89 protein-coding genes, 1 tRNA gene and 1 pseudogene (2 of these 91 running past the window's edge) are annotated in these 115,343 nt (G+C 68.0%); 51 read left to right on the forward strand and 40 right to left on the reverse strand.

All coding sequences use genetic code 11. The features are described from left to right. The 6 genes from AC07NN_RS12680 to AC07NN_RS12705 all read left to right on the forward strand — a co-directional run. A protein-coding gene (locus AC07NN_RS12680) for a DUF2306 domain-containing protein (RefSeq protein ID WP_494641200.1) crosses the window boundary here: on the forward strand, positions 1-119 show its final stretch. Its footprint begins 676 nt before the window's first position; 119 of the gene's 795 nt are visible here — the last part of the coding sequence; its start codon lies off the left edge, out of view; it ends in the stop codon at positions 117-119. A gap of 97 nt (positions 120-216) precedes the next feature. Then, a complete protein-coding gene (locus AC07NN_RS12685) occupies positions 217-1,560 on the forward strand; it encodes a dicarboxylate/amino acid:cation symporter (protein WP_494641202.1) in 1,344 nt (447 codons plus the stop codon). Between the two features lie 89 nt (positions 1,561-1,649). Continuing rightward, entirely contained in the window at positions 1,650-3,953 is a 2,304-nt protein-coding gene (locus AC07NN_RS12690) for a glycoside hydrolase family 3 N-terminal domain-containing protein (protein ID WP_494641204.1), read from the forward strand. 375 nt (positions 3,954-4,328) lie between these two features. Next, on the forward strand, positions 4,329-11,738 hold the full coding sequence (locus AC07NN_RS12695; protein ID WP_494641206.1) for a beta strand repeat-containing protein: 7,410 nt from the start codon (positions 4,329-4,331) through the stop codon (positions 11,736-11,738). A 154-nt stretch (positions 11,739-11,892) separates the two neighbouring features. Beyond that, a complete protein-coding gene (locus tag AC07NN_RS12700; RefSeq protein ID WP_494641207.1) occupies positions 11,893-13,911 on the forward strand; it encodes an O-linked N-acetylglucosamine transferase, SPINDLY family protein in 2,019 nt (672 codons plus the stop codon). Beyond that, the gene (locus tag AC07NN_RS12705; RefSeq protein WP_494641209.1) at positions 13,908-16,307 is read left to right on the forward strand and encodes an FkbM family methyltransferase; all 2,400 of its coding nucleotides are present in this window, start codon (positions 13,908-13,910) and stop codon (positions 16,305-16,307) included. Before AC07NN_RS12700 ends, AC07NN_RS12705 begins: the two co-directional genes overlap by 4 nt. 19 nt (positions 16,308-16,326) lie before the next feature. Here AC07NN_RS12705 and AC07NN_RS12710 read toward each other — a convergent pair whose 3' ends face one another. The 3 genes from AC07NN_RS12710 to AC07NN_RS12720 all read right to left on the reverse strand — a co-directional run bounded on the left by AC07NN_RS12710 (position 16,327) and on the right by AC07NN_RS12720 (position 18,538). Then, complete coding sequence (locus AC07NN_RS12710) at positions 16,327-17,127, reverse strand: HTD2 family dehydratase (protein ID WP_494641211.1); 801 nt, start codon at positions 17,125-17,127, stop codon at positions 16,327-16,329. Continuing rightward, on the reverse strand, positions 17,127-18,293 hold the full coding sequence (locus AC07NN_RS12715; RefSeq protein WP_494641213.1) for an acyl-CoA dehydrogenase family protein: 1,167 nt from the start codon (positions 18,291-18,293) through the stop codon (positions 17,127-17,129). The genes AC07NN_RS12710 and AC07NN_RS12715 overlap by 1 nt, the downstream gene beginning before the upstream one ends. A 169-nt stretch (positions 18,294-18,462) precedes the next feature. Continuing rightward, positions 18,463-18,538 (reverse strand) — tRNA-Lys (locus AC07NN_RS12720). Between the two features lie 84 nt (positions 18,539-18,622). On the opposite strand from AC07NN_RS12720, the gene AC07NN_RS12725 reads away from it, so the two are divergent. Beyond that, entirely contained in the window at positions 18,623-18,961 is a 339-nt protein-coding gene (locus AC07NN_RS12725) for an Hpt domain-containing protein (protein ID WP_494641215.1), read from the forward strand. A gap of 103 nt (positions 18,962-19,064) precedes the next feature. On the opposite strand, the gene AC07NN_RS12730 is transcribed toward AC07NN_RS12725, so the two are convergent. Continuing rightward, positions 19,065-22,157 (reverse strand): TonB-dependent receptor, encoded by a 3,093-nt coding sequence (locus AC07NN_RS12730; protein WP_494641217.1) that lies wholly within the window; start codon positions 22,155-22,157, stop codon positions 19,065-19,067. Between the two features lie 429 nt (positions 22,158-22,586). On the opposite strand from AC07NN_RS12730, the gene AC07NN_RS12735 reads away from it, so the two are divergent. Then, on the forward strand, positions 22,587-23,414 hold the full coding sequence (locus AC07NN_RS12735; protein WP_494641219.1) for a TIGR00266 family protein: 828 nt from the start codon (positions 22,587-22,589) through the stop codon (positions 23,412-23,414). 34 nt (positions 23,415-23,448) lie between these two features. Here the strand turns inward: AC07NN_RS12735 and AC07NN_RS12740 are convergent, their stop codons facing one another. Together AC07NN_RS12740 and gcvA are read right to left on the reverse strand one after the other, a co-directional pair. Further along, positions 23,449-23,778, reverse strand: coding sequence for a chorismate mutase (locus AC07NN_RS12740; RefSeq protein ID WP_494641221.1), 330 nt, complete (start codon positions 23,776-23,778; stop codon positions 23,449-23,451). 57 nt (positions 23,779-23,835) lie between these two features. Continuing rightward, the gene (gene gcvA, locus AC07NN_RS12745) at positions 23,836-24,792 is read right to left on the reverse strand and encodes a transcriptional regulator GcvA (protein ID WP_494641223.1); all 957 of its coding nucleotides are present in this window, start codon (positions 24,790-24,792) and stop codon (positions 23,836-23,838) included. A gap of 187 nt (positions 24,793-24,979) precedes the next feature. Here gcvA and cobA point away from each other — a divergent pair, with 187 nt between their 5' ends. The 5 genes from cobA to AC07NN_RS12770 are packed head-to-tail and all read left to right on the forward strand — an operon-like array spanning position 24,980 to position 29,118. Beyond that, complete coding sequence (gene cobA / locus AC07NN_RS12750; RefSeq protein WP_494641225.1) at positions 24,980-25,867, forward strand: uroporphyrinogen-III C-methyltransferase; 888 nt, start codon at positions 24,980-24,982, stop codon at positions 25,865-25,867. Further along, the gene (locus AC07NN_RS12755; RefSeq protein ID WP_494641226.1) at positions 25,864-26,229 is read left to right on the forward strand and encodes a DUF2849 domain-containing protein; all 366 of its coding nucleotides are present in this window, start codon (positions 25,864-25,866) and stop codon (positions 26,227-26,229) included. The genes cobA and AC07NN_RS12755 overlap by 4 nt, the downstream gene beginning before the upstream one ends. A gap of 6 nt (positions 26,230-26,235) precedes the next feature. Further along, the gene (locus AC07NN_RS12760; protein WP_494641228.1) at positions 26,236-27,894 is read left to right on the forward strand and encodes a nitrite/sulfite reductase; all 1,659 of its coding nucleotides are present in this window, start codon (positions 26,236-26,238) and stop codon (positions 27,892-27,894) included. Beyond that, entirely contained in the window at positions 27,878-28,384 is a 507-nt protein-coding gene (locus AC07NN_RS12765; RefSeq protein WP_494641230.1) for a DUF934 domain-containing protein, read from the forward strand. Before AC07NN_RS12760 ends, AC07NN_RS12765 begins: the two co-directional genes overlap by 17 nt. Continuing rightward, a complete protein-coding gene (locus tag AC07NN_RS12770; RefSeq protein WP_494641232.1) occupies positions 28,384-29,118 on the forward strand; it encodes a phosphoadenylyl-sulfate reductase in 735 nt (244 codons plus the stop codon). Before AC07NN_RS12765 ends, AC07NN_RS12770 begins: the two co-directional genes overlap by 1 nt. Here the strand turns inward: AC07NN_RS12770 and AC07NN_RS12775 are convergent. Both AC07NN_RS12775 and AC07NN_RS12780 read right to left on the reverse strand, forming a co-directional pair. Further along, on the reverse strand, positions 29,115-30,308 hold the full coding sequence (locus AC07NN_RS12775) for an ATP-binding protein (protein ID WP_494641234.1): 1,194 nt from the start codon (positions 30,306-30,308) through the stop codon (positions 29,115-29,117). The genes AC07NN_RS12770 and AC07NN_RS12775 overlap by 4 nt on opposite strands. Continuing rightward, the gene (locus AC07NN_RS12780) at positions 30,305-31,000 is read right to left on the reverse strand and encodes a response regulator (protein ID WP_494641236.1); all 696 of its coding nucleotides are present in this window, start codon (positions 30,998-31,000) and stop codon (positions 30,305-30,307) included. The genes AC07NN_RS12775 and AC07NN_RS12780 overlap by 4 nt, the downstream gene beginning before the upstream one ends. Positions 31,001-31,245: 245 nt before the next feature. Here AC07NN_RS12780 and AC07NN_RS12785 point away from each other — a divergent pair, with 245 nt between their 5' ends. Next, complete coding sequence (locus tag AC07NN_RS12785; protein WP_494641238.1) at positions 31,246-31,881, forward strand: outer membrane beta-barrel protein; 636 nt, start codon at positions 31,246-31,248, stop codon at positions 31,879-31,881. Between the two features lie 88 nt (positions 31,882-31,969). On the opposite strand, the gene AC07NN_RS12790 is transcribed toward AC07NN_RS12785, so the two are convergent. The 3 genes from AC07NN_RS12790 to AC07NN_RS12800 all read right to left on the reverse strand — a co-directional run bounded on the left by AC07NN_RS12790 (position 31,970) and on the right by AC07NN_RS12800 (position 35,191). Next, the gene (locus tag AC07NN_RS12790) at positions 31,970-34,150 is read right to left on the reverse strand and encodes an acylase (RefSeq protein WP_494641240.1); all 2,181 of its coding nucleotides are present in this window, start codon (positions 34,148-34,150) and stop codon (positions 31,970-31,972) included. A gap of 89 nt (positions 34,151-34,239) precedes the next feature. Beyond that, positions 34,240-34,653: a VOC family protein gene (locus AC07NN_RS12795; RefSeq protein ID WP_494641242.1), complete on the reverse strand. Its 414-nt coding sequence runs from the start codon at positions 34,651-34,653 to the stop codon at positions 34,240-34,242. A gap of 16 nt (positions 34,654-34,669) precedes the next feature. Continuing rightward, positions 34,670-35,191: a 3D domain-containing protein gene (locus AC07NN_RS12800; protein WP_494641244.1), complete on the reverse strand. Its 522-nt coding sequence runs from the start codon at positions 35,189-35,191 to the stop codon at positions 34,670-34,672. 200 nt (positions 35,192-35,391) lie between these two features. Between AC07NN_RS12800 and AC07NN_RS12805 the strand changes: the two genes are divergently transcribed. The 3 genes from AC07NN_RS12805 to AC07NN_RS12815 are packed head-to-tail and all read left to right on the forward strand — an operon-like array spanning position 35,392 to position 37,497. Then, a complete protein-coding gene (locus tag AC07NN_RS12805; protein ID WP_494641246.1) occupies positions 35,392-35,979 on the forward strand; it encodes a glutathione S-transferase family protein in 588 nt (195 codons plus the stop codon). A 17-nt stretch (positions 35,980-35,996) separates the two neighbouring features. Beyond that, positions 35,997-37,025 carry a phospholipase C/P1 nuclease family protein gene (locus tag AC07NN_RS12810; protein WP_494641248.1) on the forward strand — a complete coding sequence of 343 codons (1,029 nt, stop codon included), beginning with the start codon at positions 35,997-35,999 and terminating at the stop codon, positions 37,023-37,025. Between the two features lie 22 nt (positions 37,026-37,047). Further along, a complete protein-coding gene (locus AC07NN_RS12815) occupies positions 37,048-37,497 on the forward strand; it encodes an NUDIX domain-containing protein (RefSeq protein WP_494641250.1) in 450 nt (149 codons plus the stop codon). Here AC07NN_RS12815 and AC07NN_RS12820 read toward each other — a convergent pair. From AC07NN_RS12820 to AC07NN_RS12835, 4 genes are all read right to left on the reverse strand, one after another. Continuing rightward, a complete protein-coding gene (locus tag AC07NN_RS12820) occupies positions 37,494-37,838 on the reverse strand; it encodes a UrcA family protein (RefSeq protein WP_494641252.1) in 345 nt (114 codons plus the stop codon). The genes AC07NN_RS12815 and AC07NN_RS12820 overlap by 4 nt on opposite strands. A 163-nt stretch (positions 37,839-38,001) precedes the next feature. Further along, positions 38,002-38,232: a hypothetical protein gene (locus AC07NN_RS12825; RefSeq protein WP_494641254.1), complete on the reverse strand. Its 231-nt coding sequence runs from the start codon at positions 38,230-38,232 to the stop codon at positions 38,002-38,004. Further along, entirely contained in the window at positions 38,184-39,386 is a 1,203-nt protein-coding gene (locus tag AC07NN_RS12830; RefSeq protein WP_494641256.1) for a PepSY-associated TM helix domain-containing protein, read from the reverse strand. Before AC07NN_RS12830 ends, AC07NN_RS12825 begins: the two co-directional genes overlap by 49 nt. After that, entirely contained in the window at positions 39,296-41,461 is a 2,166-nt protein-coding gene (locus AC07NN_RS12835) for a TonB-dependent receptor (RefSeq protein ID WP_494641258.1), read from the reverse strand. Before AC07NN_RS12835 ends, AC07NN_RS12830 begins: the two co-directional genes overlap by 91 nt. 181 nt (positions 41,462-41,642) lie before the next feature. Between AC07NN_RS12835 and AC07NN_RS12840 the strand changes: the two genes are divergently transcribed. Further along, entirely contained in the window at positions 41,643-42,617 is a 975-nt protein-coding gene (locus AC07NN_RS12840; protein ID WP_494641260.1) for a DUF6624 domain-containing protein, read from the forward strand. A 1-nt stretch (position 42,618) separates the two neighbouring features. Here AC07NN_RS12840 and pleC read toward each other — a convergent pair whose 3' ends face one another. After that, the gene (pleC, locus tag AC07NN_RS12845) at positions 42,619-45,147 is read right to left on the reverse strand and encodes a cell cycle histidine kinase PleC (RefSeq protein ID WP_494641936.1); all 2,529 of its coding nucleotides are present in this window, start codon (positions 45,145-45,147) and stop codon (positions 42,619-42,621) included. 223 nt (positions 45,148-45,370) lie between these two features. Then, positions 45,371-47,962 carry an aminopeptidase N gene (gene pepN / locus AC07NN_RS12850; protein WP_494641262.1) on the reverse strand — a complete coding sequence of 864 codons (2,592 nt, stop codon included), beginning with the start codon at positions 47,960-47,962 and terminating at the stop codon, positions 45,371-45,373. A gap of 103 nt (positions 47,963-48,065) precedes the next feature. On the opposite strand from pepN, the gene AC07NN_RS12855 reads away from it, so the two are divergent. Beyond that, a complete protein-coding gene (locus tag AC07NN_RS12855; RefSeq protein WP_494641264.1) occupies positions 48,066-48,944 on the forward strand; it encodes a CPBP family intramembrane glutamic endopeptidase in 879 nt (292 codons plus the stop codon). 103 nt (positions 48,945-49,047) lie between these two features. Here the strand turns inward: AC07NN_RS12855 and AC07NN_RS12860 are convergent, their stop codons facing one another. Then, positions 49,048-49,608, reverse strand: coding sequence for a hypothetical protein (locus AC07NN_RS12860; protein WP_494641265.1), 561 nt, complete (start codon positions 49,606-49,608; stop codon positions 49,048-49,050). 144 nt (positions 49,609-49,752) lie between these two features. Here AC07NN_RS12860 and AC07NN_RS12865 point away from each other — a divergent pair, with 144 nt between their 5' ends. Together AC07NN_RS12865 and AC07NN_RS12870 are read left to right on the forward strand one after the other, a co-directional pair. Next, a complete protein-coding gene (locus tag AC07NN_RS12865; RefSeq protein WP_494641267.1) occupies positions 49,753-50,868 on the forward strand; it encodes an acyl-CoA dehydrogenase family protein in 1,116 nt (371 codons plus the stop codon). A gap of 14 nt (positions 50,869-50,882) precedes the next feature. Then, positions 50,883-52,106 (forward strand): acyl-CoA dehydrogenase family protein, encoded by a 1,224-nt coding sequence (locus AC07NN_RS12870; protein WP_494641269.1) that lies wholly within the window; start codon positions 50,883-50,885, stop codon positions 52,104-52,106. Positions 52,107-52,273: 167 nt separating this feature from the next. On the opposite strand, the gene AC07NN_RS12875 is transcribed toward AC07NN_RS12870, so the two are convergent. From AC07NN_RS12875 to AC07NN_RS12885, 3 genes and pseudogenes are all read right to left on the reverse strand, one after another. Then, positions 52,274-54,100 (reverse strand): vWA domain-containing protein, encoded by a 1,827-nt coding sequence (locus AC07NN_RS12875; protein ID WP_494641271.1) that lies wholly within the window; start codon positions 54,098-54,100, stop codon positions 52,274-52,276. 98 nt (positions 54,101-54,198) lie between these two features. Next, a pseudogene (locus tag AC07NN_RS12880) lies at positions 54,199-55,748 on the reverse strand (amidase). Positions 55,749-55,890: 142 nt separating this feature from the next. Further along, positions 55,891-56,676, reverse strand: a complete 786-nt coding sequence (locus AC07NN_RS12885; protein ID WP_494641273.1) for an acyl-CoA thioesterase — start codon at positions 56,674-56,676, stop codon at positions 55,891-55,893. A 203-nt stretch (positions 56,677-56,879) separates the two neighbouring features. On the opposite strand from AC07NN_RS12885, the gene AC07NN_RS12890 reads away from it, so the two are divergent. Next, positions 56,880-59,048: a sensor histidine kinase gene (locus AC07NN_RS12890; protein ID WP_494641275.1), complete on the forward strand. Its 2,169-nt coding sequence runs from the start codon at positions 56,880-56,882 to the stop codon at positions 59,046-59,048. On the opposite strand, the gene AC07NN_RS12895 is transcribed toward AC07NN_RS12890, so the two are convergent. The 4 genes from AC07NN_RS12895 to AC07NN_RS12910 all read right to left on the reverse strand — a co-directional run bounded on the left by AC07NN_RS12895 (position 59,045) and on the right by AC07NN_RS12910 (position 63,961). Further along, on the reverse strand, positions 59,045-59,251 hold the full coding sequence (locus tag AC07NN_RS12895) for a hypothetical protein (protein ID WP_494641276.1): 207 nt from the start codon (positions 59,249-59,251) through the stop codon (positions 59,045-59,047). The genes AC07NN_RS12890 and AC07NN_RS12895 overlap by 4 nt on opposite strands. 133 nt (positions 59,252-59,384) lie before the next feature. Further along, on the reverse strand, positions 59,385-61,601 hold the full coding sequence (locus AC07NN_RS12900) for a S9 family peptidase (RefSeq protein ID WP_494641278.1): 2,217 nt from the start codon (positions 61,599-61,601) through the stop codon (positions 59,385-59,387). Between the two features lie 213 nt (positions 61,602-61,814). After that, positions 61,815-62,717 (reverse strand): polysaccharide deacetylase family protein, encoded by a 903-nt coding sequence (locus tag AC07NN_RS12905; RefSeq protein WP_494641279.1) that lies wholly within the window; start codon positions 62,715-62,717, stop codon positions 61,815-61,817. A gap of 2 nt (positions 62,718-62,719) precedes the next feature. Beyond that, complete coding sequence (locus tag AC07NN_RS12910) at positions 62,720-63,961, reverse strand: SGNH/GDSL hydrolase family protein (RefSeq protein WP_494641280.1); 1,242 nt, start codon at positions 63,959-63,961, stop codon at positions 62,720-62,722. Positions 63,962-64,343: 382 nt separating this feature from the next. Between AC07NN_RS12910 and AC07NN_RS12915 the strand changes: the two genes are divergently transcribed. Next, the gene (locus tag AC07NN_RS12915; protein ID WP_494641281.1) at positions 64,344-66,332 is read left to right on the forward strand and encodes a putative bifunctional diguanylate cyclase/phosphodiesterase; all 1,989 of its coding nucleotides are present in this window, start codon (positions 64,344-64,346) and stop codon (positions 66,330-66,332) included. Between the two features lie 55 nt (positions 66,333-66,387). Here the strand turns inward: AC07NN_RS12915 and AC07NN_RS12920 are convergent, their stop codons facing one another. After that, positions 66,388-68,697, reverse strand: a complete 2,310-nt coding sequence (locus AC07NN_RS12920; RefSeq protein ID WP_494641283.1) for a TonB-dependent receptor — start codon at positions 68,695-68,697, stop codon at positions 66,388-66,390. A 226-nt stretch (positions 68,698-68,923) separates the two neighbouring features. Between AC07NN_RS12920 and ettA the strand changes: the two genes are divergently transcribed. The 3 genes from ettA to AC07NN_RS12935 all read left to right on the forward strand — a co-directional run bounded on the left by ettA (position 68,924) and on the right by AC07NN_RS12935 (position 76,992). Further along, positions 68,924-70,591 (forward strand): energy-dependent translational throttle protein EttA, encoded by a 1,668-nt coding sequence (gene ettA, locus AC07NN_RS12925; protein ID WP_494641285.1) that lies wholly within the window; start codon positions 68,924-68,926, stop codon positions 70,589-70,591. A 177-nt stretch (positions 70,592-70,768) separates the two neighbouring features. Continuing rightward, the gene (locus tag AC07NN_RS12930; RefSeq protein ID WP_494641287.1) at positions 70,769-74,626 is read left to right on the forward strand and encodes a hypothetical protein; all 3,858 of its coding nucleotides are present in this window, start codon (positions 70,769-70,771) and stop codon (positions 74,624-74,626) included. Between the two features lie 35 nt (positions 74,627-74,661). Further along, positions 74,662-76,992 (forward strand): hypothetical protein, encoded by a 2,331-nt coding sequence (locus tag AC07NN_RS12935; RefSeq protein ID WP_494641289.1) that lies wholly within the window; start codon positions 74,662-74,664, stop codon positions 76,990-76,992. 46 nt (positions 76,993-77,038) lie between these two features. Here AC07NN_RS12935 and AC07NN_RS12940 read toward each other — a convergent pair whose 3' ends face one another. Then, on the reverse strand, positions 77,039-77,452 hold the full coding sequence (locus AC07NN_RS12940) for a hypothetical protein (RefSeq protein WP_494641291.1): 414 nt from the start codon (positions 77,450-77,452) through the stop codon (positions 77,039-77,041). Positions 77,453-77,720: 268 nt separating this feature from the next. Between AC07NN_RS12940 and AC07NN_RS12945 the strand changes: the two genes are divergently transcribed. Next, positions 77,721-78,680: a 2-hydroxyacid dehydrogenase gene (locus AC07NN_RS12945; RefSeq protein WP_494641293.1), complete on the forward strand. Its 960-nt coding sequence runs from the start codon at positions 77,721-77,723 to the stop codon at positions 78,678-78,680. Here AC07NN_RS12945 and AC07NN_RS12950 read toward each other — a convergent pair. Beyond that, on the reverse strand, positions 78,677-79,219 hold the full coding sequence (locus AC07NN_RS12950; RefSeq protein WP_494641295.1) for a carboxymuconolactone decarboxylase family protein: 543 nt from the start codon (positions 79,217-79,219) through the stop codon (positions 78,677-78,679). The genes AC07NN_RS12945 and AC07NN_RS12950 overlap by 4 nt on opposite strands. Positions 79,220-79,250: 31 nt before the next feature. Here AC07NN_RS12950 and AC07NN_RS12955 point away from each other — a divergent pair, with 31 nt between their 5' ends. From AC07NN_RS12955 to AC07NN_RS13000, 10 genes are all read left to right on the forward strand, one after another. Beyond that, positions 79,251-79,604 (forward strand): winged helix-turn-helix transcriptional regulator, encoded by a 354-nt coding sequence (locus AC07NN_RS12955; RefSeq protein ID WP_494641297.1) that lies wholly within the window; start codon positions 79,251-79,253, stop codon positions 79,602-79,604. A gap of 3 nt (positions 79,605-79,607) precedes the next feature. Further along, on the forward strand, positions 79,608-79,985 hold the full coding sequence (locus tag AC07NN_RS12960) for a VOC family protein (RefSeq protein WP_494641299.1): 378 nt from the start codon (positions 79,608-79,610) through the stop codon (positions 79,983-79,985). 43 nt (positions 79,986-80,028) lie between these two features. Continuing rightward, positions 80,029-81,006, forward strand: a complete 978-nt coding sequence (locus AC07NN_RS12965) for an ArsR/SmtB family transcription factor (RefSeq protein WP_494641301.1) — start codon at positions 80,029-80,031, stop codon at positions 81,004-81,006. Then, positions 81,003-81,947, forward strand: a complete 945-nt coding sequence (gene metF, locus AC07NN_RS12970; protein ID WP_494641303.1) for a methylenetetrahydrofolate reductase [NAD(P)H] — start codon at positions 81,003-81,005, stop codon at positions 81,945-81,947. The genes AC07NN_RS12965 and metF overlap by 4 nt, the downstream gene beginning before the upstream one ends. After that, positions 81,944-82,816, forward strand: coding sequence for a CAU/MBL1b family subclass B3 metallo-beta-lactamase (gene blaCAU, locus AC07NN_RS12975; protein WP_494641305.1), 873 nt, complete (start codon positions 81,944-81,946; stop codon positions 82,814-82,816). Before metF ends, blaCAU begins: the two co-directional genes overlap by 4 nt. Continuing rightward, positions 82,813-83,691 (forward strand): subclass B3 metallo-beta-lactamase, encoded by an 879-nt coding sequence (gene bla / locus AC07NN_RS12980; protein WP_494641307.1) that lies wholly within the window; start codon positions 82,813-82,815, stop codon positions 83,689-83,691. The genes blaCAU and bla overlap by 4 nt, the downstream gene beginning before the upstream one ends. Further along, positions 83,688-84,764, forward strand: a complete 1,077-nt coding sequence (locus AC07NN_RS12985) for a homocysteine S-methyltransferase family protein (protein WP_494641309.1) — start codon at positions 83,688-83,690, stop codon at positions 84,762-84,764. The genes bla and AC07NN_RS12985 overlap by 4 nt, the downstream gene beginning before the upstream one ends. Positions 84,765-84,913: 149 nt before the next feature. Next, on the forward strand, positions 84,914-87,586 hold the full coding sequence (gene metH, locus AC07NN_RS12990) for a methionine synthase (RefSeq protein WP_494641312.1): 2,673 nt from the start codon (positions 84,914-84,916) through the stop codon (positions 87,584-87,586). A 156-nt stretch (positions 87,587-87,742) separates the two neighbouring features. After that, complete coding sequence (locus tag AC07NN_RS12995) at positions 87,743-89,908, forward strand: bifunctional diguanylate cyclase/phosphodiesterase (RefSeq protein ID WP_494641314.1); 2,166 nt, start codon at positions 87,743-87,745, stop codon at positions 89,906-89,908. A gap of 74 nt (positions 89,909-89,982) precedes the next feature. Further along, positions 89,983-91,431 (forward strand): GH1 family beta-glucosidase, encoded by a 1,449-nt coding sequence (locus tag AC07NN_RS13000; protein ID WP_494641316.1) that lies wholly within the window; start codon positions 89,983-89,985, stop codon positions 91,429-91,431. Between the two features lie 17 nt (positions 91,432-91,448). On the opposite strand, the gene AC07NN_RS13005 is transcribed toward AC07NN_RS13000, so the two are convergent. Further along, entirely contained in the window at positions 91,449-92,360 is a 912-nt protein-coding gene (locus AC07NN_RS13005) for a hypothetical protein (RefSeq protein WP_494641318.1), read from the reverse strand. Between the two features lie 266 nt (positions 92,361-92,626). On the opposite strand from AC07NN_RS13005, the gene AC07NN_RS13010 reads away from it, so the two are divergent. The 5 genes from AC07NN_RS13010 to AC07NN_RS13030 all read left to right on the forward strand — a co-directional run bounded on the left by AC07NN_RS13010 (position 92,627) and on the right by AC07NN_RS13030 (position 96,640). After that, complete coding sequence (locus tag AC07NN_RS13010) at positions 92,627-93,322, forward strand: TerB family tellurite resistance protein (protein WP_494641320.1); 696 nt, start codon at positions 92,627-92,629, stop codon at positions 93,320-93,322. A gap of 107 nt (positions 93,323-93,429) precedes the next feature. Then, the gene (locus AC07NN_RS13015) at positions 93,430-93,741 is read left to right on the forward strand and encodes a hypothetical protein (RefSeq protein WP_494641322.1); all 312 of its coding nucleotides are present in this window, start codon (positions 93,430-93,432) and stop codon (positions 93,739-93,741) included. 103 nt (positions 93,742-93,844) lie between these two features. Next, a complete protein-coding gene (locus AC07NN_RS13020) occupies positions 93,845-94,135 on the forward strand; it encodes a putative quinol monooxygenase (RefSeq protein ID WP_494641324.1) in 291 nt (96 codons plus the stop codon). A gap of 4 nt (positions 94,136-94,139) precedes the next feature. Beyond that, a complete protein-coding gene (locus AC07NN_RS13025; RefSeq protein WP_494641326.1) occupies positions 94,140-95,351 on the forward strand; it encodes an acyl-CoA dehydrogenase family protein in 1,212 nt (403 codons plus the stop codon). A gap of 197 nt (positions 95,352-95,548) precedes the next feature. Continuing rightward, complete coding sequence (locus AC07NN_RS13030) at positions 95,549-96,640, forward strand: NADH:flavin oxidoreductase (protein ID WP_494641328.1); 1,092 nt, start codon at positions 95,549-95,551, stop codon at positions 96,638-96,640. Between the two features lie 169 nt (positions 96,641-96,809). Here AC07NN_RS13030 and AC07NN_RS13035 read toward each other — a convergent pair whose 3' ends face one another. Next, positions 96,810-97,601 (reverse strand): SDR family NAD(P)-dependent oxidoreductase, encoded by a 792-nt coding sequence (locus AC07NN_RS13035; RefSeq protein ID WP_494641330.1) that lies wholly within the window; start codon positions 97,599-97,601, stop codon positions 96,810-96,812. Between the two features lie 106 nt (positions 97,602-97,707). Beyond that, on the reverse strand, positions 97,708-98,619 hold the full coding sequence (locus AC07NN_RS13040; protein WP_494641332.1) for an SMP-30/gluconolactonase/LRE family protein: 912 nt from the start codon (positions 98,617-98,619) through the stop codon (positions 97,708-97,710). A 350-nt stretch (positions 98,620-98,969) separates the two neighbouring features. Between AC07NN_RS13040 and AC07NN_RS13045 the strand changes: the two genes are divergently transcribed. Beyond that, positions 98,970-99,989: a hypothetical protein gene (locus tag AC07NN_RS13045; protein WP_494641334.1), complete on the forward strand. Its 1,020-nt coding sequence runs from the start codon at positions 98,970-98,972 to the stop codon at positions 99,987-99,989. On the opposite strand, the gene AC07NN_RS13050 is transcribed toward AC07NN_RS13045, so the two are convergent. After that, positions 99,971-102,049: a hybrid sensor histidine kinase/response regulator gene (locus AC07NN_RS13050; RefSeq protein ID WP_494641336.1), complete on the reverse strand. Its 2,079-nt coding sequence runs from the start codon at positions 102,047-102,049 to the stop codon at positions 99,971-99,973. The genes AC07NN_RS13045 and AC07NN_RS13050 overlap by 19 nt on opposite strands. A 189-nt stretch (positions 102,050-102,238) precedes the next feature. Here AC07NN_RS13050 and AC07NN_RS13055 point away from each other — a divergent pair, with 189 nt between their 5' ends. Further along, the gene (locus tag AC07NN_RS13055) at positions 102,239-102,652 is read left to right on the forward strand and encodes a hypothetical protein (RefSeq protein WP_494641338.1); all 414 of its coding nucleotides are present in this window, start codon (positions 102,239-102,241) and stop codon (positions 102,650-102,652) included. A gap of 149 nt (positions 102,653-102,801) precedes the next feature. After that, on the forward strand, positions 102,802-103,311 hold the full coding sequence (locus AC07NN_RS13060) for a hypothetical protein (RefSeq protein WP_494641339.1): 510 nt from the start codon (positions 102,802-102,804) through the stop codon (positions 103,309-103,311). 18 nt (positions 103,312-103,329) lie between these two features. Here AC07NN_RS13060 and AC07NN_RS13065 read toward each other — a convergent pair whose 3' ends face one another. The 5 genes from AC07NN_RS13065 to AC07NN_RS13085 form a co-directional block, all read right to left on the reverse strand. Continuing rightward, a complete protein-coding gene (locus AC07NN_RS13065) occupies positions 103,330-103,839 on the reverse strand; it encodes a dihydrofolate reductase (RefSeq protein WP_494641341.1) in 510 nt (169 codons plus the stop codon). Beyond that, on the reverse strand, positions 103,836-104,675 hold the full coding sequence (locus AC07NN_RS13070) for a thymidylate synthase (protein ID WP_494641343.1): 840 nt from the start codon (positions 104,673-104,675) through the stop codon (positions 103,836-103,838). Before AC07NN_RS13070 ends, AC07NN_RS13065 begins: the two co-directional genes overlap by 4 nt. A gap of 274 nt (positions 104,676-104,949) precedes the next feature. Further along, the gene (locus AC07NN_RS13075; RefSeq protein ID WP_494641345.1) at positions 104,950-105,900 is read right to left on the reverse strand and encodes an SH3 domain-containing protein; all 951 of its coding nucleotides are present in this window, start codon (positions 105,898-105,900) and stop codon (positions 104,950-104,952) included. Between the two features lie 118 nt (positions 105,901-106,018). Beyond that, on the reverse strand, positions 106,019-106,969 hold the full coding sequence (locus AC07NN_RS13080) for a CsgG/HfaB family protein (RefSeq protein ID WP_494641347.1): 951 nt from the start codon (positions 106,967-106,969) through the stop codon (positions 106,019-106,021). A 108-nt stretch (positions 106,970-107,077) separates the two neighbouring features. Continuing rightward, a complete protein-coding gene (locus AC07NN_RS13085; RefSeq protein WP_494641349.1) occupies positions 107,078-107,641 on the reverse strand; it encodes a DUF924 family protein in 564 nt (187 codons plus the stop codon). A gap of 98 nt (positions 107,642-107,739) precedes the next feature. Here AC07NN_RS13085 and AC07NN_RS13090 point away from each other — a divergent pair, with 98 nt between their 5' ends. The 3 genes from AC07NN_RS13090 to AC07NN_RS13100 all read left to right on the forward strand — a co-directional run bounded on the left by AC07NN_RS13090 (position 107,740) and on the right by AC07NN_RS13100 (position 109,705). Beyond that, complete coding sequence (locus AC07NN_RS13090) at positions 107,740-108,723, forward strand: RcnB family protein (RefSeq protein ID WP_494641351.1); 984 nt, start codon at positions 107,740-107,742, stop codon at positions 108,721-108,723. A 162-nt stretch (positions 108,724-108,885) separates the two neighbouring features. Then, entirely contained in the window at positions 108,886-109,275 is a 390-nt protein-coding gene (locus tag AC07NN_RS13095; protein WP_494641352.1) for a DoxX family protein, read from the forward strand. A gap of 37 nt (positions 109,276-109,312) precedes the next feature. Then, positions 109,313-109,705: a VOC family protein gene (locus AC07NN_RS13100; protein WP_494641354.1), complete on the forward strand. Its 393-nt coding sequence runs from the start codon at positions 109,313-109,315 to the stop codon at positions 109,703-109,705. Position 109,706: 1 nt separating this feature from the next. On the opposite strand, the gene AC07NN_RS13105 is transcribed toward AC07NN_RS13100, so the two are convergent. Further along, positions 109,707-110,573 (reverse strand): NAD(P)H-dependent oxidoreductase, encoded by an 867-nt coding sequence (locus tag AC07NN_RS13105; RefSeq protein ID WP_494641356.1) that lies wholly within the window; start codon positions 110,571-110,573, stop codon positions 109,707-109,709. Positions 110,574-110,809: 236 nt separating this feature from the next. Here AC07NN_RS13105 and ilvC point away from each other — a divergent pair, with 236 nt between their 5' ends. Both ilvC and AC07NN_RS13115 read left to right on the forward strand, forming a co-directional pair. After that, complete coding sequence (gene ilvC, locus AC07NN_RS13110; protein WP_494641358.1) at positions 110,810-111,829, forward strand: ketol-acid reductoisomerase; 1,020 nt, start codon at positions 110,810-110,812, stop codon at positions 111,827-111,829. Between the two features lie 249 nt (positions 111,830-112,078). After that, positions 112,079-112,660: a YceI family protein gene (locus AC07NN_RS13115; protein WP_494641360.1), complete on the forward strand. Its 582-nt coding sequence runs from the start codon at positions 112,079-112,081 to the stop codon at positions 112,658-112,660. 150 nt (positions 112,661-112,810) lie between these two features. Here AC07NN_RS13115 and AC07NN_RS13120 read toward each other — a convergent pair whose 3' ends face one another. Then, complete coding sequence (locus AC07NN_RS13120; RefSeq protein WP_494641362.1) at positions 112,811-113,611, reverse strand: CAP domain-containing protein; 801 nt, start codon at positions 113,609-113,611, stop codon at positions 112,811-112,813. A 54-nt stretch (positions 113,612-113,665) separates the two neighbouring features. Between AC07NN_RS13120 and AC07NN_RS13125 the strand changes: the two genes are divergently transcribed. Continuing rightward, a complete protein-coding gene (locus tag AC07NN_RS13125; RefSeq protein ID WP_494641364.1) occupies positions 113,666-114,226 on the forward strand; it encodes a nucleoside 2-deoxyribosyltransferase in 561 nt (186 codons plus the stop codon). Here AC07NN_RS13125 and AC07NN_RS13130 read toward each other — a convergent pair. Beyond that, on the reverse strand, positions 114,214-115,343 hold the 3' portion of the coding sequence (locus AC07NN_RS13130) for an ATP-binding protein (protein WP_494641366.1). Its footprint extends 835 nt past the window's final position; 1,130 of the gene's 1,965 nt are visible here — the last part of the coding sequence; its start codon lies off the right edge, out of view; its stop codon occupies positions 114,214-114,216. The genes AC07NN_RS13125 and AC07NN_RS13130 overlap by 13 nt on opposite strands.

The following is a 115,343-nucleotide window of genomic DNA, read 5'->3' on the forward strand; positions in this document are numbered from 1 at the left end:
GAGACCGGGGCGGGGCGGTCGCCAAGTTTGTCATGGCCGGCGGGATGACGGTGGCGACCCTGGCCACGGCGGCGGGTGGTTTCTTCGCCATCATGGGCATGTGGCTGCCGCGCCTTTAGGCAGATCAGTTTTCCTGAAGGGGCCTGCCGAAAAACCTCGCTCGTAATTCCCACCGCTGCGCACGAGATTAAGTCCGCAGTCTTTCAGGGAACGAGCATGGCGTCCGCGCAACCCAAGAGCAGCCGCTTCATCAGCGGCTTCGGTGTCCAGGTCCTGGCCGCCATGGTCGTGGGCTTGGGCCTTGGCCTGCTGGCCCGCAACCTGGGGCCTGACGAGGGGCAGGCGGGCTACGCCCTGGCGGAGACCTTGCATCAGGTCGGCTCGATCTTCGTCCAGCTACTGCGCGTGCTGGTGCCGCCGCTGGTGTTCACAGCCATCGTGGCCAGCATCGCCAATATCGCCCAGCTGCAGAACGCCGCTCGGCTGGTCTGGCGGACCCTGTTCTGGTTCGCCGTCACGGCCCTGATCGCGGTGCTGATCGGCATCGCTCTGGGCCTGATCCTGCAGCCGGGCCTGCACACGACGGTCGAGGCCGCCGCCGCCAAGGTTCCGAAAACCCACGGCTCGTGGCTCGACTTCCTGACGGGCCTCGTGCCGAGCAACATCCTGGGCCTGGCCGCCTCGACCAAGATCGTCGACGGCGCGGCCACGACCGGCCTGTCGTTCAACGTGCTGCAGATCGTGGTGATCTCGCTGGTCACCGGCGTCGCGGCCCTGAAGGTCGGCGAGACGGGCGAGGCCTTCCTGAAGTTCAACGCCTCGGCCCTGGCGATCGTGCGCAAGGTGCTGTGGTGGGTGATCCGCCTGACCCCGATCGGCACCATCGGCCTGTTCGGTAACGCCGTCGCCCAGTACGGCTGGACGACCCTGGGCCAGCTCGGCGCCTTCACCGGCGCGATCTATATCGGCCTGGCCCTGGTGCTGCTGGTGGTCTACCCGACCATCCTGGCGCTGAACGGCCTGAACCCCGTGAAGTTCTTCCAAGGCGCTTGGCCGGCGATCCAGCTGGGCTTCGTCTCGCGCTCGTCGGTCGGCACCCTGCCGGTGACCGAGGCGGTGACCGAGACCAGCCTGGGCGTGCCACGCGCCTATGCCGCCTTCGCCGTGCCGTTTGGCGCGACCACCAAGATGGACGGCTGCGCGGCCATCTATCCGGCGATCTCGGCGATCTTCGTGGCCCAGTTCTTCGGCGTGCACCTGGCCTGGTCGGACTACGTCCTGATCGTCTTCGTCTCGGTGATCGGCTCGGCCGCCACGGCGGGCCTGACCGGCGCGACGGTGATGCTGACCCTGACGCTGTCGACCCTGGGCCTGCCGCTGGAAGGCGCGGGCCTGCTGCTGGCGATCGACCCGATCCTGGACATGGGGCGCACCGCCGTGAACGTCGCCGGCCAGGCGCTGGTCCCGACCATCGTGGCCAAGCGCGAGGGGATCCTGGACCTGGAGATCTACAACGCCGCTCGCGTTCCGACCGAGGCGGTGCTGCACCCCGCGGAGTAGGCGAGGGCGGCCGCCTCCCAAAGGTTGGTTGCCTAGGCGGGCTTTAGCGGCGAATTTGCCCGCTTGTTGAGCGCGTCCCGGGGGATTCCATGGTCTTGAAGACGACGAACGGCGGCCCCGCTGGGCCGAGCCGACGCGCCTTCCTGTCTGGTGGAGCGGCTTTGACGGGCCTGGCCGTCACCGCCCCAAAGGCCTTCGCCCGCGCCTCCGATCGCATTGAAGCCTTGCTGGCGCAGATGACGATCGAGGAGAAGGCCGGCCAGCTGTCGTGCTTCGCCGACATGATCCGCCCGCCAATCGGCGACATGAACCCGCTGGTCAATATCCGCAACGCCCAGACCCTGACCGCCGAGATCAAGGCCGGCCGGATCGGCGTGCTGATGAACGGCGTCGGCGCCCAGGCGGCGCTGGAGACCCAGAAGGCCGCGGTCGAGGGTTCGCGGCTGAAGATCCCGCTGCTGTTCGCCGCCGACGTGATCCACGGCTTCCGCACCGTGTTCCCGATCCCGCTGGCCGAAGCCGCCAGCTTCGACCCGCACCTGGCCGAGCGCACCGCCCGCGCGGCGGCGCAGGAGGCGACGGCCTCGGGCCTGCACTGGACCTTCGCGCCGATGGTCGACGTCGCCCGCGACCAGCGCTGGGGCCGCGTGGCCGAGGGCTCGGGCGAGGACGTTTTCTTAGGTGAGGTGCTGGCCGCCGCCCGGGTGCGCGGCTTTCAGGGCCGGGACCTGAAGGCCGACGACAGCATGCTGGCCACGCCCAAGCACTTCGCCGCCTATGGCGCGGTGACGGCGGGGCTGGAGTACAATTCCGTCGAGCTCTCCGACGCCACGCTGCGCGAGGTGCACCTGCCGCCATTCCAGGCGGCGTTCGCCGCCGGGGCCCTGACGACCATGTCGGCCTTCAACGACGTCAACGGCGTCCCGGCCACGGCCAACAAGATGCTGCTGACCGACATCCTGCGCGGCGAGTGGGGTTTCAAGGGCGTCGTCATCTCGGACTACACGGCCGACCAGGAGCTGGTGGCCCACGGCTTCGCCGTCGACGACCGCGACGCCGCGCGCCTGGCGATCCTGGCCGGCGTCGACATCAGCATGCAGAGCGGCCTCTACATCCGCTACCTGCCGGAGTTGGTCGCCTCGGGCGCCGTGCCCATGACGGTGGTCGACGCCTCGGTGCGCCGGGTGCTGGCGCTGAAGGAGGCCATCGGCCTCTTCGACAATCCCTATCGTTCGCTGGACCCGAAGACCGAGGCCGCCCGCACCGCTACGCCGGCGGCCAAGGCGCTGAGCCGCGAGTCCGGCGCGCGCTCGATCGTGCTGCTGAAGAACGACAAGGCCCTGCTGCCGCTGCCCAAGGCCGGCAAGCGTCTGGCGCTGATCGGTCCGTTCGGCGAGGACCGCGAGAACGTGCTGGGCGCCTGGGGCGGCTTCTTCGCCGACAAGCGGCTGAACGTCGACCTCGCCACAGGCCTGCGCGCGCAGCTGGCCGACCCGGCCAGCCTGATCGTCGAGCAGGGCTCCTATATCGAAGGCGCGATGCCCGGCGGGATCGAGCGCGCCGTAGCGGCCGCTCAAGCCGCCGACATCGTCTTGCTGGCCATCGGCGAGAGCCAGGACATGACCGGCGAGGCCAAGTCGCGGACCGACATCCGCATCCCCGCCGCTCAGCAGCGGCTGGCCGAGGCCGTCGCCGCCACGGGCAAGCCCGTCGTCGTGCTGCTGCGCCACGGCCGCGCCCTGGCCCTGGAAGGGGCGGTCAGGGATGCGCCCGCGATCCTGGCGACCTGGTTCCTGGGCAGCGAGATGGGCAACGCCGTGGCCGACGTGCTGTTCGGCGCGGTGAACCCGTCGGGCCGTCTGCCGGTCAGCTTCCCGCTCGACAGTGGCCAGGAGCCGTTCTTCTACAACGGCCGGACCACGGGGCGCCCCGCCCCGGCAGACCCGAACGGCCAGGAGTACAAGGCCCGCTGGCGGTCGATCCGCAACGATGCGCTGTATCCGTTCGGCTTCGGCCTGAGTTACACGGGCTTTGCGGTGTCCGATATGAAGCTCAGCACCGCGCGCCTGGGCTGGGACGAGACCCTGCACGTCACCGCCAGGGTCAAGAACACGGGTCCGGTCCACGGCGACCATGTCGTCCAGCTCTATATCCGCGACCGCGTGGCCAGCCGCACCCGTCCGGTCCGCGAACTGAAGGGCTTCCAACGCGTCTCGCTGGCCCCCGGCGCGGAGCGGGAGGTGCGGTTCGAACTGAAGCGGGCCAACCTGATGTTCGTCGGCGACAACAACTATTGGATCGCCGAGCCGGGCGCCTTCGACGTCTGGATCGCGAGCTCCTCTGTCGACGGCCTGACAGCCAGTTTCGAGCTCCTGCCGTCCGAACGGGTGTAAATTCGAATCGCGCGCCTTAACGGTTGAGCGCAAAATGTGGCGTGACGATCAGCCGCCGGTCCTGCATTAATCGCCTGGTAAGCGAATTTACTTGGATCCCAGAACAGTGGGCGGATGATCTAGGTCGAGCCCAGAGCCTTGTCTTGAAAGGCTTTGTTCCAATTCTGGTCGGCGAGAACGCGTCGTTTTCGGAACCGGTCGTCAGGAAGAGTTCTCCTGCGTCCGCATGTCTCGTTGAAAGGTCTTGGAAAGGAAATATGGTTACCCGGATCAAGCCGTAGTGTGGCTTGATTTGCGGGACGTCTGCGTACGGGGGCGCCTGATAGCTGCTTTGTGACGCGCTAGGGGGCGCGTCCGCCCAGCAAGGATGGATGTATGCCGATCTCCAGTCTCTCCGCAGCACAGATCACGGCCCTTTCGGCGACCGCGATCCAGGGCCTGACGACGACGGACATCCAGTCCCTCAACGGCACGCAGATCGCCGCGATCAGCGCGACGGGTATCGGGGTGCTCGACAGCACCCAGGTCAGCGCGCTCAGCACGACGCAGGTCAAGGCGCTCACCACGACGCAGATCCCGAAGTTCCAGACTTCGGTGACCTTCGACGTCACCCAGCTCACACAGCTTTCCACCCAGCAGGTCTCGGCCCTTACCTCGACTCAGCTGAAGTCCCTCGACACCTCCCACATCGCCGTCCTCAGCTCGACGCAGATCAGCGCGCTCTCGGCGACCAACTTCTCGGGCCTGGACGGAACCCAGGTCGGGCAGATGAGCGAGACCCAGGTCAAGGGTCTCACCGTCAGCCAGGTGAAGGGCCTGTCGACCACCGACATGGGCGAACTGGCCGGCACGCAGATCGGCGCCCTGGCCGGCGACCGCCTGGCCGCGCTCAGCGTCGCGAATCTGTCCGCGCTGGACGCCACCCAGGTGGGCTCGCTCAGCAACACCCAGATCGCCGCCCTCGCCACGACCCAGATCAAGGGCCTGTCGACCACCGACATCGGTGAGCTCTCGGCTGCCCAGGTCGGCGCCCTGACCACCGCGCAGGTGGCTTCGCTGACGTCGACCAATTTCTCGGCCCTCGACGCCACGCAGGTCGGCGCGCTGTCGACCACCCAGGTCAAGAGCGTCACCGTCGACCAGATCAAGGGTCTGACGACCACGGACGTTGGCGAACTGGCCGACACCCAGGTCGGCGCCCTGACGACGTCGCAGCTCGGCGCCCTGGCCACGACGCAGGCCCAGCAACTTGCGACCACGCAGCTGGCGGTCCTGTCCTCGACCCAGGTCGGCGCCCTGACCGCCACGGCCTTCTCGTCACTGAACGCCACGCAGGTCGGCTCGCTGAGCACGACCCAGGTGAAGGGGCTGACCTCGGCCCAGCTGGGCGCGCTGAACGCGACCGACGTCAGCGAACTGGCCGACACCCAGATCGCCGAACTGAGCGCCACGCAGGTGGGCGCGCTGAGCGTTACGGCCTTCTCGGCCCTGAACACCACGCAGGTCGGCGCTCTCAGCACCACCCAGATCAAGGGCATTACGGCAGCCCAGCTGAAGGGGCTGAGCGCCACCGACGTCGGCGAACTGGCCGACACGCAGGTGGGCGCGCTGACCGCGACCCAGCTGAGCTCGGTGACCGCCACCAACGTCTCGGCGATGAACGCGACCCAGGTCGCGGCGCTTTCGACCACGCAGCTGAAGGGCCTGACCGCCGACCAGCTGAAGGGTCTGAGCACCACCGACATCGGCGAACTCGCCGACACCCAGGTCGCGGCCCTGACCGCCGACCAGATCAAGAACCTCTCGGCCGCCAACGTCTCGGCGTTGAACCAGACCCAGGTCACGGCGCTGACCAACACCCAGGTCGCCGGCCTCACGACGACCCAGGTGAAGGGCCTGTCGACCACCGACATCGGCGAACTGTCGGCCGGCCAGGTCGGCGCCCTGACCGGCGCCCAGGTCGGTGCGCTAGCCACCACCCAGGTGCAGCAGCTGTCGACCACCCAGATCGGCGGCCTGTCGTCGACCCAGGTCGGCGCTCTGACCCCGACGAACGTGACGCAGCTGGACGCCACCCAGATCGGCACGCTGTCGACCACCCAGCTGAAGGGCCTGACGGCCGACCAGCTGAAGAACCTGACGACCGCCAACCTCGCCAACTTCGCCGACACCCAGGTCGGGGCGCTGTCCTCGACCCAGCTGGGTTCGCTGACGGCGACCGGCTTCTCGTCCCTGAACGGGACCCAGGTCGCGGCGATCACCGAAACCCAGATCAAGGGCCTCACGGCGACCCAACTGAAGGGTCTGAGCACCACCGACGTCGGCGAACTGGCCGACACCCAGATCGCCGCGCTCTCGGCCGCCCAGGTCAGCTCGCTCTCGGCGACGAACTTCTCCGCCCTCAACTCGACCCAGGTCGGCGCTCTGACGACGACCCAGATCAAGGGCCTGACGACCGATCAGCTGAAGGGCCTGTCGTCCACCGACATCGGCGAACTGTCGACGACCCAGGTCGGCGCCCTGACGGCCGACCAGATCAAGAACATCTCGGCCGCCAACATCTCGGCCCTGGCCGACACCCAGGTCGCGGCGCTCTCGGGCACGCAGATCAAGGGCCTGACCTCGACCCAGCTGCAGGGGCTCAACGCCACCGACATCGGTGAGCTGGCCGACACCCAGGTCGCCGCCCTGGCGACTTCGCAGATCAGCGCGCTGAACCTGACCAACGTGAAGGCGCTGTCGACCACCCAGCTCGGCGCGATGAGCGCTTCGCAAGTGGGCGCGCTGTCGACCACCAACTTCTCGGCCCTGGACGCGACCCAGGTCGGCGCCCTGAACGAGACCCAGGTCAAGGGCCTGACCACCGCGCAACTCGGCGCCCTGAACGCCACGGACGTCGCCGAACTGGCGACGACGCAAATCTCGGCCCTGGCCTCGACCCAGGTCGGCGCGCTCAGCGTCACGGCCTTCTCGGCGCTCGACGCCACCCAGACCGCGGCGATCACCACGACCCAGATCAAGGGTCTGACGGCGGCCCAGCTGAAGGGCCTGTCGACCACCGACATCGGCGATCTGGCGGATACGCAGGTCGGCGCGCTGTCGGCTTCGCAGATCGGTTCGCTGACCGCCACCGGCTTCTCGGCTCTGAACGCGACCCAGGTCGGCGCTCTGTCGACGACCCAGATCAAGGGCCTGACGGCCGACCAGGTTAAGGGTCTGTCGACCACCGACATCGGCGAGCTGGCCGACACCCAGGTCGCGGCCCTGACCGCCGACCAGATCAAGAACCTGTCGGCCGCCAACGTCTCGGCGCTGAACCAGACCCAGATCACGGCCCTGAGCAACACCCAGGTCCAGGCGCTGTCGACGACCCAGCTGAAGGGCCTGTCGACCACCGATATCGACGAACTGTCGGCCGGCCAGGTCGGCGCGCTGTCGGCCGCCCAGGTCACGGCGCTCGCCGGAACCCAGGTGCAGGAACTGTCGACCACCCAGATCGGCGGCCTCTCGTCGACCCAGGTCGGCGCGATCACGGCGACCAATGTCGCTCTGCTCGACGCCACCCAGATGGGCGCGCTGACGACGACCCAGATCAAGGGCCTGAACAGCAGCCAGTTGGCGGGCCTGGCGGCCACCAACATCGCCAACCTGGCGGACACCCAGGTCGCGGCCCTGTCCTCGACCCAGCTGGGCGCCCTGACCGCGACCGGCTTCTCGAACCTGAACGCCACCCAGGTGGCCGCGCTGAGCGAAACCCAGCTCAAGGGCATGACAGCGACGCAGCTGAAGGGCCTGAGCACGACCGACGTCGGCGAACTGGCCGACACTCAGGTCGCGGCGCTCTCGGCCTCGCAGATCGGCGCGCTGACGGCGACCAACTTCTCGGCCCTGAACGCGACCCAGGTCGGCGCCCTGACGACGACCCAGATCAAGGGGATGACGACCGATCAGCTGAAGGGCCTGTCGACGACGGATATCGGCGAGCTCGCCAATACCCAGATCGCCGCCCTCAGCGCTGACCAGATCAAGAACCTGACGCCGACCAACCTGTCGGCCCTGGACGCGACGCAGACGGCGGCCCTGACGGTCAGCCAGATGAAGGGTCTGACCAACACCCAGCTGGCGGGCCTCACCACCACCGATATCGGCGAGCTGGACTCCACCCAGATCGGCGCCCTGTCGGCGGCCCAGGTGGCCTCGCTGAACGTTGGCGACCTGTCGACCACCCAGATCTCGGGCATGAGCTCGACCCTGATCGGCGCGCTGGGCGCGACCAAGTTCTCGGCCTGGAACGCCACGCAGGTGGCCGCCCTGAACGAGACCCAGGTCAAGGGCCTGACGGCCAGCCAGATGGCCGGCCTGTCGACCACCGACATCGGCGAGTTCGCCGACACCCAGATCGGCGCCCTGACCGCGACCCAGGTGGGTTCGCTGACGGCGACCGGCTTCTCGGCCCTGAACTCCACCCAGGTCGGCGCCCTGTCGACGACCCAGGTGAAGGGCATGTCGGTCAGCCAGCTGAAGGGCCTGTCGACCACGGACGTCGGCGAGCTTGCCGACACCCAGATCGCGGCGCTCTCGGCCTCGCAGATCGGCGCCCTGACCGCCACCGGCTTCTCGGCCCTGAACGCGACCCAGGTCGGCGCCCTGTCGACGACCCAGATCAAGGGCCTGACGGCCGACCAGGTTAAGGGCCTGACGACCACCGATATCGGTGAGCTGTCGACGACCCAGGTGGCCGCGCTGACGGCCGACCAGCTGAAGAACCTGTCGGCGGCCAACGTTTCGGCCCTGGCCGACACCCAGGTCGCGGCGCTGGCCAACACCCAGATCCAGGCGCTCTCGGCCACGCAGCTGAAGGGCCTGTCGGTTACGGATATCGATGAGTTGTCCTCGACCCAGGTCGGCGCCCTCTCGGCCATCCAGGTCGGCGCCCTGGTCGACACCCAGGTCCAGGAACTGTCGACGACCCAGCTGACCGGCCTGACCGCCACCCAGATCGGCGCCCTGACCAACACCGCCTTCCAGGCGCTGAACTCGACCCAGGTGCAAAGCCTGTCGACGACGCAGGTCAAGGGCCTGACGGCGACGCAGATTCGCTCGCTGGACGGGAACAACATCCGCGAGTTCGACACGACGATCAGCAATCTCGTGACCAGCCAGATCGGCGCGATCAGCACCACCGCGCTGGGGGCGCTTTCCCAGACGCAGGTCACCTCGCTGGCGACCACGCAACTGGCGGGCCTGGTGGCCACGCAGGCCAAGGACCTGAGCGGCAGCCTCTTCGCCTACCTGGATGAAACCCAGACGGCGGCCGTGTCGACGAGCATGATCGCCGCCCTGGACGCCACCTATCTGAGCGGCATCAACTCGACCAATACCCAGGCGCTGACCGGGACCCAGATCAAGGCGATCGCGACCACCCAGCTGGCTCTGTCCACCATTGGCGGCCTCCTGAACGATCTGACCGCGACCCAGCTTGGCAACCTGACGACGGCGCAAGTGGGCGCGCTGACGGGGACCAATATCAGCGCGATCACGGGGACAGCCATAAAGGGGCTGACCACGACGCAGATCGGCGCGATCAAGAAGGAAGCCATCGATACCTTCGCGGGCGCCTTCTATGACGATCTCGAGGCCACCCAGATCCCGGGCCTGACCTCGACCCAGATGGGGGCCTTGCCGGCCGGCATCCTGTTCGCCTTCGGCGACACGAACGTCGCGGCGCTGAGCTCCACTCAGATCAGCGGGGTTTCGGCGACGAACCTCAAGTCGCTGAGCTCGACCCAGACCGCGGCCCTGACGGAAACGCAGGTCAAGGGTCTGAGCGCCACGCAGATCAACGGCATGAGCGGCGAGGCGCTGGACCTCAGCGAAACGGCGATCGGCTCGTTCAGCTCGACGCAGGTCAGCGGCTTCGACACCACGACGCTGAACATGCTGAGCACGACCAAGTGGGCCGCGATCAGTGCGACCCAGATCAAGGGTCTGAACGCGACCCAGATCAAGGGTCTGAACAGCGGTAGCGGCCTGGACAAGATCGCCGACACCCAGATCGCGGGTCTGTCGTCCACCCAGGTCGGTTCGTTCAGCACCACGGGCTTCTCGGCCCTGAACGCGACCCAGGTCGCGGCGCTGACGGCCACCCAGATGAAGGGCCTGACCACCGATCAGCTCAAGAACCTGTCGACCACGGACATCGGTGAGTTCTCGACCACCCAGATCGCGGCCCTGACGGCGGATCAGCTGAAGAACCTCTCGGCGACCAACATCTCGGCCCTGGCCGATACGCAGGTCGCCGTGCTGAGCAACACCCAGGTCGGCGCGCTGTCGGCGACCCAACTGAAGGGCCTGTCGCTCACGGATATCGACGAGCTGTCGGCCACCCAGGTCGGCGCGCTCTCGGCGGTCCAGGTCGCGGCGCTCGCCGGGACCCAGGTGCAGGAACTGTCGACCACGCAGATCGGCGGTCTCACGGCCACCCAGATCGGCGCGATCCCGGCGACCAACCTCAACCTGCTGAACGCCACCCAGATCGGTTCGCTGACCGAGACCCAGGTGAAGGGCCTCACGGCCAGCCAGATGGGCGGCCTCAGCGCCGGCAGCGTCGCGGCCCTGGCCACGACCCAGCTGTCCTCGCTCAGCTCGACCCAGATCGGCGGCTTCTCGGCCACCGGCTTCTCGACCCTGGACAGCACCCAGGTCGGCGCGATCAGCGCGACCCAGATCAAGGGCATGACGGTCACGCAGCTGAAGGGTCTGAACACGACCGACATCGGCGAGCTGGCTGACACCCAGGTCGCGGCGCTGTCGGCCGCCCAGGTCGGCGCGCTCTCGGCGACGAACTTCTCGGCGCTGAACTCGACACAGGTCGGCGCTCTGACGACGACCCAGATCAAGGGCATGACCACCGACCAGCTGAAGGGCCTGTCGACGACGGATATCGGCGAACTCGCCGATACCCAGATCGCCGCCCTGGCCACCAGCCAGCTGGCCGCGCTGTCGGCGACGAACGTCTCGGCCCTGAACGCCACCCAGACCGCCGCGCTGACGACGAGCCAGGTCAAGGGCCTGACCAACGACCAGCTGAAGGGTCTGTCGACGACGGATATCGGCGAACTGGGCGACACCCAGATCGGCGCGCTGACCAACTCGCAGATCGGTGTCCTGGCCACGACCCAGGCGGCGCAACTGTCGACGACCCAGATCGCCGGCATGAGCGCCTCCCAGGTCGGCGCGCTGACCGCCACCGCCTTCTCGGCGCTGGACGGCACGCAGGTCGGCAGCCTGAGCACCACCCAGGTGAAGGGTCTGGTCACCGCCCAACTGGCCGGTCTGAACACGACCGACATCGGTCAGCTGGCCGACACCCAGTTCGCGGTCCTGAGCACGCAGCAACTGGCCGCTCTGTCGGCGACCAACGTCTCGGCTATGGACGCCACCCAGACCGCCGCGCTGTCGACGACCCAGATCAAGGGCTTCACGGCGACGCAGCTGAAGGGCCTGTCGACCACCGATATCGGCGATCTGGCCGACACCCAGGTCGCGGCGCTGACCACGAGCCAGATCGGCTCGCTGTCGACGACCGTCGTCGGGGCCCTGACCACGACCCAGGTCGGCATGCTGCAAGCCACGCAGATCTCCGGCCTGACCACGACCCAGTTGGACAACCTCACGACGACCAACATCGAGGCCCTGACCACGACCCAGGCCAACGCCCTGACCCAAACCCAGGTGCAGAGCCTGAGCGACGCCCAGATCGCGTCGTATCTGAAAATCTCCTGATCGTGACGCTCGCCGTCCGCGCCCACCGGCGCGGACGGCGGCTCGCTTCTCGGCCATTGGTCGAGGCTTCAACCCCATGCCATGATCACGCACGGCTGACTCGCGGGCCGCGTTCGCGCACGCCTGTCCGCCGCCTACCGGTTTCAGGAAGACAATGGCCGACGTCGACACGCTGGACCTGCTGAGCAAGCTGACCGCCGAAGGGGCGCCGCTCGGCGATGTCATCACACTTGCCGCGAGCCTGGGGCAGGGCGGTCAGCCCGCCTTGGCCGACCAGGCCTACAAGGTCTGGATCCGCTTCAATCCCGAGCACCCGCAGGTCAGCGTGGCGCTGTTCAACCGCTCGATCCTGCAGGCGGTGCTGGGCGACAACGCCGGCGCGGCGGCCTCGCTGGAACAGGCGATCGCCGTGAACGCCGACTTCCTGCCGGCCTATGTGAACCTGGGCGGCATCCAGGAACGTGGCGGCCTGCAGGAAATGGCCATCGCCACCTGGGAGGCCGGCGCCAACCGTCCGGGCGTGATGAGCGGCATGGGTGTCGGCTACGCCTTCACCTGCCTCAAGCAGATCGCGCGCCTGCTGGGCGAGATGCATCAGCCCGCTCGCGCCGAGATGGCCCTGCAGCGCGCCGCCGACCTCGATCCCCACGCGATGGACGTGATCGGCCAGCTGGTCGCCACGCGCCTGTCGCAGTGCAAGTGGCCCGCGATCCAGCCGACCGAGCGGGTCGGCCGCGAGGCGCTGCTACACGGCCTGAATCCGCTGTCGATCGGGGCCTATACCGACGATCCGCTGCTGCAGCTGGCCGCCGCCAGCGACTTCGTCGAGCGCGAAGCCAAGGTCACGGCCGAGCAGATCCGCGCCGACCGCCGCGATGCGCCGATCGACCTGACCGGCCGCCGGCCGCGGATCGGCTACATCTCGTCCGACCTGCGCGACCACGCCGTCGGCTACCTGATGGCCGAACTGTTCGAGGTGCACGACAAGTCGAAGGTCGAGGTCTTCGCCTACTACTGCGGTCCGGAGTCCAGCGATGGCCTCAACACCCGCATCCGCGCCGCGGTGGAGCATTTCACCGACATCCGCCCGATGTCGGACGACGAGGCCGCCCAGCGCATCGTCGACGACGGCATCGACATCCTGGTCGACGTCAACGGCCACACGCGCGACGCCCGCAGCGCCGTCTTCGCGCGGCGTCCAGCCCCGATCCTGGTCAACTGGCTGGGCTATCCGGGCACGATGGGCAGCGACTACCATCACTACATCATCGGCGATCCGTGGATCATCCCGCCCGAGATGGAGATGTACTACTCCGAGGCCGTCCGCCGGATTCCCTGCTACCAGCCCAACGATCGTCGCCGGAAGGTCGAGGAAGCCTATCCGACCCGAACCGAGGCGGGCCTGCCCGAGGACGGCTTCGTCTTCTGCTGCTTCAACGGCACGCAGAAGATCACGCCGCACGTCTTCGGCCGCTGGATGGAGATCCTCAAGCGTACGCCCGGCAGCGTCCTGTGGCTGCTGGACAGCAATCCGGAAACCAACGCCCGCCTGCGCGACGCAGCCGAGGCCAGGGGCGTGGACCGCACCCGCCTGGTCTTCGCGCCGAAGATGCAAAACGCCTTCCACCTGGCGCGCTATCGCCTGGCGGACCTGTTCCTGGACACCACGCCCTATGGCGCCCACACCACGGCCTCGGACGCGCTGTGGATGGCGGTTCCAGTCCTGACCTGGTCGGGCCGCTGCTTCGCCTCGCGCGTCTGCGGCAGCCTGGTGCGCAGCGCCGGCCTGCCCGAGCTGGTGGTCGACAGCGCGCAGGCCTATGTCGAGAAGGCCGTCGAGATCGGCGCCGATCGCGGCAAGGCCCAGGCCCTGAGCAAGACCCTGGCGGCCAATCGCGACACCTGCGTGCTGTTCGACATGGAGCTCCTCGCCGGCAAGCTGGAGGCGCTCTACGGCGAGATGATCGCGGAGTATCAGGCTGGCCAGCGGCCGCGACCCAACCTCGCCAACCTGTCGAACTATCTGCACGTGGGCCTGTCGCTGGACCGGGACGACCGCGAGATGCAAGGCGAGGCTCATCTGCACGACCTCTATCGCGATGAACTGGCGCTGCGGCACGCGGTCAAGGCGATCCCGGCCGACGGCCGCCTCTGGGAAGGCGCCGCTTCGTGAATCGCCAGCAGCTGGAGGCGCTGAAGCTGGATGGCTTCTCGCCGCGCACCCTGCTGGATATCGGTGCGCACGTCGGGAGTTTCTCGACCAGCTTCGTCCAGGCCTTCCCGGATTGCCTGCCGACCTTGGTCGAGCCCAATCCGTTTTGCGAAGACGACCTGGCCAAGCTGCCCTACGAGCGGCACATGGTGGCCGCCTCGGACCAGGACGGCGAGGCCGAGCTGTTCCTGACCAAGGAGTGGCTGCAGTCCACCGGCGTCTCGCTCTATCGCGAAAACACCACCTACTTCCGCGACGAGGTGACGGTCACCCGCACGGTTCCCAAGGCCCGGCTCGACGATCTGTTCGCCGGACGCCGCTTCGACTTCGTCAAGATCGACACCCAGGGCTCGGAGCTGGACGTACTGCGCGGCGGCGAAGTCGTCCTGCGGCAAGCCGACTACATCCTGATCGAAGTGTCCCTGGTCAATTTCAACGCGGGCGGGGCGCGCGCCGAGGCGGTGTTCGCGCAGCTGGCCGCGATGGGTTTCGCGCCGGTCGACGCCACCGAATTCCACCGCCTGGCCGATGTGCAGGACGGCGGTCTGTTGCAGATGGACCTGCTGTTCCGCCGGCGCACCGCCAAGGTGTCGCAATTCGGCCGGCTGACGGGGCTCCACGATCTCGGTGGCCTCGTGAACCACCTGCGTACGCGCAAGGTCCAGAGCCCCGATTTCCGGGTGCTGGTGATCGGCGGCGGACCGTCGGGGTGGCCGGAAGACCTCAGCGACGTGGTCCTGGGCGCGGGGGGCGCGTTCCCGGGCGATCTTTCCGATCCGGACACCTATCGCGCCATCCAGGCCCACGTGGCCCGCCATGGCCGCTTCGACTACTGCGTGGCGCTGCATGTGGTGCAGACGCTGGAGCGGCCTTCGGTGCTGCTGGAGCGCCTGCCGATGCTGGCCGACGCGGGCTGGATCACCACGCCTTCGCGCTACCTGGAAGCCCTCCGCCTGCAGGGCGAGCGCCGCGGCTATCCTCATCACCGCTGGGTGCTGGACAATGTCGCCGGAACCTTGATCCTGGCGGAGAAGGGGCCGCTGTTCGAGCAGTTGTCTTTTCCCGACGAGACGGCCTGGGCCGAGGCTTCCGAGCGTTTCGAGCTCCAGGTCGGTTGGCGCGGGGGCCTGGCGTTCGAGACCCTAGGCCAAGACGCTCCGGCGCTGATGGAGCGGTTCCTGGAAGGTGCGCTCATCGAGGGTTCGGCTTTCAAGGCCGACCTTGCCGTCGACGAGGTGATCGACATCGCGGCCGAACTGGCCCAGGCGGTCGCTACGGCCCGCGATCCGCATTCCAGCCTGCATCCTCTGGGGCGGCTGAAGTTCTTCCACGACGCCGTCAGCCTGATCCTGTGCGAACCCCTGACGCCCGAGCGTCTGGCGCTGTTCGAGGAACTGCTGGCCGAGGCGGGCGCGCTGAACGCGACCTCGCCGGGACCCGAATGGACGGATTGGCTGATCCACTATCGCGTGGTGCTGGAATCCCTGACCGGCGCGAACGTGGCCGGCCCCACGCCCGAGCCCGTTGACGATGGTCCGCAGGTCTTTCTCACAGGTGACGGTCAGACCCTCGATGGCGCGGGGCTGAAGGCCCATGCGGACGCCCTGGGCGTCCAGGCGGTGTTCTTCGCCGCCGCCGACGAGCGCTATGTCGAGCTCTATGGCCGCTGGCTGGCGCTGTCGGTGCTGAAACACAGCGACGTGCCGTTCCTGGTGGTGATCCACGTCATCGGCGGCCAGGACCGGCTGGCCCAGGCGGCGGCGACCGTTCGCATCGACGATCCTCGCGTCGTCTTCGTCGGCGACGGTTTCGACGCCTCGGCGGTGACGACCAAGTGCTATGAGGCCCCGCCGAAGGGCCTGATCGAGATTCCGGTCGCCCACTACCAGTCGGTGCGCTTCCAGCGCCTGGGCGGGCTCCTGGAGCTGCTGCAGCGGCCCGTGTTCGTGTCGGACATCGACCTGCTTCTGCAGCGCGGGGTTTCCGACCTCCTGGAGCAGTGGCCAGACGCCGATCTCGTGATCAACGAGAACGACCGCAACACCCAGGCCGGCTCGCGGATCACCGCCAACCTGCTGCTGGCGCGTCCGACGCCCGCGACCCTGATCATGCTGCGCTGGCTGCGGGCCTATCTGGACGAGCGGCTGTCGCGCGAGACCGTGACCCGCTGGATCGACCAGATCGCCCTGAACCTGGCGCGGCATCACCTGGCGCTGCAGGTTCCGGACGCCAAGCTCGGAATCTTCGACACCTTCAGCGACATCAACAACGTGATGTTCAGCGAGTACGTGCCTGGCCACCCGTTCCGCTTCCTGTCGCTGTATCACGGCTTCGATACGTCGACCCTGGAAGAGTAGGGACACAGGCGCAGGGCGCTCAGAAGCCGGCGCGGGCCTTCATCAGCACCGCGCCGCCGCTCTCGGCCCACAGCTCGGCGCCGCCCTCGGCCGAGCGCCCGTGAGTCGTCACCGTCTCTCCCGCGAAGGCCGGTTTCAGCGCACGGAACGAGAACCGCGTCAGCGAGCGCGCCGGCATGGCCTCGAGCATCAGCAGGGCGATCAGCGGCCCATGAACGACGAGGCCCGGATAGCCCTCGACCTGCGTCGTGTAGTCCAGGTCGTAGTGGATGCGGTGGCTGTTCGAGGTGGCCGCCGAGAAGGCGAAGAGCAGCACCGGATCGGTCGGGGTCTCACGGGTCCATTCGGCGGGTGGCGTCGGTTCCGTATCCGGTGTGCGGGGCGCGGGCAGTGCGGCGGTGTAGACAATGGTCTGGCGTTCGCGCACGCGGGGCGCGCCGGCCTGGCTGAAGGCCCTGTCGACCGTCACGAAGGTCAGCGGCCCGCTGGCGCCAGGCTTCTCTTCGATCCCGGCGATGGTCTCCACGAGCTCGGTTTGCTGACCGATCCGCAGAGGTCCGGAGAAACTCAGCTCCGCCGCCGCGAACATCCGCCGTGGAGCCTCTATGGGGGGCAGGAACAGGCCGCGCCGGGGGTGACCGTCCGGACCGAGGTCTGACCGTTGCACGGGCTCCGCCAGGCACGCCCAGTGCCAGGCGGGTGGGACCTCGTCGGTCGGCGCAGGCCGGTCCAGCACCGCCGACAGCCGGGCCATGTCCGACGCCGCCAGGACCGCCGACCGCCGCCGCTCACGCCCGACCCAGTCGGCGAAGGCGCTCATCAGTACGACCGGGGCAGGCCGAGCACATGCTCGGCGACATAGGCCAGGATCAGGTTCGTCGAGATCGGCGCCACCTGATAGAGCCGCGTTTCGCGGAACTTGCGCTCGATGTCGTATTCCTCGGCGAAGCCGAAGCCGCCGTGGGTCTGCAGGCACATGTCGGCGGCGGCCCAGGAGGCCTCCGAGGCCAGCATCTTGCCGATATTGGCCTGCTCGCCGCAGGGCTCGCCTCTGTCGTAGCGGGCGGCGGCGTCCTGGATCGTCAGGCGCGCGGCGTGGGCCTGGGCGTAGGCGCGGGCGATCGGGAACTGCACGCCCTGGTTCTGGCCGATAGGCCGGCCGAACACGACCCGGCTGTTGGCATAGTCCCGCGCCTTGCCGATCAGCCAGGCGGCGTCGCCCAGGCACTCGGCCCCGATCAGGATCCGCTCGGCGTTCATGCCGTCCAGGATGTAGCGAAAGCCCTTGCCCTCCTCGCCGATCAGGCTGTCGGCCGGGATCACGAGGTTGTCGAAGAAAACCTCGGTCGTGGCGTGGTTCAGCATGGTGGCGATCGGCTTGATGGTCAGACCCTTGCCCCTGGCCTCGCGCATGTCGACCAGGAAGACCGACAGACCCTCGCTCTTGCGGGCGACTTGTTCCTTGGGCGTGGTGCGGGCCAGCAGGACCATCAGGTCGGAATGCTCGGCGCGGCTGGTCCAGACTTTCTGGCCGTTGATGACATACGCATCCCCCTCGCGCCGGGCGAAGGTCGAGATCGAGGTGGTGTCAGTGCCGGCGGTGGGTTCGGTCACCCCGAACGCCTGCAGGCGGATCGAGCCGTCGGCGATCTTCGGCAGCCACGTTTCCTTCTGCGCCTGGGAGCCGTGCCGCAGGACCGTGCCCATGGTGTACATCTGGGCGTGCAGCGCGGCCGCGTTGCCGCCGCTGGCGTGGACCTCCTCGAGGATCGCCGCCGCGGCGGTCAGGCCCAGGCCGCCGCCGCCGTATTCCTCGGGGATCAGGACGCCCAGCAGGCCCGCCTTGGTCATCGCCCCCACGAAGTCCGTCGGATAGGCCTTCTCGCGGTCCAGGGCGCGCCAATAGGCCGGCGGGAAGTCGCGGCACAGGGCGCGCACGGTCTGGCGCAGGGCTTCGATCAATTCGGGGTCGGCGAGGGCGGACATGGGTCCAGCTTCGGGCCTGTCGCGGGCGGCGTCCAGCCTCCCGCAGGGGCAGGGCGGATCGCGCTCCGGGAAGAGCCGGCAACGCCGAACACGGAACGTCGGCGCGCAAGGCGCAGGGGCTCTCGGCCGCTTGCGCGGCCCAGTCCAACCTACTGTATTTTTAGGAGAATGGTGGGTGTAGTAGGATTCGAACCTACGACCCGCTGATTAAGAGTCAGCTGCTCTACCAACTGAGCTATACACCCATTCGACGGTCCGAAGCACTTGCGAGCCCCGGCGGCGAGGCGCGGAACATACGCAATGATTTTGGGAGCGCAAGAGCTTTTTTCATGGCCAGACGAGATATTAGCGGAGCCGTGGATTTCGCTTACCTGGAAGGGTTCGCGGCGGGGGATTCCGGGGTCGTCGACGAGGTGCTGGCGCTGTTCCGCGAACAGGCCGCGCTGTGGACTCCGATGCTCGATCCGACCCACCCCGGCTGGAAGGACGCGGTCCACACCGTGAAGGGCGCGGCGCGCGGCGTCGGGGCCTTCGCCCTGGGCGAGGTCTGCGAGCGCTGCGAGGCGGGCCAGGAGAGCCTGGAAGCGGTCAAGACGGCCCTGGACGTCGCCTTGATGGATATCGCCGCCTACGCCCACGAGCAGGCCCTGCGGTCGCTGAAGGGGTAGGGCCGGCTGACGCCTGGTCAGCGGGGCCAGGGTCCTCCGCCAAAGAAAAAGGGGCCGAAGCGAACTTCGGCCCCTGCAGGAGGAGGAATATTCCGGCTACGCCTTAGAACTTGGCGCGCAGGGTCACTTGGTACGTGCGGCCGTCGTAGTCGATGAAGCGCGGCAGCATCGGGTCGTTTTCGTATTCCGAGCGCTGCGCGTCGGTCAGGTTGAAGGCGTCGACCGAGATCGTCATGCTCTCGGTGAGCTTGTACGAGGCCGAGGCGTCCAGCTGGCTGCGCGCCTTGACTGTGCGGGCGTCGCCGACGAACGAGTTGCCGGCGGCCAGGTCGTACTTGTCACGCCAGTTGTAGACCAGGCGGATGCCGCCCCAGCCGGCTTCGTAGTAGCCGATCACGTTGATGTTGTTCTTCGACACGCTCGGCAGGGTGATCTTGTTGCCCGCCGTGTCCTTGCCGTCGATCTTCGTGTACGAATAGTTGAACGCGCCGCCGAAGTTCTTCCAGAAGCCCGGCAGGAAATCCAGGTTCTGTTGGATGTTGAACTCGAGGCCCGTGACGGTCATCGGCGACTGGTTGGTCTTGCCGGTGACGCGCACTTCGGCGTTCTTCAGCACGCCGCCCGAACCGACGAACCTGTTGGAGCTGACGCACTTGGGCGAGCCGGCCGAGGTGTCGATGGTCAGCGTGCCCAGGTCGACGTCGATGCCGTCGATCTTCCCGCTGGCCGGGCAGAGAACCGACTGGTCGGTGATCGGGCCGATATAGCCCTTCACTTCCTTGCGGTAGGCCGCGAACGAGATCAGGCCGCCCGGACGGTTGTACCACTCCAGCGACGCGTCGAACGAGTCGGAGGTGTACGGATGGATGTCCGTGGCGCCCAGCGTGACCGTGTAGACCGGATCCGTCGGCGGGTTCACGTCGACCGGCACCTGCACGAAGGTGGTCGGCACGTTGTCGCGCGGTTGCGGACGGACATAGGTGCGATAGGCGGCGGCGCGGAAGACCAGGTCGTCACGCAGGTCGGCCATGATGATCGCCGACGGCAGCCAGTAGTCGAACTTGTTCTTGCGAACCGAGGTGCTGAGCGAGTGGTTGATCGCGCCAGCCTGGTTCGACAGCGCCGTGGTGCAGTTCTTACAGTTCAGGGCGATGATCTTCTGGTCGGTGCGCTCGTAGCGCGTGCCGACCGTGCCGCGGAACGGAATGCTGAGCAGGTCGCCCTTGAACTTGGCCGCCACATACGCCGAGTAGACGTCGTTCTGGTTGCTGAAGTTGTTATTCCAGTAGTTGCCGTCGGTGTAGTTGTTGACCACGCCGTAGGGCGTCAGGAACACGCCCGGCGCGCCCAGCAGGAACTGATCGGGCAGGCCGTTCGGGTTCAGCGTCGTGCGCAGGTTGGTGTTGACCGGCGTGATCGCCTTCAGCACGCGATTGATGTCGACGTTCATCCAGTTGGTCGTCGCGCCGCCGGCCTGACCGCCGAAGAAGTCGTTCGCGTACGACAGCTGGTAGGCCATGTCCGTCGTGATGTTCTGGGTCTGGGCGCCCAGGGCGGTGTTGCGCGAGCCGCTGGAGGTGAACTTGTTGTGCTCGGCGCGACCGCCGAACTGCAGCAGGTTCACGAAGCCGTCCAGGGTGCGCTCGAAGTCGAGCTGGAACGAGTCCAGTTCGTTCTTGGCCTGGCCGTTGGTGCCGGTGACGCCGAAGCGGTCGGCGGCGGTCGTGGCGGTCTGGCCCGGCATCTGGGCGCCGGCCTGGGTCGGGGCGGTGTTGGTCGCTGGGATCAGGAAGCCGCCGGTCGGCAGGTGGGTGGCGTGCGGCGTGATCAGGGTCGCCGTATAGTCACCGAGGTTCGCGCCGCCCGTGTACACCGTCGCGACGATGCCGTTCAGGCCGGCCGTGCCGAGGTTGCGGTAGGGGTTCTGGACGACGTCCAGCTCGATCTGGTTGGAGTAGGCCTTGGCGCGCGACATCGTGGCGGCGGCGGTGGCCTTCCAGTCGTCGTTCTTGAACTCCAGGCTGGGATTGATGGCCCAGGTCTGGTTCTCGGCCGGCTCGGAGCGGACCGAGTCGAACGTGTTGATGTTCTCGGCCTTGAACTTGTTGATGTAGGCGCGCGGACCGTTCGGCGTCTGGACGATGTAGGGCGTGCCGATGTCGGTGATCTTGGCGACGGCCGAGGTGGCGGCGAGGCCCGTATTGGTGCCGTTGCCCGGACCCGCGTCGATGTAGAGCAGGTTGTTGGTGGCTTCATCCAGCTTGCGCTTGGTGATGAAGGCGTTGGTGCCGAACTTCCACTCTTCGTTGACGCGGAACTCGAAGCCGCCCGAGGCCGACAGGGTGCTGCCGCGGTTGAACTTCACCAGCTGACGGGTCTGGCTGGGGTAGTAGATGCCGCCTGGGTTGGCGGCGATCAGCGCGTCATAGACCGGGTTCGAGCCCGCGGCTGCCTGGTTGCCGACCTGGATCGCGCCGAGGCGGTTGCCCCACGAGTTCACGGTGATCGAGTCGCGGCGGAACTTCTCGTCCTTCCAGGCCACGACGCCGAACACGGCGAAGTCGTCGGTCAGGTGCTTGTTGTAGCCCAGCGAGGCCAGCGGGCTGCCGAGGTTGCCCAGGTCGTTGTACTCGTAGGACAGCTTGGCGAAGCCGCCGTCCTTGCGCGCCAGGGCCGGGTTGATGCGCAGGTCGACATTGCCCGACAGGCCGCCGGCCAGGTTCGAGGCGGACGGCGTCTTGATGACGTTGATGGCCGTGAAGATGTCCGAGTTGAAGGCGCCCAGCGGGGTCGAGCCGTTCAGGATCGGATCGGCGAACGCGCCGCCGTTCAGGGTGGTGCGGGCGAAGCTGCCGGGCAGGCCGCGCAGGCTGATCGTGGCGTTACGGCTACCGGCTTCGCGGTTGATCTGGACGCCCGGGATGCGCTGGATGGCTTCACCGACGTTCAGGTCCGGGAAGCGGCCCAGACCGTCCGACGAGATGCCGTCCGAGATTTCCAGCGTCTCGCGCTTGGTGGCGATGGCGTTGGCGTAGGCCTGACGGAAACCGGTGACAACGACGGCTTCGACCGTCTCGGCTTCCTTCTTGTCCGACCCGGCGGTTTGCTGGGCCTGAGCGGCCGAACCGACCGTCAGAGCCGCGCAGGACGCCATCAGCGCCGCGCGGAGAGCGAAAGTGTTGCGAGCATGGTTCATGAGAATGCCTCCCCCGGCGCACTGACATGGCGCCCTTGAGGAGACTTATCCGACCAGTTCGGATCGTTGTCAAGAATTGGTAATGCCACTTCCGAAGAGGTGGCGACCACTTGGTCAGGCCAAACCATAGGATGCGGATTGGTCGCTTCGGCATGGAAGCGCGCCCAATCCCACATAGCCGACATCCATTGAATCAACGGGGAAAAGTGGTCAGTTCAGGCCTTTATGGGTGGGAAGGGGCTGGCGCATTTGGCGGCCATTTGTCCGACCAATGGTATGACCAGACGGAGGCGGCGACATGACCGCTCTGGCCCATCTGGTGATTCCACTAGCGGCCGAGCGTGGCCGTTATGTCACTTTACGGATGCTTCATTGGCGACCAATGCGCGGTCTCGCTAGAACTGTGTTCTAGACAAAGGAGATCTCCCCATGCCCCCCAGCCCCTGGAGCCATCAACGCAGCGTCGGCGTCGCCGACGACATCGACTTCGAGATCAAGGGCGAGGACCTGCAGTTCGTCGAGATCGAGCTTGATCCGGGCGAGAGCGCCGTGGCCGAGGCCGGGGCCTTCGTGTGGAAGGACGCCAGCGTCCAGATGACCACCGTATTCGGCGACGGCGCGGCCGACCAGGGCGGCGGCGTCATGGGCAAGCTCCTCGGCGCGGGCAAGCGCCTGATCACCGGCGAGAGCCTGTTCACCACCGTCTTCACCCATCAGGGTCAGGGCAAGGCGCGCGTGGCCTTCGCCTCGCCGACGCCGGGCACCATCCTGCCGCTGAACCTGGGCCAGCTGGGCGGGACGCTGATCTGCCAGAAGGACAGCTTCCTGGCCGCCGCGCGCGGCGTGTCGATCGGCCTCCACTTCCAGAAGCGGATGATGACCGGCCTGTTCGGCGGCGAAGGCTTCATCATGCAGCGCCTGGAAGGCGACGGCTGGGTGTTCGTCCAGATGGGCGGCACCCTGGTCGAGCGCACGCTGGGTCCGGGCGAGGAACTGCACGTCGATACGGGGTGCCTGGCGGCCTACACGCCGGGCGTCGACTTCGACCTGGTCATGGCCGGCGGCGTGAAAAGCGTGATCTTCGGTGGCGAGGGGCTGTTCTTCGCCCGCCTGCGCGGTCCGGGGAAAGTCTGGATCCAGTCGCTGCCGTTCGCGCGCCTGGCCGGCCGCATGATGCAGGCCGCGCAGCACCAAGGCGGCAACCAGGGCGAAGGCTCGATCCTGGGCGGCCTTGGTCGGATGATCGACGGGAACTAAGAGCGGAAGCGCCCCCGCGAGGGGGCGCTTTTCGTCAGCCCTTCGTCTTGTCCCAGCTGTCGTATTCGTAGGCGATGCAGCGGTCGATCAGCGTGCGCCAGACGGGCTCGGCGATGGCTTCGGACAGGCCGGCCGCGCGGGCGGAGGCCTTGACCTTGGTCACCACGTCCTCGATCCGCGCGCGGTCGAACACCTTGTTGCGGTCGGCCTTGATGCGGGCCGCCGCGTCCATGAAGCCCTGACGCTCGGTCAGGAGCTGGACCAGGGCCCGGTCCAGGGCGTCCACGCCCTGGCGCACGTCGGCCATGGTCTGGCAGTCGGCGGGAGCGAGGTGCTCGTCGACTGTAAGAGTCGTGATTTTCATGGGCCCCTTTAAGCCGGTTCCCGCGCCTGAAACCAGTACCGTGAGCGCTTACGGGCCCTAAATCCCTGAACCGTTGTCCAGCGTCTGCAGCGCGGCTTCGTGAGCCTCGGCCTCGGCCTTGAGCCAGTTCACGAAGGCCTTCACCTGGGGCAGGCGGCCCTTGGCCTTGGGGTGGACGACGTAATAGGCGAAGTCGACCGCCGTGGCCGCCTCGAAGGGGATCACCAGGCGACCGGAATCGAGGTCGGCCTGGGCCAGGGTGCGCTTGGCCAGGGCGATACCGCGGCCGTTGGCGGCGGCTTCGATGACCAGGCTGGACTGGTTGAAGCGCGGGCCCCGGGCGCCGTCGACGGTCTTGATGCCGCGCGCCGCCAGCCACATGGCCCAGTCGGGGCAGCTGTCGTCGGCGTCGGGCGAGCCGTCGTGCAGCAGGATGTGGTGGGCCAGATCCTCCGGACGCTCCAGGGCGTTCTGCGCCAGCAGTTCGGGATTGGCGACCGGCACCACGGTTTCCTGCAGCAGGCGGATGACCTCCAGGCCGGGATAGCGGCCCGAGCCGTAGCGGATGGCCATGTCGACCTCGCCGGTGGCGAAGTCCACGACCTCCATGCCGGCCGACAGCCAGACGTCGACCTGCGGATGGGCCTGCTCGAACTTGCCCAGGCGCGGCACCAGCCACTTGGCGGCGAACGAGGGCGCGGCGGTCAGGGTCAGGCGGCGGCCATCGACGGCGGCGGTCAGCAGGCTGGCGGCCTCGGCCAGGCGGTCGAAGGCCTCACGCAGGGCGGGCAGGGCGGTCTGGGCCGCGTCGGTCAATAGCAGGCCCTTGGGCGTGCGCTTGAACAGAGCCGCCCCGACATAGTCCTCGAGGTTCTGGATCTGCTGGCTGACGGCGCCGGGCGTCACCGACAGCTCGTCGGCGGCGCGGCTGAAGTTCAGGTGCCGCGCGGCGGCCTCGAACGCACGCAGGGCGTTCAGCGGCGGGAGGCGGCGGCGCTCGTTCGGTCTTTCCATGAGTTTTACTGAACGCCCCGGCAGAAGTCCTTGTTTGCGAATTGGCCTCTTCGCGCCGACTTTGCAAGCGTTCGCTGATGGATCGGCCCTTTTCGTCGGCGAGCGTGCGCGGGGTCGTCTTTAGGGACGACCCCGCCTTGCGTTCTACCGGTTTATTCCAATCGCGTTGATAGAGGTTCTAAACAGCATGGCCCGCTCGCCGGTCCGAAACGCCAAACCGGGTCTCGCCAAGCACGGCCTCGTGGTCGTTGGCGGGACGCGTGCGAACCGCGCCCTGGGCGCGGTGTGGCTGGTCGGCGCGGGTCCGGGCGACCCGGACCTCCTGACCTTCCGCGCCTTCAACGCCCTGCGCGCCGCCGACGTGGTGGTGCATGACGGCCTGGTCTCCGACGAGATTCTGGACCTGGCGCCGACAGCCGCGCGCCGGATCAATGTCGCCAAGCGCAAGTCGCGCCATACCTTGCCGCAGGACGGCATCAACCAGCTGATCGTGGGCCTGGCCCTGGACGGTCTGAACGTCGTGCGCCTGAAGGGCGGCGATCCGTTCCTGTTCGGCCGTGGCGGCGAAGAGCTGCTGGCCTGCCGCGAAGCCGGCGTCGAGTGCCACGTCGTGCCGGGCGTCACCGCCGCCTTGGCCGCCAGCGCCAACGCCGGCGCGCCCCTGACCCATCGCGGTTCGGCCCAGGCCGTCACCTTCGTCACCGGCCACGCCGCGCATGGCGAGCTGGACCTGGATTGGGCCGCCCTGGCGCGTCCGAACCAGACCGTCGTCGTCTATATGGGCGTCTCGACCGCCGGCCTGATCGCCGAGCGCCTGACCGCCGCCGGCCGCGCGGGCTCGACCCCGGCCCTGGTCGTCGAGAACGCCAGCCGCGCCGACGAGCGCCGCATCCTCACCACGCTCTCTGGATTGGCCGAAGCCGCCGAGAGCGTGAAGGGGCCGGCCTTGCTGATGGTCGGCGAGGCCATGGCCTTGGCTCAACAAAATCCCGCTCATCCCCGCGAAAGCGGGGACCCAAGCGGCGATTCAGAATGGGTCCCCGCTTTCGCGGGGATGAGCGGAGTTTTTGAGTGAGAGCGATCACCGCCAACCGCCTCATCGACGGCGATGTCGTATTCTGGAAGTCGGGCCAGTGGGTCGACCAATTCGGTAACGCGCAGCTGTTCGGCGAAGATGACGCCGCTGATGTCGAGGCCGCCATCGCCATCGGCAAGGGCCAGCCGACCGTCGTGGTCGACGTCTATCCGATCGATCTCGTAGCGTCGGGCGACCACTGGGCCCCGGTCAGCTACCGCGAACGCATCCGGGCCCTGGGCCCCACCAACGAACCCACGCACGGCAAGCAGGCCGAGGGCGGCGACGTCGTCGAGGCCTTGCGTCACGCCTCGGGCGCGGCGCGCTCGACCGGCCGCGTCGACCTGATCCGCAGGAAGTAAGGCGGCATGTACCAGTACGATCTCATCGACAAGGAATTCCTGGCCGACCGCTCGGCCGAGTTCCGGGGCCAAGTCACCCGCCGCCTCGCTGGCGACCTGACCGAGGACCAGTTCAAGCCGCTGCGGCTGATGAACGGCCTCTACCTGCAGCTCCATGCCTACATGCTGCGGGTGGCCATTCCGTACGGCTCGCTGAACCCGACCCAGGCCCGCCGCCTGGCCGAGATCGCGCGCGACTACGACAAGGACTACGGCCACTTCACCACCCGCCAGAACATCCAGTTCAACTGGATCAAGCTGCGCGACGCGCCGGACATCCTGGACAAGCTGGCCGAGGTGGACCTGCACGCCATCCAGACCAGCGGCAACTGCATCCGCAACACCACGTCGGATCCCTATGCCGGCGCCACGGCCGAGGAGATCGACGATCCGCGCGTGTGGTCCGAAGTGATCCGTCAGTGGTCGACCCTGCACCCGGAATTCTCGTTCCTGCCGCGCAAGTTCAAGATCGCCATCACGGCCTCGGCCAAGGACCGCACGGCGGCCAAGGTGCACGACATTGGCCTGCTGCTGCGCCAGGGCCGGGACGGTTCGCACGGCTTCGAGGTGATCGTCGGCGGCGGCCAGGGGCGTACGCCCTATGTCGGCCCGACCATCAAGCAGTTCCTGCCGACCGATCGCCTGCTGAGCTATCTGGAAGCCGTCCTGCGCGTCTACAATCGCCACGGTCGCCGCGACAACATCTACAAGGCCCGCATCAAGATCCTGGTCGCCGCCCTCGGCGCTGAGGAGTTCGCGCGCCAGGTGGAAGAGGAATGGGCCAAGATCGACGCCGCCCGCGCCGACCTGCCCGCCGGCGAGCTGGCCCGCATCCGCGCCTCGTTCGCGAAGACCCCGTTCGAGACCCTGCCGGCCCGTTCGGAAGCGTTCGAGACGGCCAAGGCCAATGACAGCGCCTTCGCTCGCTTCGTCCGCAACAACGTCAAGGCGCACAAGCAGCCGGGCTACGGCATCGTCGAGATCTCGCTGAAGGCCCAGGAGCAGACGCCGGGCGACGCCAGCGCCAGCCAACTGGACGTCGTGGCCGACCTGGCCGAGCGCTACAGCTTCTCGGACCTGCGCGTGACCCACGTGCAGAACCTCGTCCTGCCGCACGTGAAGCTGGACGACCTGCCGACCGTGTTCGCGGTCCTGCAGGCCAACGCCTTGGCGACCGCCAATATCGACCTGATCAGCGACATCATCGCTTGCCCGGGCCTGGACTACTGCGCGCTGGCCAATGCCCGCGCGATCCCGATCGCCCAGGACATCGCCCGCCAGTTCGCCGATCTGGACCGCGCCGAGGACGTCGGCGAGTTGAAGATCAAGATCAGCGGCTGCATCAACGCGTGCGGTCACCACCACGTGGCCCACATCGGCATCCTGGGCGTCGATAAGAAGGGCGAGGAATTCTACCAGCTGTCGCTGGGCGGTTCGGGCGCCGAAGACGCCTCGATCGGCAAGATCCTTGGTCCCGCGCTGCCCGCCGACAAGGTCGCCGGCGCCGTCGACCAGCTGGTCGAGGCCTATCGCGCCGTCCGCGCCGACGGCGAGCGCTTCCTCGACACCTATCGCCGCGTTGGCCTCGAGCCCTTCAAGGAGGCTGTCTATGCCCAAGCTGATTGAGCTGGCTGACGGCGAGGCCCGCTGGGCCGACGACAGCTTCGTCCACGTCACCGACGAGGACGCCATCCCGGAAACGGGCGACGTGATCCTGTCCCTGGCCCGCTTCGAGGCCGAGGGCGACGCCCTGCTGTCCTCGAACAGCCGCCGCGTCGGCGTGCGGATCGAGTCCGACCAGGAGGTCGAGGTCCTGGCCTATGACCTGCCGCGCATCGCGGTGGTGGCCCTGGCCTTCCCGAAATACCGCGACGGCCGCGCCTACACCTCGGCCCGCCTGCTGCGCGAGCGGTTCAAGTACGAGGGCCAGGTCCGCGCCGTGGGCGACGTCCTGCAGGAACAGGCGGGCTTCATGGTCCGCGTGGGCTTCGACGCCTTCGAGCCGAACGACGGCGCCTCGCCCGAGGCCTGGACCAAGGCCACGCGCCGCTTCCGCCACGTCTATCAGCGCGCCGCCGACGACCGCGTCCTGGCGTTCGAGGAAAGGGCCTCCTGATGGCGTTCGACCAGATCGGCGGGACCGCTGCTGGCCTCGCGGCCCGGCTGAACGCAGAGCTGCGCGACGCCCATCCGGCGACCATCCTACGTGTCGCCTACGAGCAGTTCGGCGACCGGCTGGCGCTGGTCTCGTCGTTCGGCGCGGAGTCGGCGGTGCTGCTGCACCTGATCGCGCAGATCTCGCCGAAGATCCCGGTGCTGTTCCTCGACACCGGCATGCTGTTCGGCCAGACCCTCGACTACCGCAAAAACCTGGCCGCCAAGTTCGGCCTGACCGACGTGCGCGACCTGCGTCCGGCCTTCGCGGACCTGGCGACCCAGGACCCGAACTCCGACCTCTGGCGCACCAGCGTCGACGGCTGCTGCAACATCCGCAAGGTGCTGCCGCTGGATCGCGCCATCGCCGGTTTCGACGCTTGGATCACGGGCCGCAAGCGCTTCCACGGCGGCGATCGCCTGAGCCTGCCGGTGGTCGAGGAGGCCGACGGCAAGCTGAAGTTCAACCCGCTGGCCAACTGGTCGAAGGCCGAACTCGAGGCCTATGTCGCCGAGCACGACCTGCCGGCCCACCCGCTGGTCGCCCAGGGCTACGCCTCGATCGGCTGTTGGCCCTGCACCCAGCCGTCGGAAGACGGCCGCTCGGGCCGTTGGCAGGGCCAGGAAAAGACCGAGTGCGGCATCCACGTCGCCCGCGCGCCGGGGGTGGCCTCGAACGTCGGCGGCGACATCTAGGCCGGCAGACGGGCAAGGCGCGGCGGCGCGAACCGCCAGGCCTCCTCCAGCGCCAGGAACCGGATCTCGATCTGCGCCCCGCCGTCGCGCCGATTGCCGATGGTGACCTCGCCGCCGTGCGCGTCGGCCAGCGCCTTGACCACCGACAGCCCTAGCCCTGAGCCGCCGGTCGTGCGCGTGCGGGAGAGATCGGCGCGCCAGAAGCCTTCGAAGGCGCGGTGATCCGGCGGGAAGCCGGGGCCGCGATCGCTGACCCGCAACACGCACTCGCCATCCTTGGCGAAGGTCTTCACCGACAGACGACCGCCCTCGGCGGCGTAGCGGCGGGCGTTCTCCAGCACCGCGCGCAGCATCTGCCGGACCCGGGCGGGATCGGCGCGGACGGGCGTCGGGGACAGGGCCACGTCCACCAGCATCGCGGCCTCGGCGAACTGCGGTGACAGGGTGGCGAGCACCAGTCGGGCTTGTTCAGCCAGGTCGCAGTCGGCGACCTCCAGCGTCAGGGCGCCGGAGTCGGCCAGGCTGACCGTGCGCAGGTCGTCGATGATCCGCGACAGGTCCTCGACCTGGGTCAGCAGGGTCCGCATGTGGTCGTCGTCGCGCGGAAAGACGCCGTCCAGGGCGCCGTGGATATAGCCGCGCAGCACGGTCAGGGGCGTGCGCAGCTCGTGGGCCACGGCGGCGGTCTGGAAGCGCATGCGGCGCTCGGAGTTCTCAAGGGCCTCGGCCTGGGCGTTGAAGGCGCAAACCAGGCTGGCCAGCTCGCGGGTCGGCTTGACGGGCGGGGTGATGCGGTGCCGGAAGTCGCCGGACGCGATCTTGTTCGCGCCTTGCGCCACGGCGTGGATCGGCGCGGCGACGCGCTTGGCGATGCGGCCAGCCAGCCAGACGCAGACCAGGATGACCAGCATCGAGAGCAGACCGACGCCAACATAGCTCAGCACCATCGCCCGAGGCTCCTCGGCCGACATCGTCTTCAGCAGGGCCAGCATGTCCGCATTGGAGGGGACCTGATTGTGGTCCAGCTGGTCGATGGCGCGCAGCATTTGGGCCGAGACCCGGCTCTTGATCTCCAGTTCGATCAGCCGGTCGATTCCTGAAGAGGCGGCGGCGATGAAGATCACCGCGCAGCTCATCATCGCGGCGATGGCCACGCCCAGCCGTCGGGCGAGGGTAGGGGGCGGCCTCATGCCGCCGCGACCAGGCGGTAGCCGACCCCGCGCACATTGACGACGAAGCCCAGGGCGCCGGCCAGCTCCAGCTTCCGCCGCAGGTTGCTGACGTGGCTGTCCACGGTGCGCTCTAGGGCGTCGCTGTCGGGCAGGCAGGCGTCGAGGATCTCGGCGCGGCTCAGCACGCGGGTCGGGGCGTTCAGGAACTGGATCAGGATCCGGTATTCGCTGAGCGTCAGGTTCAGCACGCTGGGCGGCGCCTCGCCGTTGACCACGCGGGCGACGTGGGCGGTGAGGTCGGCCTCGATCGGACCGTGGCGCAGCAGTTCCGGTCGCGCGCCACCGGCCGTGCGGCGCAGGACGGCCTTTACGCGGGCCACGACCTCGGCGGGGTTGAACGGCTTGACCACATAGTCGTCGGCGCCCATCCGCAGGCCGGTCAGGCGGTCGATGTCCTCGGCCATGGCGGTGGCGAAGATCACCGGCGTGTCGCCGCGCCGCCGGACCTCGGCGAGGACCGCGTAGCCGTCCTTCTTGGGGATGTTGACGTCCAGCAGCATCAGGGCCGGGTTCAGGCTGCGATGCTGGGCTAGCGCCGCCTCGCCATCGGCAGCGCAGACCACCCGCAGGCGCTCGCGCTCCAGATAGGTCTGCAGGATGCGAGCGATGTCGGGGTCGTCCTCGACCACGCAGATCAGCGCGTTTTCCATCTTCGGGTCCTGAGCCAGAGCGCGCGATCCTGGCGCGGCTCTGTCGAGGTTTCGTGGAGGCCCAGCGAAGACCTGGCGAGCTCTAGGGAAGGCCCGGAGATCGGCGTTCTGGCAAATGAAATACTCTTAAGGTGGCGCCCACGCGATCTCCACGAACCGCGCGCAAAGCCTCCATCGCCCACCGCCACCAAGGCTCCACGTCAGGCCGGTCTCCCCGCCAGCCCCGTCAACGAAGGAGTCTCTCTATGCGCAAGATCACCCTCATCGCCGCGGCCATCCTGGGCGCCGCCATCGCCGCCCCCGCCATGGCCCAGGACAAGGACACGCCAAGCGGCTTCTACGGCGGCGCCCAGCTGGGCTACGGCAAGCCCAAGAACAAATTGGACCTCACGCCGAAGACTGGCGCGGCCGTGAGCGGCAGGTCCGACAAGACAGGCTTCGAGTATGACGGCTTTCTGGGCTACGGCGCGGTGGTCGGCGGCGACCTCTATCTGGGCGCGGAAGCCAATCTGGGCGCGGGCGGCGGCAAGGCCTCGAGCCTGCTGGGCGCCAACAAGGTCACGATCGATCCGGGCCTGCGCTACGGCGCCTCGGCCCGCGCCGGCCTCGCCTTCGAAGGCGGCGCCCTGCTGTACGGCAGGGTCGGCCTGGAGCGCCGCAAGGTCGAGGCCTCGATCATCGGCTCGAAGAAGAAGCTGACCCAGAAGGGCCTGGTCTACGGCGTCGGCTACGAGCAGCAGCTGACCGCCAACCTGGCCCTGCGCGGCGAGGTTTCGCGCATCAACTACGACGACAAGGCCGTCACTTTCGCCGGCGGCGAAAAGCTGAAGCTGGACGGCAAGGAGACCCGCGTGAACATCGGCGCCGTCATCCGGTTCTAGAACGGACGACCACCGATACGCGGGCCTCGCCTGGACCGTTCGCCCACCCTTCAGCCCCGTGGCGGGCGGTCCGGGCGAGGAACCCGCTTTACTCTCCTGGACGGTACGTCTTCACGGCGTGCTTCTTCAGGTCTTCCGGATAGAAATACACGTCGCGCAGATTGCCCTGGCTGTAGCGCAGGGCCTGGTCGTTGAAGTGCGGGGAGCTGGGATCGCCGCTCTCGCCGCCGGCCGAGACGGCGCGGGCGCGGACCTTGTCGCCGAACTCCACGACCGCCACGAAGCTGTTGCCCAGGGTGCCGTAATACTTCTTGGTCCCCGGGTACCGCTTGGCGCCGAACGAGGCCAGAGAGCCCCATTGGGCCGAGGTGAAGGCCACCGGGATGCTGGGTTTGCTATCGTCGAAGGTCTGGACGATCGCGCCGTCGTTGCGCTGGAAGCGGTTGATCTCTCCCCACGGCGTCTTCCACGATCCGAAGTCGGCGGTCAGGCGGTCTGACGCCTCGGCGAGCGCCGCCAGCTTCTCGGCCGGGGTCAGCTTGTCGGCCATGTAGTCGTAGGTGTTGAGCCCCTGGGCCTTGGCGGCCGGCGCGGCCTTGGCCCACATCGCCTCGCCCCAGAACACGGCCAGCGAGGTCTCGGTCGAGCGGGCCGACCAGCGCTTGTCCCAGGCGCTGAGCGCGGCGACCTGCTCGGCGACCTTGGCCTTGGCCGGATCACCGTCGGGCGTGGCGGCATAGGCCGCCTCCAGCGTCGGGACCAGGCGCGCGAAGGCGGTCAGGTACGGGTCGTAGGCCTTGTCGATCAGCCCGCCCAGGCTGAGGTTCCTGGCGTCCTTCAGCACGAGATCGGCGTGGATCCCGCGCGGGTTCTCGCCGGCGCTGTCCATGTATTTGGGATAGTCGGCCTGCTTGGGGCTGTAAGGCCCGGCGGCCGTGTAGGGCCAGTTGTTGGTGTTGAAGACCCAGCCATTGGGCGGGTTCAGCACGTGCGGTGCATCCTTCAGGGCGTGCAGGCCCTTCCAGTCGGTCGCGGGGTCCGAGCCGTCGACCGGCTTGGTGTAGTCGAAGCGGTCGTCGCGGACCGGGATGAACTGCGGGTGCAGATAGGCGATCTCGCCCTTGCTGTCGGCGAACAGGGTGTTGTTCGAGGAGTTGGCCTTCAGCTCGGCCACCTGCATGAAGCTGGCGTAGTCGGTCGCCTTGGTGCGCAGGAACGACTGCTGCAGGGCCGCGACCGGCTTGTTCATCAGGGCGATGCTGATCCACTTGCCGTCGGCCTCGCGGACGATCGGGCCGCGGTGGGTCTTGAAGACCGTGAACGTCTTCGAGGCCATCGAGCCGGCGGCGGCGCGATAGGGGACCGCGATCACCTCGCTCTTCAGCGGGCGCAGGTCCTTGCCGTACTTGTAGAAGCGCTGGCCGTCCTTCTCGACGATCGTCTCGGCGAACTCGTCGACCACGTCGACGCCGCTGGAGGTGTGCATCCATCCCGCGTGGGCATTGAAGCCCTGGTAGATGAAGAACTGGCCCCAGGTCGTCGCGCCATAGGCGTTGAGGCCCTGGTCGCTCGAGACCTGCATCTCCGAGCGGAAGAAGAAGCTGGTGTGCGGGTTGATCAGCAGCATCGCGTGGCCGTCGAAGCTGTTCTTCGGGGCGATGGCGAAGCCGTTCGAGCCTTTCGGCTCCTTGAACAGCAGGCCTTTCTCGTCGGCGGTCATGGCCAGTTGGCGCTTGCCGTAGAAGGCCTCCAACTGAGTCAGGGCCACGCGCTCGATGTCGCCGCCGATGCTGCCTTCCGAGAAGCTGAGCGCCATCCAGGGCTCGAAGCGCTTGATGACCTTCGGCTTCACCTCGGGGTGGGTCGCCAGATAGAAGTTCAGCCCGTCGGCCCAACCATTCATCAGGGCCTGCAGCCAGGCCGGGCTCCTGGCGTAGTCGGCCTTCAGCACGGCCGGATCGATGAACAGCTTTTGGCGCAGGTCCGCCCAGATCGCCTTCTCGCCCTCCGCCTCGGCCGTGCGGCCCAGTGAGGTCATGAAGTTGGTCTCGACGCGGTTGAAGTCGTCCTCGGCCTGGGCGTAGGCCATGCCGAACACGGCGTCGGCGTCGGTCTTGCCGTGGATATGGGCGATGCCCCAGTCGTCGCGGGTGATCTGGACCTTGGCCGCGCGGGCCTTGAGGCGGCTCAGGTCATCAGCCGCGTGAGCCGGCGAAGCGGCGAGAACGGCGGCCGCAACCAAGGCCAGGATACTGACGGACAGACGCATACGACCCCTCCCGAGCCTTTTCGGCGCGATGTGGTCATGAGGTGTAAGGCTCGCCGCGCCAAGCGCCAAGACGGCGCGGGGGGCTCAGATCAGGCCGGCGCCTGGAAGCAGAGCTGATAGCCGTCGGGATCGTGCAGCCAGAGCTGCTTCATGCCGTATGGCGCGACCTTAGGCGGATCGAGCTCCAGGCCCGCCGCGCGCAGGGCCTCGTAGGCCGCATCGACGTCCGGGCAGTCAAAATAGAGGCCGGTGTCGCGATGGATCGCCACGCGGGCCGGATCGGGCAGGGGCGGGCGCTCACCTTCGTCATAGGCGGTGTTCAGCATCAGGTCCGCGCCGCCGAGGCGTACCCAGGCCCAGTGGAAATAGCGGCCCTCGGGGGCGTCGATTTCAGGGGAGTGCTGAACGAGTTCGAAGCCCAGGCGGTCGCGATAGAAGGCGATCGCGGTGGGCATGTCGAAGACTTGGATCAGGGGGCAGAGGCTCGAGACGCTGAGGGTCATCGTGGCCTTCCGGAAGCTATTGAGGCGGGCAGCCCTTGAATTCGCCGACCTTGCTGACCGAGAGGTTCGAGAGGTCGACGCCACGCAGGGCCTTCATCGACGCCGCGCCCATGCCGCTGAAGAGGTCCAGCTTGAGGCCCTTGATCGCGCCGCCGATGTCGGAGGCGTACCAGTAACCGTCGTGGGCGCCGCCATCAGGCATCGGCAGGCCGACGGTTTCCTTGATGAAGATCACGGTGCGGCGCGGGATCACCTTGGGGTCCACGGCCACGGTGCGCATGGCGGCGACCCGGCAGCCCAGGGAGTCGAGACCCCGAATGCCCTTGGCGCCGGCGTGGTACATCGTCGCCTTCATCTTCCATTCGACCGAGCCGGGCAGGACGCCGGTCAGGGCCGAGGAGATCAGGTCGCCCAGCGGATCGGAACGCACCGGCGCGGCGGCGACGGAGTCGTCACCGGGAGCGGCAATGGCGAGGGCGGGAATGGCGAAAGCGGAGATGACCGCGGTGGCCAAAATTCCGGCGAGCTTGCGTCGCATCGAGGGGGTCCTCTTATCGGCGTATCTGTCGGGCGAGGGGTGAATTAGTCCGATCACGGCTCTGTGACAACCCTGGGAATCCCCGCCAGACTGGCCAAGCTCGCCCGTCAGGCGAGAAAACGACGTGGAATCAGACGCTTGAAACTGGGCCTTGGCGGACCAAATTTTTACGTTTCGGCAAGCTTTGCAGGAGGAACCGCATGGCGCTGCGCATCTACGGCGACTCGATTTCGGGCAACTGCCTGAAGGTGAAATGGACCGCCGAGCGGCTGCACCTGCCGTTCGAGTGGATCGAGACCGACGTCCTGAAGGCCGAGACCCGGACGGCCGAGTTCCTGGCCATGAACCCGGCCGGCCAGGTGCCGATGGTCGTGCTGGAAGACGGCCGGATCCTTTCGCAGTCCAACGCCATCATGCTGCACCTGGCCGAGGGCTCGGTGCTGATCCCGACCGACGCCTATGAGCGCGCCAAGATGTTCGAGTGGCTGTTCTGGGAGCAGTACAGCCACGAGCCCTATGTGGCGGTGGTCCGCTTCCAGGTCGCCTATCTGGGTAAGGACCGGGACAGCGTGGAGACCCGGCTGATCGAGCGCGGCGACGCGGCCCTGGCCCGCCTGGAAACACAGCTGAAACAAACGGCCTTTCTGGTCGGAGAGCGTCTCACCCTGGCGGATATCGCCCTGGTGGCTTACACCCGCGTGGCGCACGAGGGCGGGTTCGACCTGTCGCTCTATCCGGCCGTGAAGGGCTGGGTGGGGCGCATGGAGACCGCTCTCGGCATTATCTGATCTCTCGGAGCTTTTTCTTGCGCCTCTCGACCAGCCTGAAAGTCCTGACCCTCGCCGCCGTCCTGTCGACGCCGGCCGCCTCGGCCTTCGCCTGGGGCTCTTCGGGCCACCGCACCGTCGGCGTCGTCGGCGCGGGCGCCTTCCCGGCCGACATGCCGGCCTTCCTGCGCACCCCGTCCGCCGTGGCCGCCATCGGCGAGTACGCCCGCGAGCCGGACCGCTGGAAGGGCTCGGGCAAGATCCACGACACCGACCGCGACGCCGCCCACTTCCTGGACGTCGACGACCAGGGGCGCATGTACGGCGGTCCGATGTTCACGGTGGCGACCCTGCCGCCGACCCGCGTCGACTACGAGACGGCCCTGCGCGCCGCCGGCGTCGACAGCTGGAAGGCCGGCTACCTGCCGTACGCAATCATCGACGGCTACCAGCAGCTGGTGAAGGACTTCACCTACTGGCGCATCCTGACCGCCGTCGCGAAGACCGAGAAGGACGCCACCAAGCTGGCCTACTACAAGGCCGACCTGAAGCGCCGCGAGGACCTGCTGCTGCGCGACCTGGGCGTCTGGGCCCACTATGTCGGCGATGGCAGCCAGCCGCTGCACCTGTCGGTGCACTACAACGGCTGGGGCGATTATCCGAACCCCAACGGCTACACCAACTCGCGCCAGACCCACTTCCAGTTCGAAGGTCCGCTGGCCAAGGCGCTGGGCGACGAGAAGGCGATCAAGGCGCTGGTGCCCGAGTACAAGGCCTGTGAGTGCTCGATCGAGACTCGCGTCGTCGGCTACCTGACCGAGACCTGGAAGCAGACCGAGCCGCTGTATCAGCTGGAGAAGGCCGGCGGCATGGTCGAGAGCGATCCGCGCGCCAAGACCTTCGTCCAGGCTCGCATCGCGGCCGGCGCCACGGCCCTGCGCGACCTGGTGACCGACGCCTGGCGCGAAAGCGCCAATGGCAAGATCGGCTATCGTCCGGAGATCAGCGTGGCCGACGTCGAGGCCGGCAAGGCCGACCCGTGGTTCGACCTCTACGGCAAGGACTGACTTGGGAAGGCCTGATTGGGGAATGCTGGCTTTCGGCGCGCCCGTCGCGGGGTTGACCTACAAGGACCGCCCCGCGGCCTTTGGCGTCGCCGAGAACAGTGCGGGCCAGATCGCCCTGGCCCAGGTCACCAAACCCGGCAAGGCGCCGTACTTCGACCTGCCTGGCGGGGCGGTGGACGGTGACGAGACCGAGGAAGAGGCCGTGGCCCGGGAGTTCGGCGAGGAGACCGGTCTGGTAGTCCAGGCCGGCGCCCTTATCGAGAGGGTTTCGCAGCTCTTCCTGAAGTCCGACGGGCAGCCCGTGCGGAACTTCGGCGGGATCTACGTTGTCAGGGTGACGGGCGAAAAGCCCGGCCTGAAGGTCGAGGACGATCACAAACTGGTCTGGCTGGACCCGCGTGACGCGGTGGTCGCGCTCCGCCACGACGCCCATGCCTGGGCCGTCGCGGCGTGGATGCGGCGCGGACTTTAGCGCGACGCGAAGGCGGTCGGCTGGGCGCGCTGGCCGGTGAACAGGGCCGAGCGCTGGGCCGGGCTCATTTCCTCGCGCAGGTCGGCGGCGATATCCATCAGGCAGGCGCGGTAGGAGAGGCCACGCACCTTGCGGGCGCTGCAGGCTTGCTCGGCGGCGTGGTCGGCGCGGCGTTGGAACTCACGGGCGCCTTCCGGCTGGGCCAGGTTCAGGTCGCCGATGGCGACGCGGGCGACGGGCATGGCGCGCGAGGCGGCGTGGGCGGCGCTCAGGCCGATGATCGGCGTGGCGGCCAGGGCCAGGGCGGCGGCGACGGCGATGCGGTTGACGATCTTGCTCATGGTTTAGTCCCTCTCTCGTTGGTGTGGTCGGCGGCGCCGATCTCTTGAGTGAGGGTGTAGACCCGAAGACTTGCGATTACCCGTTACGACTGCTTCATGACCTCGATTTAAGTCTATGAAGTACAAGTAATATTTCCAAAAATTCAGAATAGGCGGCGGTGGCCTATCGCCTGCGTGCGATGAGCGCCCAGACGGTCGCCGCGACGGACACGGCGAGCGTGACCGCGCCGATCGCGTCCCAGACGCCGTCGCCCAGCAGAGCGGCGACCAGGCCGAACAGGCTGAACGCGGCGATGGCGATCGGGCCGCGGAAGATCTGCCAGAGCGTGAAGTGGTGGCCGCTCTTCATTGTCCTGACGCTTGCTTGGGGACAGGCTTCCGCTTGGCCAGCCACAGATAGAGGCCCGAGCCCAGGATCACGATCGTGGCGAGGTCCAGCAGCGCCCACAGGATCTTGAGCGTCAGGCCGCCATAGTCGCCGAAGTGCAGGGGCTGCGACAGGGACAGGGCCTTCACGTACCAGGGCGTCGGCGCGACGGCCGCCAGCCGCCCTGTACGGGCGTCGATCAGGGCCGGGGTCGTAAGGTGCGCGGTCAGTGGCGTGTCGCCGTGGAAGAACACCGCATAGTGGTGGTCGGTCGAATAGCTCGAGCCGGGAAAGGCCACGAACTGCAGCTGCATGCCGGGCAGGGCGACCTTGGCCCGGTCGACGGCGGCCTGCAGCGAGCTGCGCTGACCGGCGGGGACGGGCTTGTCATAGGCGCGGGTCAGCTCCTTCAGCGCCGTGTTCTTCCAGTAGTCGAGGATCGGGGTGGCCAGGGTGTTGACGACGCCGGTGGTCCCGACGACCAGCACCCAGGCCAGGGTCACCGCGCCCAGGAGGTTGTGGTAGTCCAGCCAGCGTGTGCGCGCCTGCTTGCTGGCTCGCACCGTGCCAAACGGCAGGCGGCGCATGAAGGGGGCGTAGAGGACGACGCCCGAGATCAGGGCCAGGATCAGCAGAAGGCCCATCGCGCCGAGGAAGAGCATCCCGGGCAGACCCAGGAACATGTCGGTATGCAGTTGGAGCAGGAACTCCATGACCGGGTGGCCGGCCACCAATGGTGCGGCGTCGCCACTGGTCTGGTCGATCGGCTGGAAGCTGTACGCGCCCGCCTTGTCGCCCGGCTGGACGCTGGTGACGTTCACCACGGGTCGATCCTCGTCGAAGCTCATGAAGGCCGGAACCTCGCCCGGCTTGCGGGCGAGGGCCGTCTCCAGCACCTGGTCGAGGTTCAGCTTCGGGCTGTTCGGATGCGCGGGCCGCCAGGCCTCCTGCATGAGCACGTGCTCGATCTCGTGCGTGAACACGAGCGGCAGGCCCGTGATGCACAGCATCAGCAGGAAGGCGGTCGAGACCAGGCTCGACCACTTGTGGATCCACGACCAGGCGCGGAGCGTTCGGGCCCGCATAGGTCCTAGAAGTCCGTGCTGACCGACAGGCGCAGGGTGCGCGGCGCGCCCAGCGTCAGGTAGTTGGCGCCCGGATAGCCGCCGACCGCGACCCACTGGTCCTTGCCCGCCAGGTTCTCGACCCGGGCCCGGACCGTCATGGTCTTGCCGCCGGCCTCGAAGGCGTAGCGGACGCCCGCGTCGAAACGGGTGAAGGAGGGCAGGGTGACCGTGTTCGCCGCGTTGGCCGGTTGCGAACCGGTGTGCGCCATGCGGCCCTCGACCGTCAGGCCCGGCGCGGCCGCCACGTCCCACTCGACGTTCACATTGGCCTGGAACTCCGGCACGCCGATCGCCGACTTGCCAGCGAGACCGGCGGTCAGGGCGCGGTTGACCTTGGCGTCCAGCCAGGTGGCGCCGCCGAGCAAGCGCAGGCCGTCGGCCGGTTGGCCGAAGACGGTCAGCTCGACGCCCTTGTTCTCCTGCTCGCCGCCGTCGGTGTAGCGGCGGCTGGCGGTCTCGAAGAACTCGCTGGGCTGGGCCGTGCGGAACACGCTGATCGCACCGCCGAAACCGCCGCCGTCATACTTGGCGCCGACCTCGGTCTGCTTGCTGCGGAACGGCGACAGGATCTCCCCGGAATTGGCCACGACCAAGCCGTTGACCTGGGCCGGAGCGGTCTTACCCGGGAGCAGGGCCTCGGCGTAGTTGGCGTACAGCGAGACCTTGTCGCTGGGCTTGTAGACCACGGCGAAGGCCGGCGTGGTGGCGTCACCGTCATAGGCGCCGTTGCGGGCGCCGGTGTTGTAGTCGTACGAGCGTGTCTTGACGTCCTGGTAGCGCAGGCCGGCGGTCACCAGCAGCGTATTGTCCAGGAACGACAGGGTGTCGGCGAGGGCGACGCTGCGGTTCTCGGCGCGTTCGGTGACGTTCGGGTCCGACTTCGAGCCGCCGACGAAGAAGTTCGGGGTCGGGGCGGCCACGGCGACCGGGTTGTAGAGATTGCTGGCGAAGCCGGCGAAGTTCGAGAAGGCGTAGGCGTTCTTCGACTTCAGGTTCACCGAGGCGACCGAGGCGACCAGGGCGTGACCCACCGAGCCGGTCTCGAACTTGGCGCGCAGGCCCGCGTCGGCCGAGACGATGGCGTCCTTGCGGACATTGTCGAAGCGATAGGCGCTGATCGCGCCGCTGGCCTGGGCCGTCGGATTGGCCAGGACGTTGTCTTCCTTGCCCTTGCGACCGCCGATGGCGGCCCAGGCGCTGACCGTGTCGGTCAGGTCGAACTCGCCGCGCGCCGCGCCGAAGAGCTGGCGCTCGTCGGTGTAGGTCCAGGGCTGGGCGAAATTCTTGCCGGCGTCGGGGGCCTTGGGGATCGCGCCGGCCGGGGTGACGGTCGGGCGCGGGGCGTCGATGTGGTGGTCCTGGAAGCCGAGGTCGGCCGAGAAGCGGGCGCGGTCGCCGCGACGATCCAGGCCCAGGCCCACGACCTTCAGGTTGCGCTTCTCGTCGTCGACCGCCGTCTCGCCGTCGCGCAGGGAGAGGTTCAGGCGCGCGCCGTAGGCGTTGTTCTCGCCGAAGCGACGCGACACGTCGGCCGAGCCGTAGGCCTGCGAGCCGCCGTCCCAGCCGGCCGTGAAGCGGGTGAGGGGGGCGCTCCCGGCGCGCTTGGGCATCAGGTTGAAGGCGCCGCCGACGCCGCTGCCGCCGGGCGCCGCGCCGTTCAGGAAGGCGTTGGCGCCGCGGAACACGTCGACCCGCTCGACCAGCTCGGCGGCCACGAACTGGCGAGGCAGCACGCCGTAGAGGCCGTTATAGGTCATGTCGTCCGAGTACACCGGGAAGCCCCGGACGATGTACAGCTCCTGGAAGTTGCCGAAGCCCTTGGAGACGCGGACGGTCGGGTCGTTCTGCAGCACGTCGGCGATGCTGCGGGCCTGCTGGTTGCGGACCAGCGCCTCGGTGTAGCTGGTGATGGCGAACGGGGTGTCCATGGTGTCCAGCGCGCCCAGCAGGCCGACGCGGGCGCCGGCCGCCACCTGGCCGCCGGAATAGACGGGCGGCAGGCGCACCTGCGAGCCGGTGATCACGACCTCGTCGACCTTGGTCTCGTCCGCCTGCTGAGCGAAGGCCGGGGCGGCCAGGAGCGCGCCGAGCGTGGCGGAGGACAGCAGAAGGGCGAGGCGACGCGACATGACGGGATCCTGATATTGCGAGTGCGTCGCAGTATCTGTCATCGGCCACGTTTACAATAGCGCCATCCCTCATCGCGGGGATTTGGGTGATATTTCAAGCACGTAAGGGACGTGGTTGTGCGGGAGGCGATCGCCAGCCTAGGGTTGCCGCGAACTCGCCTCGGGGAAAGCCAGCGCAACCATGATCCTGATCGCCCTGGCGGCCGCACTGCTGGCCTCGCACCCCATCAAGCTGGAGCGCGGCCCGATCCCGGTCGAGCAGGCCTTCGCGCTCAAGCGGACGATGGGCGATGCCGCCTTCGCGACCGAGGTCGAGGCGACCGTCGGCCGGCTCCAGAACGGACGCTACCAGAAGACCTGGATCGTCGGCCCGTGCGCCAGCCCGGCGCAGATCGCCGCCTCGGCGCAGATGGAGCTGGTCCGCCGGACCCCCGACCCGCAGGCCTATGCCCGGACGAAGGCGCTGGCGGATGCGGCGCTGGAAGAGCGCGAGAAGCTGCGGACGCTCTACCTGGGCGGCGGGCAGGTCGCAGCGCCCTACGGCCTGGTCGGCAGGATGGTCGCGAAGGCCAAGGCCGACCCCGATCCGCGCCTGACGCAGCTCTATCGGCGCATGGCCGAGGACCAGTTCTCCGGCATGGACAGCATCGTCCTGCGCGGCTTCTTCGGTCCGGGCGTGCATACCAGTTGGGAGAAGGGCCTGGACGACGCCGCCCTGGCCTATGTGGACGCGACGATCGCGGGGGAGCGGTGTCCGCAGAACGTCGCCAACGCCGCCTGGCTGAAGGGCGAACTTCGCGACCACGGCTGGTTCAAGCTTTCGACTTACGGCGCCGACGCCGACGGAGCGGCCTGGCTGCTCGTCCAGCACGCCCGCCAGGACATGGCGTTCCAGGAAGAGGTCCTGGCTATACTCGAGCCGTTGTGGCTGTCGGGCGAAACCCAGGGCCGCAACTACGCCATGCTCTACGACCAGGTGGCGCACTACTCCGGTCGGCCGGGTCGCTTCGGCGTCATGGGCGAATGCACGGCGCCGGGCGTCTGGACGCCGGCGCCGCTGGAGGACAAGGACGCCGTGGATCAATGGCGGACAAAGGCCGGCCTGCCGCCGTTCGCGCAACACGTCGCGACCCAGAGCCGGGGTTGCGTGAACTGATCTACGCGGCCGCGAAGTCGCGGGTGGCCTTGTGGTCGCTCTGGCGCACGGGGAGGGTGAAGCTGACCGTGGTGCCTTCGCCGGGGATGGAGTGCATCTCCAGCAGGCCGTCGTGCATGGTGATCAGCGATTTGGTCAGGGCCAGGCCCAGGCCGGTGCCCTGGGTGGTCTTGGAGAACTGGCTCTCGACCTGCTCGAACGGCTTGGCCAGGCGCGCCAGGTCTTCCTTGGCGATGCCGATGCCGGTGTCGATGACCGAAACCTTGACCACGTCGCCATACGGATCGCGACGGACCTCGGCGCCGATGGTGACCGTGCCGGCGCGCGGCGTGAACTTGATGGCGTTCGACAGCAGGTTCAGCAGCACCTGCTTGACCGCGCGATAGTCGGCCTCGACCTCGGGCAGGGGCGGGAAGTCGGTGTGCAGGGTCAGGCCGGCGGCCTCGGCGCGGTTGCGGATCAGGCGGACGGCGTCGTCGACCACGTCCTCCAGATGCATCGGCTCGAACTTGAGGTTCATCTTGCCGGCCTCGATCTTCGACATGTCGAGGATGTCGTTGATCAGCGCCAGCAGGTGCTGGCCCGACGAATGGATGTCGTGGCTGTAGCCCTTGTAGCGCTGGTCGCCGAGCGGGCCGAACATCTCGTTCATCATGATCTCGGAGAAGCCGTTGATGGCGTTCAGCGGCGTCCGCAGCTCGTGGGACATGTTGGCCAGGAACTCGCTCTTGGCCTTGTTGGCGCTCTCGGCCTTGAGCTTCTCGCTCTCGTACTTGCGGGCCAGCTCGGCCAGCTGCTCCTGGCTGCGCTCCAGGCCGGTGACGGCGTTCTGGAGCTGCTCCTCATTGAGGCGGCGGGCTTCTTCCTGGGTCTTGATCGCGGTGATGTCGGCGGCGGTCATGACCAGGCCGCCTTCGGCCGTGCGGCGCTCGCTGATCTGGATCCAGCGTCCGTCCATCAGCTCGGCCTCGCGCACGCCTTTCGCGCCGTCCGGCGCGGGGTGGTCGTGCTTGATGGCCAGGGCGGCGAAGCGGTTGACCTCGGCGCGGGCGGCGCCGGGCTTGAGGATCTTCGGCTCCAGCGAGAAGACGCTGCGGTAATTGCGGTTGCACATCAGCAGGCGACCCTGGCGGTCCCACAGCACGAAGGCTTCCGAGACGCTCTCGATGGCGTCGCGCAGGCGGTTTTCGGCGGCCTGGGCGCGGGCCTGGGCCAGGCGCTCCTCGGTGACGTCCAGCGCCACGCCGATGATGCGGTTGTAGCCCTCGGCGCCGGGCTTGCCGAAGCCCTGGCCGCGGGCGTCGATCCACAGCGAACGGCCACCCTGTTCGGTGGCCGGCACGCGGAACGAGACGTCGAAGGCGCCGTACATGGCCGCGTTGGCCAGCGCCTGTCGGACCCGTTCGCGGTGGTCAATCGAGATGCGCTCGATCAGGTCCTGGCCCGAGACCACGCCGCCGCCGCCCCAGCCGAACATCGCGCCGGTCACGTCGGACAGGAAGACCTCGTCGGCGTTCAGGTCCCATTCCCAGATGCCGCAACGGGCGGCTTCGACGGCGAGGCGGAAACGCTGCTCGCTGTCGATGAATTCACGGTGGGCGACCTCGGCCTTGCGGCTCTGGATCATCAGCAGCAGGGCCAGCGCGATACCGACGCCCAGCGGCGCCAGCAGGTTGACCGCGCCCTCCATCACCTGGCGGTCCAGGTTGGCGACGGTGCGGGTGGGCGAGACGGCCACGACCTGCAGCCCGCCTTCGGCCACGGGGCGCACGGCGACGTCCAGGGGCGCGCCGTCGACGCCCTGGCCGCGCAGGGCCACGGGGCCGCCGGCGACATCCTCGGGCGAGATGGCGAAGGCTTCGCGGAACGAGGTCGCGCCCTGCACGCCCTTGCCTCGGGCGGCGATCAGCTTGCCGCTCGACAGAGCCAGCGCGCCGCTGTCGCCCTTCTCGGGTTCTTCGATCAGGCGCGAGGCGTCGCCGCTCGCGATCACGAAGGCGCGGGCATGGTCGAGCGTGGTGGTAGTGGCGACATAAAGCCGGCCGGTCTCGCCGACCGAGCCGACCCAGGTGGTGCGGCCCGAGGCCGAGGCGGCTTGGGCGGCCGCCTTCCAGTCGGCGCCCTCATCGCGGCCCGAGACGGCGACGACGCCGCTCTGGCTGACCACGGCCACGGCCGCGGCTTCGCCGCCGGCGGCGCGCAGCGCGGTCTCGGCCGCGTCCATGGTCGCGCCCGGATCACGCTTGAGAAGGTCGGAAGCCGCCGAGAGGCCGGCGCGCTGGGCGGCCAGGTTGATTTCGACGCGGCCCGCGATCAGTCCGGCCTTGGCTGACAGCGGCGCGCCGCCGGGCTGGGCCGAGGCTTCGGCCTGCAGGCGCTTGAGACCGAAGGCGGTGTAGACGGCCAGCAGCAGCAGCGCGGCCAGGATCGCAATGCGCACGAACGTCTGGGACGGCGCGCGGACGGACTTGGCCCGCATCGCGGCGGGCGCGGTCGGTCCGGCAGGCGCCGGCCCCCCGTGTCTCGCGATGCCTTTGCTCAAGCCGCCCGACTCCCAGATTCCCGAAGCGCGCGGACGCGCTCCATCCCAAGATTTCCAGGCCCGCGTTCGACGGGCCTTCGGGCGAGTCACTTCGCCAACATGGTGAATCTACCGTACGCAGAACGGCGGCGTCACCGCCCGAAAGGCGGATTCCACAGGTGTGAGCTCATTGGTCGCAATGCGACAGGGTGCGACTCGTGGAAAACTCTCGTCAGCCCAAGGCCTTAGTCGCCAGCTCCAGCACGTTCTTGGATAGGTCGGGGTGCGCTGCGATACGCTCCAGCTGCTGGCGCATCAGTTGCCCCAGTTCCGGCTTGTAGCGCCGCCAGCCGCCCAGGGGCTCGACCAGGCGCGCGGCCGTCATCGGGTTGAAGCTGTCCACGGCCAGGATCTGGTCAGCCAGGAAGCGATAGCCCGCGCCGCTGGGATCGTGGAACCGCGCCGGATTGAAGTTGGCGAAGGTCGACACCAGGGCCCGCAGGCGGTTGGGGTTGGTGGGCTCGAAGTCCGGGTGCCGGGTCAGGCCGATCACCCGCTGCAGCGCGTCCGGGTTCGGGTCGCGGCCCTGGATCAGGAACCACTTGTCCAGCACCAGCGGCTCCTTGCTCCAGCTCTCGTGGAAGCCGCCCAGGGCCTTGTCGCGCGCCATGCCGCCGATGGAGACCAGCGGATAGAGGCCGCCCAGCATGTCGGTCATGTTCGTGGCCGAGTGGAAGTGGCTCAGCAGGTGGGTCAGGTTGTCCGAATGCGGGTCGGCCGACAGCATTTCGGCGCAGGCGTTGCGCAGCGCGCGGCGGCCGGCGGCCTTGGCGTCGGCCGAGTAGTCTCCGGCGCTCTGCATCTCGCCGTGCAGGCGGCGTAGCAGCTCGCCCAGATGGACGGCGATCCGCGTGCGGATGTGGTCGCGGGCCGCGTGCAGGGCGGCGGGATCGGCGGGCTCCATGGCGAAGGCCAGGTCCGGCTCGGTCGGCAGGACCAGCAGCAGGGCCTTGAAGGCGGGCTCGGAGCCGTCGTCGACCAGGGCGCGGCCCAGGGCCTCGGCATAGCGCTCCTCGCCCACCTCGTCCGGCGTCCCGGCGGCGCGGGCCAGGATCAGGTCGCGGGCCAGGGTCTGGCCGGCTTCCCAGCGGTTGAAGAGGTCCGGATCCGAGCCGAACAGCACGTAGCGGTCGGACGGCCGCGCGTCGGTCTTCAGGTTCACCGGCGCGGAGAAGCCGCGCAGGGCCGACAGCACGGGCGCGCTGGCGATGTTCTCCCAGCGCACGGTCTGGCTGGGCTGGTCGAGCAGCACGACCTCGGTGTCGCGCAGAACCTCGCCTTCGGCGGTCAGCAGGCCGATGGCGATCGGGATCGGCAGGGCCTTCTTGGTCGGCTGGCCGGGCGTCGGGGCGGTCGCCTGGGTCAGGGTCAGGGTCAGCGCCTGGGCGGCCTCGTCATAGGCGCTGGCGATGGTCACGGCCGGGGTGCCCGCCTGTTCGTACCAGGCGAAGAAGTTGGTCAGGTCGCGGCCCGACGCTTCGGCGAAACAGGCGATGAAGGCCTCGACCGTCGAGGCCTCGCCGTCGTGGCGGTCGAAATAGAGGTCGCAGCCTTTCCGGAAGACGTCCTCGCCGAGGATGGTCTTCAGCATCCGGATGATCTCCGCGCCCTTCTCGTAGATGGTCGCGGTGTAGAAGTTGTCGATCTTCAGATAGCTGGACGGACGCACGGGGTGGGCCAGGGGGCCGGCGTCCTCGGCGAACTGCCGGGCGCGGAGCGCGCGCACTTCCTTGATCCGCTGCACGGCCTCGCCGCGCATGTCGGCGCTGAAGCTCTGGTCGCGGAAGACCGTGAAGCCTTCCTTCAGGCACAGCTGGAACCAGTCGCGGCAGGTGATGCGGTTGCCGGTCCAGTTGTGGAAGTACTCGTGGGCTACCACGGCCTCGATCCGCTCGTAGTCGAGGTCGGAGGCGGTAGTCGGGTCGGCCAGCAGCAGGGAGCTGTTGAAGATGTTCAGCCCCTTGTTCTCCATGGCCCCGAAGTTGAAGTCGCGCACGGCGACGATCATGAAGAGGTCGAGGTCGTACTCGCGACCGAACGCCTCCTCGTCCCACTTCATCGAGCGCTTGAGGCTGTCGAGGGCATAGGCGGCGCGGGCGGCCTGGCCCGGATCGACGAAGACCTTCAGGTCGACGACGCGGCCGCTCATGGTCGTGAACGTGTCCGTCAGGACGTCGAGATCGCCGGCCACCAGGGCGAACAGGTAGCTGGGCTTGGGGAACGGATCGACCCACTCGGCGAAGAAGCGGCCGTTCTCCAGCGCGCCGTGCTCGACCAGGTTACCATTGCTCAGAAGGTGCGGAAGCTTGGCGTCGGCCTCGATCCGCACGCTGTAGCGCGAGAGCACGTCCGGCCGGTCGGGGAAGTAGGTGATGGTGCGAAAGCCCTCGGCCTCGCACTGGGTGCAGTAGCGGCCGCCAGACACGTAGAGGCCCATCAGCGCCTTGTTCGCCAGGGGATCGATCTCGACCTCGGTGGTCAGCACGAACTGGTCGGGGACCTCGTGGATCGTCAGGTGCTCGGGATCGACCGCGTACTGGCTGGCGCTCAGGGGCTGGCCGTCCACCGCGATCGACAGCAGCTTCAGCCGCTCGCCGTTCAGCACCAGGGGCTCGCCCTGGTCGCCGGTCCGGCGCACCGAGAGCTCGGCCTTCACACGCGTCGCGGACGGGTGGAGATCGAAGGCCAGTCGGGTCGTCTCGATGGCGAAGGGGAACGGACGGTAATCCGTCAGGCGGACGGGCTGGGGGGTGTCGGTGCGCATGCGTCCTACTTAATCCCGCGGGGCGCCCTTCGCGAGGGGACCTTGACGGCCTGGCCCGAATTATTGGCTGCTGCCCCGTCTGTCGGACGAAATGGGGACGCGGGTGATCGAGGAAACGAATGGGATCGAGGTCGGGCGCCGATGGCTCCTGCATCCGGGACCCCTGCGCTGGCTGCGCGCCACGGGCTGGATGGTGGTCCTCTTCGTGGCCTTCGCCTTCCTCTACAGCCTGATCCAGGGGATCGGCGGTCCGACCCTGGTCGATGCCCTGAAGGTGTTCGCGGCCTGTTTGGCGGGTTTCGCGGCCTATGCGGCGGTGGTCCGCTTCACCGAAGGACGCTGGCCAGAGGAGCTGGACCCGATCGCCGCGCCGTTCGATCTGCTGGTCGGCGTGGTGGTGGGGGCCGGGATGATGGCCGCCGTCATCGGCGGGCTCTACCTGCTGGACGTCTACCAGTTCACGCGATCCCCGACCGGATCGCCGTGGCCGATGGCGACCATCGCCATCGAGTCGGGCTTCATGGAAGAGCTGATCATGCGGGCGATCATGATGCGGCTGCTGATGCGGGCCTTCGGGGTCTGGCCAGCGCTGATCGTGCAGTCGGCGATGTTCGGCGCACTGCACCTGGCCAATCCCAACGCCAGCATGACCGCCGCGGCCGCCATCGCGGTGGAGGCCGGCTTCATGCTGGCCGCCTTCTACCTGCTGACCGGGCGCATCTGGGTGTCGGTGGGCTTGCACGCGGCCTGGAACTTCACCCAGGGCTGGCTGTGGGGCGCTTCGGTCTCGGGCACGGCCCGTGTGCCCAGCGTGTTCATCGCCACGCCCAAGCCTGGCGCGCCCGAGTTGCTGAGCGGCGGCGCGTTCGGCCCCGAGGCCTCGTTGCCGGCCATGGTGGTCGGAACCGGCGTGGCGGTGGTCGTGCTGTGGTGGGCCTGGAAGAAAGGCAACTTCAAGCCCCGGCCGGACGTCGCGACCTAGGACGCTGAGGGCCGTCCTCGCCCTTCGACGAGCTCAGGGTGAGGACTATTCATGGCGTCGAACTAGAACCTGAGCCTGTCGAAGGGCGAGGTTTCGCTGCCGCCTACTCTTCCTGCTGCTGCGACGGACCCGCCGCCGGCGCTTCCTGCAGGAAGCGCTCGACCGCCACGATCTTCTGGGCCAGGGCCGAGAGGGCGGGCGGGGCGTCCTCGGGATTGTCGGCCACCAAGGTCAGGACCTCGCGGGCGATCGCGTGCAGGCGCGGGGCGCTGGCGATCAGGCGGGCCTGGTGTTCCATCTTGTGCGGATCGCGGTCGTACTCCGCGCCCGGCGTGCGCCAGCCGCCCCAATCCTGGGCGTCGGTGACGACGACGGGATAGGTGCCCGGATAGGGATGGTGGGCGCAGTCGCCCTCCTGCTGCCACTTGTTGCGGGCCCTCAGGATCCGCCAGTTGGCGGAAAGGCCGCTGTCCTGCGGGTCGAGTTTGTCCTCGGGCTTCAGCTCATGGGCCTGGAACTCGCGGCCCAGGCCGACGTCGTAGGTGACGCGCACGGGCTCGTCGAAGCCCTTGGCCCAGATGGGCACGATCTTGTCGACCGTGGCCCAGCAGCCGACGCTCTCGACCCACACCTTCTGGTTCTTCTGGAAGACGGTCTTGGCCATGGCGTGGAGTAATGTCCGAAATCGCGCGTTGGGCGAGCATAAGAACCTGAAATTCTTGACGCCGGGTCAATCTTTCCCTTCGCGTGAACGTCGTTCAGTGTGGGTTTCGAGACGCACCGGAGAGATGCGTCCAGGGAGGCTCCAGTGGATTTCGACTATTCGGACGACCAGAAGTTCCTGAAGGAAGAGGCGCGCAAGTTCCTTTCCGCCCATAGCGACGCCGCCGTCGTACGGGGCGTGCTGGACAACGCCGACCGCTCGTTCGACGAGAAGCTGTGGAAGGGCGTGGGCGAGCAGGGCTGGCTGGGCGCCTGCATCCCCGAGGAACACGGGGGCCTGGGCCTTGGCCGGGTCGAGCTGTGCGCCATCGCCGAGGAACTGGGCCGGGCCGTCGCGCCGATCCCGTTCGCCTCCACCGTCTATTTCCTGGCCGAAGGGATCATGGCCCACGGCTCGGACGCCCAGAAAGCCTCGATTCTGCCGCGCATCGCCGCTGGCGAACTGATCGGCGCCCTGGCGACCTCGGAAGGTCCGGGCGTGATCGGTCCGGCGACCCTGACCAGTCGGGTCGAGGGCGGCAAGCTGTCCGGGACCAAGATCCCCGTGACCGACGGCGATGTCGCTGACGTGGCGCTGGTGCTGGCCAGCGAGGGCGGTCGTCCAGGCCTCTATCTGGTCGATCTGAAGGGCGCGGGCGTCTCGCGCGAGACGCTGAAGAGCCTCGACCCCACGCGTGGCGTCGCCAAGATCGTCTTCGACGGCGCGGCCGCCGAGCGGGTGGGGGAGGCCGGCCAAGGCTTCGAGATCGTCCAGGCGATCATGGACCGCGCGGCCGTGCTGCTGGCCTTCGAACAGCTGGGCGGCGCCGACCGCTGCCTGGAGATGGCCAAGGAATACGCCCTGGGCCGCTACGCCTTCGGCCGCGTCATCGCCGGCTACCAGGCGATCAAGCACAAGCTGGCCGACATGTACGTCAAGAACGAGGTCGCCCGCTCCAACGCCTATTACGGCGCGTGGGCGCTGAACGTCGATGCGCCGGAGCTGCCGATCGCGGCCTCGGCGGCGCGGATCGCGGCCTCGGAAGCCTTCTGGTTCGCCAGCAAGGAGAGCATCCAGGTCCACGGCGGCATGGGTTTCACCTGGGACGTCGACTGCCACCTCTACTACCGCCGCTCGCGGCAGCTCAGCCTGGTCGCCGGCGCGCCCAAGGTCTGGAAGGAACGGCTGGTCAGCCAGCTCGAACAGAAGAACGCGGCGTAAGGGACGGAACGATCATGGATTTCAACGACTCCCCCGAAGAAGCCGCCTACCGCGAAAAGGCCCGCGCCTGGCTCGCCGAAAACGCCGCCGCGCACCGCGCCAAGTTCGGTGAGCTGAAGCCCAACACACCCGAGCACATGGCCGCCGCCAAGGACTGGCAGGCGACCAAGGCCGGGGCCGGCTATGCCTGCATCACCTGGCCCGCGGCCATCGGCGGGGGCGGCGGCACGCCGATCCAGTCGGTGATCTTCGGCCAGGAAGAGACCAAGGCCGGGCTCGGCTACGGCTATTTCACCATCGGCCTCGGCATGTGCGTGCCCACGGTCATGGCCTTCTCCGACGGCGAGACCAAGAAGCGCTTCGTCTCTCCGGCCGTGAAGGGCGAGGAGATCTGGTGCCAGCTGTTCTCCGAACCGGCCGGCGGCTCGGACGTGGCCGCGCTGCGGACGCGCGCGGTCAAGGACGGCGACGAGTGGGTGATCAACGGCCAGAAGGTCTGGACCACCGGGGCTCACTATTGCGACTTCGGCATCCTGCTGACTCGGACGGACCCCGACGTGCCCAAGCACAAGGGCCTGACCATGTTCTGGATCGACATGCGCGACGCCGCCGTCGAGTGCCGGCCGATCCACCAGATGTCGGGTGGGCGAGAGTTCAACGAGGTCTATTTCACCGACCTGCGGGTCAAGGACAGCCAGCGCTTGGGCGAGGTCGGCGAGGGCTGGAAGGTGGCCCTGGTCACCCTGATGAATGAGCGCCTGGCGGTCGGTGGCTCCAGCGGCCCGAACTACCGCGAGATCATGAAGCTGGCTCGCGAACTGGCCGGGACCACCGGCCCGGCGTTGAAGGACAACGCCTTCCGCGAGAAGCTGGCCGACTGGTACGTCCAGTCCGAGGGCCTGAAGTTCACCCGCTTCCGGACCATGACCGCCCTGTCGCGCGGCCAGACGCCGGGACCAGAGAGCTCGATCGGCAAGATTATCGCCGCCAACCAGATGCAGGAGCTGGCCAACACCGCCGTCGAGATGGAGGACCAGTACGGCATCCTCGTCGATCCCGATCAGGCCCCGGCCGAGGCGGCGTTCCAGCAGAGCCTGATGTGGGCCCCCGGCCTGCGCATCGCCGGCGGGACGGACGAGATCCTCAAGAACATCATCGCCGAGCGCGTTCTGGGCCTGCCCGGCGATGTGCGCGTCGACAAGGACGTGGCGTTCAAGGACATGCCGACGGGGCGGTAGTTTCTAGAGGGACCAAGCCCCAATCCCGTGTCATCCCGGAAGCCTCGCAGAGGCTGTCCGGGACCCAGGGGCGGCCGGCACGGCATTCACGCACCCCCTGGGTCGCGGCTCTACGCTTCGCTTCGGCCGGAATGACAAGGAAATGGGCGGCTTTGATTGAGCGCTAGCTACCGTGCCTTCACGTCCCGCGCCGCCTTGGTCAGCTGCACGAACTCCGCCCGCAGGCCGTCCGGGTCACTACCCCGCGCGCCCTGCGCCAGCGCCGTGACGGCGGGCCAGTCGAAGCCGTCATTCACCCACGGATCGCCGCGCAGCTTCTGGCCGTAGGCGGCGACCGCCACCGCGAAGCGCGTCGACTCAGGCGCGGCGGCCAGGCTGGCGTAGCGGTCGCCGGCGCCGATCGGACGCTCGATCAGCTTCGACGTCGTCCCGCCCGGCGCCTTGTAGCGGATCTTCAGGAAGGCCAGTTCGCCGGTCGTCGCGGCGGGCGCGGGCGCCTTCTCGCCATAGCGGAGCGGGTCCGACGACGGCCGCGCGCCCACGGGCGTGATCTCGTAGAGCGCCGTCACCGACGCGCCCGAGCCGACCTCGCCGGCGTCGACCTTGTCGTTGTTGAAGTCCTCGCGGTTCAACAGGCGCGTCTCGTAGCCGATCAGGCGGTACTCGCTGACCCGGGCGGGATTGAACTCGACCTGGATCTTTACGTCATCGGCGATGGGGAACAGGCTGGCCTGGAAGTCGTCGCGCAGCAGCTTGCGGGCCTCGTTCAGGGTGTCGACATAGGCCGCCACGCCGTTGCCGTTCTGGGCCAGGGCCTGCATCATCGTGTCGTTGTAGTTGCCGCGTCCGAAGCCGTAGACCGACAGATAGACGCCGCTCTTGCGCTGGTCGGCGACAAAGTCCTTCAGCCGGGTCGGGTCCGAGATGCCGACATTGAAGTCGCCGTCGGTGACCAGGATCACCCGGTTGACCGAGCCCTTGGTGAAGTTCTGCTTGGCCAGGCTGTAGGCCAGTTCCAGCCCCGCGCCACCGGCCGTCGATCCGCCGGCCTGCAACGCGCCGAGCGCGCAGCGCATCTTCAGCTTCGAGCGGCCGTCGGTCGGGGCCAGCACCGCGCCGGCCGAGCCGGCATAGGCGACCATCGCGACCCGATCCTGAGGACGCAGCTGGTCGATCAGCACGTTCAGCGCCTTGCGGGCCAGCGGCAGGCGGTCCTGACCCATCATCGAGCCCGAGGTGTCGACCAGGAACACCAGGTTCAGCGGCGGCGCGTCGGCGCGGGGCTGGGCATAGCCCTGCAGGCCGATATGGACGATCTGGCGCTGCTCCGACCACGGCGAGGGGGCGACCGCGACCGTGGCGCGGAACGGCGTCGCGGCGCTGGTGGGGCGGGCATAGCCGTAGTCGAAGTAGTTGATCAGCTCCTCGACCCGCACGGCGTCACGCGGCGGGGCGGCGCCGTCATTGAGGAAGCGGCGGGTGTTGGCGTACGCGGCGGTGTCGACATCGATTGAAAAGGTCGAGACCGGCTCCTCGACCACGCGCTTGACCGGATTGGCCACCGCGTTCGGATAGCGCTCGGTGTCGCGCAACTGGCCTTGAACAGAGGGGAAGGCGCCGATGACCTGGGGCGAGGCGTAGTTGAGCGCCGGCGCCGCTCTCCCGACAACAGGCGGAATCCCCAGTGGCGGAGGCGGCGGAGGCGGCGGAGGAGGAGGAGGAGGAGGGGGCGGCGGTGCGCGCATTTCCTGCGGCAGCAGCTGCCGGCTGGGCGGTGTTATCGGCTGAACCTGTTTGCGGGAGCCGCTGATCACGACCCGCTCGTCGAGCGCATAGTCATCCCTGAAGCCCAAGGCCGCGCAGGCCTCGGGCGTCACCGCGCCGTCGGACACCGCGCGGGGCGGAGCAAGGGCGAAGCTGGGCGAAACGCTGGAGCTGACCAAGGCGAGGGTCAGGACGCCGACCCCCGTCATTCGAAGCGTGCGATGGGCCATGGGAGGTCTCCTTCCAAACGACTTCGGTCAATTACAAATGTAATATGTCTAAAGCGAGGCTTCGGCAATCCTCCAGGCGACCCTAGCCTGAATCAACCTTAGGGCGCGATGGTCGTCTTGAACGTCGGCGGCTTACGGTGGTGGGTGGCCTGCTCGTAGGCGTAGCCCAGGTTCAGCAGCAGCTTCTCGCTCCACGCTGGACCGATGAACGAGAGGCCGACCGGCAGGCCGGTGATGTCGCCCATCGGCACGGTCAGGTGCGGATAGCCGGCGACGGCGGGCAGGGTGGTCGCGGAGCCGCCGTAGTTGTCGCCGTTCAGCGGATCGATGGTCCACGCCGGACCCGTGGTCGGGGCGATGATGGCGACCGCGCCGGTGTCCTTCAGGATCTTGTCGATGCCTTCCGGACCGGCCAGGCGCTTGGAGTCCGCCAGGGCCTTCAGATAGTCGGGGTCCGTCAGGCCCTTGGTCTTCTCGGCCTTCTCGAAGCTCTCCTGGCCGAACCACTCGAACTCTTTGGGCGTGGCTTTGTTGAAGGCGATCAGGTCGGCCAGCGTGCGGCTGGGGACCTTCTTCGGATCGGTGGAGCCGAGATAGGCGGCCATGTCGGCCTTCAGTTCGGTGTAGAGCACCACGCCCTCGGCCTTGCCGATCGGACCTTCGTCGAAGTCCTTCACGTCGACCAGGATGGCGCCCTGAGCCTGGAGTTCCTTCAACGCCGCCTCGAACACCGCGTCGGTCTTGGGCGAGTAGCCGGTGTAGAACCGCGCCACGGCCAGTTTCACGCCCTTCAGAGAGTCCTTGGAGAGGCCGGCCGCGTAGTCGGCCTTGTGGGCGTCGGCGTCCTTGGTGGCGACGTCGGCGGGATCGCTGCCGGCGATGATGGTCAGCACCTTGGCCGCGTCCTCGACCGTCAGGGTCATGGGGCCGGCGGTGTCCTGACTGTGGCTGATCGGCACGATGTGGGTGCGCGAGACCAGGCCCACAGTCGGCTTCAGGCCTACCAGGCCGTTGATCGCCGCCGGGCAGGTGATCGAGCCGTCGGTCTCGGTGCCGATGGCCAGGGGCGCGAGACCCGCCGCCACCGCCGCGCCCGAGCCGCTGGACGAGCCGCAGGCGCTGCGGTCCAGGGCGTAGGGATTGCGCACCGTGCCGCCGACCGCGCTCCAGCCGCTGATCGACTTGTTGGAGCGGATATTGGCCCATTCCGACAGGTTGGCCTTGCCCAGCATGACCAGGCCCGCGTCGCGCAGGCGCTTGGCTACGGGTGCGTCGCGGCCGGTGACATTGTCCTTCAGCGCCAGCGAGCCGGCGGTGGTGGGCAGGGGATCGGCGGACTCGACATTGTCCTTCAGCAGGATCGGCACGCCGTGCAGCGCCGAGCGGACCTTGCCGGCCTTGCGCTCGGCGTCGAGGGCCTTGGCGTCGGCCAGGGCGTTGGGGTTGGTGGCGATGACCGCGTGGAGGACGGGGTTCTTGTCCTTGATGACCGCCAGGGCGGCCTTGGTCGCCTCTTCCGAGGTCTGGGCGCCGGCGCTCCCGGCAAGCAGGGCGATGGCGGCCGCACCGGCCAGGCAGGCGAACTTGGTCATGAGCGTTTCCCCGAACGCGGCCGCGACTCTGGGCGCGACCGGACGGCGGCGAGGATGAGGTCAAAAGTTTCAAGGCGACAAGCGCCGAGGGGCCGTCCTGGCCCTTCGACGGGCTCAGGGTGAGGACTATTTCAGCGCCGGTGCACTAGAAACCTCATCCTGAGCTTGTCGAAGGACGAGGTTTCGAAACAGCGAGCGCTAGACGAACACCGCCACGTTCTGTCGCGCCAGGACCAGCGGGCGGCCCTTGGCGTCCCACAGATGCATCTCCTGGGTCGAATAGCCCTCGCCGATGGTCTCGGCGCGGGTGCGCAGCAGGCGCCAGCCGTCGTCGTCCGCGTCCGGCAGCCCCACGACGTCCAGCGACCAGGTCATGGTCGAGATCGGGCCGAACTGCTTGAACAGGGTCATGGCCGGCGGGGGCGGGGCGTCGGCCAGGGCGATCAGCGCGGAGAGCGTCGTCGCGGCGGGATCGCGGTGGCGGATCCACAGCAGATATTCCGGCGGCTCGCCCGAGCCCGGACGTCCGCCGCCGGCGACGCGGAAGTCGAACTGGCGCACGAAGCCCGGGGCCATCTCGGGGTTCTTGTGAAAGGGCTCCAGCTGGTCGGGCGGGGCGACGGCCGGGCAGGGGACGTCGACATGGGCCAGGTGCGACTCGCGGGCCGCGCCGAAGGTCAGGGTCCCGTGGGTGGCCACGCCCTGCTCGCCGACCAGGTCGACGGCGGCGAACAGGGTCGACTTGCCCTGGCGCAGCGCCTTGACGCCGATCGACAGCTCTCCGGCCGCCGGGCCCACGAACGCGAACTGGGCCGAGCGCAGGGGCGGGGCCTCCGGGAAGGCCCGCTGGGCGGCCTCGACGCACAGCGCCGCGCTCATGCCGCCATAGGTCGTGCGCCCCTGCTTCCAGTCGTCGGTGACGTGGGCGGAGAAGCCGGTTTCGGTCGTGGCGATGGCGGCGGCGATTTCGGTGTAGCTAGTCATGTCGCGAAGGTTCGTTTTCTTTCGCTACGGAAGTCAAGCGCCGTCCACGCTTTGGGTCCGGCGCGTAGCCGACCGTCAGGTCGGCGCTATCGGAGGTCGATCCGACGCCCTACACAGGTGTGTCCGTCCTTCGCAGCGCCCCGAGCACCTTGACCCGTTCCAGCCCCGATCAAGCGCCTGTTCAAGGACGCCGGCTCGCCAGGATGATGGCGTCGTGGCCGGCGCCGCCGGTGTTCCAGATCATGCTGGCGGCCTATGTCGCGATCCTGCTGGCGGCGGCGGTCGTCTGGGCCGGGCTGCAGATGCCGGGCGCGAGCGTGCGGTTCGCGCCGCTGGGCTCGCGGATCGCCCTCGTCTCGACCGACCGCCAGCCGCTGGCGTCCCTGGACCGCAAGACCCTCGTGACCTTCAGCGGTTCCGGCGACACGGTCAGCGACCTCGCAGAGGCCCTGGTCCAGGACTACGCCCCGGACGGCGCCACGCGCGATGTCGCGGCCTGGTACGCCGACCGCACCCGCCTGGCGCGGATGCTGGCCGACGGCGAGGTCCGGATGACCTATCGCGACGGCGGGCGGGAACAGGTCCGGACGCTGCGGCCGCAAGGGCAGACGCTGGCCGGCCTGTCGCCCGATGTCTGGATGCTGCTGGGCGGCGGCCTGATCGTCTGGCTTCTGGGTATGTGGATCGGCGTGCTGCGGCCGCGCGACTGGGGCGCGCGGATGTTCGCCCTGGCGGCGCTGGGCATCCTGCTGGCCTCGTTCTCCGGCGCGCTGTTCGACGCCCGGGCGCTGAGTGCGGATGGCAAGCTGCTGTGGGCGCTGAACACCATCAACCTGCTGGGCACCAGCCTCTACGCCGCCGCGACGGTGGCGCAGTTCGCCTTCTTCCCGCGGACAATCGTGCGGCCGGCCTGGCTGTGGCTCCTGGCGATCGCCAGCCCGGCCTGGGCCCTGGCCGGCGCGGTCGGGTGGCTGTCGCTGGAGACCTACTATGCGGGCCTCCTGGCCCATCTGCCGGTGTTCGCCTGGCTGCTGTGGCGGCAGTGGCGCGGCGCCGACCTCGACCCCCTGGATCGAGGCGCCCTGCGCTGGATTGGCCTGATCACCCTGACCGGCGCCGGCTTCCTGGTGGTCATGATGGCCGCGCCCAAGCTGACCGGCGCGCCGTCGATCGCCAGCGACGGGACGGCGTTCGGGCCGCTGATCTTCATCTATGCCGGCATGGCGGTCGCGGTCGGACGCTACCGGCTGCTGGACCTGGATCTCTGGGCCTATCGCCTGATCCTGGCCGTGCTGGCGGCCTTGGCGCTGCTGGCCATCGACGCGGCTCTGATCGCGGCCCTGCACGTTCAGACCGGCGCGGCGCTCAGCCTGTCGATCTTGGCGGTAGCGGGCGCCTACCTACCACTGCGGACCCGGGTGTGGCGCGGCATGACCCGCCAGCGGGCGATCAGCGACGACGCCCTGTTCGGCATGGCCGCCTCGGTGGCCTTCAAGCCCGATCCGGCCGCGCGTCGCGCGGGCTGGCTGGACCTGATGCGGACCCTGTTCGCGCCGCTGGAGATGCGCCCCCTGGACGAGGCGGTCGTCGCGCCGCTCTCGCGCCAGAACGGCCTGGAGCTGGTCATTCCCGCCGCCGCGGGCGGTCCGGCCACGCTGCTGCGCTACCGCAACCAGGGGCAGGGCCTGTTCCGGAAGGCCGACGTGCAGCTGGCCACCCAGCTGGTCAGCCTGATGCGCCAGGCCGAGTCTGCGCGCGAGAGCTACTGGCGGGGCGTTAACGAAGAGCGCGTGCGGATCGCGCGCGACCTGCACGACGACGTCAGCGCCCGCCTGTTGACCAGCCTGCACCGCGACGAGTTGCAGGCGGCCCGACGCGACGTGCGCGAGGCGATGGCCGATATCCGCGTGATCCTCAGCGGTCTGTCGGGCGACGCCATCGCCCTGGACCAGGTGATCGCCGACCTGCGCCACGAGACGGCGGAGCGGCTGACCTCGGCGGGCCTCGCCCTCGACTGGCCCATCAGCCTGGACGCCGCGACGGCGACGGTGCTCGACTATGGCGTCTACAAGGTCCTGATCTCGGCGGTGCGCGAGACGGTGACCAACACGGTCAAGCACGCCCGGGCGACGCGGATGAGCGTCGCGTTCCACGAGGGACGGGACCTGCTGCGGGTGACGATCAGCGACGACGGCGTCGGCCGCGACGGCGCGCCGGAGCACCTGTCGAGCGGGAAGGGGCTCGGCAATCTGCGCGCGCGCCTGGAGGAGATCGGGGGAGACCTGGTGTTCGAACGGTCGGCGGCCGGGGCGCGGACCGAGCTTCGGATACCCTTGCCGGGCGGTCGCGTGGCGGGGCTGGCCGACGCCTAGTGCAGGGTGCGGGCCACGCCCTCGATCGCGTCGAACGATCGCAGTTCACGGGCGTCGCGCTGTTCTTCCAGCGCCATTTCTTCGAGCAGGATCGCGGCCAGCAGCCATTCCTCGAGATCGGCGGCCGTGGCGCGGCCTTGCTCGAGGGCTTCCTTGACGGTGTCGATCAGCCATTCGACGGCGGCGTCGGTGGTCTTGGTCATGGCGCGTTTCCTGAACCAGCGCCGTTAACCATAAGGCCTTAGAAGCTCTGCCGCCCTGCGACATAAGGTCAACCTTGGGGAGCAAGGTGTCGCAGCCGCCCGCGCCCATAGGAGCGCGGGCGGCCGAGAAGCCTTACTGGCCCTTGAGCTTGCGGGCGAAGAACTCCTGGTGAGTCTTCAGGACGCTGAGGCCCTTGGTCTTGCTGCCCGGGGCGCTGTGGCGCTCGCCCGGATAGAGGGCCATCTCGAACGGGATCGCCTTGCGCTGCAGGGCCGCCATCAGGCGGGTGCTGTTCTCGAAGATCACGTTGTCGTCGGCCATGCCGTGCAGCAGCAGCAGGCTGCCGGGCTTCAGCTTGTCCAGGCGATTGTTGACGTCCGAATAGGCGTAGCCGGGCTTGTTCTCGTCCGGCTTGCCCATGTAGCGCTCGGTGTAGGCCGTGTCGTACAGGCTCCACTCGGTCGGCGGGGCGCCGGCCGCGCCGGCCTTGAACGGGGTGTTGTCGGCCGTCAGCAGCATCAGGGTCATGAAGCCGCCGTACGACCAGCCCATCACGCCCAGCTTGTCGGCGTCGACATAAGGCTGGCCGGCCAGGAACTTGGCGCCCAGCAGCTGGTCCTCGACCTCGACGGTGCCGAGGTTACGGTCCAGAGCGCGCTTGAACTTGGCCGAGCGGTTGCCGCTGCCGCGGTTGTCGATGCGGAAGATGACATAGCCGGCTTCCAGATAGGTGCGCTCGGACGCGCTCTGCCAGGTGCGCTTGACCTGCTGGGCGTGCGGGCCGCCATAGACCGCCAGGATGGCCGGGTACTTCTTGGCCGGATCGAAGCCCTGCGGCTTGAGAATCTCGTAGTGCAGGGTCTCGCCGTCCGAAGCCTTCAGCGTGCCGAACTCCGGAACCGGCAGGGTCGAGGCGTAGGGCCAGTAGGGGTGACCCTCGGCCAGCTTGTTCTCCTCGATCCAGCGCACCAGCTTGCCATCGGCCGAATAGAGCGCGGTCTGGGGCGGGGTCTTGGGGTCGTTATAGGTGCCCGCGAACGCGCCGCCGGTCTCGGCGACCTTGGCCGTCCACCAGCCGCCGGCCGAGGTCAGGGCCTTGGGCTTGCCCGGCTTGGCGTAGCTGACTTCGTAGAGGCGGCGCTCCAGCGGCGTGTCCATCGAGGCGGCGAAGATGGCGACCTTGCGGGCCTCGTCCACGCCTTCCAGGCCCGACACCGGCCAGTCGCCCTTGGTGATCTGGGCGATCAGCTTGCCGTCGGCGGCGTAGCGGTAGAGGTGGTTGTTGCCGTCCTTCTCCGAACCCCACAGGAAGGTGCCGTCGTTCAGCGGGCGGAAGTCGTCGCCGATCTCGATGAAGTGGGCGTCGGTGTCGGTCAGGATGGTCTTGCCGGCGCCGGTGGCGGCGTCGAAGGCCAGCAGGTCCAGGGTCTTCTGGTCGCGTGACAGGCGCTGGGCGTAGATGGTCTTGCCGTCGGCCGACCATTCGACGCGGGCCAGGTAGATGTCCTTGTTGGCGCCCAGATCGAGCGGGATCACCTTGCCGGTGGCCAGGTCGCGGACGAACAGGTCGACGACCGCGTTGGGGCGGCCGGCGCGCGGGTAGCGCTGGTTGACGACGGTGGCGCCGCCCGGACCGATGTCGGCGCGCGGCACGACGTCGACCGTGCTCTCATCGACGCGGGTGTAGACGATCTTGGCCTCGTCCGGGCTCCACCAGTAGCCGGTGAAGCGGTCCAGCTCTTCCTGCACCACGAACTCGGCCATGCCGAACGACAGGGTGTCCTTGCCGTCGGTGGTCAGGGCCGTCTCAGGCCCGCCGGCGACCGGCTTGATGAAGAGGTTCTGGTCGCGGACGTAGCTGACATAGCCGCCCTTGGGCGAGACCTTGGCGTCGACCTCGTCGCCCGGCGTCTGGGTCAGGCGGGTGACCTTGCCGTCGGCGACGCTGTCCAGATAGAGGTCGCCGTCCAGCGGCACCAGGATGAAGCGGCCTTGCTTGTCCCAGCTGTATTCGACGATGCCGCGCGCCGAGACGCGGGCGCGTTCACGGCGGGCCTTCTCGGCTTCCGACAATTCCTTGGACCCCGACGACAGCGCCGCCGAGTCGATCAGGCGATAGGGCTCGCCGCCCTTCACGTCCGCCGCCCACAGGTCCTGGATGTTGGCGGCCTCGGCCTTGCCCTTCAGATAGGTGACGCGCTTGCCGTCCGGCGACAGCGCCACGCCCTTGGCGGTCGGGCCCGACAGGCTGGGATCGGCGAAGATGCGTTCCGGGGTGAGTTTTTCCGCCATAGCAGGGCTGGAAAGGGCGAGGACGGCCGCGAGCGCCGTGAGCGAAGGCTTGATCATGGCGCGGGACGCTATGCGGGAGCATCGCCGTTGTCAGCAGGGAATGTGTTTCGGGACTGAAACGCGGCGAGCGCCCCCTCCGTCACGCGGCTGCGCCGCGCGCCACCTCCCCCGCAAGCGGGGCAGGAGGGGGCCCACCTTCTCCTCACCCGTGAAACGGGGGAGGTGGATCGCTGCGGATACGCGGCGAGACGGAGGGGGCGCTATGGCGCTTTACCGGCACATCCCGTTCAGCGCCGCCAAGTCCACCGGGTTCGCCGGGACCGGCAGGCCCTTGGCGCGCATTGCGTCCTCCAGCGTGGTCGGTTCGGGCGCCAGGCCGGGGTTCACGTCGGTCTTGTAGAACGGATGACTCTCGGCCTTCTCCAGGGTCGTGAAGCCGAAGCCCTTGTCCTGGTAGAGCTTGTAGAGGCGCGGGGCCATGCGGGCGTCGAAGGCGCCGCCGTGCATCAGCAGGACATAGGGAATGTCCTTGCCGTAGAGCGCCTTGCTCATGGCGCGCGAGCGGTCGGCGATGGCGGCCGCGCCGTCCAGGAAGCGCTTCTCCAGATCGGCTACCGCCGCCTGGTCGCCCTTGGCCATGCAGCGGGCGTAGGGCTCGTTGAAGGCCCAGTCGTTGAAGCTCATGGTGACGCTGGCGATCTTGTAGTGGTTGGCGGCCAGCCAGCCGCGCACGGCCAGGCGCTTCTCCGGCGTGTCGCCTTCCGACAGGAACGGATAGCGCAGCCAGCGCCAGTCTTCCTTGCCCATCAGGTCCTGCAGGACCGGCTCGTTGCGGGCGATCTCGGCGGTGAACGCGTCGGCGGTCAGGCTGGCGATGTTCGGGTGCGACCAGGTATGGTTGCCCAGCGGCTGGCCGGCCTCGCGCCACAGCTTCAGGGCGGGCGTGGAGTCGGGCTCCTGCTCGGTCTTCACCGCATTGATGAACCCGAACGCCGGCGCCTTGGCCTCGGCGGCGGATTTCAGGAGGTCGGTCGCGACCTGCACGCGGGTGATGCCCGGCGGCAGGGCGCTGTGCGAGGGCAGGTCGTCCCAGGTGAAGGCGATGACGGGCTTGTCGCTGGCGTGGGCGCTGGCGGCGGTCAAGGCGAAGGCGGCGGCGAGGACGAGGCGCATGGTCACTTGCTTTCGAACAGGCTCAGCGGAATCGCGTCCGCCATGGCCTTGTAGCCGGCCATGTTGGGGTGCAGGCCGTCATTGTCATAGGCCGGCAGCAGATGGGTCGGCCTGGCCGGGTCGCGCAGGGCCGCGTCCCAGTCGATGACGCCGTCGAAATGGCCGGGCTCGCGGATCCAGGCGTTGATCGTCTGGCGCGCCGCCTCGGCCTCGGCCGGCGGGTGGTAATAGGCCGAGCCGGAATAGGGCAGGATGGTCGCGCCGATGACCTTGATGCCCTTGGCGCGGGCCTTGGCGACCATGCGGCCGTAGGCGCCGATCAGGTCCTTGGCCATCCAGCCGTTCATCTGGGCGTCGGCGGGCTTGTCGCGGTTGAGGACGCCCAGGTCGTTGACGCCCTCCAGGATGATCAGGTGGGTGACGCCCGACTGGCCCAGCACGTCGCGGTCGAAGCGCGACAGGCCGCTGGGGCCCAGGCCGTCGGCCAGCACGCGGTTGCCGCCGATGCCCAGGTTCAGGACGCCCATCGGCTTGCCGGCCTCCTTGAGGCGCTGGGCCAGGCCGTCGGTCCAGCGCAGGTTAGTGTTGGGCTGGACGCCGTAGCCGTCGGTGATGCTGTCGCCGAACGCGACGATGGCGCCGGCCGCCTTGTCCGGGCTCACGTCGAGGCTGGCGATCTGGAACCAGCGGTCGGCGGTCTTGGCGCCGGGCAGGTCGGCGTCGGCGGTGTGGTCGCCGGCCAGGACGTAGGAGGTCGCCCGCGAGCCGGGGTGGCCGGTCTGGACGCTGGGGGCGGCCGGGTAGTGCAGGCTGATCGCCAGCGAGGTCAGCGGGGCGACCTTGAAGTCCACCGGATCGGACCAGGCCTCGGCGCCGGCCGGGATGGTCACCGTCGGCGCGCCCGCGAAGGTCAGGCGGCGGTCGGTGGTGGTGTCGATACGCGCGCTGTTCAGCGCCGCCGAGACCGCCACTCGCGCGGCGTCGATGGTCAGGGGCTGGGTCCCGTAGGCGTTGGAGAGCCGCACCCGCAGCTTGTCGCCGCCCAGGCCGACCCGCACGACCTGGCGCAGGGTGGCGTTCGGATAGTCCTGCGGGGCGAGGCTATTGTTGGCGTCCGGCGCCATCTGGGCGCTGGCCCAGGCCCCGACCCACTTGCCGTCCTTCGGCGCCTGCGCGCAGGCGGGCAGGGCGAGCGCCAGGACCAGGCCGGCCGCGATCAGCGCGGGCCGTGCGAACATCTTCATCAGCGTCTTCTCCCGTGCCCGCTCTTGATTGGCGGTAGCGGTAACATTGGTATGACCTCTTGGCTCGGTCGTAAAGCCTTCACGGCGCGCCCGGAAAGGAGCCGGGCTGAGCATCCAAGTGCGACAGCTCGCCGCGCCATGTAAGAATCGCTTGCACTTAGACTGATGTTAGCGCTATCAGCAGCCCGTGAAGCGCGACGCGCTTCTGCCCTTCCTGGGCGTTTCCTCCCTATGACTTTACAGCCCGGCCGTTTGGTCGGGCTTTCTTTTTGCGCGTAGGCCAAGCAGCGCCCGACTGCGTCAACGCGCCGCACGTCATAGGCTTTTCGGGCCACCGGCCATTAAAAGTTCCGAGCCAAAATCAATGCCTTATTCGAGAGGCATGACCTTGCTCAGGTTCAAGACTCCAGCCCCCACCGCGGAACTTCTGCGCGCTCAAGTCCAGGCGTTCGCGCGCCAGGTGCCGCTGATGTACGCGATGGTGCTGGTCAATACGTTCGCCCTGGCCAGCACGCATTGGCATACCGCGCCGATCCATCTGACCCTCGGCTTTCCGGGTCTGCTGGCCGCGATCAGCCTGATCCGACTGGTGGTGTGGTGGCGCACCCGTGGGCGCGAGTTGGACGACGCCGGCGCGCAGCGCATGCTTCGCCAGACCCTGGTGTTCGCCGGCCTGCTGGGCTGCGGCTTCACCTTCTGGTCCTTCAGCCTGTTCCCCTATGGCGACGCCTTCGCCCAAGCCCACGTCATGTTCTACATGGCGATCACCTCGATCGGCTGCGTCTTCTGCCTGATGCACATGCGGGCGGCGGCGTTCCTGCTGACGGCGCTGGTGGTCGGCCCGATCACCGTGTTCCTGATCTCCAGCGGTAATCCGGTCCTGAAAGCCATCGGGATGAACCTGTCCCTGGTGGCCCTGACGATGATCGTGATCCTGATGATCGCCTATCGCGACTTCGCCCGCCTGGTGGAGTCGCGCCGCGACCTGCAGCAGCGCAAGGCCGAGATCGAGCGCCTGAGCGACGGCTATCAGCGCCTGGCCCATCTGGACGGCCTGACCGGCCTGCCCAATCGCCGGCAGTTCTTCGAGCATCTGGAAGCGACGATCCAGACCGCGACGGAGGCCGACCGCCGGTTCGCCGTCGGCGTGATCGACCTCGACGGCTTCAAGCCGGTCAACGACGCCTATGGCCATGCCGTGGGGGATCGCGTGCTGATCGAAGCGGGCGCCAGGCTGGCGCGCGACCACGGCGCGCCGCTGTTCGTGGCCCGACTGGGCGGCGACGAGTTCGGTCTGGTCGTGGCCGACGACCTCGCGCCCGACGCGCTGGAGCGCCTGGGCGCTTCGCTCTGCGCGGCGCTGGGCGAGCCCTATTGCCTGCCGGGCGTGACCGCCCAGGTCTCGGGCTCGGTCGGCTTCGCGCTGTTCCCCCATGCTGGCATGACGGCCGAGCTGCTCTACGAGCGCGCCGACTACGCCCTCTATCACGCCAAGCAGAACCTCCGGGGCGCGCCGGTGGTGTTCTCCAGCGACCACGAGACCGCGATCCGCCGGGCCAGCCTGGTCGAGCAGGCCCTTCGCCACGCCGACGTGGACCGCGAGTTCACCCTGGCCTTCCAGCCGCTGGTGGACATCCGGCAGAGACGCACCATCGGCTTCGAGGCCCTGGCCCGCTGGACCAGCCCGAGCCTGGGACCGATCTCGCCTGGCGATTTCGTACCGGTCGCCGAGCGGTCGGGACTGATCGCCCAGCTTTCGCCGGTGCTGCTGGAGTGGGCCCTGCGCGCGGCCGCCGCCTGGCCGGAGCATCTGCGCCTGTCGTTCAACCTGTCGGCGCGTGACGTGGTCTCGCCTCAGCAGATCGCGCGCATCGTCGAGGTCATCAAGGCCAGCGGCGTCGCGCCCGAACGCATCGACCTGGAAGTCACCGAGACGGCGGTCATGCGCGACCTGGCCCAGGCCGAGCGCGCGCTGAACACCCTCAAGGCCCTGGGCGTGCGCATCGCGCTGGACGACTTCGGCGCCGGCTATTCCAGCCTCAGCCACGTCGATCGCCTGCCGATCGACAAGCTGAAGATCGACGGCAGCTTCATGCGCGGCCTGACCGAGACCGGCAAGCGGCGCGCCATCGTCAAGACGATCCTGGACATGTGCCGCAACCTGGAACTGGACTGCGTGGTCGAGGGCGTGGAGTCCGCCGCCGAGATGGCCTTGCTGCTGCCCCTGGGGTGCCAGGTGGCGCAGGGCTACCTGTTCTCGCGTCCAATGAACGGCGAGGCGGTCGCGGGCTATCTCGCCGCTGAACAGGCCGAGCAGGCCGAGGCGGGCCAGGTCGAAGACGATCTGGAACACGCTATCCAGGTGGCCTGAAAATAAGGCCGGGAGGCGAACCTCCCGGCCTTTGTCGTTTCGCTACTCGGGAGCCTTAGAACTTCTTCTTCAGCGAGAAATAGACCTGACGCGGCGGGGCCGGCAGGACCGTCATGGCCGTGCCCGTGGCGTCGCTGTTGACGAAGCCGCCCGAGCCGATGGTCGAGATGTAGTCCTTGTCGGTCAGGTTGGTGACGTTGACCTGGGCTTCCAGGCCCTTGCCCCAGCTGTCCTCGGCGAAGCGGTAGCCCAGGGTCAGGTCCGCCACGGTGGTCGAGGGCGCCTGGCCGCCGATGTTCTCGTAGGTGTAGTAGCGCTTGTCGGTATAGGCGACGCCCAGCTTGGCGAAGAAGCCGGCCTGGTCGAACGCGATCTCGCCCTTGAAGATGTTCTTGGGCGTGTTGACGACGGTCTTGCCCTTGGTGCGGGCCTTGACCGTGCCGTCGGCGGCGACGACGTCGTTCTCGTACTTGGAGTCGTTGTAGGTGTAGGCGCCGTAGAGGCTCCAGCTGTCGCTCAGGCGATAGGTGCCGGCCAGCTCGACGCCCTTGGTCTCGACCGAGCCGACGTTCGACAGCACCGGGGCGTTGCCCTGAATGGCCGAGCCCTGCTGGATGGCCAGGATCCGGTTGTCGAAGGCCACGTGATAGACGGCGGCCACGCCCTGGAAGCGTTCGGTGCGATAGCGGCCGCCCAGCTCGAAGGTCTTGGAGCTTTCCGGCTTCAGCTTGGTCGCCACGTAGTCGACATTGGCCTGGCTGAGCGAGGCGAACGGACCCGAGGTGGCCGCCGAGACATAGGCGCCCATGTTCTCGGTGTAGCCGCCGAACACTTCGAAGTCCGGCGTGGCTTTGTAGACGAAGCCGACCTGCGGCAGGAAGTTGTCCTTGCTCTCGATCTCGCCGGCCAGCGGGGCGCCGACCACGGTCGTCACGGCGTTGGTGACCTTGATCGACTTGAGGCCGAAATTGACCTTCAGGGCGTCGCTGATCGTCCACTCGTCTTCCAGGTGGGCGGTCAGGGTCTTGGTCTCGAACGCGTACTGCCACTGGGTGAAGAACGGGTTCGACTGGAAGTCCAGCGGGTTGCGCGACGGAGCGGCGGTCGTTTCGGCATAGAAGCGGCGAGCCTGGTTGAAGTTGTTGACCTCATGCCAGAAGCCGCCGCTGACGCGGTGGGCGCCGACGTCGACGGTCAGGCCGGCGATGATCCCGCCACGGTCGATGTCGTACTCGGTGGTGCGGATCGACAGCGGGGCGGCGGTCGAACCGGCCGTGCCGAAGCCCGGGCTGGCCAGGTAGGGCGTGTACCACAGGCCCTGACCCTTGTTCTTGTGCTGGTAGGCCGTGGCGTCCAGCTTCACGTGCTCGCTGAGCTCCAGGTCCAGCTTGGCGCCGTAGAGGTCATCGTTCCGCACGCCGGCGCCGGCATAGTAGGCGTCATCCACCGTCGTGAACGGCGCGGGCAGGGCGGTGTTGGTCTGGTAGGCGCGAGCGGCGGCGATGGCCAGGGCCCAGTTCGGCTGGGTGTTGTCCCACTCGCGACCCAGGCGGCGGATCATGTCGAACGACAGGTCCTGGTAGTCCTGCTCGCGGCGTTCCGAGCGGTGGTAGAAGCCCGACAGGTCGCCGCGCTCGCCCAGCGGCAGCACCAGCTTGGCGTCGTATTGGCGCTGCTTCTGCTCGCCGCCGCCCTTCCACTTGTCGCTCTTCTGGTCGGCGAACGAGACGTAGCCGCGCAGGCCGCCGATCTGCTCGATGGCGCCGGTTTCGAAGCGGCCGAACACGCGGTGCATGGTGTCCGAGCCGCCCGTCAGGTCGATTTCGCCGCCCAGGGTCGCTTGCGGATCGCGCGAGAAGAACTGCAGCGTGCCGCCCAGGTTCGAGGTCGAGGCCGTGCCGAGCGCACCGGCGCCCTGGGCCAGCTCGAGGCGGCCTATGTTCTCCGAGGCGATGGCGCGGCTGATGTGCAGGCCGTTGTGGTTGCCGTAGCTCATGTCGCCCAGCGGCACGCCGTCCAGGGTGAAGCCCAGCTGGTTCTGGTTGAAGCCGCGGATCGAGATGCGGGTCGACCACTCGTACGAACCGAAGGCGTCGGCCGACTGGAAGGTGACGCCGGGCAGCTTGTCGACGGCCTTCAGGGCGCTGGTGCCGGCGGCTTCCAGGCCGATGGCGTCGTCCTTCAGCACCTGGACCTGGCGGCTCTGGCCTTGGCCGATGACGATGACGGCGTCGACTTCGGTGTCGGCGCCCGGCGTGGCGGCGGCCGGAGCGGCCGTGGCGACTGCGTCGGCCGCGAAGGCTGGGACGGCGGCGACGATCAGGAGCGCGCCAGCGGCGGCGCCCAGCATCAGATGGTTCTTCATGGATGATCCCCTTTGTTCCGACGCGGGGAGGCGTCGGCTGGGGGCTCGGCTAACAGTGGTCGACGACGGCGCGGCGAAGGTTCGGTGTCGGCTGTCCGACGGTGGCGCGACGGGATGATGACGGCGTGGCGCGACCGAAAGTCCCGCCGCGATTGCGCGAAGCCGTCTGGACGGCTATTTCAGCGCCCAACCCCCGAAACTCCGTTCCAGCGAGCACGCGCGCCCTATGGCTCAGCAATATATTTTCCAGATGCAGGGCCTGACCAAGGCCTATCCCGGCGGCAAGAAGGTCTTCGAGAACATCTGGCTGTCGTTCTATTCCGACGCCAAGATCGGCGTCGTCGGCGTCAACGGCTCGGGTAAGTCGACCCTGCTGAAGGTGATGGCCGGCCTGGACAAGGAATTCTCCGGCGAGGCCAAGGCCGCCGACGGCATCAAGCGCGGCTACCTCCCGCAGGAGCCGGTGCTGGATCCGACCCTGGACGTCTGGGGCAACGTCATCGCCGACTGCGAAGACAAGCAGATCTTCGACAAGTACAACGCCCTCGCGGCCCAGCTCGGTGAGGAATACACCGACGAGCTGATGGAGGAGATGACCAAGCTCCAGGAGATCATCGACGCCCGCGACCTGTGGGACATCGACTCCAAGGTCGAGATGGCCATCAACGCCCTGCGCTGCCCGCCCAACGACGCCAGCATCGCCGACCTGTCGGGCGGTGAGAAGCGCCGCATCGCCCTGGCCCGCCTGCTGCTCAGCAAGCCGGACATGCTGCTGCTCGACGAACCGACCAACCACTTGGACGCCGAGTCGGTGGCCTGGCTGCAGCACCACCTGGAAGACTTCCCGGGCTGCGTCATCCTGGTGACCCACGATCGTTACTTCCTGGATCAGGTCACCAAGTGGACCCTGGAACTCGACCGCGGCAAGGGCGTGCCCTACGAGGGCAACTACTCCGGCTGGCTGGAGCAGAAGCAGAAGCGCGTCGTTCAGGAGCAGTCGGAATCCGAAGCCCGCCAGCGCGCGCTCACCCGCGAACTGGAATGGGTCCGCAGCTCGCCCAAGGCCCGTCAGTCCAAGTCGAAGGCCCGTCTGGCGTCGTACGACGAGATGGTCGCCGCGCAGGAGAACGCCCGCGCCGCCCAGACCCAGGCCCACATCCAGATCCCGCCCGGCCCGCGCCTGGGCAATCTGGTGCTGGAAGTCGAAGGCCTGGAAAAGGAATACGGCGACAAGGTGCTGTTCAAGGACCTGTCGTTCCGCCTGCCGCCGAACGGCATCGTCGGCGTCATCGGCCCGAACGGCGCCGGCAAGTCGACCCTGTTCAAGCTGATCACCGGCCGCGAGCAGCCTGACCAGGGCAGCGTCAAGGTCGGCGAGACCGTCAAGCTCTCGTACGTCGACCAGTCGCGCGACGCTCTCGACCCGAACAAGACCATCTGGGAAGAGATCAGCGGCGGCACCGACGTGATGATCGTCGGCAAGCGCGAGATCAATAGCCGCGCTTACGTCGGCTCGTTCAACTTCAAGGGCGGCGACCAGCAGAAGAAGGTCGGTCTCCTCTCGGGCGGTGAGCGCAACCGCGTCCACCTGGCCAAGACCCTGGCCACCGGCGGCAACCTGCTGCTGCTCGACGAACCGACCAACGACCTGGACATCGAAACCCTGCAGGCCCTGGAAGAGGCGCTCGAAGAGTTCGCCGGCTGCGCCGTGGTCATCAGCCACGATCGCTGGTTCCTGGACCGTCTGGCGACCCACATCCTGGCCTTCGAAGGCGACAGCCACGTCGAATGGTTCGAGGGTAACTTCGAGATGTACGAGGAAGACAAGAAGCGCCGCCTGGGCGCCGACAGCCTCATTCCGAAGCGCATCAAGTTCCAGAAGTTCGCGCGCTAAGGCCGCGGTTCCTCGAACGTAAGACGAAGGGGCGACGGCAACCGTCGCCCCTTTTGCGTTTTATCACCGATGTGATTGACGAAGCCCAGAGGTTCGGGGCACAGCTTGGCTCAATTTTAGGTAGCGTTGTGCTTCTCCGGGTAGTGCGTCGCGGCCTTGTGCGGTCGAGGTCTTGAAATGGCTTACTGGAGCGGTTCCAGCGGGAACGACACCTTCGTCGGCGGTGACGAGAACGACGAGGTCCACGGCCTCGGGGGCGCCGACAATCTGAACGGCCATGGCGGCGCCGACGTGATGTACGGCGACGAGGGAGATGACGCGCTCGCGGGCGGCTTTGGCAATGACACCCTCTATGGAGGCGACGGCGCCGACAACCTGCAGGGGCAGGGCGACGACGATTTCATCTATGGCGAGGGCGGCGACGATCAGATCTGGATCACGCCCGGCGACAACGGCTATCGGCCGGGCGACGACGTCATCGACGGCGGCGCCGGCAACGACACCGTGCAGGTGGCGTTCCTGTCGACGGGCGTCACGATCACCCTGAACATGACCGAGAAGCAGTCCATTGGCGGCGGGTCGGTCACGCTGCGAAACGTCGAGAACCTGTACGGCGCCGAGTTCAACGATTGGCTGGTCGGGAACGCCGCCGCCAACCGGCTCTCAGGGGGAAGCGGCAACGATCAGCTCTATGGCGACGCTGGAAACGATACGCTTTGGGGCGGTCAGGGCAATGACTGGGTCCAAGGAGACGAAGGCGCCGACCGGCTCGATGGCGACGAAGGCGACGATCAGCTGTTTGGCGGCCTCGGGAACGACAGTCTGTATGGCGGCGCGGGCGACGACTATCTGGTGGGAGGCTACGGGGCGGATCTCGTTTCTGGCGGCGAGGGCGACGACAGGCTGGCGATCGACGCCGACGGCGGCGGCGCCGATGTGCTGTTCGGGGACGCGGGCGCCGACGCCTTTCTCATAAGCGCCGTCAGCTACGAGAAGAGCAGCTATCTCGGCAGTATCGACATGATCGCTGACTTCTCGGCGGCGCAGGGTGATCGTCTCACCATCTCCGGCCGCGATGGGCGGACCCTGGTCTGGTACGGCGCGATCACGACACCTGGCTTCAGCCTGACCGACGGGCAAGCGCTGAGTTCGCCCGCTGGAGGCTTTGTCTCGGGCATCTGGACGTGGGCCAACAGCAACGTCACCTATCTGATCATCGACACCAACGCCAACCTGAAGCTGGACACCAACGACCTGGTGGTCGGGTTTAACGGGGCTCCGGCGCTCGGCGTGGCTTCGTTTGGCGCCTACAGCGGCGTTGCGGCGACCGGGACCGCGGGGGGCGATGTCTGGACCGGTACGGCCGATCCAGACACCTACTATGGTCTGGGTGGCAACGATCAGATCTCCGGCGGCGGCGGCTACGACGTGCTCAACGGCGGCGCGGGCGACGACACGATCGACGGCGGCGACGACAGCGACATCCTGAACGGCGAGGCCGGCAGCGACATCCTGCGGGGCGGGAACGGCAACGACACCTTGACCGCCTCGAACTACATCGGCTCGAGCGAGCCGATGGATGACGCCGGCGCCGTGAACCAGCTGTATGGCGAAGCGGGCAACGACACCCTTACGGGCGGGCCGGGCAAGGACCTGCTCGACGGCGGGGACGGCGACGACACGCTCAACGGCACGAGTGACGATGTCCTGCGCGGCGGACAGGGGGCGGACTGGCTGCGCTTCGGTTCCGGCGATCGGAACGGCGTCGCGGACGGCGGAGTGGGCAATGACCGCTTCGTGCTGGCCAGCGGCGGCCACACCTACACCGGCGGCGCCGGCGCCGACGCCTTCGAGGATTCCTTCCTGCGCGATTGGGACACGCTCGGCGTCAGCACGATCACCGACTTCAGCGCCGCCGAGGGCGACCGTCTGTCGATGAGCCGTTTCGGCGTGTCCGTATGGCGTGGGCAGGTGGACAATCCGACGTTCGAGCTGAAGGTCGGCCAGGTCTTCTCGACGGACGACTACGGGTACGAGTTCAGCCAGTTCTGGACCTGGTCCAATGGGGGCTACACCTACCTTTTCGTCGACAGCGACCAGTCCGGCACGCTGACGACCTATGACAGCGTCATCCGTTTCTCGGGCGCGGTCGCGCTGGACAAGGGGGCGTTCACCGACGGCGGCTTCACTGTCGCGACGTTCGGGACCAAGGGCGCGGACACCTATGCCGGCACGAGCGGCCAGGACGTCTATTACGGCGTGAACGGCGACGACGTGATCCGCGGCGGCGACGGCTTCGACCAGCTGTTCGGCGACAACGGCGCCGATCAGATCTGGGGCGAGGGGGACGCCGATGTCCTGTCGGGCGGCCTGGGCGACGATGTGCTCCACGGCGGAGACGGCAACGACCGCCTGTATGGCCTGTGGTCGGGCGGCGGATCCGGCGGCGTCAGCGGCGCGGACATCCTCTACGGTGACAACGGCGACGACATCCTCGAAGGCCAGTCGAACCGCGCCGAACTGCACGGCGGCGCCGGCAACGACTGGCTGTACGGCGGCAACCTGCTCTATGGCGACGCCGGAAACGACACCTTGCAGGGCGGGGGCGACGCCACGCTGCATGGCGGTGACGGCGACGATCGCCTGGCGTCGGGTGGAACGCTCAACAGCACGAGCACCCTGTATGGCGGCGCGGGACGGGACAGTTTCGTCGGTTCCAGCGGCAAGGACCTGGTCTATGCCGACCTGGCCGACACCTCCGTCCAGACCGGCTTCAACGACGACATCATCTATATCGCCCAGGCCAAGGCCGGAGAGGCCGTGGGCGATCTCGTCGTCGTCGCGGGGCAAGGCGCCGATCGCATCGTGCCGACTGAGGACCTCGCCAACGCCGTGTCGGTCAAACTCTACGGCGAGGACCAGATCGACACTCTGGACCTTAGCGCGGCCACGCGGAAGGTGACGGTCAACCTGGGCCTGACAGACGCTCAGGAGACCGGCATGGGCCGGTTCACGATCTCGTCCATCGAGAACGTGACCGCCGGCGCCTTCGGCAGCCAGCTGACCGGCGACAAAGGCGTCAATGTCCTGACGGGGGGCGCCGGCGAGGACGTGCTGCGCGGCGCGGGCGGCGACGACATCCTGGACGGCGGCGCCGGCTCGGATACGGCGGAGTACGCTGGGACCTCGAACGACTACGCCTGGCTGCGTAACGCGGACGGTTCGTGGTGGCTCAGTGATCTGCGCCAAGGCTTCGCCGATGGCATCGACACCTTGAAGAACATCGAGACGCTGAAGTTCTCGGACAAGAGCGTGGCGCTGACCGGAAACTCGCTGAGCGCGCCGGTGGAAGCCGCGTTCGCCGCCATACTGCGCGCTTCCGTTTCCGCGCCCTCGCAGGAAGCGGGCCTGAAAATCGTCATGGACTCGCTGCTGGCCGGCGCCAGCCAGTCCAAGGCGATCGGAGCGGTGATCCGCGCAGCCGGCGCCACGACGTCGGTGGCGACCCTGGCCTACGAGTTCTTCACCGGGAAAATCCCCGGCGCGGGGGGGATCGACTACCTGGTCTCGCCGACGGGGCCGAACGCCAACAACCTCAACAGCGCCTACTACCAGAGCTTCAATCTGGAGAACCGCTACATCAATTTCGCCGTCAACCTCGGCAAGGTGGGCGAGGGGAACGCCAAGTTCACGGCCGACTACGGGTCGCTATCGTTGTTCGACGCGACGAAGAAGGCCTATGCGGCGATCTTCGGCGGGACGCCGACGGACGCCAAGGTGACGGCGCTGTTGGCGGGCGGACGCGACGCCTACTTCGCTGCTTACGGCGGCGATGGCGCGAACGGCATCGGAACCAAGGCGGCCATGGTCGGTTGGCTTCTGGCCGAGGCGCAAAAGGCCGACCTGGGCGTCATGGTTCGGTCGAACGACGCCTGGATGCTGGACCTGTCGGACGGCTCGGCGCCGTTCGCGGTCGACATCCTCGATCCCGCTAATGGCTACTACAAGACCGACTTTATCTTCGGCGGCGCGTAGGCGTTCGCCCTCATTCCCTGTGCTGGAGTATCGACGTGCCCATCGTCCAAGGAACCGCCGGTAGCGATACGCTCGTCGGCGGGGCGGAAGCTGATGAAATCCGTGGCGGGGCGGGAAACGACACCATCTCCGGCTTTGGCGGCAACGACCAGCTGTACGGCGACGCCGGCGACGACGTCCTGGACGGCGGCGACGGCTTCGACACGATGCAAGGCGGTGACGGCAGCGACACGCTGCGGGGCGGGGCCGGCGGTGACCAGATAATCGCCGCGGGCGGCGATGGCGCGCAGATCGATGTCGGCACGTCCAATGCCCTGTACGGCGAGGCCGGCGACGACATGCTGGCCGGATCTGCCGGCCGCGACACCTTGGACGGCGGCGACGGCAACGACTGGCTCTACGGCGCGCACGGCGATTTCCTGCTGGGCGGCGATGGCGACGACTACATCCAACTCAACAGTTACGGCGCGGTCGACGGCGAAGGGCGTATCGACGGCGGAGCCGGCAACGACCAGCTCCACGGCTATGGCGCCGCGGACCTGATGTATGGCGGCGACGGTCACGACTCGTTCTGGGGCGCCAGCGGCGGCGACACGATGTACGGCGGCGCCGGCAATGACTCGATGTTCGCCGACGGCGTCACGGCGCCCGACCTGCCCGGCGACGCCGGGACGACCAACTACCTCTATGGCGAGGCGGGCAACGACAATCTCTACGGTGGCGCGGGCTTCGACATCCTGGACGGTGGCGTCGGGAATGATGTCCTGCAGGGCTGGACCGGCGACACCCTGCTGGGCGGCGACGGCGACGACACGCTGACCCTGACCTCGACCTTCATGGGCGCCGCCATCGACGCCGTGGGAGTGATCGATGGCGGGGCCGGCAAGGACAAGATCACGATTCACGAGGGCAACTACCGGGTCACCGGGGGCTCGGGCGGCGACCTGATCGAGAACGTCTACGGCGTCTGGGGAAAGGGCTATACGACGGTCACCGATTTCAAGGTGTCCGAGGGCGACCGCCTGAGCCTGGGCGAAACCTATCCGGACTACGATCGGAAGATTTTCCGCGGCTCCATCGAGAATCCGAACTTCTCCCTGAGGCCGGGACAGGCCTTTTCGAGCAAGGACTATGGGCCCGGCTTCCAGCAGGTGTGGACCTGGGCCGACGGCGGCGACACCTACCTGCTCTACGACGTGGACGGGTCGGGCAAGCTGTCGGACGCCGATATCGTCATGAGGTTCACGGGGCTGGCCACGCTGGACGTCAGCGCGTTCGTGGACTCGACCTTCGTCTTCAAGGTCGAAGGTACGGAGGGCTCGGACATTTTCGCGGGGACCGCTGGCGACGACGTGTACCGCGCGGTGAACGGCGACGATCTCCTGCACGGCGGGGCGGGCAACGATGAGATCTACGCGGGCAACGGCGCCGATCAGCTGTGGGGCGATGCCGGCGATGACTACCTGCAGGGCGGTCTCGGCGACGACGTGATCGACGGCGGCGCCGGGGTGAATCGCGCCGCCTATCTCGGCTACGCCAAGGACTATAGCTGGACCAAGCAGGCCGACGGCTCGTGGGTCGTCACCGGCGCGGACGGGACCGACACGCTCAGGAATGTCGACTTCCTGCTGTTCGCCGACCGTTCGATCTCGCTGATGCCGACCCTTGCCCCGGAGGCCGCCACGGCGTTCGCCGCGATTCTCCGCCAGCAGGCCACGCCCAGCTATTTCACCGGCGCGTACAGCGCCGTCGCCGACTTCATGGAGACCAACGCCTCGACGGCGGCCGTGGTGAACGAGATCATCCGGATCGCCGGCGCGTCGACCTCGGTAGCCTCGCTGGCGTATCAGTTCTTCACCGGGTCCATTCCCACGCAGTTCGGCTTTAACTATCTGGTCGCGCCGACGGGCCCCAACGCCAACAACCTGAACAGCGCCTACTACCAGAGCTTCAATCTCGAAAACCGTTACATCAACTTTGCGGTCAATCTCGGCAAGGTTGGCGAGGGCAATGCCAAGTTCGCGGCCGAGTACGGGTCGCTGTCGCTGTTCGACGCGACCAAGAAGGCCTATGCGGCGATCTTCGGCGGGACGCCGACGGACGCCAAGGTTACGGCGCTGCTGGCGGGCGGTCGCGACGCCTATTTCGCGGCCTATGGCGGCGATGGCCTCGGTGGCGTCGGGACGAAGGCGGCCATGGTCGGCTGGCTTCTCGCCGAGGCGCAAAAAGCCGATCTGGGTGTCATGGTCCGGTCAAACGACGCCTGGCTAACGGATCTGGCAGATGGCTCGGCGCCGTTCGCCATCGACATCCTCGATCCCGCCAAGGGCTACTATAAGGCCGACTTCATCTTCGGGGGGCAGTGACCTGATCGCTCCCGGGGCGGCGGACGCCGCCCCGGGAGCGGATCGGCTACTTCGGTTCGCTCGGCGGGGTCACAGGCGGCGCGGCCGGCGCGCCGGGGTTGGGATCGGCCGTTTTGGTCGGATCGCTGGGCAGCGGGGTGGCGTCGATCGGCGGTGTCACTGGCAGACTGGGCGGCGCGGCGGACGGCATGGGATTCACCGCGGTGTCCGCGCCGGCGGAGGGCAGGGCGGGTGCGGTGGCCGAGGTGTCGGCCTGCGTGCCGGTCATGGCCGAGCCGGCCCACCAGTCCTTGCTGGCCCGCGCCTTGGGCGAGGCCTTCAGGTAGCTGTTGAGCTGCGCATAGGGGATCGGCTGCTTGGGACCGATCGTGGTTGCCGACTTCTGCTGTGCGGCGAGCGCCGAGCCGCCGGCGGCCAGCATCGAGATCGCCGCGATCGCGGCGAGCGTCTTGGTCAACATGGAGATTTCTCCGGGCCTGGAAGCGCCGTTGCGGCGCCGTTTAACAAAACCCCTGGTGGCGGGAGTTGTTCACAGCTTGGCCTTTTGACGGGAACCCTCGCGCGCCCGTCGGGTTGATGGCGGGCGGGCGTCACCAGAGCGTGATGAGGTGTGCGGTAGCGGCGCGCCTTTCCGCTGCTTAGCTCTGGATAAGCGCTCCAAGAGGAGTAGCTTGGTCTCGCAAGACGATTGTCCCGCTGGCCTTTGGGCCGCCCGAATGGAGACACGCATGCCGCAAACCGCAGCCGACAAGCCGCACATCCTGCTGTCGCATGAAATGCTGCTGCCGCTTCAGCCATTGCTGGAGGGCGCCTATCAGGTGCATCGGTTGTGGGACTTTCCCGACAGGATGGCGTTCCTCGAAGGCCCCGGAAAGCGCGTGCGGGCCATCGTCCATGCCGGGGAGATGCAGCTCAGTCGGGGCATGCTGTCGGAGATGCCGCAACTGGGCCTGATCGCGTGCGTCAGCGTCGGCTATGATGGCGTCGACGTGCCGTGGTGCAAGGCGCACGGCATCGCGGTGACCCATTCCACCGGCCTCAACGCGGCGGACGTCGCCGACCACGCCGTGGGCTTGGTCCTGGCGGCCTGGCGCGGCATCGTCGAGGGCGATCATCGCCTGCGCTCCGGTCACTGGACCCACGCCGAGCGCATGGCCCCGCGCCACGGCCTGCGCGGCCGCAAGGCGGGCATCGTCGGCCTGGGCTATATCGGCGAGGCGGTGGCCACCCGTCTGCGGGCCTTCGAGATGAAGGTCGCGTGGTGGGGACCGCATCCGAAGGACACCGACTATCCGCGCGCCGACAGCCTGATGGCCCTGGCCCGCGACAGCGACGTGCTGGTCGTCTGCGCGCGCGCCGAGCCTAGCAACCGCCACCTGATCAACAAGCCGGTCATCGAGGCGCTCGGACCGCAGGGCCTGATCGTCAATGTCGCGCGCGGCTCGCTGATCGACGAGGACGCGCTGATCGAGGCGCTGAAGGCCGGAACCCTGGGCATGGCCGGTCTCGACGTCTACGAGCACGAGCCGACCCCGGCCGCGCGCTGGGTGGGCGTGCCGCACACCGTTCTGACCCCGCACACCGCGGGCGCGACGCTGGACAGCATCCCGGCCATGGTCAACCTGACCCTGGAGAACCTGCGCCGCTACTTCCATGGCGAACCCCTGGCCTCGCCAGTTGCCGCCTAGGCTGGGAACGGCGCGGCGAAGCCTTCCGGCTCCAGCCGCAAGCCGTTCACCAGCAGGCTGACCGTCCGGTAGAAGCCGGCCAGCATCATCAGCTCGATCCGGGCTTCTTCGCCGAAGGCCTCGGAGAGGCGCGTCCAGAGGGGCTCGTCGATGTCGGCGCAGGCGTTGACCGCGTCGCAGAAGCCGATCAGCAGCGCCTCGCGCGGGCCCCAGCAGGCGGCGATCCCTGGCGTGACGGTAGCCGCCAGCTGCTCCGCGTCGAGGCCCGCCGGACTGGCGAAGATCGCCGCGTGCACGCCCCACTCATAGGCCGCGCCGTTCAGGGCGCAGACGCGGTGGATGACGATCTCGCGCTCGCGCAGGGACAGGTGGCCGGGATCGAGCAGGCCCGCGCCGGTGAAGCGGGCGAACAGGCGCTCGTCCCGCGCCAGGGTGCGAAACAGCGACAGCGGCTGGTCGCCGGGCGTCTTCAGGCGTTCGAGGGTCTTGGCGACGGCCGGCGGGTAGGGCGCGACGGCGGGGGCGATCCTTGGCGACATCCGAAATCCTCCATGCTACAAATTTTGTATCATGCAAGATCGCGATGATGCTGCAAAAATTGAAGCGATAGTTCCTGGGCAGGCCGTCCGGGGCTCTGACACCGGCAAGCCGATCATGGCGGCGCTGGACCTGTTGGGGCGTCGGGGCGCCTTGCGGATCGTTTGGGAGCTGCGCGAGGGCAGGGTCCTGACCTTCCGCGCCCTGCAGGCGGCGGCCGAGTTGCCGCCCGGCACACTGAACACGCGCCTGTCCGAGCTGCGGACCGCTGACATCGTGGCGGCCGAGGGGCGCTATCGGCTCAGCCCGCGCGGCGCGGACTTGATCATCGCGCTATGGCCTCTGCTAAGGTGGTCCGAAGATTGGGCGAGCGCCCTGGGGAGTTGATCGATGGCCAAGGTGCTGGGTCTGGGCGGGGTGTTCTTCAAGGCCGAAGACACGACGGCGGTGCGCGAGTGGTACGCCCGCGTGCTGGGCTTCGAGATCCACGACTGGGGCGGGGCGGTCTTCAAGCCGGCGAAGGGTCATTCGACCAACTGGTGCGCCTTCGGGGCCGACACCCAATATTTCGCGCCGTCGACCGCGCCGTTCATGATCAATTTCGTTGTCGATGATATCGACGGCCTGCTGGCCAAGGCCGCCGCCGAGGGCGTCGAGCCGCTGGGCCGCCAGGACGAAGACGGCATGGGCCGGTTCGCCTGGCTTCTCGATCCCGCGGGGGTCAAGATTGAGCTTTGGGAGCCTGCCAAGGGCGAAGCTGAGGCATAATTTCCCCTTGCCAAATCGGACATAAAGATATCTTTATGTCCTCATGAAGCTTACCGCCGAACAGGTCGTCGAGGTGCTGCGCGCCGCCGGCGAGTCCACGCGTCTGCGGCTCCTGGCCCTGCTGGCCGCCGAGGAGCTGTCGGTGCTGGAGCTGTGCCGCATCCTCGACCAGAGCCAGCCGCGCGTGTCGCGCCACCTGAAGCTGCTGGCCGAGGCGGGCCTGGTCGAGCGTTTCCCGGACGGGGCCTGGGTGTTCTACCGCCTGGCCGCCAAGTCGCCGGGCCGGTTCCTGGTCGAGCAGGCCCTGGACCTGATCGACGACACCGACGAGAACGTGCAGCTGGACGCCGACAAGCTGGCCGCCGTGCGCGCTGAGCGCTCCAGCGACGCCCAGGCCTATTTCGCCCGCAACGCCGCGCGCTGGAACGAAATCCGGTCGCTGTATGTCGATGAAGCCGAGGTCGAGGCCGCGATCCTGCGGGCGACCGGCGAAGGGCCGTTCGAGGAACTAGTCGACCTGGGCGCCGGCGCGGGCCGCATGCTGACCCTGCTGGGCAAGCGCGCCAGCAACGCCCTGGGCCTGGATCTGTCGCAGCAGATGCTGAACATCGCTCGCGACGAGGTGACCAAGGCTGGCCTGATCCGTTGCGAGCTGCGCCATGGCGACATCTTCCGCACCGGCCTGCCGGGCGGCTGCGCCGACCTGGTGACCGTGCACCAGGTGCTGCACTACCTGTCGGATCCCGCCAACGCCGTGGCCGAGGCCGCGCGGCTGGTGACGCCCGGCGGCCTGCTGTTGATCGCCGACTTCGCGCCACACGATCATGAGTTCCTGCGCGAGGTGCACCAGCACCGCCGCCTGGGCTTCGACGACATCGAGATCGTCACCTGGCTGCAGGCCTCGGGCCTTCAGCTGGAAAGCAACATCGCCCTGCCGCCGGCCACCGGCGAGGGGCTGACCGTCAAGATCTGGACGGCCCGCCGTCCGGCCCGGACGATCGCCGAGAGGAACGCCGCATGACCCTTCCGCCCACCCGCCGCGTGATCGGTCCCGTCGCCCGCGCCGGCGAGCGTACCGGTCGTCCGCGCGTGTCGTTCGAGTTCTTCCCGCCCAAGACGCCGCAGATGGAAGAGAACCTCTGGCAGGCCATCACCCGCCTGGCGCCGCTGGATCCGGCCTTCGTCTCGGTGACCTATGGCGCCGGCGGCTCCACCCGCGAACGCACCCACCGCACGGTCAAGCGCATCCTGGACGAGACCAGCCTCAAGCCCGCCGCCCACCTGACCTGCGTCGGCGCCAGCCGTGAGGAAGTGGACGACGTGATCCGAGAATATTGGGAGACGGGCGTCCGCCACATCGTCTCGCTGCGCGGCGACCCGCCTCCGGGCGAAGGCGGTATCGGCGGGGTCTATGTCCCGCGCGCCGACGGTTACGCCAACGCCACCGAGCTGACCAAGGCCCTGCGCGGCATCGCGCCGTTCGAGGTGCTGGTCGGGGTCTATCCCGAGAAGCATCCGGAAAGCCCGTCGCTGGAACACGACATCGACGTCCTGAAGCAGAAGGTCGACGCCGGCGCGACGCTGGGGATCAGCCAGTTCTTCTTCGATCTGGACGCCTTCCTGCGTTACGTCGACAAGGTCCGCGCGGCCGGGATCACCATTCCGATCGTGCCGGGGATCATGCCGGTGACCAACTTCGCCGGCCTGAAGAAGATGGCCGCCGCTTGCCAGACGGCGATCCCGTCATGGCTGGGCAACCTGTTCGACGGCCTGGAACATGACGCCGAGACCCGCCGCCTGATCGCCTGCTCGGTCGCCGCCGAGATGTGCGCCAAGCTGCAGGAGCAGGGCTTCGAGGACTTCCACTTCTACACCCTGAACCGGGCCGATCTGGTCTATGCGATCTGCCGGGTGCTCGGCCTGCGCGAGACATCGCCGGCCCCGGCGGAGGCAGCCGCATGAAGCGCGCCCTGATCTCGCTGGCCTTCGCCCTGGCGGCCGTCGCTGCGCCGGTCGCGCACGCTGACGACAACGCCAACTGGACGCGGCCGATCAAGCCGTACCGGGTGGTCGGCAACATCTACTATGTCGGCTCGGAAGGCCTGTCGGCCTGGCTGATCACCTCGTCCGAAGGCCACATCCTGCTGGACAGCGGCCCGTCGCCGCAGGGCGGCAAGCTGATCGAGCGCAACATCCAGCAGCTCGGCTTCCAGCTGGCGGACGTGAAGTTCCTGATCAACACCCATGCCCATTACGATCATGCCGGCGGCATGGCCCAACTGAAGGCAGACATCCCGACCGCCAAGGTCTGGGCCTCACGCGCCGACGAGCCGGCGCTGAAGATCGGTCAACACGTCGGCGACAACGACAATGGCGCGACACTGTTTCCGGCCGTGAAGGTCGACAGGAGTTTCGGTGACGAGACCAAGCTGAAGTTGGGCGAGACCACCCTGGTCGCCCACCTGACGCCGGGTCACACCCCGGGCTGCACCACCTGGACCATGGCGGTGACCGAGAAGGGCCGCCCACTGAACGTGACTTTCCCGTGCTCGCTGTCAGTGGCCGGCAACCATCTGGTCGGTAACAAGGCGCATCGCGCGATCGTGGCCGACTATCGCGCCGCCTTCGCCAAGATGCGGACCCTGCCGACCGACGTGATGCTGCCCAGCCACGAGGAGCAGGGCGACCTGCTGGCCAAGCGCCAGAAGCAGCTGCGCGGCGACGCCAACGCCTTTGTCGATCCGACCGAACTCTCCAAGTTCGTCGACGGCTACGAGACCCGTTTCAACCAGGAACTGGCGCGCCAGCAGGCTATGAGCGGCAAGCGATGAGCCGCGCCCGCGTCTTCATCGCGGGCGGCGTGGTGGCGCTGGCGGGGCTGGCGGCCGTGACCGCCTTCGCCGCGCGCAAGATGATCAGCTGGGTGGTTCCGACCGCCCCGTTCCAGATCGCCGACGACCTCTACTATGTCGGCTCCAAGGGCGTTTCGGTCTTCCTGATCAAGACGTCCGACGGCGCGATCCTGATCGACGGCGGCATGCCCGGCGGCGAGAAGCGGATCGAGAAGAGCCTGGCGCCCCTGGGCTTCAAGCCGACCGACGTGAAGGTCCTGCTGAACACCCACGCCCACTTCGACCATGCCGGCGACTTCGCGGCGCTGAAGCAGGCCACCGGCGCGACCATCGCCGTCAGCGCCGGCGACCAGAAGGCGCTGGAGACGGGGACCTATATCGGCTCGGAGGACTCGGGCGTTTCGAAGTTTCCGCCGGTGAAGGTCGACCGCGTGCTGGCCGACGGCGACGTCGTCAGCCTGGGCGGCGTCTCGCTGACGGCTCACGTCACGCCGGGCCATACGGCGGGCTGCACCAGCTGGACCTTCCCGACGAAGGTCGACGGCGTGACCAAGCAGGTCTTCGTCAGCTGCAGCACCTCGGTGGGCGTCAACCGCCTGGTCTCCAAGACCAAGGGCCCACAGTACCCCGGCATCGTCGCCGACTACGAACAGACCTTCGCCCGGCTGAAGGGCTTCAAGGCCGACATTTTCCTGGCCCCGCACAACGAGCAGTTCGGCATGGCCGACAAGCGCGCCAAGCTGGGGCAGGGCGCCAATCCGTTCGTCGATCCGAACGAACTCCAGGTCCGCGTCGCCAGGTCGGAAGCCGACTTCCGCGCCGCGCTGGCCAAGCAGCAGGAGGCTGCACGATGACTGACCTCTCCATTCGCGCCAATCGCGTCGCCGCCCTGAAGGCCGCCGCCAAGGAACGCATCCTGATCCTCGACGGCTCCTGGGGCGTGATGTTCCAGAAGAAGGGCCTGACCGAGGCCGACTACCGGGCCGATCGCTTCGCCGACTACAACGGCCAGATGAAGGGCAATAACGACATCCTGTGCCTGACCCGGCCGGATCTCGTGGCCGAGCTGCACGACGCCTATTTCAGCGCCGGCGCCGACATCTCCGAGACCAACACCTTTTCGGGCACCACCATCGCCCAGGCCGACTATCACCTGGGCGAGCAGGACGTCTGGGACATCAATCTCGAAGGCGCGAAGATCGGCCGCTCGGTCGCCGACCGCTGGAACGCCGAAAACCCCGAGCGTCCGAAGTTCATCGCCGGCTCGATCGGGCCGCTGAACGTCATGCTGTCGATGTCGTCGGACGTGAACGATCCAGGCGCGCGCAAGGTGACCTTCGACCAGGTCTACGAGGCCTACCGTCAGCAGGTGGATGCGCTCTACAAGGGCGGCGTCGATCTCTTCCTGATCGAGACGATCACCGACACCCTGAACTGCAAGGCCGCCATCAAGGCGATCCTCGACCTGCGCGACGAGGGCCACGAGGAGCTGCCGATCTGGATCAGCGGCACCATCACCGACCGCTCGGGTCGCACCCTGTCGGGCCAGACGGCCGAGGCGTTCTGGAACAGCGTCAAGCACGCCAAGCCGTTCGCGGTGGGCTTCAACTGCGCCCTGGGCGCTGACCTGATGCGTCCGCACATCGCCGAGATGGCCCGCATCGCCGACACCCTGGTCGCGGCCTATCCCAACGCCGGCCTGCCCAACGCCATGGGCCAGTACGACGAGCAGCCGCACGAGACCGGCCACGCCCTGCACGAATGGGCCAAGGACGGCCTCGTCAACATCCTGGGCGGCTGCTGCGGCACCACGCCGGACCACATCCGCCACGTGGCGGACGAGGTTCGTGGCGTGACCCCGCGCGCCATTCCCGAGCGTCCCAAGGCCATGCGCCTGGCGGGGCTCGAGCCGTTCGAGTTGGCGTAAAAGCTTTCTTTTTCCTGCCTTCCTGGGCCTTGTGCCCAGGACCCAGTTTTCCGCTGCTGCGGAGCCCGACTTTCCAGGCGCTGTGCTAGCGGCGCGATGGGTCCTCGCCACAAGGGCGAGGAAGGCGGGTTTATTTGGATCGACCGACCATGAGACCCGTCTTCGTCAATATCGGTGAGCGCACCAACGTCACCGGCTCGGCCAAGTTCAAGAAGCTGATCGTCGAGGGCGACTATCCGGCCGCGCTGTCGGTCGCGCGCCAGCAGGTCGAGGCCGGGGCCCAGGTCATCGACGTCAACATGGACGAGGGTCTGCTGGACAGCCAGCAGGCCATGGTCACCTTCCTGAACCTGATGGCCGCCGAGCCGGACATCGCCCGCGTGCCGGTGATGATCGACAGCTCCAAGTGGGAGGTGATCGAGGCCGGGCTGAAGTGCGTCCAGGGCAAGGCGATCGTCAATTCCATCTCGATGAAGGAAGGCGAGGAGAAGTTCCTCGAACAGGCGCGCCTGTGCCAGCGCTATGGCGCGGCGGTGGTGGTCATGGCCTTCGACGAGGTCGGCCAGGCCGATACCGAGGCGCGCAAGGTCGAGATCTGCGAGCGGGCCTACAACACGCTGGTCGACAAGGTCGGCTTCGCACCGGAAGACATCATCTTCGACCCCAACATCTTCGCCGTGGCGACGGGGATCGAGGAGCACGACAACTACGCTGTCGATTTCATCGAGGCCACGCGGCGCATCAAGCAGATGCTGCCCTACGCCCGCGTGTCGGGCGGGGTGTCGAACGTCTCGTTCAGCTTCCGCGGCAACGAGCCCGTGCGCCGGGCGATCCACTCGGTGTTCCTGTACCACGCGATCAACGCCGGCATGGACATGGGCATCGTCAACGCTGGCGACCTGCCGGTCTATGACGACATCGACGCCGCCCTGCGCGAGGCCGTCGAGGACGTGATCCTCAACCGTCCGCAGCGCGATCCGGTCCAGACCAACACCGAGCGCCTGGTCGACATGGCCCCGCGCTACAAGGGCGAGAAGGGCCAGGCCCAGCAGGTCAATCTGGCCTGGCGCGAGGGCACGGTCGGCGAGCGCATCACCCACGCCCTGGTCAATGGCGTCACCGAGTTCATCGAAGCCGACACCGAAGAGGCGCGCCTGGCCGCCGAGCGTCCGCTGCACGTGATCGAAGGCCCGCTGATGGACGGCATGAACGTCGTCGGCGACCTGTTCGGCGCGGGCAAGATGTTCCTGCCCCAGGTCGTGAAGTCGGCCCGCGTCATGAAACAGGCCGTGGCCTGGCTGATGCCGTTCATGGAGGCCGAGAAGGAAGGCCAGGTCCGCAAGGCCGCCGGCAAGGTCCTGATGGCCACCGTCAAGGGCGACGTCCACGACATCGGCAAGAACATCGTCGGCGTCGTGCTGCAGTGTAACAACTACGAGGTCATCGACCTGGGCGTCATGGTTCCGGCCGACCGCATCTTGGAAGAGGCCAAGAAACACCAGGTCGACATGATCGGCCTGTCGGGCCTGATCACGCCGTCGCTGGACGAGATGGTGTTCGTGGCCGCCGAGATGGAGCGGCAGGGCTTCGACATTCCGCTGCTGATCGGCGGCGCCACCACCAGCCGCACCCACACGGCGGTGAAGATCGAGCCGGCCTATCGCCGGGGACCGACCACCTATGTCGTCGACGCCAGCCGCGCCGTCGGCGTGGTCTCGGGCCTGCTGTCCGAGAGCGAGCGCGACCGGATCATCGGTGAGACCCGCGCCGAATATGTGAAGGTCCGCGAGCAATATGCGCGTGGCCAGACGGTGAAGGCCCGCGCCTCGATCGGCCAGGCCCGCCAGCGCGCCTTCGACATCGACTGGAGCGGCTATGTCCCGCCCAAGCCCGCTTTCATCGGTACGCGCAGCTTCGAGCCGTCGCTGGCCGAGCTGGAGCCGTTCATCGACTGGTCGCCGTTCTTCGCCAGCTGGGAGCTGATCGGCCGCTATCCGCAGATCCTCGAGGACGACGTGGTCGGCAAGGCGGCGACGGATCTCTACCGCGACGCCCGCGCCATGCTGGACAAGGTGATCGCCGAGAAGTGGTTCGGGGCCAAGGGCGTGATCGGCTTCTGGCCGGCCCAGGCCCAGGGCGACGACGTGGTGCTCTACACCGACGAGACGCGCACGACGCAGCTGTCGCGCTTCCACACCCTGCGTCAGCAGATGGACAAGGGGGAGGGCAAGACCAACGTGGCGCTGTCGGACTTCGTCGCGCCGATCGGGGAGGGGGCGGACTATGTCGGCGGCTTCGCGGTCACGGCCGGCCATGGCGAGGACGAGATCGTCAAGGCGTTCAAGGACGCCGGCGACGACTACAGCGCTATCATGGCCTCGGCCCTGGCCGACCGCCTGGCCGAAGCCTTCGCCGAGTGGCTGCACTACAAGGCCCGTGTCGAGCTGTGGGGCTACGCCCCCGACGAGGCGGCCGACACCGAGGTGATGATCGCCGAGAAGTACCAGGGCATCCGCCCCGCGCCCGGCTATCCGGCCCAGCCCGACCACACCGAAAAGGGTACGCTGTTCAAGCTCTTGGACGTGGAAGCTGCCACCGGCATGAAGCTGACCGAGAGCTACGCCATGACCCCCGGCGCGGCCGTCTCGGGCCTCTATTTCAGCCATCCGCGCGCGCACTATTTCGGCGTGGGCAAGATCGACGCCGACCAGGTCGAGGACTACGCGGCCCGCAAGGGCTGGGACATGGCCACGGCCGAGCGCTGGCTGTCGCCGATCCTCAACTACGATTCGGCGGCGCGAGCGCGGGACACGGCTGCCTAGCGTCTACAATCCGACGCTTCGGCGTCGGATTCGGCCCCTCGGAGCCGGGCAAAACCCAAATCGCGTAACGATGTCCGATAATTTGCCCACCAACCCGCTCAGGTAAGGGATTCCGCAACCGTTGGTATGAACGATGCGGCATCTCGGGGGAGTGGGATGGATCGTCGGAACATCGAGCTCAAGATCTTTGGCCTGATCGCCGGCATGGCGGCGGGCATGATCCTGCTCGCCGGTTTCGCGCTGACGGTCGCCACTCGCCACGCCGACGTCCGCGAGCGCGAATACGAGCAGACCCTGGTCGGCAACGGCCTGCGCCAGCGCGGCAAGGAAGTTCAGACCGCCCTCAATCCCTACGTCATCTGGGACGAGGCGATCATCAAGCTGGACAACGACTTCGACCAGGCCTGGGCCAGCCAGAACATCGGCGCCTCGCTGGGCGGGGCCCTGGGCTACCGGGTGGTGTTCGTCCTCGATGGCAACGACAAGCCGATCTACAGCCACCTGAACGGCGCCGACCTGGCGACCGACAGCTACGACCGCTACGCCGGGCCGACCTCGCGCCTGGTCGCCGCCGTCCGCGAGATCGAGGCCGACCCCGCCAAGGTCAAGGAGCTGCGCGCGGTCCACAAGAGCCGCGTCGAGTTGATCGGCGACGAGCCCGTCCTGATCACCGTCTCGCTGATCCGTCCGGATCTGAAGGCCAAGCCCAAGGGCGCCCATGCCCCGCTGCTGGTGACCGGCATTCCCGTAGCCAACAGCGTCGTCAAGGCCTTCTCCGACCGCTTCCTGCTGCACAAGACCCACATTGAGATCGTCGCGCCGGACAAGATCGCCACCGACGGCGCACAGTCCGTGCTGGGCCGGGCCGCCGACGGGCGCCGCATCGTCCTGCGCTGGGAGCCCCGCCGTCCGGGCGCCGAGCTGCTGCGCTCGGCCACGCCGATGCTGGCCACGGCCGTCCTGGCCGCCGCCATCGGCTCGTTCCTGCTGTTCCGCATCACCCGCCGCGCGGCCAAGAAGCTGCTGCTCAGCGAGGCCGAGGCCAAGCACCTGTCGCTGCACGATCCGCTGACGGGCCTGGCCAACCGCACCCTGTTCACCGACCGCCTCGTCCACGCCCACGCGCTGCTACGCCGCAAGCCGGGCTATCTGGGCGTGCTGTGCATCGACCTCGACCGGTTCAAGGAGGTCAACGACAGCTACGGCCACGACGCCGGCGATCAGCTGATCCGCGAGGTCGCCCGTCGCCTGAAGGGCATTTGCCGCGAGACCGACACCATCTGTCGTCTGGGCGGCGACGAGTTCGCCATCATCCTGCCCGACACCACGCCGACGGGCTCGGCCACCATGGCCCAGCGCGTGGTCGAGGGCCTGTCGGGCGAGGTCGACCTGTCGATCGGCCGCGCCGAGCTGTCGTGCTCGGTCGGCGTGGCGGTGGTCTCCGACGCCGACCAGGGCCAGGCCGAACTGCTGCGCCAGGCCGACGTCGCCCTCTATCGCGCCAAGGAAGGCGGCCGTGGTCGCTACTGCTTCTTCGAGCCCGAGATGGACGCGGCCCTGCGCCTGCGGAAGGGCCTGGAGCGCGACCTGCGCACGGCGCTGGAAACCGACGCCCTGACGGTGGCCTATCAGCCGCTGACCGACGCCAAGGGGACGATCGTCGGGGTCGAGGCCCTGGCGCGCTGGACCCATCCCGAGCGCGGCGAGATCTCGCCGGCCATCTTCATCCCGCTGGCCGAGTCCTGCGGCCTGATCGGCATGGTCGGCGCGGCCGTGTTCCGCCGCGCCTGCTACGACAGCCTGCGTTGGTCGGGGCTGGAGGTGTCGGTCAACGTCTCGGCCATCCAGCTGTCGAACCCGGGCTTCGTCGACGAGATGGTCGCCACCCTGGCCGAGACCGGCGCGCGCGCCGACGCCTTCATGCTGGAAATCACCGAGACGGCCCTGCTGAAGGACAGCGACGGCGTCCACGAGGCCCTGCGTCGCCTGAAGCGCCTGGGCTTCCGTCTGGCTCTGGACGACTTCGGCACGGGCTATGCCAGCCTGGCCTATCTGCGCCGCCATCCGATCGACAAGCTGAAGATCGACCGCTCGTTCGTCTCCAGCCTGCCCGGCAACGGCGAGTCGATGGCCGTGGCCTCGGCGATCGTCAGCTTGGCCAAGTCGCTGGGCCTGAAGACCACGGCCGAGGGCGTCGAGACCCAGGGCCAGATGGACTGCCTGGTGAAGCTGGGCTGTTCGGAATTCCAGGGCTTCCTGCTGGGCCGCCCGATGCCGGCCGACGCGATCGCTGGCGTCCGCGCGAAGGCCAAGACGCGCTAGCTTCCGCCGCGTGAACTAGCCAAACCCACAACCCAACCGCATCCTCCTCCCAACGATACGAACGGGAGGGGACGATGGAACGGTCAGGCGTGAGCCGCCGGGCGCTGGGGGCTTTGGCTCTAGGCGGGGCAGCGGTGGGGCTCTCGGGGTGCGAGGGCGCGCACGAGACCGACCTCAAGCCCAAGAGCCGGCAGTTTCCCAAGGACTTCGTCTGGGGCGTGGCCACCGCGGCCTTCCAGACGGAAGGTTCGCAGACCGCCGACGGGCGCGGCCCTAGCGTCTGGGACGGGTTCGAGAAGGTCCCCGGCCATGTGAAGGACGGCACGGACGCCACCGTGGCCACCGACAGCTATCGCCGCTTCCAGGACGACGTGGACCTGATCGCCGGCGCGGGCCTCGGCGCCTATCGCTTCTCGATCAGCTGGTCGCGGGTGCTGGCCAGCGGGGAGGAGCCGGTGAACGCCGCCGGCCTCGACCACTATTCGAAGCTGGTCGACGCCCTGCTGGCCAAGGGGATCACGCCCTATGCCACCCTGTTCCACTGGGACCTGCCGCAGGGCCTGCAGGACAAGGGCGGCTGGGCTTCGCGCGACACGGCCCTACGCTTCGCCGACTACGCCCACGCGGTGGTTGAGAAGCTGGGCGACCGGCTGAAGAACTACATCATCCTCAACGAGGCGGCCGTGCACGCGGTCTTCGGCCATGTGCTGGGCGAGCACGCGCCGGGGCTGAAGGACATCACCCAGCTGGGCAAGGTCGTCCACCACATGAACCTGGGCCAGGGCCTGGCCATGCAGGCGCTGCGGGCCGGGGCGAGCGGCCTGCAGGTCGGCACGACCATGGCGCTGCAGCCCTGCCGGCCGGCGGGCGGGGGCCTGGCGTTCTGGAACCGCCTGGCCTCGGATGGCCTGGACGCGCTGTGGAACCGCGCCTGGCTCGATCCGCTGTTCAAGGGGACCTATCCGAAGGACATGGACGACCTGCTGAAGGGTGTCATCCAGGAGGGCGACCTGAAGACGGTCCGCCAGCCGGTCGATTTCCTGGGGGTGAACTACTACGCGCCGGCCTATGTGCGGCTGGACCTGTCCTCGCCCAGCAAGATCGCGCCGGCCAACCCGCCCAAGGGCGCGGAGCTGGACGCCTTCGGCCGCCACATCGACCCGTCGGGCCTGTTCGAAATCCTGGACCGTGTGCGCCGCGAGTATGGTGCGCCGAAGATGATGGTCACCGAGAACGGCTGCTCGGACCCGTTCGGGACTGGCCCGGCGGTGCTGAACGACCAGTTCCGCATCACCTATCTGCGCCGCCACCTGGAGGCGGTGCTCGCCGCCCGCGAGGCCGGCTGCGACGTGCGCGGCTATTTCGAGTGGACCCTGATCGACAACTTCGAATGGGACCTGGGCTACACGTCCAAATTCGGCTTGGTGGCGATGGACAGGACCACGGGCATACGGACGCCAAAGGCGTCGTACGCGTGGTTCAAGGCGTTGGCGGCGAGCGGGGCGTTGCCATCCTCCCCCTAGAGGGGGAGGATTTTGAGTTACGGCTTGTCCGCCTTGCAGATCAGCACGTCGCGACCGCCGCGCTTGGCGGGGACGAGGCTGCCGGCGCAGGGGATCGGGTTGATCGGATCGACGATGATCTCGTTGCCGCCGATTGGGGGCAGCTTCTTTGGCGTGGTTTGGGGCGCGGTCTGGGCCAGCGGCTTGGCAGGGGCCGGAGCCGGCTTGGGCTTGGCGGCCGGCGTGGTCTTCGGCGGCTCGGCCTTGGGCGCCTTGGGTTCGACCTTCTTGACCGGTTCGGGCTTGGTCTCGGCGACCGGTTCGGGAGCGGCCGGCGCCGGCGCGGCTTCAGTCACGGGCGCGGGCACGGGAGTTTCGGGCGCGGGAGCCGGCGGCGCGGCCTCGGTCACGGGCGCCGGAGCTTCGGCGGCTGGCGTCGGAGCGCTCGCCGGGGCGGCGTTGTAGTTCAGCGCCTTGCCCAGGATGCTCGACTTCATTTCCAGGGTCTTGGCGCGCTTCTCGCAGTCGCCGGGCGGGCTCCAGCTCATCCACATCTGGGCCAGGCGCGCCTTGTCGATCGAATCGGCGCCCTGCCAGATCGCCGCGCCGCGCTTCACCTGGGCGCCGCCATATTCCGAGATCGGACGCGGGCTGGCCTTTTCGGCCGCCGTGATCGCCGAGGCGAAGGCCTTCATGTCCTTCTGAGCCTGGCTGCGCAGTTCCGGATAGGTCTTTAGCGAGGCGGCCACGCCGTCGGGACCTGGGAACGCCTTCTCGATCCGCGTCACCTCCGGCATCACCCGGTCATAGAGATTGGCGTAACCGCCCAGGGCGCCGTAGCACCAGGCGACATAGCCGTACTCGTCGGTGGGCGGGGCGTTCGGGCTTTGCGCGCTCGCCTGGCCGTCCTGAGCGAGGAGGGCGAGGGCGAGGAGGAGGGCGTTCGCCATGCGGGCGGATGTCCTTTCAACGTGAATGCGAGTCTGACTAGAGCATTTCGATCCGGATTGGGACCGTTGCGTGACCATTCGGGTCAAGCTGAGCCATAACGAGCAACCGGCCGATCGGCTCCCTCGTCGCAGGAGCGGGCGGTTTCGCCGCATTGCGGGAAAGTCATGTGAACGATCATTCTCATTGTGCTAGAAGCACGATGTCGGGGTGATCCGCTTCGCCCCTTCGCGCGTATTTCTACCGTCCGTCTGGTTTCGAGGCGTTCATGACCTTCTGGCGCAACATCGCGAGCATCGCCGCCCGCAGACTGGATCTCGCCGACTGCACCGAGTGTCCGGGCGGTCTGCCGGGCGAGGATCCGGCGTTCTCGACGGCGGTGACGGCGCTCGGGGCCAAGCTGGCCAAGGTCGATGGCCGCGCCGACGGTGGCGAGTTCGCCGCCTTCACCGAGGTCTTCCAGCCCGATCCGGCTTCCGAGCCGAACATCCATCGTCTGTACGACCTGGCCCGCCAGACCACCCACGGTTTCGAGAGCTACGCCAAGCGGCTGGCCAAGCGCTATTCCAGCTGCCCGCAGTTGCTGGAAGACGTGGTCGACGGCCTGTTCCACATCGCCAAGGCCGACGGCGTGGTGACCCAGGACGAGCTTGACTACCTGGAGCGGGTGTCGAACCTGTTCGGCATGTCGCCGCTGGCCTTCCGCCGCCTGCGCGCCACGCATCTGGGCACCGGGGCTGACGATCCCTACGCGATCCTGGAAGTGCCGGCCGACGCCGACGACGCCACGGTGCGCAGCGCCTGGAAGTCGGCCCTGTCCAGCGCCCACCCCGACCGCGCCCGCGCCCGGGGCCTGCCGTCTGAGTTCATCGAGGTGGCCGAGGCCAAGGCCGCCGCCATCAACGCGGCCTTCTCCACCGTGATGCGCGAGCGCCGGGAACTGGGCCTGGCGGTGGCGGGTTAGGCGAGACAATCTGTCCCTGGCGGTCATTCCGTAAGGGGACGGAAAAGGCTTTTCATCCGGGCCGACCGGGTGTTCAGTTGTAGTTCAGCGCTTGTGAACCACCTTTGTTGATCATAAGCGCGGACGAAAGGACCACGATGAGCAGCAGCGACGCCGCAGCCTCGCCCTTCCACAAGTTGGCCTGGATCGCCGGCGCGCTGGCGACGTCGATCGCGGTGGTGGTCGGTGCGATCCTCGCGGTGGTGTTCGCCGCCACGGTCGTGGTGGTCGGCTTCATCGGCAGCGCCCTGTTCGGCCTGGCCGCCTTCGCCTTCCGCGGCCGCAAGGTCGCCAAGGCTCCCGCTGACGACGGACTCATCGAGGCGCGGAATGTCGGCGGGCACTCGTGGGTCGCCTACGGCTGGAACGAGCGGCGTTAGGGTCTGAGCCCTCTCTCTCTGATGAGGGAGGGATTGATCGTGCCCCTTGCTCCGCGCTCGCACCTATCCCATGCTGCATTCAAACAAGCGTTGGGAGGTTAGCATGATTGGTGTCGTCGCGACCCTGAAGGTCCAGCCGGCGAAGGCCGCGGATTTCGAGAAGGTGTTCCTGGACCTGCAGAACAAGGTGAAGGCCAACGAGCCGGGCTGCCTCGTCTACCAGCTGACCCGCTCCAAGACCGAAGAGGGCGTCTACAAGGTGCTGGAGCTCTACGCTTCGACCGACGCCCTGAAGCACCATGGAGGCACGGACTACTTCAAGGCGGCCGGCGCGGCGATGGGGCCGACCATGGCCGCCGCACCCGTCATCGAGTACCTCGACGCGGTGGAGTAGGGCGATGGATCTCGCCTTCTCGCCCGAGGACCTGGCGTTCCAGCAGGAGGTCCGTAACTGGATCGCCTCGGCCTATGACGACGACCTGAAGAAGCAGCTGTCGCAGTCCAAGAACGGCTATCTCGACAAGGCTGGCCAAGTGCGCTGGCAGAAGAAGCTGGCCGAACGCGGCTGGGCGGCGCCGGACTGGCCGGTCGAGCTGGGCGGGGCAGGGTTCTCGCCGTCGCAGCGCTACATCTTCAACATGGAGATGAGCCTGGCCGGCGTGCCGACCTCTTCGCCGATGGGCCTGAAGATGGTCGCGCCGGTGATCATGGCGTTCGGGTCCGACGAACAGAAGGCTCAGCACCTGCCGCCGATCCTGAAGTCCGACATCTGGTGGTGCCAGGGCTATTCGGAGCCAGGCTCGGGCTCGGACCTGGCCAGCCTGCAGATGAAGGCCGAGCGGGACGGCGACGACTATGTCCTGAACGGCTCGAAGATCTGGACCACCCACGCCCAATGGGCTGAGTGGATGTTCTGCCTGGTCCGCACCTCGTCGGCCGGCAAGCCGCAGGAGGGCATCTCGTTCCTGCTGCTGCGGATGGACACGCCCGGCATCCAGATCAAGCCGCTGCCCACCCTGGACGGCCCGCCCGACAACGAGCAGGAGATCAACCAGGTCTTCTTCGACAATGTCCGGGTGCCGATCTCCAACCGCATCGGCGAGGAGAACAAGGGCTGGACCTACGCCAAGTACCTGCTCGAGTTCGAGCGCGGCAACGCCTACGCGCCGGGCCTGATGAACATGCTCAAGAAGGTCAAGCGCATCGCGGCGATGGAGCGCGCCGACGACGGCGGGCGGCTGATCGACGACGCCGACTTCCGCGAGAAGATCACCAACCTGGAGATCCAGGTCGAGGCCCTGAACGCCACCGAGCTGCGGATCTTCTCGTCCCGCACGGCCGGCAAGGCGATCGGCCCGGCTTCGTCGATGCTGAAATGCGTGGGATCCGAGCACCAGCAGGCGATCACCGAGCTGACCCTGGAAGCGGTCGGGACCTATGCCGCGCCGTTCGTCCAGGATCCCTGGTCGACGGCCAATGACGGGCGGGCGGGGCCGGACTACGCGGCCCCGGCGGCGCCGGCCTATTTCAACTACCGCAAGGCCTCGATCTACGCGGGGTCGAACGAGATCCAGCGGAACATCATGGCCAAGATGGTGCTGGGGCTTTAGCGGCGATCCCCCTCCGTCGCCTCTCGGCGACACCTCCCCCATGAAGGGGGAGGAGTAATCACGGACCTCCTTCCCCTTCATGGGGGAGGTGGCCCGAAGGGCCGGAGGGGGCTGCGCCGGCCTCAGTATTTCTAACTAGCGCCATCTCCGAACAAGTGTTTGGATCGCCCGCAACAACTCCTGTTCCGGAATCCCCCATGTCGCTCGACGCCCTGTTCAAGCCGTTCGAATTCAAGTCGCTGAAGCTGCCCAACCGGACGGTGATGGCGCCGATGACGCGGTCGTTCTCGCCGGGCGGCGTGGCCACCGATGATGTCGCTGCCTACTACCGTCGTCGGGCGGAAGGGCAGGTGGGCCTGATCGTCACCGAGGGCACGGGCGTGGCCCGTCCCGCCTCGCTGAACGACGCCAACGTGCCGCGCTTCCACGGCGAGGCCGAACTGGCCGCCTGGAAGAAGGTGGTCGACGAAGTCCACGCCGCCGGCGGCCTGATCGCCCCGCAGCTGTGGCACGTCGGCTCGGCCAAGGGCCCCGCCAACCTGGGCAAGGTCGACAGCCCCTCGGGCCTGTCCAAGAAGGACGGCAACGTCTTCACCGAGCCGATGACCGACGAGGACGTGGCCGACACCATCGCCGCCTTCGCCACGGCCGCCGCCGACGCCAAGCGTCTGGGCTTCGACGCCATCGAGCTGCACGGCGCGCACGGCTACCTGATCGACCAGTTCTTCTGGGAAGGCACCAACGTCCGGGACGACCACCTGAACGGCCCGACCATCGCCGAGCGCAGCAAGTTCGCCGCCGAGATCCTGAAGGCCGTCCGCGCCGCCGTCGGCCCGGACTATCCGGTGATCATCCGCCTGTCGCAGTGGAAGCAGCAGGACTACGCGGTCAAGAACGCCGAGACCCCGCAACTGCTGGAAGCCTGGCTGCAGCCGCTGGCCGACGCCGGAGCCGACATCTTCCACTGCTCGCAACGCCGCTTCTGGGAGCCGGAGTTCGAGGGCAGCGACCTGAACTTCGCCGGCTGGGCCAAGAAGCTGACCGGCGCCCCGACTATCACCGTGGGCTCGGTGGGCCTGTCGGGCGAGTTCATCGCCGCGTTCGGCGGGGAGGGCAGCCAGCCCGCCTCGATCGACGGCCTGCTGGAGCGCCTGGAGCGCGGCGAGTTCGATCTCGTCGGCGTCGGCCGCGCGCTGCTGCAGGACCCTGAGTGGGTCGTGAAGATCCGCGAAGGCCGTACTGACGAACTGAAAAGCTTCGAACGCGCCGCCATGGGCACGCTTTACTAGACCATACCCCCTGTTCCGGGGCTGTCGGACAAGACGGCCCGGGACCATCGTCCTCCCCACACGAGAGCGCAGGGAGGCGTCGATGGACTGGTTGCCTTATGTGGCGGGTTTGCTGGCGCTTCTGGCCATGGCCCTGCTGGTCGCGGGGGCGTTCCTGCGGGAGTAACGCCTAAGCGATCGTCGTCACCAGGCCGCCCTCGACCTTCAGGGCCGCGCCGTTGGTCGCGGCCGACAGCGGGCTGGCGACGTAGGCCACGAGGCTGGCCACTTCCTGCGGCTCGATCATCCGCTGCAGCAGCGACGCGGTGCGGTGCTTCTCGAAGAACTCGGCTTCATGCTCTTGCGGCGTGCCGTCCGGATTGGTCGAGACGCTCTTGAGGAAGTCGAGGATGCCGGCCGCGCGGGTCGGGCCCGGCAGGACCGAATTGACCGTGACGCCCGTGCCCTTGGTCGCCTGCGCCATGCCGCGCGCGACGGCCAGCTGGGCCGACTTGGTCATGCCGTAGTGGACCATTTCGCCGGGCGTCGCGAGACCGGACTCGGACGAGATGAAGATCACCCGGCCCCAGTCGCGCTCCAGCATGCCGGGGAAGTAGCCGCGCGACAGGCGCACGCCGCTCATGACGTTGACCTCGAACAGCTTCAGCCAGTCCTCGTCGGGCGTGTCGACGAAGGCCTTCATCTCGTAGATGCCGAGGTTGTTGACCAGCACGTCCACCGACGGGACGGCCTTGAGGATGGCGGCGGCGCCGTCGGCCGTAGCGGCGTCGGCGAGCACGCCCTCGACATTCTTGCCGCCCGAGGCGCGGATGCTGGCCAGGGCTTCATCCAGCTTGGCCCGGGTGCGGCCGGTGACGAACACCTTGGCGCCTTCGACGGCCAGGGTGCGGGCGATCTCCAGGCCGATGCCGGCGGTCGAGCCGGTCACCAGCGCGGTCTTGTCGTTCAGTTTCAGGTCCATCGCTGGGCTCCGTTGCTTCGATGGAGCCTAGATGGGACGGCCCCGGCCACGGACTATACCGTGGCGGGGACCAGGACTTGTGACTTCACGTCACGATTTGTCGGCGTCAGCCGTTGAAGTTCAGCTTCAAGCCTGGCCGCGGCCACCGCGCCTTGTAGAGCTTGCCGGTCCCCGAGGCCGTGATCCACGCGTCGCGCATGTCGTCGCCGCCAAAGCAGATGTTGGTCACGATCACGTCCGGGAAGGCGAAGTGCTCGGTGCTCCCGTCCGGGTCGAAGGCGGTGATGCCGCCGTTGATGATCGTCGCCACGCAGACCTTGCCGCCGGCCTCGACCGCAAGGCTGTCCAGCAGCTGGTAGCCCGGCAGGTTGCAGACCACGTTGCCGGGCATCAGCGGGTGCGGATCGGCCAGCACGCCGGGCGAGATCACCTCGAACGACCACAACCGCCCCAGCATGGTGTCGGCCATGTAGACCGTCTTCTCGTCGGGCGAGAGGCCCACGCCGTTGGGCGAGACGAAGTGGTCGCGCCAGCGGGTGATCTTCGAGCCGTCGGCCAGAGCGTAGTACAGCGCTCCGTACTTGCGGCCGTCGGGCGTCGAGCAGCCATGGTCGGTGAACCAGAAGCCGCCTTGCTTGTCGAACACGAGGTCGTTGGGGCCAACCAGCTTTTTGCCGTCGCATTCGGTGTAGAGCGTGGTGATGGCCCCGGTGGCGATATCGACCCGCTGGATCGAGCCGCCCGTATGCGTGGGCGGGGTAGGGCCGGGGATGTTCAGGCCGTTGGCCTCGAAGAACTGGAAGCTGGCGCCGTTGTTGGTGACGTAGAGCGCCCCGTCCGGACCGATCGCCGCGCCGTTGGGACCGCCGCCCGTCTCGGCCACCGTCTCCTTGCGGCCGTCCGGCCAGATGCGGGTCAGGCGCTGGCCCTGGATCTCGGTGAGGATCACCGAACCGTCAGCCATGGCCACGGGGCCTTCGGGGAACTGCAGGCCGTCGGCCACCAGCTGGATGTCCATGAGCGTCTCCCTCGCCTCTATCGGGCGTCGGATGAGACTATAAACGGACGTTTGAACCTGGCGAGCGTTCCGTTCGGAGAACCGTGTCGTGCGAGCAACAGCAACCGCCACGCGTGCGGTAACCGTGTTCGCCAGGGGTTGTCGTGGGGCGGAGATTCGTGGGATCAGCCTGCCTCCACTTGAGCTCCAGGAGCTGATCCGCCGCATGAAACTCGCCGCCGCACAAACCAACGCACCGCCGAAGGCGGGTTGGCGCGCGCCGTCGAATTCGCGCTGCCGCCGATCCGCCCCTCGCACCCTGCGCACCTACCGCTAGTCGCGGCCGCTCCGGCCGCCGCCGGAGCTCTTCAATGACTGTCCAGTCTCTCGCGAGTACGACCTCTGTCGCCTCGCCGCTTCTACGCCTTATCGCGCCGTTCTACGCCGACGTGCTGGCCGCCCTCTGGCCCGCGCCGCACACGGCGTTCGTCACCGCCCCGGCGGCGCGCCGTCACCTGATCTGCCTGATGCTGGCCGCCGAACCCCATGGCGGCCCGCCGATCGATGTCGCCCTTCTGATGGACCTGCCGCTGCGCAAGGCCATCGCCCTGATGCTGGCGGACGCCGCGCCCGAGGGACTACGACGCGCGCTGGAACATCTGGGCGAGATCGCCTGGGCGCCCGAGGACTATCGCGCGCTCGTCCACCTGCTGGCCGATCCGGCGCCGGCCAAGACCCTGCGCCACGCCCAGACGATCACGCCCGACCTGATCCGCGCCCTGACGGCGTTGCCGAAGGACCTGCGCGAGATCGGCGGCGTCGCCCTGCGTGTCACGCCGGCCCAGGCGGCCCTGCTGGCGGAGGCCCATTCGGTGCTGGCCAAGCGTCTGGCGCCGGAACTGCTGGCCCAGCGCGTCGCGGCCTGGGGGCACGCGCAGACCCCCAAGGCGCTGTTCACCCAGGTGGCCGAGGACTTCCGCCGCGAGCTGCCCCCGCCGCCCCATCCGGGGACGGAGCGTCTGCGCCCGCTGGAGAGCGCGGCCGCCATTCGCGACGCCGCCCGCCGCTATCGCAACTGCCTGGCCAACTATGTCGACTACGCCGTCGACCAGCGCAGCGCGATCTACGAGTGGCTGCCGGCGCCGGGCGCCGTGGTCGAGCTGATCCCCGACACCTTCTTCGGTTGGCGGCTGGACCAGGCGAGGCTGCAGAACAACCAGACGGTCGACGAGGCCACGCGCGAAGCCATCGTCGAGGACCTGCGCAGCATGGGCGTTCACGTCGGTCGCAGCGCCTGGCAGATCCGCCGCGCCCTGGAGAGCGCCGCCTCGCCGAAGTTCGAGCTGGAACCCGTCGACGCGGCGATCGCCGACTACTTTACCGACGACTGAGCCGTCAGGATCTCGACCGGCTCGGCGGTGAAGCGCGCGACCGCCGCCAGCAGGGTGTCGCGGACGATCGGTTTGGCCACGTGGCCGTCCATGCCGGCGGCCAGGCAGCGGGCGACCTGCTCGGGCATGGCGTCGGCGCTGAGCGCCAGGATCGGCACGGCGGCCTTGGGCCCAGCCATGGCGCGGATCGCGCGGGTGGCGGCCAGGCCGTCCATGTCCGGCATGTGGACGTCCATCAGCACCAGGTCGAACTCCTGGTCGCGGACCAGGGTGACGGCCGCGGCGCCGTCCTCGGCGGTGACCACGTCGTGGCCGCCCAGGGTCAGCAGGGCATGGCCCAGCTCGCGATTGACCGGGTGATCGTCGACCAGCAGCACCCGGGCGCCGCGCGCGTTGGAGGCCTCGGGCAAGGCGATGGTCAGGATGGGCGAGCACTCGGCGGGCTCAGCCGGCGCCTCGACCCAGAAGCAGGATCCGCGACCGGGCGCGCTCTCGACGCCGATCTCGCCGCCCATGCGGGTGACCAGCGCCTTGCTGATGGCCAGGCCCAGGCCCGTACCGCCGAAACCCCGGCTGATCGAGCTGTCGGCCTGGGTGAACCGCTGGAAGAGGCGCGACTGGACCTCCGGCGCGATACCGATGCCCGTGTCGCTGACCTCGAAGCGCAGGGTTCCGGGCGAGGACAGGTCCAGCCGCGCGGTGACCGCGCCCGCGCTGGTGAACTTGATGGCGTTGGACACGAGGTTCAGCAGGATTTGGCGCAGGCGGGTCTCGTCCAGCGAGAAGAGGGCGTCCTCGTCCTCGGCGTCGATTTCGAGACGTAGATCCAGGCCCTTGGCTTCGGCGGCGGGGGCGGCGATGGCCAGGGCGTCGCGCAGGACCTCGGCGGGCGAGGCCGGCTGCGGGTCCAGCTCCATGCGGCCGGCGTCCAGCTTCGAGAAATCCAGCAGGTCGTTGATGATCTCGACCAGCGAGCGGCCGGCGCGGCCGATCAGGTCGACGCGGCGGGTGCTCTCGGGCGAGAGGCCAGGATCGTCGGCGACCAGGTCAGCGAAGCCCAGGATGCTGTTCAGCGGCGTGCGGATCTCGTGGCTGATCGTGGCCAGGAATTCGGACTTGGCCTTGTTAGCGGCCTGGGCGCTGGCCTCGGCGGCGCGGGCCGTGTCACGGCCGCGCTCCATCAGGGCTTGCAGGCGCTTCTGCCGTTCCAGGATCATCGCGGCCATCAGGCAGACCGCGAACAGCACGGCGTGGAAGAGCAGGGCGTGGCGCAGAGGGGCCAGGGCCACCTCGCGGTCGACGCCGGTGCGATGCAGGATCGCGGGGATCGAGGCGGCCAACGACGCCAGCACGACGACGGCCACCGCGCGAGGACCGCCCCGGAAGACGGCCATCATAGCGGGAGCGAAGAGCAGGACCTGGAAGGCCGGTTCCCAGCTGAAGATCGCCACGGCGGTGACGGCGACCAGCAGGGTCAGCACGGCCATCTGCCACGCCGAGGCGGCGAACAGCGGCTTGTGGCGGCGATCCATCAGGATCAGCGTCGTGGGCAAGGCCAGGATGACGCCCAGGACGTTGGGCGTGATCCAGTCGGCCCAGCCGTCCCAGATCGGGCGTCCTTGCGACAGCGCCAGGATCCCGCTCGTCATGCTCGAAAGGGTGAAGACGATGACGGAGGCGACGCCGGTGATCCGGGCCAGTCCCCAGGGACTGCGCATGTGGTTGGTCAGGCCCAGGCGGCGCAACACGGTGGATGTGACGATGACATGGAGGATGTCCTGCGGCGCGACCACGGCGGTGAAGGCCCAGCTGACGCCGGCCAGCATCTCGACGACGACGTCCAGCAGGGCCGCCAGGGCGACCATGAGCCAGCGGGCGCGGCCCGGCAGGATCAGCATTCCGGCGATCAGGACGGCATTGGCGGTCCAGATCGAGGGCAGGTCGTGCGTCGCCCCCGCCAGGAACAGGCTATAGGCCATCGACCCCACGAAGACCGCGAGCAGGCTCGCGATCCGTAGGTTCTGGCTGTCTCCCGGCGAAGTCTGGGGCCTAGGGGTCAAGGTGGGTCTCACTCGTACTCGGCGGACACCATGCGCGTGCAGGCCTTGCTCCGGCGGTTAATCGAACAGCGTCATTGTGACGCCATCCGGCCCGGGAAGGCCGCCTGCGACAATCTGCTCCGGAGGTTCTTGCGCCCTTGGGTAATCGCGGTGACGCTGGCGCGACTCGAGGTGGCGTAGGGGGCCAAGATGCGCGCGGTGTGGATACTGGCCCTGGCGGCTGGCGTGGCGATGTCGGGATGCGCGACCAAGCCGAAGCCGGCAGCGGCGACGGGGCCGGCCTGCCCGGCGCTGAAGATCGAGACCTGGGGTCCGGTGCTGGACAGGGCCAAGAGCAAGGCCTTCGACGCCGAGCTCGAGCGTCGGTTCGGGTCCGCCGGGACGCATATCCTGATCGACCGCGTGACGGATGCGAAAGGCGACATCGCGGTCACCGGCCGCAGGATCGGCCCGGCCAAGTTCGCCATGCCCGAGACCGGCAAGGGCGGCGAGATCCAGGTCGTCTTCCAGGCTTGCACCCACAAGGTCCTGAAGACCCGCAAGCTGGCGGATCTGGAAGCCGAGCCCAAGCCGATCCCGAAGGACGACGAACCGGCGGCCTAGCGAGCGCCAATCCAGCGCCCTGGCCCAGGCGCTCTGGTCGGTGTTACGGCTGGAAACGGCGATGGCCGACGACATCGGTGATGACTATGCCTTGCGCCCGCCACGATTTCGCGGTGAGCGTGGAGCGAATACGGACAAGGGATTTGGGTATGCGGGTATCTTTGATGGCGGTCGCGGCGGCGGGCGTCGTGTTGGCGGGTTGCGGGACCATGCCCTCTCTGCCCTTGCCGAAGGTTCCCTGGTCGTCGAAGACCGAGGCGATGCCGACGCGGGCCAGCTGCCCGGCGATGAAGAGCGAACAATGGAAGCCGGTCGTCGACGCGGCGATCCACAAGGCCTTCGACCGTGAGCTCCAGAAGCGCTACGGCGACACCGCGACCCATGTGCGGCTTGGCTGGAGCAAGACCGACAAGGGCAATACGGTGATCACCGCTCACCGGATCGGTCCGGCCAAGTACGCCATGCCCGAGGTCGGCAAGGGCGGCGAGGTCGAGGTCGTCTTCCAGGCCTGCACGGGCAAGCTGCTGCACACGCACAAGCGGGCGGGCCTGGAGCGGAAGCCTCTGCCGCTGGCGGATGCCGCCGCCGAAAGCGCGCCAGCGCCCCAGGAGCGTCCGGCCCCACGCAAGCGCGGGATCAAGTGGCCCTGGAAGTCGTGACGGCGCGGAGCTGACGTCTCAGCGTCGCTCCAGCACGCGGAAGGTGAAGGCGTGATCATCGCCTTCGCCGGCGGGGTGCTCCTCGCGGCGGACTTCGGTCCAGGCGCTCTCGTCGAAGTCGGGGAAGCGGACGTCGCCCTCGACCTCGGCGGCGACCTCGGTGAGGTACAGGCGCTTGGCCTTGGGCAGGGCCGCCTCGAACAGGCTGCGGCCGCCGATCACGCAGACCTCCTCGGCGCCGTCGTCCTGCGCCTGCTCACGAGCCATCTGGACGGCTTCCATGAAGCTTTCGCAGGCCACGGCCTGCTCGGGCGCGAACGATCCGTCACGCGACAGCACCACGTTCATGCGGCCGGGCAGGGGCTTGCGGGGCAGGCTGTCCCAGGTCTTGCGACCCATGACGATCGGCTTGCCCAGAGTGTGGGCCTTGAACAGGGCCAGGTCCGACTTCAGCCGCCAGGGCAGATCGCCGTCACGACCGATGACGCCGTTGGCCGCGCGCGCGACGACGATGGCTAGGGGGATCAAACCGACACTTCCGCCTTGATGTGCGGATGGGCTTGGTAGCCCTCCAGCGTGAAGTCCTCGTACTCGAAGCCGAACAGGTCGCGCTTGTCGGCTATCTTCAGGGTCGGGAAGGGATAAGGCTCGCGGGTCAGCTGCTCGCGGGCCTGGTCCAGGTGGTTCAGATAGAGGTGGGCGTCGCCGAAGGTGTGGACGAACTCGCCCGGCTCCAGGCCGACGACCTTGGCGACCATCACGGTCAGCAGGGCGTAGGAGGCGATGTTGAACGGGACGCCCAGAAAGACGTCGGCGCTGCGCTGGTAGAGCTGGCAGGACAGCTTCCCGTCAGCCACGAAGAACTGGAACAGGCAGTGGCAGGGCGGCAGGGCCATGTCGTCGACATCGGCCGGGTTCCAGGCCGTGACGATATGGCGGCGGCTGTTGGGATTGGTCTTCAGGTTCTCGACGAGGTTCGCGATCTGGTCGATCACGCGGCCGTCGGGCGTGGCCCACGAGCGCCACTGCTTGCCATAGACCGGGCCGAGGTCGCCGTTCTCGTCGGCCCACTCGTCCCAGATGCGCACGCCATTGTCCTTGAGATAGGCGATGTTGGTGTCGCCCTTCAGGAACCACAGCAGCTCGATGAAGATCGAGCGCAGGTGCAGCTTCTTGGTGGTCAGGACCGGGAAGCCCTTGGCCAGGTCGAAGCGGATCTGGCGGCCGAACACACCCAGGGTGCCCGTGCCGGTGCGGTCGCCGCGCTGGACGCCGTTCTCGAGGATGTCGGCGAGCAGGGACAGGTATTGCCGCTCAGGATGATCGGCGGCGGCTTTCGGGGCGTCGAGGACGGCTTCGTACATGGTGCACGAATGTGGGGGCGAATCGCGTCCTTGAACACTGCGGCGTGGGGAAGCGTCCACAGGACGACGCCAACTATCCTCCCCCTTTGGGGGAGGGGGACCGCCGAACGGCGGTGGAGGGGCCAGCCATGCGTTCAGCTGTCTGCGTTAGGCGGGATTCGTTGTGGATATGCAGGATAGTGTGGGGAGCGGGCCTCATCACAGGGCCCCTCCACCGGCGTTCGCCGGTCCCCCTCCCCCAGAGGGGGAGGAGAAGCCAGCTTCCACTCGACCCCTACTTGCTCGGGGCCAGGCCCGTGTTCAGCACCCAGCCGACGTTGTCGTTCTCGTCGGCCACTTCCCACCACAGCTCCTGCTGCTTGCCGGTCGGGTAGACGATGGCGCCGGCGGGCAGGGTGCGGATCAGCTTGCCGCCGGCGACGGGCGTCGCGCGCATGGCGACGGGGCGCGTGGCCGTGAAGGTCTTCGACGGCGCGGCGGCTGCGGCCGGACCGGCGTCGGACAGCAGGCCCAGGTCGCTGACCATCTTCGAATAGGCGTTGATGAACGACAGGGTGACGATGCGACCGATGTCGGTGTCTTCGTAACCGCCGCCCACGACGCCGCCCCAGCCGATGCCGCCGCCAGCGCCCCAGCCGATATCGTTCTTCACGGCGTAGCCTTCCGACACCGACATGGTCTCGGTGGTGCGGACATTGGTCAGCGACAGGACGGTGTTGGCTTCCAGCTTCTTGGTCTTGATCCCGCCGACGAGACCCCCCACGCGACCGCCGATCATGCCGCCGATGGCGCCGGCCACCGCGCCGCCCCCGACATTGCTGTTGCTGCCCTGGACCTCGGCCACCAGCACATAGTCGGCCGCCTTGACCTGGCCCTGGCCGACGTTCGAGCCGCGCTGCAGCCCGAGGTTGCCGCCGATCTCGCGCTCCTTCTGGGCCGCGCCCAGACCCGCGCCGCGATCGACCAGGTTGAAGCAGTTCGAGCGCTGGACGATGGCGCGCAGCACCTTCTGGGGCGAGGCCAGGTTGTACTGGGTCCAGCCGCGGGAATCGTCGCCGTCGACGATCGACAGCGTGCCGAGCTTGCGCGAGCAGCGCGGCACTTCGCCGGACGCCTGGGCCTGCATCTGCTGGCCCTTGCTGGCCTTGGCTTGGGCGGACGCGATCTGCGGCGTCAGCACGGTCAGCGCCAGACCGACGGTCAGCGCATGGCGAATGGCTTTCATACTGGTGTTCCCCGAAATGTCCCCGACTTGCGGCACACTACAGGGGTGGTCAGCACGCGCCAAGATTGAGAACGCGGCGGTTGCGGTCGCCGCGTTCTTCACGTGTGGACGAACGGCGCTATCGCGCCGGTTCCAGCGCCGTGTTCAGCACCCAGCCGACATTGTCGTTCTCGTCGGCGACCTCCCACCAGGCTTCCTGCTTGGCGCCCGTCGGATAGACGATAGCGCCGGCGGGCAGGGCGCGGATCAACTTGGCGTTGGCGACGGGGCTGGCGCGCAGGTTGGTGACGCGGGTGGCGACGAACGACTTGTGCGGCGCGGTGGCCGCCGCCGGTGCGTCCGAAAGCAGGCCCAGGTCGGTGACCATCTTCGAATAGGCGTTGATGAAGGCCAGGGTGACCACGCGACCGATGTCGGTGTCCTCGTAGCCGCCGCCGATGGCGCCGCCCCAGCTCATCGAGCCGCCGCCGACGCCCCAGCCGATGTCGTTCTTGGCGGCGTAGCCTTCGCTGACCTGCAGGGTCTCGGTGGTGCGGACGTTGGTCAGCGACAGGACCGTGTTGGCCTCGACCTTCTTGGACTTGATGCCGCCGATCAGGGCGCCGGCGCGACCGCCGACCAGGCCGCCCAGGGCGCCGGCGACCGCCGTGCCGCTGGCGTTGCTGTTGCCGCCCTGGACCTCGGCGACCAGCACGTAGTCGGCGGCCTTGACCTGGCCCTGGCCGACATTGGCGCCGCGCTGCAGGCCCAGATTGCCGCCGATGGCGCGTTCCTTCTCAGCCGCGCCGAGACCCGCGCCCCGGTCGACGAGGTTGAAGCAGCCCGAGCGCTGGACGATCGCGCGCAGCACCTTCTGGGGCGAGGCCAGGTTGTACTGGCTCCAGCCGCTGGGATCGTCACCGTCGACGATCGACAGCGTGCCCAGCTTGCGCGGGCAATGCGGCACCTCGGCCGAAGCCTGGGTCTGTAGTTGTTGGCCACGCGTGGGCTTGGCCTGGGCAAGGCTGGAGGCAGGCGTAGTGACGTAGAACGCGAGGCCGATGGCCGCCGCGCTTTTGAGCGTTTTCATTGTTGAGTGTTCCCGAACCTAAATGGAGCGGGCGCTACCTATTGGCGAAATGAAGTCTCGCCAAGTTAAAGTGGTGTTAGGTTTCGTCCGCTCTAAGATTACAGGGCGTTAACCCGCGAACCCGCCCTCGTCGAGAAACTCTTGCTCGGCCTCGGTGGTTTTGCGACCAAACCCGGCGTTCCTATGGGGGAAGCGACCAAACCGCGCGATGATGTCCCGGTGGAGCAGGGCGTACTTCATCGATTCTTCGTCGCCAGTGTCAGCTTGAAGCGTGGCGAAGAGCTGGACGCTGAACTCCTGGTCGACCAGGGACTCCGAGTGTTCGAACGGCAAATAGAAGAACCGGCGCAGGTCGAGAGCGATGACCGGGTCCTGGTCATGGCCGGCGGCGATGGCCTCGCGGGCGAACATCCGCGCCAGCGGGTCGGTGGCGAAGGCGTGGGGCGTGTTGCGATACATGTTGCGCGGGAACTGATCGAGCAGGATCAGCAGGGCCAGCGCCCCCTCCGGCGTCCGGGCCCAGTCGTCGTACCGACGCATCGAGGCCCGGTAGTGAGTCTGCTCGAACTTCAGGGCGATGGCGGCGTCGAAGGCCTGGTCCTTGGCGAACCACTTCTTGGGCCCGGCCTTGCGCCAGAAGCTGACGACGTCGTTGGGGTGCGCGGTCATCAAGCCTCCTGCCGTCGTTCAAGCGCGGTTCATCCGCCGAGTCAGACACTGCTATCAAGGGACAAGCCCGGGCCGCGCTTCAAGGCCCCTCGGAGTAAGAAATGAAACGTCTGATCACGACCGCCATGCTGCTTTCGCTGCTGGGCGGCGCGGCCGCCGAAGCCGGGGCGGCGGGGGCGGTGGTCGCTCAACAGCAGGCGCAGCGCGAACAGCGCGATGGCCCGCGCGGGGATCGTGGCGACCGTGGCGGTGAACGCGCGGACCGTGGCGATCGCGGTGATCGTGGCGGAGACCGTGGTGGTGATCGTGGCGGCGGCTGGAACCGCGGCGGCGGCGACCGTCCGCAGCCCCAACCGCAAGCGCAGCCCCAACCTCAAGCTCAGCAGCAACCGTCGAACAACGGCGGCAGTGGCTGGAACCGTGGCGAGCGCGGGGATCGCGGTGACCGTGGCGGTCGTCCGGACGGCGCCGCCGGCAATGCAGGCAGCGGCTGGAATCGCGGCGACCGTCCGCAGACCCAGCCTCAACCTCAACCGCAACCTCAGCCGCAACAGCAGCAGCCGCAGAACAATGGCGGCCGCGACTGGAACCGGGGCGGGAACGACAATCGCGACCGTGGCAGCGGCTGGAACCGCGACAACGACAATCGGGGTGGTTGGGACCGCAACGACCGGAACGACAACCGGGGCCGCGACAACGACCGCCGCGACAACAACAACCGCTGGGACAACAACCGCGGTGGCTGGGATCGTGACGACCGTCGTCCGGGCCAGGGTCAGTTCCGTGACCGCGATCGGGGCCGACCGCAGTACGACCGTAACCACTATCGTCCGAGCTTCCGCTCGATCCAGCGCTATCGCGCGCCGGCCTACCGCTACCCCAGCGGCTGGTACGTCCGCAGCTGGTCGTTCGGCGACTATCTGCCGGGCGGCTGGTACTCCAGCTCGTACTATCTCGACTGGTGGCGTTACGACCTGCCGCAGCCGCCGATCGGTTGCGAGTGGGTGCGGGTCGGCGACAACGCCATCCTGGTCGACGTGTGGAGCGGTCAGGTCCTGAGCGTCTACTACGACCTCTTCTGGTAAAGCTGTCCGGCGGGCGGGTCTCTCAACGAGGCCCGCCCGTTCGCTTTTGGGAGACCCCTCTCGTGGCGTTCGTCGAATTTCTTTCCTCCCGGTGTCGGCTTCGGCCAAGCTCGGCCGTCCTCGGACCAAAGGCGGCTGTTCCGCCACAAGGAGAGACATCCGATGAAAGCTTCGCCCATGGTGTGGACCGGCCGCGTCCTGACCGGCCTTTTCGCCCTCTTCATGCTGGGCGCCTCGATCGCGCCTAAGCTCCTGGGCATGCCTGTTGCCGCGCAGACCCTGGTCTCGCTGGGCTGGAAGGCCGACTACGTCCTGATGATCGGCGTGATGGAGCTGACCTTCCTGGCGCTCTATCTCTTCCCGCGCACCTCGCTGCTGGGCGCGGTGCTGATGACGGGCCTGCTGGGCGGGGCCATGGCCACCCAGGTGCGGATCGAAAACCCGCTGTTCAGCCACGAGCTGTTCTCGCTCTATCTGGGCCTGTTCATGTGGGGCGGCCTGTGGCTGCGCGACCCGGCCCTGCGCGCCCTGTTTCCCTGGCGCAAGGCCTAGCCGCGCCTATATCCGGGCCAACCAGGGAGTAGGATGCATGAAGCCGGCCGGTATCGATCACGTGGTGCTGAGGGTACGCGACCGCGCCGTGTCCGAGGCCTTCTACATGGGCGTTATCGGCTGCGTGCTGGAGCGCCGACAGGAGAAGATCGGCATGACCCAGCTTCGCGCCGGGGTCTCGCTGATCGACCTGGTCGAGCTCGACGGCGTCCTGGGGCGCCAGGGCGGCGCGGCGCCGGGCGTCGAGGGCCGCAACCTGGATCACTTCTGCATCGCCATCGAAGGTTTCGACCTGGCGACGGTCAAGGCCGAGCTCCTGGCCAAGGGCGTCGAGCTGGGCGACGAGGGCGACCGTTTCGGCGCGTCGGGGCTGTCGACCTCGATCTACCTGAAGGATCCGGACGGCAACGGGCTGGAGCTGCGAGGGTAGATCAGACGTTCGTCGTCGACTTCGCCGCCCGCTCGTCGTCCTGTATGGCGACCACGCCTTTCTTCTCCACGTGCCGGATGAACGCGCTCCCCCAGGCGTCGAAGGGCTTCAGGCCCTTGGCGTCGGCCATCATGTCCTCGATCTGGTCGTCGGCGTAGGGGACGCCTTCTCCGAACGCGCCGGCGACCCACAGCTCGTCGGGGACCTCGATCCCGCTGTAGCGGCACTGCCAGACCAGGCCCTGATAGGCCAGACGCTCGTCCTGGTAGGGCTCCTCCTTCGGGTCGAACCAATCCTTGTGCTGGACCAGCTTCGGACGGCCATCGTCGCCGATCTCGTCGGCCCCGCCGTCGCAATAGGTGAAGAAGCCGGCCGTGCGGCCTTCCAAGTGGTTGCGGGTCAGCCGCCGCCACTCGGGCGAGCGTTCCAGGGCCTGGGCCTTCAGGGTGTCCTTCTTGTCGATCAGGTCGGGGCGGGGATTGCCGCCGGCGGCGCAAACCAGGCGGTCGAACATCAGCTTGAAGTTGGTCGTCGGCCCGTACCAGTTCGTCGGCCCGATGAATGCCCAGGCGTCGGCTCGCGCCAGGCGGCCATAGAGGTCCAGGTCCCACATCAGGTCCGGCTGGGTGGTCGAGCGTGGGCCGTAGCAGTTGCAAGGCCAGACACAGAGCGCCATCGACGAGGAGACGCAGGCGTTGCACGCCTGGATCTTCGGCTTACCGTGCTGGTTCCCCAGGTCCTCGGTGTCGACCTGCCAGCCGGGCGGCATCCGCGCCGCCATCCGCTGCATCAGGGCCCGGGCCTTCGAATCCAGGCCTGGGCAGCTGTTGTGGCGACGCTGCGAACCCGCGATGAGGAGGACCCGCAAGGGGCGTTGCTCAGTCGGCTGGAAGGGGGCGATCGGTGGCGCGTGGCCATCCTTTTCGGGCGTCGGCATGGCGTACGAACGCATGAGCGCTTAAAACGTGGCCGCGAGGGTTCTCGCATTTCGGCGTTCTGTCGGCTTCGCCTTGACGAAACGGCAAAAAAACGCTCAAACGCCCGGCCTTTGTCGCTCTGCCGTTGCGCCTGGCGACCCTGATTGACCAGTCCTGGAGAAAAAACATGCGCGTCTACTACGACCGCGACGCCGACATCGCTCGCATCTTGGACAAGAAGATCGCGATCGTAGGCTATGGCTCGCAAGGTCATGCGCACGCTCTCAACCTTCGGGACTCGGGTATCAAGAACGTAGCCGTCGCGCTCCGCGCCGGTTCGCCGACCGCCAAGAAGGCCGAAGGCGAAGGCCTGAAGGTCATGACGGTGGCCGATGCCGCCGCCTGGGCCGACCTGATCATGATCCTGGCGCCCGACGAGCATCAGGCCGCGATCTACAAGAACGAGATCGCCCCGAACATCCGTGACGGCGCGGCCCTGCTGTTCGCCCACGGCCTGAACGTCCACTTCGGCCTGATCGAGCCGAAGGACACCATCGACGTCCTGATGGTCGCGCCGAAGGGCCCGGGTCACACCGTGCGCGGCGAGTACCAGAAGGGCGGCGGCGTGCCCTGCCTGATCGCCGTGCACCACAACGCCACCGGCAACGCGCTGGACCTCGGCCTGGCCTACGCCTCGGCCATCGGCGGCGGTCGCTCGGGCATCATCGAGACCAACTTCCGCGAAGAGTGCGAGACCGATCTGTTCGGCGAACAGGCCGTCCTGTGCGGCGGCACGGTCGAGCTGGTCCGCGCTGGCTTCGAAGTGCTGGTGGAAGCCGGCTACGCGCCGGAAATGGCTTACTTCGAGTGCCTGCACGAGCTGAAGCTGATCGTCGATCTCATGTACGAAGGCGGCATCGCCAACATGAACTACTCGATCTCGAACACCGCCGAGTACGGCGAGTACGTGACGGGTCCGCGCATCATCACGCCGGAAACCAAGGCCGAGATGAAGCGCGTGCTGGAAGACATCCAGTCGGGCAAGTTCGTCCGTGACTTCATGCTCGAGAACGCCGTGGGCCAACCCTCGTTCAAGGCCACGCGTCGCCGCGCCGCCGAGCACCAGATCGAGGAAGTCGGCGGCCGCCTGCGCGACATGATGCCGTGGATCGCCAAGAACAAGCTTGTCGACCAAGCCAAGAACTAAGAAGCGCGATCGCCGAAAGTGGTCGCCGGTTTCGGCGGCTATCGCGCGGCAAGCGAACAGACTTCAGTACCCAGTAGCTTAGTCCCACCGAGCCCCCGGTTCCCCAAAGGACCGGGGGTTTTCGTTTGCGCGAGCGATCAACTTTGGCGTGGGGGCGATAGGCGAGCCTCTTTGTGGCTTGCACCGCGTGGCGACGCGCGGAAAAGTCCGCTCCCGGTCCCGCTTGGGGACGCCGACGGAGACGCCTCCATGAAACGCCTGCTCGCCGCCCTGATCGCCGGCGCCGCCTTGTCGGCCGCCGCCGCGCCGTCCTTCGCCGCCGAGGTCGCCTACAAGCTGGATCCGACCCACACCGAGACGACCTTCACGATCGACCGTTTCGGCTTCACTTCGATCATCGGCATCTTCGCCAAGTCGGAAGGCACGATCTGGCTGGACGAAGCCGCGCCGGACAAGTCGCGCGTCGAGGCCACCGTGACCGTCGACAGCCTGTTCGCCGGCGACCCGACCCGTGAACAGCACATCAAGGGGGAGCGCTGGCTGAACGCCGCCAAGAACCCGACCATGACCTTCAAGTCGACCAAGGTCGAGAAGACCGGCGACTCGACCGCCAAGGTCACCGGCGACCTGACCATCATGGGCGTGACCCAGCCGGCGACCCTGGACGTCAAGCTGAACAAGATCGGCTCGGCCCCGAACAATCAGAAGCGCCAGGCCGGCTTCACTATCACCGGCCAGATCAGCCGCAAGGCCTTCGGCAGCGCCGGCGCGGCCGGCATCATCGGCGACGCGGTCAACATCCGCATCGAGACTCTGGCGGTTTCGCAGTAGCTCAAGGCAAAGCGCCCCCTCCGTCACGATGCGTATCCGCATCGCGCCACCTCCCCCGCAAGCGGGGCAGGAGGGGAGCGCTTCTTCCTGCCCCGTGAAGCGGGGGAGGTGGATCGGCGCCGATAGGCGACGAGACGGAGGGGGCGCTACTCAGCCGCTCAACACGAACACCGGCCCCCAGGCCACCTGATAGCGATGCTCCCCCGACGACAGGTGCGGGCGCAGCTGCCACGCGCCGGGTTTCAGGACGGATGACGGGCGGCCCTCCACATAGGTCGTGGTCAGCACCTCACCGCCGGGCTCCGAGACCGAGAACTGACGGATCGACGGGGCGGCGTTCGAGAGGGTGCGGGCGATCTCGTCCGTGGAGCGCACCCGCAACGGCGCGGGACCGGCCAGGCGGGCAGCCACCTCGGCATAGGCGCCCACAGCGATGACGCGCGGGCCCTGGCGCAGGACGCCGTAGCCGACATGGGTAAAGCCGGGCGCCAGCAGGTTGGCGCGGTGGCCGGGGCTGGTGCGCCACTGGTTCATGATCTGGTCGGGCTGGACCGCGCCCGAGGCGTTGCGGCGCATGGCGATGTTCTCGCCCGGCGCGCCCACGAGGTCGCGGGCCAGCAGGCCGACGCGGCCGGCGGGGGAGTAGCCGTCGCGGGTGATGTGCTCGAAGACGCCGGTGACCGCCATGTCGGCCGCGTGGGAGCGGGCGGCCAGGGTCAGGCCCCGGTCCCAGGCCAGCGGCGAGGGGCCTTGGCGACGCCGGAAGACGTTGTTGAGATCCAGCAGCGTCTCTTCGAAGTCCGGATCGAAGTCGCCCTCCGGCGGATCGTCGAGCAGGCCGCGCAGGCGGCGCTCATAGGCGATCCAGGGCTGGGCGGGAGCGGCCAGAACGGGTGTCGCCACCCAGATCAGGCCACCGGCCAGTAGGGTTCTTCGCGCGATCGAACTCATCAAGTCTCCCACTAGACATTGACTCGGGGCCCTCGGGACCAGACCTAAGGCGCCATGCGTCCTGTCCGTTCCCTATGGCTGGCCGGCCCCGAGGCCTGGCTCCCCGACACCGAAACCCAAGGGGCTCGTCAAAGAGCCCTGTGCCTGGAGGCTGGCTTCGAGGTGCTGACCCCCGCCCGCATGCCGCATGGCGAGGGCGGCGACGAGCTGGAAGCCAGGCAGTTCTACGCCACCCGCATGGCGCAATTGCGCCAGGCCGACGCGGCGGTCGTCAACCTCACCCCGTTCCGAGGCCCCTCGGCCGACACCGCGGCGGTGTTCGAGGCTGGGGTGCTGGCGGGCCTGGGCAAGCCGACCTTCGCCTATCTGAACGTCACCAGCGAGATCCAGGCCGAGTACGTCGCCCGCGTCGATACGATCCTGGGCGCGACCCTGGACGAGCACCGCGTCTGGCGCGACGGCGACGGCTGCGTGATCGAGGACTACGGCCTGCCCGAGACGGTGATGCTGTGGGCCGAAATGCGGCGGCTGTTCGTGATCGTCACCCACGATCCGCTGAACGACCTGACGGGCCTGGAGCTGTGCCTGGAGGCGCTGGCGCTCTACGCCGAATAGGCCGTGGCCGGCGCGGCCGGACTTTCCGGTTGCAGGACCCGCTCGATCGCCAGGCTGAGCGCCTGGACATCGATCGGCTTGGAGACGTGGTCGTCCATGCCTGCGGCCACATATTCGGCGACCTGGTGCTGGAAGGCGTTGGCGGTCAGGGCGATGATCGGGGTGGGCGTCAGTCCGCCCTTGGCCTCGGCCGCGCGAATCTCGCGGGTGGCCTCGATGCCGTCCATGTCGGGCATGTGGACGTCCATCAGGATCACGTCGAAGTCCTCGCGCCGCCAGGCCTCGACGGCCTCGACCCCGGTCGAGGCCAGGGTCAGGTCGGCGCCGAACGCGTCCATGATCGCCCGCAGCACGGTCTGGTTGGTCGGATTGTCCTCGGCCGCCAGCACCCGCAGGTTCCGATCCATGGCGTCGGCCGCGGGAGAGGGGAGGTCGGCCTTCATGTCCAGCGGCTTGGCGATGGGCATGGGCAGGGTTACGTGGAAGGCCGAACCGACGCCGGGCGTGCTGTCGGCCCATGCCTCGCCGCCCATCTGGTTGGCCATTTCGCGGCAGATGGCCAGGCCCAGGCCCGTGCCGCCGAACTTGCGCGTGGTCGAGGCGTCGACCTGCGAGAAGCGCTGGAAGAGGCGCGCCATGCTCTCGGGCTCGATGCCGATGCCGCTGTCCAGCACCGTGACCCGCAGGCCCTCGCGGCCTTCGGCGCCCAGGCCTTCGGCATGGATGTCGACGCCGCCTTCCAGGGTGAACTTCAGGGCGTTGCCGACATAGTTGCTGACGATCTGGCGCAGGCGGGCCGGATCGCCGCGTCGGCGGCCGCCGGCGAACGGCGAGATGTGCAGGTTCAGGTGTACGCCCTTGCGCGCGGCCACGGCCGAGAAGCTGGCGACGACGCCTTCCAGCACCTCGTCGACACTGAACTCGACATCGTCGATCTCCAGCATGCCGGCTTCGATCTTGGAGAAGTCCAGCACGTCGTTGATCACGTGCAGCAGGTCCTGGCCGGACATCAGGATGACGTCCAGCTTGGCCCGCTGCTCGGGCGACAGGTCGCTGTCGGCCATCAGTTGGGCCATGGTCAGGACGCCGTTCAGCGGCGTGCGCAGCTCGTGGCTCA

The sequence above is a fragment of the Caulobacter sp. GW821-FHT09H08 genome (assembly GCF_059415885.1).

Coding starts and splice junctions, on each gene's coding strand:
- AC07NN_RS12685 (WP_494641202.1), top strand. CDS start 217: ATGGCGTCCGCGCAACCCAAGAGCAGCCGCTTCATCAGCGGCTTCGGT.
- AC07NN_RS13090 (WP_494641351.1), top strand. CDS start 107,740: ATGAAACGTCTGATCACGACCGCCATGCTGCTTTCGCTGCTGGGCGGC.
- bla (WP_494641307.1), top strand. CDS start 82,813: ATGAGCCGCGCCCGCGTCTTCATCGCGGGCGGCGTGGTGGCGCTGGCG.
- AC07NN_RS12820 (WP_494641252.1), bottom strand. CDS start 37,838: ATGAGCAAGATCGTCAACCGCATCGCCGTCGCCGCCGCCCTGGCCCTG.
- AC07NN_RS12735 (WP_494641219.1), top strand. CDS start 22,587: ATGCCCCCCAGCCCCTGGAGCCATCAACGCAGCGTCGGCGTCGCCGAC.
- cobA (WP_494641225.1), top strand. CDS start 24,980: ATGGCCCGCTCGCCGGTCCGAAACGCCAAACCGGGTCTCGCCAAGCAC.
- AC07NN_RS12760 (WP_494641228.1), top strand. CDS start 26,236: ATGTACCAGTACGATCTCATCGACAAGGAATTCCTGGCCGACCGCTCG.
- AC07NN_RS13095 (WP_494641352.1), top strand. CDS start 108,886: ATGAAAGCTTCGCCCATGGTGTGGACCGGCCGCGTCCTGACCGGCCTT.
- AC07NN_RS12695 (WP_494641206.1), top strand. CDS start 4,329: ATGCCGATCTCCAGTCTCTCCGCAGCACAGATCACGGCCCTTTCGGCG.
- blaCAU (WP_494641305.1), top strand. CDS start 81,944: ATGAAGCGCGCCCTGATCTCGCTGGCCTTCGCCCTGGCGGCCGTCGCT.
- AC07NN_RS12960 (WP_494641299.1), top strand. CDS start 79,608: ATGGCCAAGGTGCTGGGTCTGGGCGGGGTGTTCTTCAAGGCCGAAGAC.
- ilvC (WP_494641358.1), top strand. CDS start 110,810: ATGCGCGTCTACTACGACCGCGACGCCGACATCGCTCGCATCTTGGAC.
- AC07NN_RS13020 (WP_494641324.1), top strand. CDS start 93,845: ATGATTGGTGTCGTCGCGACCCTGAAGGTCCAGCCGGCGAAGGCCGCG.
- AC07NN_RS12805 (WP_494641246.1), top strand. CDS start 35,392: ATGGCGCTGCGCATCTACGGCGACTCGATTTCGGGCAACTGCCTGAAG.
- AC07NN_RS12775 (WP_494641234.1), bottom strand. CDS start 30,308: ATGAGGCCGCCCCCTACCCTCGCCCGACGGCTGGGCGTGGCCATCGCC.
- AC07NN_RS12985 (WP_494641309.1), top strand. CDS start 83,688: ATGACTGACCTCTCCATTCGCGCCAATCGCGTCGCCGCCCTGAAGGCC.
- AC07NN_RS12770 (WP_494641232.1), top strand. CDS start 28,384: ATGGCGTTCGACCAGATCGGCGGGACCGCTGCTGGCCTCGCGGCCCGG.
- AC07NN_RS12905 (WP_494641279.1), bottom strand. CDS start 62,717: ATGCGCCTCGTCCTCGCCGCCGCCTTCGCCTTGACCGCCGCCAGCGCC.
- AC07NN_RS12875 (WP_494641271.1), bottom strand. CDS start 54,100: ATGGCCCATCGCACGCTTCGAATGACGGGGGTCGGCGTCCTGACCCTC.
- AC07NN_RS12690 (WP_494641204.1), top strand. CDS start 1,650: ATGGTCTTGAAGACGACGAACGGCGGCCCCGCTGGGCCGAGCCGACGC.
- AC07NN_RS12765 (WP_494641230.1), top strand. CDS start 27,878: ATGCCCAAGCTGATTGAGCTGGCTGACGGCGAGGCCCGCTGGGCCGAC.
- AC07NN_RS12785 (WP_494641238.1), top strand. CDS start 31,246: ATGCGCAAGATCACCCTCATCGCCGCGGCCATCCTGGGCGCCGCCATC.
- metF (WP_494641303.1), top strand. CDS start 81,003: ATGACCCTTCCGCCCACCCGCCGCGTGATCGGTCCCGTCGCCCGCGCC.
- AC07NN_RS12915 (WP_494641281.1), top strand. CDS start 64,344: ATGACCTTGCTCAGGTTCAAGACTCCAGCCCCCACCGCGGAACTTCTG.
- AC07NN_RS12740 (WP_494641221.1), bottom strand. CDS start 23,778: ATGAAAATCACGACTCTTACAGTCGACGAGCACCTCGCTCCCGCCGAC.
- AC07NN_RS13115 (WP_494641360.1), top strand. CDS start 112,079: ATGAAACGCCTGCTCGCCGCCCTGATCGCCGGCGCCGCCTTGTCGGCC.
- AC07NN_RS12780 (WP_494641236.1), bottom strand. CDS start 31,000: ATGGAAAACGCGCTGATCTGCGTGGTCGAGGACGACCCCGACATCGCT.
- AC07NN_RS12930 (WP_494641287.1), top strand. CDS start 70,769: ATGGCTTACTGGAGCGGTTCCAGCGGGAACGACACCTTCGTCGGCGGT.
- AC07NN_RS12955 (WP_494641297.1), top strand. CDS start 79,251: ATGCAAGATCGCGATGATGCTGCAAAAATTGAAGCGATAGTTCCTGGG.
- AC07NN_RS13030 (WP_494641328.1), top strand. CDS start 95,549: ATGTCGCTCGACGCCCTGTTCAAGCCGTTCGAATTCAAGTCGCTGAAG.
- AC07NN_RS13000 (WP_494641316.1), top strand. CDS start 89,983: ATGGAACGGTCAGGCGTGAGCCGCCGGGCGCTGGGGGCTTTGGCTCTA.
- AC07NN_RS12965 (WP_494641301.1), top strand. CDS start 80,029: ATGAAGCTTACCGCCGAACAGGTCGTCGAGGTGCTGCGCGCCGCCGGC.
- AC07NN_RS13055 (WP_494641338.1), top strand. CDS start 102,239: ATGCGCGCGGTGTGGATACTGGCCCTGGCGGCTGGCGTGGCGATGTCG.
- AC07NN_RS12815 (WP_494641250.1), top strand. CDS start 37,048: ATGCTGGCTTTCGGCGCGCCCGTCGCGGGGTTGACCTACAAGGACCGC.
- AC07NN_RS13010 (WP_494641320.1), top strand. CDS start 92,627: ATGACCTTCTGGCGCAACATCGCGAGCATCGCCGCCCGCAGACTGGAT.
- ettA (WP_494641285.1), top strand. CDS start 68,924: ATGGCTCAGCAATATATTTTCCAGATGCAGGGCCTGACCAAGGCCTAT.
- AC07NN_RS12835 (WP_494641258.1), bottom strand. CDS start 41,461: ATGTCGCGTCGCCTCGCCCTTCTGCTGTCCTCCGCCACGCTCGGCGCG.
- AC07NN_RS13025 (WP_494641326.1), top strand. CDS start 94,140: ATGGATCTCGCCTTCTCGCCCGAGGACCTGGCGTTCCAGCAGGAGGTC.
- AC07NN_RS13040 (WP_494641332.1), bottom strand. CDS start 98,619: ATGGACATCCAGCTGGTGGCCGACGGCCTGCAGTTCCCCGAAGGCCCC.
- AC07NN_RS12940 (WP_494641291.1), bottom strand. CDS start 77,452: ATGTTGACCAAGACGCTCGCCGCGATCGCGGCGATCTCGATGCTGGCC.
- AC07NN_RS12945 (WP_494641293.1), top strand. CDS start 77,721: ATGCCGCAAACCGCAGCCGACAAGCCGCACATCCTGCTGTCGCATGAA.
- AC07NN_RS12885 (WP_494641273.1), bottom strand. CDS start 56,676: ATGACTAGCTACACCGAAATCGCCGCCGCCATCGCCACGACCGAAACC.
- AC07NN_RS13125 (WP_494641364.1), top strand. CDS start 113,666: ATGCGTCCTGTCCGTTCCCTATGGCTGGCCGGCCCCGAGGCCTGGCTC.
- AC07NN_RS12995 (WP_494641314.1), top strand. CDS start 87,743: ATGGATCGTCGGAACATCGAGCTCAAGATCTTTGGCCTGATCGCCGGC.
- AC07NN_RS13075 (WP_494641345.1), bottom strand. CDS start 105,900: ATGAAAGCCATTCGCCATGCGCTGACCGTCGGTCTGGCGCTGACCGTG.
- AC07NN_RS12715 (WP_494641213.1), bottom strand. CDS start 18,293: ATGTCCGCCCTCGCCGACCCCGAATTGATCGAAGCCCTGCGCCAGACC.
- AC07NN_RS13120 (WP_494641362.1), bottom strand. CDS start 113,611: ATGAGTTCGATCGCGCGAAGAACCCTACTGGCCGGTGGCCTGATCTGG.
- AC07NN_RS13070 (WP_494641343.1), bottom strand. CDS start 104,675: ATGTACGAAGCCGTCCTCGACGCCCCGAAAGCCGCCGCCGATCATCCT.
- pepN (WP_494641262.1), bottom strand. CDS start 47,962: ATGCGCACCGACACCCCCCAGCCCGTCCGCCTGACGGATTACCGTCCG.
- AC07NN_RS12725 (WP_494641215.1), top strand. CDS start 18,623: ATGGCCAGACGAGATATTAGCGGAGCCGTGGATTTCGCTTACCTGGAA.
- AC07NN_RS12730 (WP_494641217.1), bottom strand. CDS start 22,157: ATGAACCATGCTCGCAACACTTTCGCTCTCCGCGCGGCGCTGATGGCG.
- AC07NN_RS13100 (WP_494641354.1), top strand. CDS start 109,313: ATGAAGCCGGCCGGTATCGATCACGTGGTGCTGAGGGTACGCGACCGC.
- AC07NN_RS12950 (WP_494641295.1), bottom strand. CDS start 79,219: ATGTCGCCAAGGATCGCCCCCGCCGTCGCGCCCTACCCGCCGGCCGTC.
- AC07NN_RS12710 (WP_494641211.1), bottom strand. CDS start 17,127: ATGAGCGCCTTCGCCGACTGGGTCGGGCGTGAGCGGCGGCGGTCGGCG.
- AC07NN_RS13035 (WP_494641330.1), bottom strand. CDS start 97,601: ATGGACCTGAAACTGAACGACAAGACCGCGCTGGTGACCGGCTCGACC.
- AC07NN_RS12890 (WP_494641275.1), top strand. CDS start 56,880: ATGATGGCGTCGTGGCCGGCGCCGCCGGTGTTCCAGATCATGCTGGCG.
- AC07NN_RS12910 (WP_494641280.1), bottom strand. CDS start 63,961: ATGAAGATGTTCGCACGGCCCGCGCTGATCGCGGCCGGCCTGGTCCTG.
- AC07NN_RS13060 (WP_494641339.1), top strand. CDS start 102,802: ATGCGGGTATCTTTGATGGCGGTCGCGGCGGCGGGCGTCGTGTTGGCG.
- metH (WP_494641312.1), top strand. CDS start 84,914: ATGAGACCCGTCTTCGTCAATATCGGTGAGCGCACCAACGTCACCGGC.
- AC07NN_RS12790 (WP_494641240.1), bottom strand. CDS start 34,150: ATGCGTCTGTCCGTCAGTATCCTGGCCTTGGTTGCGGCCGCCGTTCTC.
- AC07NN_RS13005 (WP_494641318.1), bottom strand. CDS start 92,360: ATGGCGAACGCCCTCCTCCTCGCCCTCGCCCTCCTCGCTCAGGACGGC.
- AC07NN_RS12795 (WP_494641242.1), bottom strand. CDS start 34,653: ATGACCCTCAGCGTCTCGAGCCTCTGCCCCCTGATCCAAGTCTTCGAC.
- AC07NN_RS13080 (WP_494641347.1), bottom strand. CDS start 106,969: ATGAAAACGCTCAAAAGCGCGGCGGCCATCGGCCTCGCGTTCTACGTC.
- AC07NN_RS12900 (WP_494641278.1), bottom strand. CDS start 61,601: ATGATCAAGCCTTCGCTCACGGCGCTCGCGGCCGTCCTCGCCCTTTCC.
- AC07NN_RS12920 (WP_494641283.1), bottom strand. CDS start 68,697: ATGAAGAACCATCTGATGCTGGGCGCCGCCGCTGGCGCGCTCCTGATC.
- AC07NN_RS12860 (WP_494641265.1), bottom strand. CDS start 49,608: ATGGCCAAGACCGTCTTCCAGAAGAACCAGAAGGTGTGGGTCGAGAGC.
- AC07NN_RS12870 (WP_494641269.1), top strand. CDS start 50,883: ATGGATTTCAACGACTCCCCCGAAGAAGCCGCCTACCGCGAAAAGGCC.
- AC07NN_RS13045 (WP_494641334.1), top strand. CDS start 98,970: ATGACTGTCCAGTCTCTCGCGAGTACGACCTCTGTCGCCTCGCCGCTT.
- AC07NN_RS12800 (WP_494641244.1), bottom strand. CDS start 35,191: ATGCGACGCAAGCTCGCCGGAATTTTGGCCACCGCGGTCATCTCCGCT.
- gcvA (WP_494641223.1), bottom strand. CDS start 24,792: ATGGAAAGACCGAACGAGCGCCGCCGCCTCCCGCCGCTGAACGCCCTG.
- AC07NN_RS12895 (WP_494641276.1), bottom strand. CDS start 59,251: ATGACCAAGACCACCGACGCCGCCGTCGAATGGCTGATCGACACCGTC.
- AC07NN_RS12840 (WP_494641260.1), top strand. CDS start 41,643: ATGATCCTGATCGCCCTGGCGGCCGCACTGCTGGCCTCGCACCCCATC.
- AC07NN_RS12700 (WP_494641207.1), top strand. CDS start 11,893: ATGGCCGACGTCGACACGCTGGACCTGCTGAGCAAGCTGACCGCCGAA.